At 30.0% G+C, this 115,343-nt stretch carries 104 protein-coding genes (2 of these 104 cut by a window edge); 65 read left to right on the plus strand and 39 right to left on the minus strand.

Annotated features, from left to right (window positions below):
- On the minus strand, positions 1–740 hold the 5' portion of the coding sequence (locus ACMHJW_RS02620; protein ID WP_413531861.1) for a M48 family metalloprotease. It extends 514 nt beyond the left edge of the window; 740 of the gene's 1,254 nt are visible here — the first part of the coding sequence; its start codon is at positions 738–740; its stop codon lies beyond the left edge, outside the window.
- 120 nt (positions 741–860) lie between these two features.
- Here ACMHJW_RS02620 and ACMHJW_RS02625 point away from each other — a divergent pair, with 120 nt between their 5' ends.
- From ACMHJW_RS02625 to ACMHJW_RS02645, 5 genes are all read left to right on the plus strand, one after another.
- The gene (locus ACMHJW_RS02625; protein ID WP_413531862.1) at positions 861–1,832 is read left to right on the plus strand and encodes an N-acetylornithine carbamoyltransferase; all 972 of its coding nucleotides are present in this window, start codon (positions 861–863) and stop codon (positions 1,830–1,832) included.
- Positions 1,833–1,980: 148 nt separating this feature from the next.
- Positions 1,981–2,601 carry an L-threonylcarbamoyladenylate synthase gene (locus tag ACMHJW_RS02630; RefSeq protein ID WP_413531863.1) on the plus strand — a complete coding sequence of 207 codons (621 nt, stop codon included), beginning with the start codon at positions 1,981–1,983 and terminating at the stop codon, positions 2,599–2,601.
- 18 nt (positions 2,602–2,619) lie between these two features.
- Positions 2,620–3,375 (plus strand): peroxide stress protein YaaA, encoded by a 756-nt coding sequence (yaaA, locus tag ACMHJW_RS02635; protein ID WP_413531864.1) that lies wholly within the window; start codon positions 2,620–2,622, stop codon positions 3,373–3,375.
- A gap of 63 nt (positions 3,376–3,438) precedes the next feature.
- Positions 3,439–5,757 carry a hypothetical protein gene (locus ACMHJW_RS02640; RefSeq protein WP_413531865.1) on the plus strand — a complete coding sequence of 773 codons (2,319 nt, stop codon included), beginning with the start codon at positions 3,439–3,441 and terminating at the stop codon, positions 5,755–5,757.
- Between the two features lie 3 nt (positions 5,758–5,760).
- On the plus strand, positions 5,761–6,186 hold the full coding sequence (locus tag ACMHJW_RS02645) for an SRPBCC domain-containing protein (RefSeq protein ID WP_413531866.1): 426 nt from the start codon (positions 5,761–5,763) through the stop codon (positions 6,184–6,186).
- A gap of 35 nt (positions 6,187–6,221) precedes the next feature.
- On the opposite strand, the gene ACMHJW_RS02650 is transcribed toward ACMHJW_RS02645, so the two are convergent.
- The 4 genes from ACMHJW_RS02650 to ACMHJW_RS02665 form a co-directional block, all read right to left on the minus strand.
- Positions 6,222–7,745, minus strand: a complete 1,524-nt coding sequence (locus ACMHJW_RS02650) for a DUF6850 family outer membrane beta-barrel protein (RefSeq protein ID WP_413531867.1) — start codon at positions 7,743–7,745, stop codon at positions 6,222–6,224.
- A gap of 16 nt (positions 7,746–7,761) precedes the next feature.
- The gene (locus ACMHJW_RS02655; protein WP_413531868.1) at positions 7,762–8,979 is read right to left on the minus strand and encodes a DUF4876 domain-containing protein; all 1,218 of its coding nucleotides are present in this window, start codon (positions 8,977–8,979) and stop codon (positions 7,762–7,764) included.
- Between the two features lie 11 nt (positions 8,980–8,990).
- Positions 8,991–11,735, minus strand: a complete 2,745-nt coding sequence (locus ACMHJW_RS02660) for a TonB-dependent receptor plug domain-containing protein (RefSeq protein WP_413531869.1) — start codon at positions 11,733–11,735, stop codon at positions 8,991–8,993.
- 337 nt (positions 11,736–12,072) lie between these two features.
- Positions 12,073–15,795: a metallophosphoesterase gene (locus ACMHJW_RS02665; RefSeq protein WP_413531870.1), complete on the minus strand. Its 3,723-nt coding sequence runs from the start codon at positions 15,793–15,795 to the stop codon at positions 12,073–12,075.
- A 24-nt stretch (positions 15,796–15,819) separates the two neighbouring features.
- Here ACMHJW_RS02665 and ACMHJW_RS02670 point away from each other — a divergent pair, with 24 nt between their 5' ends.
- The 6 genes from ACMHJW_RS02670 to ACMHJW_RS02695 all read left to right on the plus strand — a co-directional run bounded on the left by ACMHJW_RS02670 (position 15,820) and on the right by ACMHJW_RS02695 (position 21,186).
- Positions 15,820–17,013 (plus strand): Pycsar system effector family protein, encoded by a 1,194-nt coding sequence (locus ACMHJW_RS02670; protein WP_413531871.1) that lies wholly within the window; start codon positions 15,820–15,822, stop codon positions 17,011–17,013.
- A gap of 84 nt (positions 17,014–17,097) precedes the next feature.
- Positions 17,098–17,514 (plus strand): OsmC family protein, encoded by a 417-nt coding sequence (locus ACMHJW_RS02675; protein ID WP_413531872.1) that lies wholly within the window; start codon positions 17,098–17,100, stop codon positions 17,512–17,514.
- A 217-nt stretch (positions 17,515–17,731) separates the two neighbouring features.
- Positions 17,732–18,769, plus strand: coding sequence for a hypothetical protein (locus tag ACMHJW_RS02680; protein WP_413531873.1), 1,038 nt, complete (start codon positions 17,732–17,734; stop codon positions 18,767–18,769).
- 15 nt (positions 18,770–18,784) lie between these two features.
- A complete protein-coding gene (locus tag ACMHJW_RS02685; RefSeq protein ID WP_413531874.1) occupies positions 18,785–19,438 on the plus strand; it encodes a hypothetical protein in 654 nt (217 codons plus the stop codon).
- Between the two features lie 2 nt (positions 19,439–19,440).
- Positions 19,441–20,118, plus strand: a complete 678-nt coding sequence (locus tag ACMHJW_RS02690; RefSeq protein ID WP_413531875.1) for a hypothetical protein — start codon at positions 19,441–19,443, stop codon at positions 20,116–20,118.
- 36 nt (positions 20,119–20,154) lie between these two features.
- Positions 20,155–21,186 (plus strand): T9SS type B sorting domain-containing protein, encoded by a 1,032-nt coding sequence (locus ACMHJW_RS02695; RefSeq protein WP_413531876.1) that lies wholly within the window; start codon positions 20,155–20,157, stop codon positions 21,184–21,186.
- Between the two features lie 75 nt (positions 21,187–21,261).
- Here ACMHJW_RS02695 and ACMHJW_RS02700 read toward each other — a convergent pair whose 3' ends face one another.
- The 3 genes from ACMHJW_RS02700 to ACMHJW_RS02710 form a co-directional block, all read right to left on the minus strand.
- Positions 21,262–21,807, minus strand: a complete 546-nt coding sequence (locus ACMHJW_RS02700) for an NADPH-dependent FMN reductase (protein WP_413531877.1) — start codon at positions 21,805–21,807, stop codon at positions 21,262–21,264.
- A 101-nt stretch (positions 21,808–21,908) separates the two neighbouring features.
- Positions 21,909–22,778 (minus strand): acyl-CoA thioesterase, encoded by an 870-nt coding sequence (locus ACMHJW_RS02705; protein WP_413531878.1) that lies wholly within the window; start codon positions 22,776–22,778, stop codon positions 21,909–21,911.
- 7 nt (positions 22,779–22,785) lie between these two features.
- Positions 22,786–23,751: an NAD(P)H-dependent flavin oxidoreductase gene (locus ACMHJW_RS02710; RefSeq protein ID WP_413531879.1), complete on the minus strand. Its 966-nt coding sequence runs from the start codon at positions 23,749–23,751 to the stop codon at positions 22,786–22,788.
- A 265-nt stretch (positions 23,752–24,016) separates the two neighbouring features.
- Between ACMHJW_RS02710 and ACMHJW_RS02715 the strand changes: the two genes are divergently transcribed.
- From ACMHJW_RS02715 to ACMHJW_RS02725, 3 genes are all read left to right on the plus strand, one after another.
- On the plus strand, positions 24,017–25,468 hold the full coding sequence (locus tag ACMHJW_RS02715; RefSeq protein ID WP_413531880.1) for an MATE family efflux transporter: 1,452 nt from the start codon (positions 24,017–24,019) through the stop codon (positions 25,466–25,468).
- A gap of 2 nt (positions 25,469–25,470) precedes the next feature.
- On the plus strand, positions 25,471–25,710 hold the full coding sequence (locus ACMHJW_RS02720) for a hypothetical protein (protein WP_413531881.1): 240 nt from the start codon (positions 25,471–25,473) through the stop codon (positions 25,708–25,710).
- A 121-nt stretch (positions 25,711–25,831) separates the two neighbouring features.
- A complete protein-coding gene (locus tag ACMHJW_RS02725; protein WP_413531882.1) occupies positions 25,832–27,607 on the plus strand; it encodes an AMP-dependent synthetase/ligase in 1,776 nt (591 codons plus the stop codon).
- A 43-nt stretch (positions 27,608–27,650) separates the two neighbouring features.
- Here the strand turns inward: ACMHJW_RS02725 and ACMHJW_RS02730 are convergent, their stop codons facing one another.
- The gene (locus ACMHJW_RS02730; RefSeq protein ID WP_413531883.1) at positions 27,651–28,340 is read right to left on the minus strand and encodes a zinc metallopeptidase; all 690 of its coding nucleotides are present in this window, start codon (positions 28,338–28,340) and stop codon (positions 27,651–27,653) included.
- Between the two features lie 203 nt (positions 28,341–28,543).
- On the opposite strand from ACMHJW_RS02730, the gene ACMHJW_RS02735 reads away from it, so the two are divergent.
- The 6 genes from ACMHJW_RS02735 (at position 28,544) to ACMHJW_RS02760 (ending at position 33,991) form a co-directional block, all read left to right on the plus strand.
- Positions 28,544–29,668 carry a GNAT family N-acetyltransferase gene (locus ACMHJW_RS02735; RefSeq protein ID WP_413532219.1) on the plus strand — a complete coding sequence of 375 codons (1,125 nt, stop codon included), beginning with the start codon at positions 28,544–28,546 and terminating at the stop codon, positions 29,666–29,668.
- A 9-nt stretch (positions 29,669–29,677) separates the two neighbouring features.
- Positions 29,678–30,835, plus strand: a complete 1,158-nt coding sequence (locus tag ACMHJW_RS02740; RefSeq protein WP_413531884.1) for a M14 family zinc carboxypeptidase — start codon at positions 29,678–29,680, stop codon at positions 30,833–30,835.
- A 35-nt stretch (positions 30,836–30,870) separates the two neighbouring features.
- Positions 30,871–31,422, plus strand: a complete 552-nt coding sequence (locus tag ACMHJW_RS02745; protein ID WP_413531885.1) for a TlpA family protein disulfide reductase — start codon at positions 30,871–30,873, stop codon at positions 31,420–31,422.
- Complete coding sequence (locus ACMHJW_RS02750; protein ID WP_413531886.1) at positions 31,415–32,032, plus strand: DUF4230 domain-containing protein; 618 nt, start codon at positions 31,415–31,417, stop codon at positions 32,030–32,032. Before ACMHJW_RS02745 ends, ACMHJW_RS02750 begins: the two co-directional genes overlap by 8 nt.
- Positions 32,033–32,154: 122 nt before the next feature.
- Entirely contained in the window at positions 32,155–33,195 is a 1,041-nt protein-coding gene (gene lpxK / locus ACMHJW_RS02755) for a tetraacyldisaccharide 4'-kinase (RefSeq protein WP_413531887.1), read from the plus strand.
- Positions 33,179–33,991 carry a purine-nucleoside phosphorylase gene (locus ACMHJW_RS02760; RefSeq protein ID WP_413531888.1) on the plus strand — a complete coding sequence of 271 codons (813 nt, stop codon included), beginning with the start codon at positions 33,179–33,181 and terminating at the stop codon, positions 33,989–33,991. The genes lpxK and ACMHJW_RS02760 overlap by 17 nt, the downstream gene beginning before the upstream one ends.
- Positions 33,992–34,101: 110 nt before the next feature.
- Here the strand turns inward: ACMHJW_RS02760 and ACMHJW_RS02765 are convergent, their stop codons facing one another.
- Together ACMHJW_RS02765 and ACMHJW_RS02770 are read right to left on the minus strand one after the other, a co-directional pair.
- Positions 34,102–34,536: a hypothetical protein gene (locus ACMHJW_RS02765; RefSeq protein WP_413531889.1), complete on the minus strand. Its 435-nt coding sequence runs from the start codon at positions 34,534–34,536 to the stop codon at positions 34,102–34,104.
- A 149-nt stretch (positions 34,537–34,685) separates the two neighbouring features.
- On the minus strand, positions 34,686–35,627 hold the full coding sequence (locus tag ACMHJW_RS02770; RefSeq protein ID WP_413531890.1) for a 3',5'-cyclic-nucleotide phosphodiesterase: 942 nt from the start codon (positions 35,625–35,627) through the stop codon (positions 34,686–34,688).
- Between the two features lie 122 nt (positions 35,628–35,749).
- Between ACMHJW_RS02770 and ACMHJW_RS02775 the strand changes: the two genes are divergently transcribed.
- From ACMHJW_RS02775 to ACMHJW_RS02785, 3 genes are all read left to right on the plus strand, one after another.
- A complete protein-coding gene (locus ACMHJW_RS02775; protein ID WP_413531891.1) occupies positions 35,750–38,626 on the plus strand; it encodes an alpha/beta hydrolase family protein in 2,877 nt (958 codons plus the stop codon).
- Between the two features lie 145 nt (positions 38,627–38,771).
- Positions 38,772–39,302, plus strand: coding sequence for a YqiA/YcfP family alpha/beta fold hydrolase (locus ACMHJW_RS02780; RefSeq protein ID WP_413531892.1), 531 nt, complete (start codon positions 38,772–38,774; stop codon positions 39,300–39,302).
- Positions 39,303–39,369: 67 nt separating this feature from the next.
- Positions 39,370–40,605, plus strand: coding sequence for a porin (locus ACMHJW_RS02785; RefSeq protein WP_413531893.1), 1,236 nt, complete (start codon positions 39,370–39,372; stop codon positions 40,603–40,605).
- A gap of 278 nt (positions 40,606–40,883) precedes the next feature.
- Here the strand turns inward: ACMHJW_RS02785 and ACMHJW_RS02790 are convergent, their stop codons facing one another.
- Genes ACMHJW_RS02790 through ACMHJW_RS02805 form a run of 4 tightly spaced genes read right to left on the minus strand, consistent with a single transcriptional unit; the run spans position 40,884 to position 44,431 of the window.
- Complete coding sequence (locus ACMHJW_RS02790) at positions 40,884–41,243, minus strand: hypothetical protein (RefSeq protein ID WP_413531894.1); 360 nt, start codon at positions 41,241–41,243, stop codon at positions 40,884–40,886.
- A 17-nt stretch (positions 41,244–41,260) separates the two neighbouring features.
- The gene (locus tag ACMHJW_RS02795; protein ID WP_413531895.1) at positions 41,261–42,466 is read right to left on the minus strand and encodes an alanine dehydrogenase; all 1,206 of its coding nucleotides are present in this window, start codon (positions 42,464–42,466) and stop codon (positions 41,261–41,263) included.
- A gap of 6 nt (positions 42,467–42,472) precedes the next feature.
- Entirely contained in the window at positions 42,473–42,877 is a 405-nt protein-coding gene (gene tsaE, locus ACMHJW_RS02800; protein WP_413531896.1) for a tRNA (adenosine(37)-N6)-threonylcarbamoyltransferase complex ATPase subunit type 1 TsaE, read from the minus strand.
- Positions 42,878–44,431, minus strand: a complete 1,554-nt coding sequence (locus ACMHJW_RS02805; RefSeq protein WP_413531897.1) for a PglZ domain-containing protein — start codon at positions 44,429–44,431, stop codon at positions 42,878–42,880.
- Positions 44,432–44,681: 250 nt separating this feature from the next.
- On the opposite strand from ACMHJW_RS02805, the gene ACMHJW_RS02810 reads away from it, so the two are divergent.
- The 6 genes from ACMHJW_RS02810 (at position 44,682) to ACMHJW_RS02835 (ending at position 50,561) form a co-directional block, all read left to right on the plus strand.
- On the plus strand, positions 44,682–45,896 hold the full coding sequence (locus ACMHJW_RS02810; RefSeq protein ID WP_413531898.1) for an HD domain-containing protein: 1,215 nt from the start codon (positions 44,682–44,684) through the stop codon (positions 45,894–45,896).
- Positions 45,897–45,984: 88 nt separating this feature from the next.
- Complete coding sequence (gene lpxD, locus ACMHJW_RS02815; RefSeq protein WP_413531899.1) at positions 45,985–47,010, plus strand: UDP-3-O-(3-hydroxymyristoyl)glucosamine N-acyltransferase; 1,026 nt, start codon at positions 45,985–45,987, stop codon at positions 47,008–47,010.
- A gap of 6 nt (positions 47,011–47,016) precedes the next feature.
- Positions 47,017–48,405 carry a bifunctional UDP-3-O-[3-hydroxymyristoyl] N-acetylglucosamine deacetylase/3-hydroxyacyl-ACP dehydratase gene (locus ACMHJW_RS02820; protein WP_413531900.1) on the plus strand — a complete coding sequence of 463 codons (1,389 nt, stop codon included), beginning with the start codon at positions 47,017–47,019 and terminating at the stop codon, positions 48,403–48,405.
- Between the two features lie 17 nt (positions 48,406–48,422).
- Entirely contained in the window at positions 48,423–49,208 is a 786-nt protein-coding gene (gene lpxA, locus ACMHJW_RS02825; protein ID WP_413531901.1) for an acyl-ACP--UDP-N-acetylglucosamine O-acyltransferase, read from the plus strand.
- 22 nt (positions 49,209–49,230) lie between these two features.
- Positions 49,231–49,797: an elongation factor P gene (gene efp, locus ACMHJW_RS02830; protein WP_413531902.1), complete on the plus strand. Its 567-nt coding sequence runs from the start codon at positions 49,231–49,233 to the stop codon at positions 49,795–49,797.
- A gap of 107 nt (positions 49,798–49,904) precedes the next feature.
- Positions 49,905–50,561 (plus strand): vancomycin high temperature exclusion protein, encoded by a 657-nt coding sequence (locus ACMHJW_RS02835; RefSeq protein ID WP_413531903.1) that lies wholly within the window; start codon positions 49,905–49,907, stop codon positions 50,559–50,561.
- 43 nt (positions 50,562–50,604) lie between these two features.
- Here ACMHJW_RS02835 and menD read toward each other — a convergent pair whose 3' ends face one another.
- Both menD and fabG read right to left on the minus strand, forming a co-directional pair.
- Positions 50,605–52,275 carry a 2-succinyl-5-enolpyruvyl-6-hydroxy-3-cyclohexene-1-carboxylic-acid synthase gene (gene menD / locus ACMHJW_RS02840; RefSeq protein ID WP_413531904.1) on the minus strand — a complete coding sequence of 557 codons (1,671 nt, stop codon included), beginning with the start codon at positions 52,273–52,275 and terminating at the stop codon, positions 50,605–50,607.
- A gap of 81 nt (positions 52,276–52,356) precedes the next feature.
- Positions 52,357–53,100 carry a 3-oxoacyl-[acyl-carrier-protein] reductase gene (gene fabG / locus ACMHJW_RS02845; RefSeq protein ID WP_413531905.1) on the minus strand — a complete coding sequence of 248 codons (744 nt, stop codon included), beginning with the start codon at positions 53,098–53,100 and terminating at the stop codon, positions 52,357–52,359.
- A gap of 149 nt (positions 53,101–53,249) precedes the next feature.
- Here fabG and ACMHJW_RS02850 point away from each other — a divergent pair, with 149 nt between their 5' ends.
- Complete coding sequence (locus tag ACMHJW_RS02850; RefSeq protein ID WP_413531906.1) at positions 53,250–53,633, plus strand: hypothetical protein; 384 nt, start codon at positions 53,250–53,252, stop codon at positions 53,631–53,633.
- 144 nt (positions 53,634–53,777) lie between these two features.
- On the opposite strand, the gene metK is transcribed toward ACMHJW_RS02850, so the two are convergent.
- Complete coding sequence (gene metK, locus ACMHJW_RS02855) at positions 53,778–55,037, minus strand: methionine adenosyltransferase (protein ID WP_413531907.1); 1,260 nt, start codon at positions 55,035–55,037, stop codon at positions 53,778–53,780.
- Between the two features lie 325 nt (positions 55,038–55,362).
- Here metK and ACMHJW_RS02860 point away from each other — a divergent pair, with 325 nt between their 5' ends.
- Together ACMHJW_RS02860 and msrA are read left to right on the plus strand one after the other, a co-directional pair.
- Positions 55,363–55,824 carry an Lrp/AsnC family transcriptional regulator gene (locus tag ACMHJW_RS02860; RefSeq protein WP_413531908.1) on the plus strand — a complete coding sequence of 154 codons (462 nt, stop codon included), beginning with the start codon at positions 55,363–55,365 and terminating at the stop codon, positions 55,822–55,824.
- A gap of 39 nt (positions 55,825–55,863) precedes the next feature.
- Positions 55,864–56,397, plus strand: a complete 534-nt coding sequence (msrA, locus tag ACMHJW_RS02865) for a peptide-methionine (S)-S-oxide reductase MsrA (RefSeq protein WP_413531909.1) — start codon at positions 55,864–55,866, stop codon at positions 56,395–56,397.
- Positions 56,398–56,426: 29 nt separating this feature from the next.
- Here msrA and ACMHJW_RS02870 read toward each other — a convergent pair whose 3' ends face one another.
- Positions 56,427–57,782 carry a DEAD/DEAH box helicase gene (locus ACMHJW_RS02870; protein WP_413531910.1) on the minus strand — a complete coding sequence of 452 codons (1,356 nt, stop codon included), beginning with the start codon at positions 57,780–57,782 and terminating at the stop codon, positions 56,427–56,429.
- A gap of 109 nt (positions 57,783–57,891) precedes the next feature.
- On the opposite strand from ACMHJW_RS02870, the gene argS reads away from it, so the two are divergent.
- The 13 genes from argS (at position 57,892) to rpoN (ending at position 73,752) form a co-directional block, all read left to right on the plus strand.
- Positions 57,892–59,664, plus strand: a complete 1,773-nt coding sequence (argS, locus tag ACMHJW_RS02875) for an arginine--tRNA ligase (protein WP_413531911.1) — start codon at positions 57,892–57,894, stop codon at positions 59,662–59,664.
- Positions 59,665–59,724: 60 nt separating this feature from the next.
- Positions 59,725–60,195 carry a DUF1810 domain-containing protein gene (locus ACMHJW_RS02880; RefSeq protein ID WP_413531912.1) on the plus strand — a complete coding sequence of 157 codons (471 nt, stop codon included), beginning with the start codon at positions 59,725–59,727 and terminating at the stop codon, positions 60,193–60,195.
- A 276-nt stretch (positions 60,196–60,471) separates the two neighbouring features.
- On the plus strand, positions 60,472–62,280 hold the full coding sequence (locus tag ACMHJW_RS02885; RefSeq protein ID WP_413531913.1) for a chloride channel protein: 1,809 nt from the start codon (positions 60,472–60,474) through the stop codon (positions 62,278–62,280).
- A 213-nt stretch (positions 62,281–62,493) separates the two neighbouring features.
- Positions 62,494–63,483, plus strand: a complete 990-nt coding sequence (locus ACMHJW_RS02890; protein ID WP_413531914.1) for an LLM class flavin-dependent oxidoreductase — start codon at positions 62,494–62,496, stop codon at positions 63,481–63,483.
- Positions 63,484–63,981, plus strand: coding sequence for a hypothetical protein (locus ACMHJW_RS02895; RefSeq protein WP_413531915.1), 498 nt, complete (start codon positions 63,484–63,486; stop codon positions 63,979–63,981).
- 38 nt (positions 63,982–64,019) lie between these two features.
- On the plus strand, positions 64,020–64,991 hold the full coding sequence (locus ACMHJW_RS02900; RefSeq protein ID WP_413531916.1) for a polyprenyl synthetase family protein: 972 nt from the start codon (positions 64,020–64,022) through the stop codon (positions 64,989–64,991).
- A gap of 1 nt (position 64,992) precedes the next feature.
- Positions 64,993–65,979 carry a GSCFA domain-containing protein gene (locus ACMHJW_RS02905; RefSeq protein WP_413531917.1) on the plus strand — a complete coding sequence of 329 codons (987 nt, stop codon included), beginning with the start codon at positions 64,993–64,995 and terminating at the stop codon, positions 65,977–65,979.
- Positions 65,973–66,740 (plus strand): TatD family hydrolase, encoded by a 768-nt coding sequence (locus ACMHJW_RS02910; protein ID WP_413531918.1) that lies wholly within the window; start codon positions 65,973–65,975, stop codon positions 66,738–66,740. Before ACMHJW_RS02905 ends, ACMHJW_RS02910 begins: the two co-directional genes overlap by 7 nt.
- A 50-nt stretch (positions 66,741–66,790) precedes the next feature.
- A complete protein-coding gene (gene pyrH, locus ACMHJW_RS02915; RefSeq protein WP_413531919.1) occupies positions 66,791–67,501 on the plus strand; it encodes a UMP kinase in 711 nt (236 codons plus the stop codon).
- An 8-nt stretch (positions 67,502–67,509) separates the two neighbouring features.
- Complete coding sequence (gene frr / locus ACMHJW_RS02920) at positions 67,510–68,064, plus strand: ribosome recycling factor (RefSeq protein WP_413531920.1); 555 nt, start codon at positions 67,510–67,512, stop codon at positions 68,062–68,064.
- 76 nt (positions 68,065–68,140) lie between these two features.
- Positions 68,141–70,552: a DUF5686 family protein gene (locus tag ACMHJW_RS02925; RefSeq protein WP_413531921.1), complete on the plus strand. Its 2,412-nt coding sequence runs from the start codon at positions 68,141–68,143 to the stop codon at positions 70,550–70,552.
- Positions 70,553–70,751: 199 nt separating this feature from the next.
- Entirely contained in the window at positions 70,752–72,200 is a 1,449-nt protein-coding gene (gene asnS / locus ACMHJW_RS02930) for an asparagine--tRNA ligase (protein WP_413531922.1), read from the plus strand.
- 79 nt (positions 72,201–72,279) lie between these two features.
- Positions 72,280–73,752: an RNA polymerase factor sigma-54 gene (gene rpoN, locus ACMHJW_RS02935; protein ID WP_413531923.1), complete on the plus strand. Its 1,473-nt coding sequence runs from the start codon at positions 72,280–72,282 to the stop codon at positions 73,750–73,752.
- A 106-nt stretch (positions 73,753–73,858) separates the two neighbouring features.
- Here the strand turns inward: rpoN and ACMHJW_RS02940 are convergent, their stop codons facing one another.
- Both ACMHJW_RS02940 and ACMHJW_RS02945 read right to left on the minus strand, forming a co-directional pair.
- Positions 73,859–75,142, minus strand: a complete 1,284-nt coding sequence (locus ACMHJW_RS02940; protein ID WP_413531924.1) for an MFS transporter — start codon at positions 75,140–75,142, stop codon at positions 73,859–73,861.
- An 80-nt stretch (positions 75,143–75,222) separates the two neighbouring features.
- Positions 75,223–76,260 carry a sulfite exporter TauE/SafE family protein gene (locus tag ACMHJW_RS02945; RefSeq protein WP_413531925.1) on the minus strand — a complete coding sequence of 346 codons (1,038 nt, stop codon included), beginning with the start codon at positions 76,258–76,260 and terminating at the stop codon, positions 75,223–75,225.
- A gap of 289 nt (positions 76,261–76,549) precedes the next feature.
- Between ACMHJW_RS02945 and ACMHJW_RS02950 the strand changes: the two genes are divergently transcribed.
- The 3 genes from ACMHJW_RS02950 (at position 76,550) to ACMHJW_RS02960 (ending at position 79,907) form a co-directional block, all read left to right on the plus strand.
- On the plus strand, positions 76,550–77,425 hold the full coding sequence (locus tag ACMHJW_RS02950) for a DUF808 domain-containing protein (protein ID WP_413531926.1): 876 nt from the start codon (positions 76,550–76,552) through the stop codon (positions 77,423–77,425).
- A gap of 125 nt (positions 77,426–77,550) precedes the next feature.
- Positions 77,551–78,882: an amidohydrolase family protein gene (locus tag ACMHJW_RS02955; RefSeq protein ID WP_413531927.1), complete on the plus strand. Its 1,332-nt coding sequence runs from the start codon at positions 77,551–77,553 to the stop codon at positions 78,880–78,882.
- A gap of 116 nt (positions 78,883–78,998) precedes the next feature.
- Positions 78,999–79,907, plus strand: coding sequence for an alpha/beta hydrolase (locus tag ACMHJW_RS02960; protein WP_413531928.1), 909 nt, complete (start codon positions 78,999–79,001; stop codon positions 79,905–79,907).
- A 36-nt stretch (positions 79,908–79,943) separates the two neighbouring features.
- Here the strand turns inward: ACMHJW_RS02960 and ACMHJW_RS02965 are convergent, their stop codons facing one another.
- Both ACMHJW_RS02965 and ACMHJW_RS02970 read right to left on the minus strand, forming a co-directional pair.
- Positions 79,944–81,620 (minus strand): PNGase F N-terminal domain-containing protein, encoded by a 1,677-nt coding sequence (locus tag ACMHJW_RS02965; RefSeq protein ID WP_413531929.1) that lies wholly within the window; start codon positions 81,618–81,620, stop codon positions 79,944–79,946.
- 72 nt (positions 81,621–81,692) lie between these two features.
- On the minus strand, positions 81,693–82,859 hold the full coding sequence (locus ACMHJW_RS02970) for an acyl-CoA dehydrogenase family protein (protein ID WP_413531930.1): 1,167 nt from the start codon (positions 82,857–82,859) through the stop codon (positions 81,693–81,695).
- A gap of 141 nt (positions 82,860–83,000) precedes the next feature.
- On the opposite strand from ACMHJW_RS02970, the gene ACMHJW_RS02975 reads away from it, so the two are divergent.
- The 7 genes from ACMHJW_RS02975 to ACMHJW_RS03005 all read left to right on the plus strand — a co-directional run bounded on the left by ACMHJW_RS02975 (position 83,001) and on the right by ACMHJW_RS03005 (position 89,221).
- Positions 83,001–84,530, plus strand: coding sequence for an aldehyde dehydrogenase family protein (locus ACMHJW_RS02975; protein WP_413531931.1), 1,530 nt, complete (start codon positions 83,001–83,003; stop codon positions 84,528–84,530).
- Between the two features lie 14 nt (positions 84,531–84,544).
- Positions 84,545–85,834, plus strand: coding sequence for an L-lysine 6-transaminase (gene lat, locus ACMHJW_RS02980; protein WP_413531932.1), 1,290 nt, complete (start codon positions 84,545–84,547; stop codon positions 85,832–85,834).
- A 59-nt stretch (positions 85,835–85,893) separates the two neighbouring features.
- Positions 85,894–86,673: an HAD family hydrolase gene (locus tag ACMHJW_RS02985; RefSeq protein WP_413531933.1), complete on the plus strand. Its 780-nt coding sequence runs from the start codon at positions 85,894–85,896 to the stop codon at positions 86,671–86,673.
- Between the two features lie 403 nt (positions 86,674–87,076).
- Positions 87,077–87,508, plus strand: coding sequence for a cold shock domain-containing protein (locus tag ACMHJW_RS02990; protein ID WP_413531934.1), 432 nt, complete (start codon positions 87,077–87,079; stop codon positions 87,506–87,508).
- 14 nt (positions 87,509–87,522) lie between these two features.
- Positions 87,523–87,714 (plus strand): cold-shock protein, encoded by a 192-nt coding sequence (locus ACMHJW_RS02995; RefSeq protein ID WP_413531935.1) that lies wholly within the window; start codon positions 87,523–87,525, stop codon positions 87,712–87,714.
- Between the two features lie 147 nt (positions 87,715–87,861).
- The gene (locus ACMHJW_RS03000; RefSeq protein WP_413531936.1) at positions 87,862–88,557 is read left to right on the plus strand and encodes a pseudouridine synthase; all 696 of its coding nucleotides are present in this window, start codon (positions 87,862–87,864) and stop codon (positions 88,555–88,557) included.
- Between the two features lie 70 nt (positions 88,558–88,627).
- Positions 88,628–89,221, plus strand: coding sequence for a hypothetical protein (locus tag ACMHJW_RS03005; protein WP_413531937.1), 594 nt, complete (start codon positions 88,628–88,630; stop codon positions 89,219–89,221).
- A 44-nt stretch (positions 89,222–89,265) separates the two neighbouring features.
- Here the strand turns inward: ACMHJW_RS03005 and ACMHJW_RS03010 are convergent, their stop codons facing one another.
- The 3 genes from ACMHJW_RS03010 to ACMHJW_RS03020 are packed head-to-tail and all read right to left on the minus strand — an operon-like array spanning position 89,266 to position 91,081.
- Positions 89,266–89,967 carry a ZIP family metal transporter gene (locus ACMHJW_RS03010; RefSeq protein WP_413531938.1) on the minus strand — a complete coding sequence of 234 codons (702 nt, stop codon included), beginning with the start codon at positions 89,965–89,967 and terminating at the stop codon, positions 89,266–89,268.
- Positions 89,964–90,692 carry a class I SAM-dependent methyltransferase gene (locus ACMHJW_RS03015; protein ID WP_413531939.1) on the minus strand — a complete coding sequence of 243 codons (729 nt, stop codon included), beginning with the start codon at positions 90,690–90,692 and terminating at the stop codon, positions 89,964–89,966. Before ACMHJW_RS03015 ends, ACMHJW_RS03010 begins: the two co-directional genes overlap by 4 nt.
- Positions 90,693–90,697: 5 nt before the next feature.
- The gene (locus ACMHJW_RS03020) at positions 90,698–91,081 is read right to left on the minus strand and encodes a Fur family transcriptional regulator (RefSeq protein ID WP_413531940.1); all 384 of its coding nucleotides are present in this window, start codon (positions 91,079–91,081) and stop codon (positions 90,698–90,700) included.
- A gap of 215 nt (positions 91,082–91,296) precedes the next feature.
- Here ACMHJW_RS03020 and ACMHJW_RS03025 point away from each other — a divergent pair, with 215 nt between their 5' ends.
- Entirely contained in the window at positions 91,297–91,752 is a 456-nt protein-coding gene (locus tag ACMHJW_RS03025) for a DUF4442 domain-containing protein (RefSeq protein WP_413531941.1), read from the plus strand.
- 26 nt (positions 91,753–91,778) lie between these two features.
- Here ACMHJW_RS03025 and ACMHJW_RS03030 read toward each other — a convergent pair whose 3' ends face one another.
- Positions 91,779–93,260 carry a PLP-dependent aminotransferase family protein gene (locus tag ACMHJW_RS03030; RefSeq protein WP_413531942.1) on the minus strand — a complete coding sequence of 494 codons (1,482 nt, stop codon included), beginning with the start codon at positions 93,258–93,260 and terminating at the stop codon, positions 91,779–91,781.
- An 88-nt stretch (positions 93,261–93,348) separates the two neighbouring features.
- On the opposite strand from ACMHJW_RS03030, the gene ACMHJW_RS03035 reads away from it, so the two are divergent.
- A complete protein-coding gene (locus ACMHJW_RS03035; RefSeq protein ID WP_413531943.1) occupies positions 93,349–95,208 on the plus strand; it encodes a TonB-dependent receptor plug domain-containing protein in 1,860 nt (619 codons plus the stop codon).
- Between the two features lie 125 nt (positions 95,209–95,333).
- On the plus strand, positions 95,334–96,320 hold the full coding sequence (locus ACMHJW_RS03040) for a lipoate--protein ligase (RefSeq protein ID WP_413531944.1): 987 nt from the start codon (positions 95,334–95,336) through the stop codon (positions 96,318–96,320).
- 40 nt (positions 96,321–96,360) lie between these two features.
- Here the strand turns inward: ACMHJW_RS03040 and ACMHJW_RS03045 are convergent, their stop codons facing one another.
- The 4 genes from ACMHJW_RS03045 to ACMHJW_RS03060 all read right to left on the minus strand — a co-directional run bounded on the left by ACMHJW_RS03045 (position 96,361) and on the right by ACMHJW_RS03060 (position 98,545).
- Positions 96,361–96,879, minus strand: coding sequence for a hypothetical protein (locus ACMHJW_RS03045; protein WP_413531945.1), 519 nt, complete (start codon positions 96,877–96,879; stop codon positions 96,361–96,363).
- Positions 96,880–97,565: 686 nt separating this feature from the next.
- On the minus strand, positions 97,566–97,817 hold the full coding sequence (locus ACMHJW_RS03050) for a hypothetical protein (protein WP_413531946.1): 252 nt from the start codon (positions 97,815–97,817) through the stop codon (positions 97,566–97,568).
- Positions 97,798–98,280, minus strand: coding sequence for a PH domain-containing protein (locus ACMHJW_RS03055; protein ID WP_413531947.1), 483 nt, complete (start codon positions 98,278–98,280; stop codon positions 97,798–97,800). The genes ACMHJW_RS03050 and ACMHJW_RS03055 overlap by 20 nt, the downstream gene beginning before the upstream one ends.
- Entirely contained in the window at positions 98,273–98,545 is a 273-nt protein-coding gene (locus ACMHJW_RS03060) for a DUF2089 family protein (RefSeq protein WP_413531948.1), read from the minus strand. The genes ACMHJW_RS03055 and ACMHJW_RS03060 overlap by 8 nt, the downstream gene beginning before the upstream one ends.
- Before the next feature lie 124 nt (positions 98,546–98,669).
- Between ACMHJW_RS03060 and ACMHJW_RS03065 the strand changes: the two genes are divergently transcribed.
- Positions 98,670–99,212, plus strand: coding sequence for a lipocalin family protein (locus tag ACMHJW_RS03065; RefSeq protein ID WP_413531949.1), 543 nt, complete (start codon positions 98,670–98,672; stop codon positions 99,210–99,212).
- Between the two features lie 61 nt (positions 99,213–99,273).
- Here the strand turns inward: ACMHJW_RS03065 and ACMHJW_RS03070 are convergent, their stop codons facing one another.
- Positions 99,274–100,644: a peptidylprolyl isomerase gene (locus ACMHJW_RS03070; RefSeq protein ID WP_413531950.1), complete on the minus strand. Its 1,371-nt coding sequence runs from the start codon at positions 100,642–100,644 to the stop codon at positions 99,274–99,276.
- A gap of 135 nt (positions 100,645–100,779) precedes the next feature.
- The gene (locus ACMHJW_RS03075) at positions 100,780–101,646 is read right to left on the minus strand and encodes a hydroxymethylglutaryl-CoA lyase (RefSeq protein WP_413531951.1); all 867 of its coding nucleotides are present in this window, start codon (positions 101,644–101,646) and stop codon (positions 100,780–100,782) included.
- A 64-nt stretch (positions 101,647–101,710) separates the two neighbouring features.
- Here ACMHJW_RS03075 and pepT point away from each other — a divergent pair, with 64 nt between their 5' ends.
- Together pepT and ACMHJW_RS03085 are read left to right on the plus strand one after the other, a co-directional pair.
- On the plus strand, positions 101,711–102,952 hold the full coding sequence (gene pepT, locus ACMHJW_RS03080) for a peptidase T (RefSeq protein WP_413531952.1): 1,242 nt from the start codon (positions 101,711–101,713) through the stop codon (positions 102,950–102,952).
- A gap of 88 nt (positions 102,953–103,040) precedes the next feature.
- Positions 103,041–103,709: a GIN domain-containing protein gene (locus tag ACMHJW_RS03085; protein WP_413531953.1), complete on the plus strand. Its 669-nt coding sequence runs from the start codon at positions 103,041–103,043 to the stop codon at positions 103,707–103,709.
- 39 nt (positions 103,710–103,748) lie between these two features.
- Here ACMHJW_RS03085 and ACMHJW_RS03090 read toward each other — a convergent pair whose 3' ends face one another.
- Both ACMHJW_RS03090 and ACMHJW_RS03095 read right to left on the minus strand, forming a co-directional pair.
- Positions 103,749–104,840 carry a DUF3810 family protein gene (locus ACMHJW_RS03090; protein WP_413531954.1) on the minus strand — a complete coding sequence of 364 codons (1,092 nt, stop codon included), beginning with the start codon at positions 104,838–104,840 and terminating at the stop codon, positions 103,749–103,751.
- Positions 104,821–105,795, minus strand: a complete 975-nt coding sequence (locus ACMHJW_RS03095) for a bile acid:sodium symporter family protein (RefSeq protein WP_413531955.1) — start codon at positions 105,793–105,795, stop codon at positions 104,821–104,823. The genes ACMHJW_RS03090 and ACMHJW_RS03095 overlap by 20 nt, the downstream gene beginning before the upstream one ends.
- A gap of 150 nt (positions 105,796–105,945) precedes the next feature.
- On the opposite strand from ACMHJW_RS03095, the gene ACMHJW_RS03100 reads away from it, so the two are divergent.
- Both ACMHJW_RS03100 and uvrA read left to right on the plus strand, forming a co-directional pair.
- The gene (locus ACMHJW_RS03100; protein ID WP_413531956.1) at positions 105,946–106,284 is read left to right on the plus strand and encodes a hypothetical protein; all 339 of its coding nucleotides are present in this window, start codon (positions 105,946–105,948) and stop codon (positions 106,282–106,284) included.
- Positions 106,285–106,413: 129 nt separating this feature from the next.
- Positions 106,414–109,215, plus strand: coding sequence for an excinuclease ABC subunit UvrA (gene uvrA / locus ACMHJW_RS03105; RefSeq protein WP_413531957.1), 2,802 nt, complete (start codon positions 106,414–106,416; stop codon positions 109,213–109,215).
- A 43-nt stretch (positions 109,216–109,258) separates the two neighbouring features.
- On the opposite strand, the gene ACMHJW_RS03110 is transcribed toward uvrA, so the two are convergent.
- Positions 109,259–109,723 (minus strand): OsmC family protein, encoded by a 465-nt coding sequence (locus ACMHJW_RS03110; protein WP_413531958.1) that lies wholly within the window; start codon positions 109,721–109,723, stop codon positions 109,259–109,261.
- A 196-nt stretch (positions 109,724–109,919) separates the two neighbouring features.
- On the opposite strand from ACMHJW_RS03110, the gene ACMHJW_RS03115 reads away from it, so the two are divergent.
- Positions 109,920–112,115: a B12-binding domain-containing radical SAM protein gene (locus ACMHJW_RS03115; protein WP_413531959.1), complete on the plus strand. Its 2,196-nt coding sequence runs from the start codon at positions 109,920–109,922 to the stop codon at positions 112,113–112,115.
- Positions 112,116–112,160: 45 nt separating this feature from the next.
- Here the strand turns inward: ACMHJW_RS03115 and ACMHJW_RS03120 are convergent, their stop codons facing one another.
- From ACMHJW_RS03120 to ACMHJW_RS03130, 3 genes are all read right to left on the minus strand, one after another.
- Entirely contained in the window at positions 112,161–112,784 is a 624-nt protein-coding gene (locus ACMHJW_RS03120) for a hypothetical protein (protein WP_413531960.1), read from the minus strand.
- 75 nt (positions 112,785–112,859) lie between these two features.
- Entirely contained in the window at positions 112,860–113,570 is a 711-nt protein-coding gene (locus ACMHJW_RS03125) for a hypothetical protein (RefSeq protein WP_413531961.1), read from the minus strand.
- Between the two features lie 100 nt (positions 113,571–113,670).
- Positions 113,671–114,678, minus strand: coding sequence for a hypothetical protein (locus ACMHJW_RS03130; protein ID WP_413531962.1), 1,008 nt, complete (start codon positions 114,676–114,678; stop codon positions 113,671–113,673).
- 287 nt (positions 114,679–114,965) lie between these two features.
- Here ACMHJW_RS03130 and ACMHJW_RS03135 point away from each other — a divergent pair, with 287 nt between their 5' ends.
- Positions 114,966–115,343, plus strand: partial view of a homogentisate 1,2-dioxygenase gene (locus ACMHJW_RS03135; protein ID WP_413531963.1) — the 5' portion only. 780 nt of this gene lie beyond the right edge of the window; the window shows 378 of its 1,158 coding nt (coding positions 1–378); its start codon is at positions 114,966–114,968; the stop codon falls past the right edge of the window.

Here is a 115,343-nt window from a genome sequence, read left to right on the forward strand (position 1 = left end):
AATAAATAAGAATAGATAGAATCATTAAGCAAATATTTATCGTTTTGATCAAATTCTTCAATCTTTTTTAAAAGATGAAAATATTCACTTTTAGGATAATTTAGATTTTTATATAAAATATAGCCTAAACTATCTGCCGAAATTTCTTTTTTGCGCGATTGTTCAGCTAAATCATATTTTTTTTGAATCACTTCATTTTGAGATTTAATCAATTTTAAAAAATCTTGTCGCTTTATCGATTTAATTTCTTGTTTAAAATCTTTCTCAAACTCAGCATCTTGTTCAATATCTAATCTTGTATGATTTAATTCGTTGTGTGCGATTTCATGGCAAATTACAGCAGCAAATTGAAATTGATTATCTAATTGCTTAAACAAACCAGATTCAATAAAATATAAATTAAAACCAAGCGAAGAAGCATTTGGAATGTTAGATTTTATGATATAAAATTTGCTTGTGTTTGATTTTAAATTAGGATTTTTAGAATTGATTAATTGAAAAGTATTCTGTGTTAGCTTTTGATAATCATCATCTAATATGTAATTATTCTTATTGTAATTAAGAGAAATTACATGTTCTAAAAATTTAAAATAAGAATCATATTCTTTTTTCTCTTCTCTAGAATTGAAATTATTAAGCGATGATTTTATATTTTTAATATATTTTGAATCTAATTCTTTTGTCTGCGAATAAACAAATTGAGTAAAAAATAGATTAAAAAAAAGTACAAAGTATTTCATTCGATTTTTCTGTAAAAAATTAGGTTATAAATTCTTACAAAAATATATAAATAATTCTTTAAACTTCGATTGTTTCACCTAATTTTGTAGGACAAATAAAACAAAAGATTCTTCTTATTTATGAAACAATTTACTTCGGTTTATGATGTAGAAAACATCGACGAATTACTAAAAACAGCATTAGAAATAAAAGCAAATCCATTTGCTCAGCAAGAAGTTGGTAAGAACAAAACAATTGGTTTAATTTTCTTTAATCCAAGTTTACGTACACGTCTAAGCTCGATAAAAGCAGCTTATAATTTAGGAGCAAATGCTTGGGTTTTGAATGCAGGAGCAGATTCTTGGACTTTAGAAATGGCTGATGGAGCTGTGATGAATGGCGATTCTCAAGAACATATAAAAGAAGCAATTCAAGTAATGAGTGCTTATTGCGATGTATTAGGAGTTCGTACATTCCCAAAATTAGTAGATCGTGATGAGGATTATAATGAAATCATGTTCAATAAAGTAAAAGAATTATCTTCTGTTCCAGTAGTTTCTTTGGAAAGTGCAACATTACATCCTTTGCAATCTTTTGCTGATTTAATTACAATCGCTGAGAAAGTAGGCTATAATCCAGAAGAGAAGCCGAAAAAGAAAGTGAAAGTTGTAATGACTTGGGCTCCGCATCCACGCCGTTTGCCACAAGCTGTTCCAAATTCATTTGCACAATGGTTTTCTAAGGTAGATTGGGTAGATTTTACAGTTGTTCAGCCAAAAGGATATGAATTAGATTCTAAGTTTACAGAAGGTGCAACGATTTCTTATGATCAAGATGAAGCATTGAAAGATGCAGATTTTGTTTATGCTAAAAACTGGTCATCTTACGAAAATTATGGACAAGCAAATGAAGGCGATAAAGATTGGGAAGTTACAATGGAAAAAATGAATTTAACCAATAATGGAAAATTTATGCATTGTTTGCCTGTTCGTAGAAATGTAGTCGTTTCGGACGAAGTTTTAGATTCTGATCGTTCAATTGTAATTGATGAAGCCACAAATCGTATTTATTCTGCGCAGACAGTATTTCACGAAATATTGAAAAATAAATAATTAGATCATTCTATTATAAATAAAAACTCCTTTGCTTACAAAGGAGTTTTTTTATTCATTGATTTTAACAATTGCATAATCAAAAACAAAAATTCCCGAAACAATAGATTTGGTGCCAAATTTGTATCTTTGAACTAAAGATTTACAAATGGCAGATTATATCAGAATTCATCCAGAGAATCCACAGGAAAAAGCGATTGATCAAGTGGTAGAAATTTTAAAAAATGGAGGTTTAATCATTTATCCTTCCGATACTGTTTATGGATTAGGATGTGATATAACCAATCTTAAAGCAATGGAAAAATTAGCACGATTAAAAGGTGTTAAGCTCGATAAATCTCAGTTTTCTATTGTTTGTAACGATTTGAGTCATTTATCTCAATATACTTTACCAATTGACAACAGTACGTTTAAAATCTTGAAACGAGCATTACCAGGACCATTTACTTTCGTTATGAATGCATCTCGCAATTTACCAGTAGCGTATAAAGGAAAGAAAACAGTTGGTATTCGTGTGCCAGATCATGCTGTACCGCAAATGATTGTAGAAAAATTAGGTAATCCTATAGCATCAACATCTATTTATGATGAGGATGAAATTGTAGAATATACAACTGATCCTGAATTGATTTTTGAGAAATGGGAAAAACTAGTAGATGCTGTAATCGATAGTGGATATGGAGACAACATAGCTTCTACAGTTGTTGATATGACAGATGGAGTAGAAGTACTGCGTGAAGGTAAAGGCGATATCGAAGATTATCTATAATTTAATTAAGAAAAAAACATGAAAATATTACTTTCTCCAGCCAAGATGATGAATCTTGAAACAAACGCAAAATGGAGAGCGACAACACCGCAGTTCTTAGATCATTCACAAGAAATTATGGATGTGATGAAAAAAATGGACAGAACAGATCTTGAGAAATTAATGAAAATTTCAAAAGATATTGCTGAAATGAATGTTGAACGTAACCAATTATGGAATGTAAAACCTACAACAAAACAAGCAATTCCAGCAGCTTTAGCGTTCAAAGGTGAAGTTTATAAAGGTTTGGATGCCGAAACTTTAGATGAAAAATCGTTAGAATATTTTAATAAGAATGCTTTTTTATTATCTGGTTTATATGGAATGTTGCGTCCTTCAGATAAAGTGATGCTGTATCGTTTGGAAATGGGATCGAAGCTTGATGTAAATGGTTCTAAAAATCTTTATGGCTTTTGGAAAGAGATTTTAACTCCTTTTCTGAATTCAAAATTAAAGAAAGATGAGTTTATCTTAAATTTAGCAAGCAATGAATATGCAAAAGTTTTAGATAAAAAGCAATTGAAAGCTCCTATGATTGATGTTGAATTTCAGGATTATAAAAACGGAGAATTAAAGAAAATCATGATGTATTTTAAACATGCTCGTGGTGCAATGGCACGTTATTGTGCAGAAAATAATGTAGAAACATTAGATCAAGTAAAAGCATTTGATGTAGATGGATACCGATTTGATGAAAATCTTTCTACTGAAGAAACGTTGGTATTTACAAGATAATAGCAGAAGAATAATAACTTCGGAACTAAATTATTTTCAGTTCTGAAGTTTACTTGAAAATTTATGAAAGAAGATTTTATCAATAAATTACCCATCAAAATTATATATTCGTTTCAATCTTTGATAGAAGAATTAGAAGGATCTGAATATAATTTTGGAGAGTTTAAAGCCTTTTTAGAATACCTAAAAGCAACTCGCCCAGATTTGATAGATGGAGTTGAAACGTTTGAAGATTTTCAGAATATTATCAAAGATGTTGAGCCGATTATTGAAAAAATTATTCCTAAACCATTTATAAAATACAACCTTAAAGCAATAACTTTTCCTTTTTCAGATAAATTTATTTTTGCAACAGATCGACTTAAAGAGTTGATTAATAACAATGAATCAAGTCTAAAATTCAATTATGAAAATTTGGAATATGATACGTTGTATAAATATTGTTGTTGTTTTATTTTATCGAAATATTATCACAAAAACCTAGATTTCAACATATCGAATCAATTGATGATAGAAAATAAAAAAGGTTATAAAACTTATCTTGGAACAGATATTAATCACGATTATTTTAGGATTTATCCGTCTCAAGAGAAATATAAATTAACAGAAGACGAAATCGAAGATTTATTAAACAATTACGAAGACACAGCTTTGTGGATGGAGAAAATTCCTATTGGATCTTGGATTGCAAAAGGATTTAATCTTGTTTCCTTTTTTGATAATACCACAGAAATTGCGCTTTCAAATTTAAAATCAAATCTTTTATCTTACGGAGAATCCTTTTATCTTATTCGAAATGATATTATTTCTGCTTTAAAATCTATTTTTAGAATCAATAATTTAGAAGTTGGTTTCTCGGCTTATAATTCCGATAAAAATCAATTAGAAATGAGCCATTTGTTCCAATTGAATGATAGTTTATTATTTAATAAGAACAAGAAAATAAATCTGGACGAAGTTTTTTGTATAGATTTAAAGAACAAAATATTAAAATCAGAATATTACGTTGTTTCCAATGTAGATAGTGCTTTGGAAAAATTTCCGAATGATAAAATGTTGAACGTAATAAATAATTCAGGCATTAAAAGTTTGATTCTTTATCCGTTGAAAAATGGACAATCACATTTAGGAATTTTGGAAATTGGTTCGAAAGAAGCTGGTGTTTTCAATCGATTAAACGCAAATCTTTTACGTGAAATAATTCCGCTTTTAGAAGATTCTATTTATCGCTACACAGTTGAGTTTGAGAATCAAATCAATGCTTATATACAAACCGAATATACTTCTTTGCACCCAAGTGTGGATTGGAAATTCAGAGAAAAAGCGCGCGAACATATTTTGCATCCAGGAAATACGAAGCAGAAATCGCAAGTTTCTTTTCTAAATGTTTATCCTATTTATGGTGAATCTGATGTGAGAAATTCTTCAATTATCAGAAATCAATGTTTGAAACAAGATTACACAAATCAGATTAATTATTTGATATTAGTTTGTAAAGAGTTGTATAATCGAACAAACAAAAATAAATTTCTAAATTATGTAGAAGATTTAGAAGATTTCTTGCAACGAATAGATAATGTAGAAAAAATATATTTTGAAAGCGAATTGTTTGATTACATTACATTGAATATTCATCCCGAAATCCCAAAATATGTAAAAGATGATGAGAAATCAATCATCGAAGAATATCTAAAAAAGTTAGATTCTACAACAGGATTATTTTATGTAGAACGCAAAAAATTTGATCAAACGATTGTTATGACAAATTCGCTTTTGTCAAACAAATTGGATAGTTTTCAGAAAGTAGCGCAAGAAATTTTTCCGCATTATTACGAGCGTTTCAAAACGGATGGAGTTGATTATAATTTGTACGTTGGTAGAAGTATTGCGCCTTTTAAGAAGTTTTCTTATCAAGAAATACGAGAAATTCGCTATTGGCAATTGCAAGCAATGATTGCTTTGGAATTTTCATATAAAGAGATTCAGAAAAAAACTCCTTTGAAAGTTGAGATTGCTTCGATGATTTTTACAACAAATACGACATTAGATATTCTTTTCAAACTTGATGAAAAACGTTTTGATGTCAATGGTTATAACAATGCGAAATACGAAATCATCAAAAAAAGATTGAGCAAAGCTTATGTTAAAGGAACAAATGAAAGAATAAATTTGCCTCAAAAAATTTGTATTATTTATACCGAAGATATTTTGAGAGAAGAATATACAAATTATATCAATTTATTGATTGATCAGAATTTCTTGAAGAACGATATTGAATATTTAGAAATTGATGATTTGCAAGGAGTAAGTGGTTTACAAGCGATTAGAGTTTCGATAAATTATAAAAATAAATTTGAAAAATTTAATAAACTAGAAGAATAGAAAATGGAAAAAGATGATGTTTTACTAAATATTTCGATAGATGGTTCTGCCGAAAATGTTTGGAAAGTTTTGACGGATGAACAAACTTTCAATAAATGTTTTGCGCATATAAAAATGAAATGCAAAGAATGGAAAGTAGGAGAGAAGTTGGAATTTGAAACTCAAAAAAATAATGAAATAATTGTTGACGAAGCTATAATAACATCTATTCTTGAAAATGAACGTTTACGATACAATTACAAAAAGCAGAATACAAATCACGAAATAGAAGTGAATTTTAGTTTGCAGCGTTCAGGTAATTTTACTTATTTAGCTATAGAAGGAAGAGATTTTGCAGATGAATTTGAACGTTCGCATTTTGAAAATTCTTGGATAAATATGATGCAAACGATTAAGAAATTTGTTCAGAATAAAGAAAAAAAGGATTAATTAAATGATATAAGGATTTTAATTAATCCTTTTTTTTAGAATAAGATTCCAAATGATAATTCTAAATAAGAATTGTAAATTTTATCAAGCGAAGTATTTGTATATCCGTATTTTGCATCCATGAAAATAGAATATTTTTCGTTGATTGAGTAATTTTGTCTATAAGAAAGATTCGTGTAATAATTATTAGAAGATAAATTTCTAAAATTTTGATTCATCATTTCTTGAATTGATTGTTTGTTGTAACGATAATTGGAATTCCAATTATTGCTTAAATTTTTATTCAAACCAAGTTCAAAACCAATATTAATGATTGATTTTTTATTCAATTGATATAATAAATCAGATTCAAATCCAAACGTTATTTTTTCAATTTTTTGTTGAATAAAAGGTTCTGTATATCGCTCATTCAATGAAGAATAATTTACGAAAGGAGATAACGCTAAATGATGTATTTTGCTTGATTTGATAAGCTCAAAAAGAGAAACGAATCGAACATTATTATTATCGTGAAAATAACGAGTTGCTTCTCCAATTTTCTTATAATTAGAAGAAGTTTCGTTGTAGAATATTCCTTCTGTTCCTTTTCTTTTTTGCATTTCGGTTGAAATTCTTATTCCTTTGAAAAAAGAAAGTTCTGGAGTTGAATAAGAAATATTGAATTTATATTTTTTTTCATCTATATTATTGCTTACAATTCCTTGTAAATCGAGCATTATTTTATCAATAGATAAAGACGAAAAACTAGCCGAAGCCATTAATCCTTTTTTGGTTTTATTTAGATAAGCAAGTTGAAATTCTGTTCCATTTCCATCATAATAAGCTCTTTTGTTGTTGCTTTTGAATAAGTTATTATAAATTCCCATTCCAGAAAAATGGAAAACTTCTGGATTTCCTAGTTGATTGAAGAATTTTAAAACATTGGATTGTGTGTACTTATTCAGTATAACATTCAATGAAAGTAGTTTGTTTTTGGTGATTTCCGTTGAAATTCCAAGTCCAATATTCAAATCAGAAATTGTATTTTTCGGACGAGGATCTCGATTTCTATATTCTAATAAAGCACGATATTCTGCCAAAATTCCGAAATTGAATTTATTTAGTTTTCGATTGTATCCTCCTTGCACAAAATATTCTTCTGTAGCAATATTTCCGCCAACAGAATCTGCCATTATGTAAGGATATATTTTGTCATAATCAGAACTTTCGTTCCACTTTATATTTTTTCGTTTCCCATTTTTGTAGTGTACATTTCCCCAAACATAATTCGTAGAATCGATCAAGAAATTAGAAACAACTTTGAACGAATAATTCGTTGTTCCATCTCCTTTTTGTTGGATTGAATTCTTTTCTACAGCATTATAATAATTTGCACTCAATGCAGTATAATTATCTTTATTGCTGAAAATTTGATTCGCAATTCCTGTATTGATAGAATCAAAGAATTTGTTATTTGGTAAATTATTTTTTAAATATCTTTCGACAGAATTATTCTGTGCTTGGATAAATAAAAAACCACTAATAAATAAGAAGAAACTGTAAGTGAAACGAAAGTACATTATATTATTTTATGATCTAGTTGAATAAAGATGCTTTGATTTGTGGGATAAAATCTAAAGTAGAATTATTTGTATCTACTAAAATTTTATTTCCATTTGCATTAGTTGTTAATGTTTTTCTTCTTACAGCTTTTCCATATCTGCTGCTATCACCATCTCTTGTTCCGCTGTATGTCCAACCTCTATCTAAAGAAGGAGCTGTTACAATCCATTGGAATTCTGACTCAACACTTAAGTTAACTGCATCTATAATCCAATCGTTTGGAATTTTATAAGCTACATTGCTCATAGGAAAAGTTTCTCCATCATATACAAAATCATATTCGTATTCATATTCGTATTGATCCATATATTGATCAACAGATACATTTTCTGGTAATCTAGCCAAAGCATAGCTTGTAAAACCTCTATTATGCATAACCATCGTAGAAAAAACAGGAATTATATTTTTAACAGCAGGATTGTCTACATCATCCATATCATCGTAATAAATTTCGAAATTTGCTTTAGAAAGGTCAATTGAATTTGAATTAAATTCCTTGTGATTGATTGCGTCTTCTGCAATAATTATGTGTTCTCCTGGTTTTATAGGATATTCTTTTCCGCTTCCAGGAAGCATAACGATTGATCCTGCAGCAAAATCTGTCGACATTATGTTTGGTTTATAATCTTGTTTTTCTACTGTTGAAAATTCTGATTGAATAATCAATAAACCATCTGCGTATAATACTTCGTCCGAATTGTTATATATTTTGAAATATTTATCTCCAATATATTGTTTTCCTTCTGGAGATAAAGTTCCTGTAAAAAATAACTCTTCTATAAGCAAATCTCCTTTAGAAGATTTTACAAATAATTGAATTGTTTTTGTTTTATCTTCTTTTGTAATTGCTTCTGAAGCGCTATATCCTACAACATCTTTTGTGAAAGAACTTCCTTCGAATTTATAATTGATTTGTCCAGTTACAGAAATTTCATAAGAACCTGTAGGTAATTGAAGTATTAATTCTTTTGCTCCTTTAACTGAAGCTTCTGTAATTTTCCCTGAATTTAACTCTTTGAATGTATAATTCAATTCAATTATAGTGGCTTCTTGCAATCCTTCTGGAAGTTTGTTTGTAAAGACAAGAGATGAAGGAGTTGTTTGTAAATCATCGTCTTCGTTGTTACAAGAAAATAGTAAAAATACAGAGAATAGCATCAATAAGCTAAATCTGCTAAGTAATTTTTGCATAGTTTATATATTTAAAATTTAATATTAAGTTCCATTCCGAAATAAGGAGAAGTAAGTCCTTTTCGTCCGATTATTTTTCCATCAACTTCGTATTGTTTATAATAGTTTAGGAGTCGATTCACAAACATTGAAACACGGAAATTTTCGTAGAATACTTTTGATACTTTAAAGTTGACATTCATTTCGAAAGGAGTTGTTACTTTTCGGAATAAATTGTTATTGTATGATAAGTTCAACCATTTTAGATTTGGATCGTTTTTGTCTGCTTCTTCATACGAATGTCGAATTCCATTTTGATCGATGTACGCGATAGGAGTTCCGTTTTTAGGCAAAGCTTTCGAAGAAGAAAACCACATGACTTGAACCGAAGTAGAAAATTCTAATTTAAGAACAGGAATATAAGTATCTGCCATTAAATTTGTTGTTAATCTTTCTCCTTGATATCCATCATCATTTAGATAAACGCCTAAATAAGGTGTTGGTTTTCCATTGATTGTGATTTTATCATTTCTCGTGTAAACAGGCAGGCTATTTTTATATTGAGTTTTGAACCATGCACCATTCATCGTAATTCGAGTATTGATAACAGAAAAGCGTTTTGTGCTTAGTTGAAATTCAATTCCTTTTTTGTTTAACGAACTTCCATTGGCTTGTTTCGAATATGTTTCTAATTGATATTGTGTTGTAAAAGGTAAATTTTCCACATTTGGTGCTTGAGTAATCGTGTTGTGATCAATAGCAGCTGTTGAGAATTTTTTGTAAGAAAATAATTTATAATCGGTCATATTTCTAAAACCTGAATTCATTTTTTCCTCGAAATAACTAAAAGAGAAATTGATGTTTTTGTATTCTAAATCAGTTCTTATTTCCCATTTTTTATTTACGGCAGCGGCTAATTCATAATTTGTATTATCAACAACATAAGTTTGCAGATGTATTCTTCTATATGCTGGATTTTCGTGAAAATAGTTTAATTGTACATAGTCGAAATATTGGTTTTGCGGATACAACATATTTAATGTTGGTAACTTTGTGTGCACACCATATCCTGTTGTTATTTCCAGTTTCAATAAATTATTATTGATATAGAAATTTGGTAATTTCCATTGCATATTAATACGTGGATCTACATAATATTTGTTATGTAAATAATACATTTTGTCAATTCCAGGCGAGCTGATACTTCTTAATCCGGCTAAAATCTCAACTTGATGTTTTTGAATCTTAAATTTCTTATTGGTTTCTAAAAAGAAAGAAAGATCTTGAATAGCAGGAATAGATTTGTAAGAACGATTTCGAGTTGTCATGTTTTCTGATGGCGGACGAAGAGGATCATAAACTTGTCCTTCGCCATTATTTTTTGCATATTTCCATTCTGCTCCAGCTCGTAAATTACTCCATCCCCAATCAAACTCTCCGATTAATTTCAAATAAAGATCAATTGGTTTTCCATCAACTTTTAGGTTTGAAATGTATTTAGGTTCAAGGAAAACGCCATAAGATTCTCCTTCCGAATTAGAATTAGGAACTGCGCTTGCCGAACTAAGTTGTACAAGTTTCGTTTGTTTTATTTGATCGAATTGTTGAGATATAGAAGAATAGAAATTCAATCCTTTTATAAAACTATTTTTTTTAAATTTCCAATCGAGAATACTCGAAATACTAATGTCATTATAGGTTGATTTATAACTATCTGTAAGTCCATAAGAGTTATCCGGATCTGTTTTTTCATTGTCAATAGAACCTGAATAATCCAAGTTAAGATTCCAATCGATTTCATTTTCTTTCTTCATCCATTTTTTATATGCACGAAAAGAAGCTGTAATGCGTTTATAATTTTCGAAATCATTTACAGGATCTGGTTTTGCATCTAGGAAATCTACGCCAAAATTAAAGTTTAGTTTATTCTTTAATTCAATTCCTTTTCCTACATAAAACATTTTGCTGTAAGCATCTGCTTTGAATCGTCCTTCTAAATTAGATTGTCCTTTTTTTCGAATAATTTTAACCAATCCACTTGTCAAATCGCCATATTCAGCAGACGGAATTCCTCGTACAATTTCTACACGTTCTATTTGGTCGGTTGATATGGAACGCATATCTACACCTTTGGCGCTCGTATTTCTTTTATCATCTGTATATCCAGTATTGTTATTAGAATTGATAATCAAAGATGTTCCTTGTGTATATTGCATATTTGCATTTGTATTTTTAGGAATATTATCAATAATAAAACTAGTTCCTAATGACGATGTAGCATAATCATTTTTAGAATCAGCGATTCCTGTTTCTCTCAATTTTATACTATTTGCTCGATTAAAAACTGGATCAACAGAACGTCTTCCAGGTAATAATTCCAACAAATCCGTAAAACTAGAAGGTTGCAAATGTTGCATAGCTTTCTGATCAATGATAGAAACGCTAGTCATTCCTTTTGATTCTTTTGCTGTTACGACAAGTTCTTCTAATTCGTTTACCTTCGGTTTTATTTGATATACTTTTTTTGTAGGAGCAGATAAGGTGAATGATTCGTTGATTGATGAAATTTTGATCGATTCAATTGTAAGAGAATATTTACCTTTTTTTAGTTTATTAAGTTTAAAAATTCCGTATTTATCTGAATATCCTGTAATTTTTTCATTATCTGATGATGCAACAGTTATCTGAATATTAGAAACTAAAGAACTATTTTCATTTTCTAATTTAATTTCCAAAGAATAATCTTGAGCGTTGACAGAGATGGTAAAAAATGTCACTAGAAAAGTGTAAAAACAAAATTTCATCTAGATTTTATTAATTTTGTGCAAAAGTATATATTATTCTTATTTAATCTAAATAAAGTAAAAGTTTATTTTTCTTTTGTTTTAATGGAAGAAAATAAGTGATTGTTTTTGTATGAATTAGTAGTAAGAAAAAAACTGAAAATTCTTCAGTTGATTTTTTAGGTATTAGGAAAAATTATTCAATTCCTATTTATAAAGTAGAATAGGGCAGAAGCCTTGCAATAAGTCTAGACAAAAAAAAATCAGGCTAAAGGAAACTTTAACCTGATTTATATATTATTAGATAAGAATCTTTAAAAGAAAATTTATTTTAAAATCCAAAGTTCAATCCAAAAACAACACGACCTGGATCTTCTCCTTTAAAGTATGAAACTGTTGCTGTGAGAGATTGTGCTCCATTTATCCAAAGTCCTCCACCCATCGATGAATGCCATTTATCTGAACTTTCTTCACTCAACCAAATTCTTCCGTAATCGGCTCCAACGAAAACTCCTAAACGTAATGGAACTATGGCTTTGAATCTTAATGCATCAAATCGTAAATCTGATGTTTGAAGAAAAACTTTATCGCCAGAAAAACGTCCTAATCGATATCCACGTAAATCTTGATCTCCACCTAAATTTGCCATTTGATAGAATTCTATAAAATCGCCCCAAACAGCTTTCCCTTTTAACATAGATGCGACTGTTAAACGTCCATTGGCAGAAATTTTATGTGTAAAACCTAAGTTAATTTCTGTATAAAAATGATTACGTTCAAAATCAGCTAAATTAGAAATCCATTTTGCATTTGCCAAAAACGACATTCCTAGTTTTGGTAAAGATTCGTTGTCATAATTTCTGAATAAATATTTTGCGCCAACTTCACCAAAATTTTGTCCTTTGAAAACATCTCGATTAATAGAAGGTAAATCTTCTACAATACGATTATGACTTTCTTCTATCTTTTTATAACTATAAATTGCAGAAAAATCAAAACGTCCATTGTTGTTCATTATTTTGAAAATTGAAGGACCAAAGCTGTAACTTTCTAATCGAACACGGTTGTAATCAATTCCAACATTTCTTTGATTGTTAACGGTTTCGTTTCCTAATCCAAAGAAATTTGTACTGTAAGTTGGACTGGTATAAGCAGCATTAAGATCTAAATTCCATTTGCCTAAAGCTTTTGTAAAAGTTCCTTTGTATTTTGCTTCCCAACCATTTGTTGCAAAATAATAACTTAACTGTAAATTATGACGTTGCGAATATGGTTTTCGATCAAAACCATTTACTGTATAAGTTGGAGATAATCCAATTTTAACTCCGTCATCTGGGTTGTAACCGACATTAGGTAGCATGGTAAAAAAGTTATACATCGGTTCTTTGTAATCGTACGTATTTACTTCATAATCATTCACGAAATTTTTTGAAGTTAAGAAAGTTGTTTCAGAAGCATTGCTGCCATTTGCATAATCATAAATTTTTATTCTTGCAGATCGTTTCACTTCATAAGAATCATCATCAACCCCTCCAATAATACGGACTAAAATTGCATTACTTGGTTTTCCTTCAACCGTAAATTTATCTTTTCCATTTAAACCATATAAACGAATTTCTTTTGTTTCTTTTTTATCAAAATCTTCATCTAAAATTAAGGTACGATCTTTACCAGAATAGATTTTGATATTGGTTTTCCCTTTCGGAAGACGCGTTACAACGAATTCATCGTTTTCATTTGTACCTTTTAAGATAATTAATTTGCGAAGAACTTTATTATAATCTTCAGCAAACTTTTCTAGTTTTGCTTTTCGCGAAATGATATTTTTAATTACTTCTTCATCGTAATCTTGTTTAGTTTCTGGTGGAATTAATTCGAATGATTCTTTTATATATTCATCACTCAAATTATCTTGTATATATTTCGCTTCTTTTATCCATTGTTCAAGATCTGATGATTCTAAAATTGCTAAATCTAAAGGATATGGCTCTCGGTTGAACCATTTTACATTTTTGATATCATCCTTATAATCTTGCATATGTCGCAAAGGAGGAATTCTCATAATAAGACTGAAGAAAAGGCCATCATATCGAGGAAATGCTTGATCTCTGTCGCGTGGAATAGGTCGGTATATTGTTTTGTTTCCTTCTTTATAAATTCCCCAGCGCCATTGATCTGAATGTCTATCCCAATCACCAATTAACATATCAAAAAGTCGAGCAAGCATATATGCTTGTTTATCTACACCAACATCTTTGTTTTTTTGTATTGCAGCTAGCATATCTTCTGTGCTAATAATATCCTTTGGCTTCCCAAAAAGACCATCTTGATAGCCAGACATTGGACGCTCTTCAATCATATAAAGTTCATCGCCAAAGTTTTCATTGTATTCTTTCAATGATTCTTGTTTTGGAACATAATACAAGTTCGGAGTAGCATGCATTATTCCAATTGGTTTCATCAGATTAGCAACTGTTAACGGATAATAAGGATGATTTGTTGTGTAAAAATCCATCAAGAATTTTTCTGTAAAAGAATCCTCGAATTCATCTGCAACATATTTATTTTTGAAAGCAACTTGTTGGATGAATTGAGTTGCACTTTTCTTTACAGAACGCATGTTGTATTCTTCTCCTTTGCTGTTAATCAAACGCAAGCTTTTTGTTTGGTGTCCTCCGCCCATTCTGACAGGAGTTAATCCGCCATTCAACTGACTTAAATTAACGGTATTTGCAGTAATAGTTTGTCCGTATGTTCTACGATAATGACGACCAAAAAAGAATTTGTATGGATCAGATTTTCGAGTCTCATCTAAAGGATAAACACTCGTTTCCATTGTTTTTGGCATTTTTTTATCATCATATACTTGAGCCAAATATTCCTTTTTCTTTTCTGTTACTTGTTTTGATAATAATAATTCAACTTCATTATCTTTGAAACCATAGAAATTAGCTTTAGAAGCTCCGTTGTCATATAAATCTAGAACGACAAATCCGTAATCTCCGTAAGAAAAATCATTTTTTCCAACCGCTTTAGCAGACTCTTTTTTTGACCCCGAACCACTTATGATTTGCTTTACATTATTCTGTTGAATATATTGTAAATTATGATCATGTCCAGAAACTACAATTACATTATCTCTGTTTTCTATTAATGTAGCAATTCGAGATGCCATTTCTCTATACTTGAAATTGTTGACATCTTGTGGGCTTAATCCTGTTGTACTTCTTAAAAGATTAATAAAAGAACCAATTATAGGTAAAGGAATCTTGAAATCTTCTCCAAATGGATAAAACTGTTTATTTAAATCAAATTGTCCTCCATGTGTTCCATTTGAATACAACGGATGATGCATTGTAATGATAGTTGTTCTGTTTTGATATTTATTCAATTGTGATTCTAATTCTTCAAAAAAAGCTTCACGCGATTTGATATCACATTTTTCGTTTAAACCAGGATGTTTATCCCAATTTTGTAAATACCATTCAGAATCTATTGCTATAATTCCGATACTATCATTTACATTTATTTTATCAATTGGACAAGCATCTTTCGGCAAAAATGCTTTTTTATTGCCTAATTGTTTTTTAACTATTTTTTCTTGTTCTTTCAATCCTTTTACTCCATTTCGCCAATCATGATTTCCGGGAATAAAGAGAGTTTTTCCTTTGAATTCTTTGGCTAAATCGAGTTGATATTGCAGTTTTTTTCGACTTGTTGTATATTCAGGTTTTGTTGAATCAGTAACGATTCCGTTTTCATAAACATTATCGCCTAAAAAGAATAGGTAAGAAGAAGAATCAGCTTTTGCTAATTGATTTTTTAGTATTTCTAAATTTTGCGTATTTTTTTCAAGATCAAGATCTCCTGCATCACCAATTAAATAGATCGATTGAATTTTATTTCCTTCGACATTTTGTACTTTTTCTGTTCTAATATTTTTTCCATATTGTGGATGTTGCGTCGCGCAAGAAGTCATATAGAGACACGATCCTACTAAAGCCAAAAAAGGATAATTCAATTTTTTGTTGTTCAGTGTTGGTAATAATTTCATACATTTAAGCGTTAAAAACTTGAGATGAACCAATTGTTATTAAATATAGAAAACTATGTTTTCAATCTGTTCAAAGATAATCTTTCTTTAGATTTTACGTATCATAATTTTATGCATACAGTAAAAGTTGTGGAAGCAATAAAAACATTGTCTATTGAAGAGCAAATTTCTACTGAATTATTAGAAAAGTTATTAATAGCTGGTTGGTTTCATGACACGGGGTATACAAAAACCGTGCAAGGACATGAAAAAGAGAGTGCAAATATTGCAAAACACTATTTGGCTGAGCATAATTTTGATGAAAACTATATCAAAGAAATTCAAGATTATATCTTAATCACAACACTTAACCATGTTCCAAAAAATATTGGAGAAGCAATTTTAAAAGATGCTGATAATTACCATTTAGGGCAAGCTGAGTATCCTAAAATAGCAGCTTTATTGCGTGATGAAATCGCGAAGATATGTCACAAAGAATTTACAGATTATGAATGGCACGTTGAGAATAGAAATTTCTTTATAAATGAGCATCATTTTTATACAGATTCCGCGAAAAGACTTTGGCAAGAAGGAAAAGAAGAAAATGTCATTTACACGCAAAACAAAATCAAGGAGATTGAATTGATTGGCGATGTTCCAAATAAATTTGAAATTAAGAAAAAGAAAAACGATAAAATTCAACAGCCAGATCGTGGTGTTGATACACTTTTTCGCGTTACTTTGAATAATCATACTCGTCTAAGTGATATTGCTGATAGTAAAGCAAATATTCTACTTTCTGTAAATGCAATTGTTATTTCTATTGCACTTTCTACTTTGGTTCCGAAATTAGGAAGCCCAAAAAACGAACATTTGCTTATCCCTTCTATTGTAATGCTTTTGTCTAGTGTTGTATCTATTGTTTTTGCAATTCTAGCTACAAAACCTAATGTAACCTACGAAAGTTTTAACGAAGAAGATGTAAAAAGTAAAAAAGTAAACTTGCTTTTCTTCGGAAATTTTTATCAAATGTCGCTAGAAAGTTATGAAAATGCAATGCAAGAATTAATGAAAGATAGAGAATATCTATACAATTCAATGACAAGAGATTTATATTATTTAGGAAAAGTTCTCGAAAGAAAATATCGATTATTAAGCATTACTTATACCATTTTTATGATCGGAACAATCTTATCAGTTTTAACTTTTGCATTTGCGATGTTTACAAATATTATGTAGATAATTATTCGATTAAATTTTGAAATAAATCTTTATAGAATGTTTATTTTTATATTCTAAATAAGAAATAAAAAAGTAAAGAAGATGAAAATCGAATTAAATAGAGTAAATCAAGCTTGTCATTATGAAGCTACAGCACAAAGTTCTTCTGTAAAAGTAAATATTGATGGACCAGAATCGATAGGAGGAGAAGAAAAAGGTGTTCGTCCGATGGAGTTGGTTTTGATTGCCTTGGGAAGTTGTAGTGTTTTTGACTTAGGAGAAATTTTAAAGAAACAACGCCAAGAAATTGAGGATATAAAAGTTGAGGTTGAAGGTCAACGCCGAGATGAAATTCCAAATATTTTTACAACTATCCATATCAAATTTTTTCTGAAAGGAAATATTGATTTAGAAAAGGCAAATAAAGCAGCAGAATTAGCTGTTAAAAAATATTGTAGTGTACATGATATGCTTGTAAATGGCGGAATAGATATTACATATGAGATAAATGTAAATTAAATATCTAAAATGAAATATTAAAAAAACCGGGCTTCTAAGTCCGGTTTTTTTATTGGAGGAAAAGTTAAAAAATTAACATTATAATAATGTATTTCTAAATTTTATGTTAAAAATTTATAACAATATTTGCTAAACGATAAATACAAAACTATTGAAAGGAATTTTATTTTTTATCACATTTTTTTTCTTTTTTATACAGAATGTTGTTGCTCAGACTTTGAGTAAAGGTGATATTGTTGTGCTTGGAGTGAACACAGACAATAAAAATAATTCATGTTCTCTTAATGAATCTGATGATTATGATAATATTTTTTTAGTATCATTTAAAGATATTGGAATTGGAGAAGAAATATTAATAACAGATAATAGATATAATTCGAATAATAACTTTGGTAATACTGAAGGATGGTTAAAGTTTAAAAAAGTCAATTCAATACTTGAAGCAGGAACAGTATTTCGATTAGATATAAAGTATAATTCATATGTAAAAAACACTGTTCAGAATGGTTGGGAATTGACTGAAACTGGCGGGAATTTTGGATTAAATGTAGGAGGAGATCAGTTATTTATTTTAAATAAAGGTAATTGGTCAAAAGGAAATTATAAAGGACTCGAAGCGCAATTATTATTTGGTTATAATACTATGAACTTATGGAGTAATAATTCTGGATCTTCAAATACTATTTTACCTGGTACAAATACATCAAATTACAATAATAATTTTGATATTAGATCATATCACTTTACTCCTAAAGAGGGAAACAAAAGATATCGGTTTTATGATGGTAAAACTACTCCAACTTCAAAAAATGAGTGGTTTATTCGTTTAGTGAATCCGAATAACTGGAAAAGTTTTGAAGATGGTGACTGTAGTTCTTTCATATCTCATTCACAAAAAAATGAATTACAAAAATTTGAGATTATAAAGCAACTTAATGAATTTCAAAAGTGTGTAAATGAAACAATTCCTTTAAGTATCGATTTAGATAATTCAACACATAGCATACAGACTAATTATGAGTGGTTTAGAGTTGTTACACCTACAAATATAGGAGGAACTTTTATAGGAACTGGTAGAAAATTTAATTATATAGAAACAACTGCTGGGACATATTACTATTATTGTAAAATTACATACCGTTTAGAATGGAATAATATTACTGCAAATAAGACGAATGTTGTTAACTCTGGCTACATAAAAGTAAAAGTAAATCCATTACCTAAAACATCTCCTATTAAAGAAAATATACAATAAGAAAATCTTAATTTTATGAAATCACAGAATTTTACTCTTAAAATTTTTATCACAGTTATTTTTTTGATGACTATGTATAGCATAAAGGCACAAGTTACACCTTTTGAAACATGTAAGACTTCAGTAAATTTAGTTGTCGATAATGAACCAACTTTAGGTTCAGGAGATGAGACTGATATTGGATCTCCAAATTCTATTTATGAATGGTCGACAGATAATGGTGTATTAACAAATGACGGTAATAAAAGTACAATTGATCTTTCAGGATTGGCTGTAGGAACAATTGTTAATATAACAGTAGTTGAAACAAATACTACTGGATGTTCTGAAATGCCTCAAACATTTCAGATAAAAGTGATAGCAGGTCCGAGTGCTCCAACTATTACAGCTCTTGCTATTTGTGAAGGTGAAGATGCAATATTTACTATTGAAGGAACTCCTGGAAATGTAATTACGTATACATTGGATGGAACTATGGCAATAGGAACAATAGAAACAGATGGTAAATTAACTATAATTAGGAGTAGTGTTACAACAGATCAAACATTAACAATTGTATCTGTAGCTTCAGATGGAACACCAGAAGCTTGCAATACAACTTTAACTGGAGTTAGTGCTACTGCGAAAGTAAATGCTAAACCTAAAACGTCGCCTATAAAACCGTTATAATTATGAAAAACATAAAAATAAAATACATATTTGGGCTAATCCTAACATTATTTATGATAGGAGTAAATGCGCAAACTCAAATAATTAATTTCGGAGATATCAAAAATTATGTTGTAGACGAAGCAGACGGACCGAAGGGTACAGAAGGTTCTACTTATGAGTGGACGGTTTGGACAACAGCTCCAACTCCTGAAGATATTACTAGTACTTTAACAATTACACCGCAAACGACCTCTAAAAATAAAGTTCAGATAAATTGGGGAACAACAGCTTCTGGAACTTATACTTTACGAGTTATAGAGACAAATAATACTTGTAAAGGGGATGAACAATTTATAACTGTGGTTATTAATGCAGTAAATCAACCAACATTAAAAGCTGATAATAAATCAACATGTTCAGGTGTAGCGGTTAATTTTGTTATAGAAAATGCTCCAGCTAATAGTAAAGTTAAATTTACTACTTCTGGTGGAAAATCAATTACAACAAGTCCTGTTATTATAGATTCTAGTGGTAAAGCAACAATAGAAGTAACTCCTACTGCTAGTTCTACTCAAATTCAAGTAATTTTAATTGAGATGGAATTATCTAATGGAACTATAGTAGACATTAATCCAGATGTATTAGAACAGGTAACTGTAACTCCTGAAGTTTCGACATCAGTAATAACATTTGATTAATAAATAATTTTGACAAAGTATCATATATATCAATTATTGAATCATAAACTATATTTTGCGAAGCTTCTCGGATTGGGAAGTGTTGCATTGTATGGTCAACAAAAGATATGTCAGGGTACTACCAAAACATATAAAGTAGATGAACTCGAAAATTCAGGTAACGGAACTGTTGGTTCTACTTATGTATGGAAAGTTTTAGAAAGTAATTTTTCAGGAAATTATACTTCGCTTACAACATCCGGAAATCAAGTAGAAATTGATTGGCAGAATACACCTTCCGGTAGTTATACGTTACAAGTGACGGAAACTAACAGTTGTGGATCTTCTGTTCAGACGTTGCAGGTTACGGTAAGAGAACAATTAACAGTAGATTTGGCGCCTATACATTATTTTTGTCCAGATTTTAACTCGATGTTAATCAAAGCTCCGGACGGATATGATACATATAAATGGTTTGATGAAAATGATACACTTGTTTCGTCATCTCAAGATTTTATAGCCAGTCAGCCGAGTAAATACAGATTAGAAGTGACGTCAGGTAGTTGTACAGCAACTAGTGAAACGGAAGTTCAATTAGTTGAGTTTCCTTCAATACTGATCAATACTGATTTGGATAATTCGATGATTATTGTCGCAAATGGAGGAAATACATCTGTTCAATATCAATTAGAAGATGAAAAAGGTAGAATTATTTATCCTTGGCAAGATTCGAATACCTTCAGAAATGTACCTGCGGGGAAATATAATGTTCGTGTAAAATCGAAGAATGGTGAATGTTTGACCGAAATTCCAGCTGAAGCATTAGTCATTACAAATGTAATTACGCCAAATAATGATGGAATAAATGATAAATGGGATTTGAGTAAAATTTTAATCAATTATCCAAATGCAGAAGTTAAAATCTATGATCGTTTTGGAAAAAATGTAAAAATAATTACACAAGCAGATCATTTTATTTGGGATGGAAAAATAGGAGGTAAAGCTGTACCGACAGATAATTATTGGTATGTAATTAAACTGAATAATAATCAAATCAAATCGGGTTCTATCTTAATAAAAAATAGATAATATAAATATATTTAGGTTTATGCCATCAAAAAAGTCGTTCATTATGAACGACTTTTTTAGTTGTATTTTTTTAAATTAAGCTTTTACTTCAGCTAAAGATTCTTTGAATGTATTCACAAGAGTTAAAACTTTGTCTTTCAATTCTTCATTTACAATTTCTTCATTTTGGAAATTATCATTGAAAAATGGAAACGTTGTGCTTGCTACAATTTCTCCACTTGCAAATTTTTCGAAATATTTTGTTGCAACTTCCATCACATTTCCTCCGCCATATCCACCAGGTGAAGTGCTTAATAATAATATTTTTTTATCTTTTAAATAAGGCATTTCGATTCGAGAAACCCAATCCAAAATATTTTTTAAAGCAACCGAAAAATTACCATTATGTTCTGCTAAAGAAATCACAATTCCGTCTGCATCTTTTATTTTTTTGTAAAAATCTTGGGCTTGTTGTGGAAATCCATTTTCTAATTGACGATCAATAGAGTAGATAGGCATTTCATAATCATTGATATCAACTAAATCAATTTCTGCATTTTCGATTTGATTTAACGTATAATTTAATAATTGTTTATTAATTGAATTTTTGCTGTTAGTACCAGCGAAAGCTAGAATTTTCATATTCTTATTGAGTTATTTTATTTTTGATGAAGCAAATTTATTACACAATCAAATAAAATATATTGACCTATGATATGAAATAACAAAAATATTGAATCTAATTATTTTTCTTTTATGATTGGTCTGATTAAGCCTTCTTGTGCTACACTACATATCAATTCACCAGAACGATTGAATAAATTCCCTCTTGTAAAACCTCTTGTATCATTTGCACTTGGAGATTCAATACTTACTAATATCCAATCATTTAAATTTGGTTCTCTATGAAACCAAATAGAATGATCTAAACTTGCCATTTGTGTATTTCCAAAATGTGCTTTAGAAGCATGAGGTTTAACAGCTGTAGACAATAAATTGTAATCCGAACTGTATGCGATTAATTGTTGTTTAATAGGTAAAGATAAATTCTTTGGAACATCGTTAAATGTTAACCAAACATTACTGAAATTTGGATAATCTTTTTTCTCAAAAGGATTGATTAACTCAACCGGTTTGAAATCTAAGGGACGTTCTGCTAAAACAAATCGCATAATAGATTTTGGTAAAATTGATCCAAATTGTTCAGCAACATCATTCCAACTCATTAATTCCTCGGGAGGAGTTACTAAAGGCATTTCTTCTTGATGTTCATAACCTTCTTGTTTTAATTGAAAAGAACAGGTCATGACAAAAATAGGAACATCATCTTGTTTTGCTGTAACAATGCGCGTGCTGAAACTTCCTCCATCTCGAAGATTTGCCACTTCGAAATAAATGGATTTTTCTAAATTTCCTGGTAAAATAAAATAGGAATGAAGAGAATGACAAAAACGATCTGTAGGAACGGTTTGATAAGCTGCATGTAAAGCTTGACTCACAACTTGTCCTCCAAAAACATTCGGACTTCCCATAAAAGAACTTTCTCCTTTAAATAGATTTTCATCTAATTTTTCAAGAGAAATTAATTCAATGAGTTCTTGAGTAGTTTTCATTACTAATTTAAAATTTCAAATTATTTAATTTTTGAACATTCTGTTCTAATGCAGATTTGTATTCTTTTTTCATTCGATTTATTAATTCTTTGGTTGAAATAATATCATGAATTCCAGAAACTCCCTGTCCAGCAGACCAAATATCTTTCCATGCTTTGTGTCCTTCTCCACCAATTAATTTTGAAAAATCTTCTTCTTTCTTTTCGTCTAGATTAATTCCAGAATGAATAATACTTGGTTTTAGAAAATTGGCATTTACACCAGAAATTCCATCTGTATAAATTACATCTTCGAAGGTAGAATCGACTAACATCGTCTTATAATCTTGATCGGCAGAAGCTTCTTCTGTTGCAATAAAACGAGTTCCAATATAAGCAAAATCAGCTCCCATATTTTCAGCAGCTAAAATATCATTTCCATTATTCAATGCACCTGCTAATATTAAACATCCGTCATAAAAAGTACGAATATCATCAATTAACGCAAAAGGATTCGCTGTGCCAGCATGTCCACCTGCACCAGAAGCAACAGCAATAATTCCATCTACGCCAGCTTCTGCAGCTTTTTCTGCATGACGTTTTTTTATGACATCATGAAAAACTAATCCTCCATAACTATGAACAGCATCTACAACTTGTTTTACAGCGCCAAGCGAAGTAATAATAAGTGGTACTTTATATTTAGCACATAAGGCTAAATCGACTTCTAAACGAGGATTTGTTTTATTAACGATTAAATTCACTCCAAATGGAGCAGCTTTTTTTCCTGTTTCTTCTTCGTGTTTTTTCAATGCAGAAGTTACTTCGATTAACATTTGTTCGAAGTCTTCAACAGTTCGTCCATTTAAAGAAGGAAAAGTTCCGCAAACACCATTTTTACATGCTTCAATAACTAATTCAGTTCTAGAAACAAGAAACATTGGTGCAGTGATTAGAGGTAAATCTAAACTATTTTTAAAATCATGTAAGTTCATACTAATTTTTTTTTGATGTGGTATAAGATGCAATATAAGGATAATTTGGAATTATAATCGACAAGTTTTTAATTCGAAAAATGAATTTAACGTTCTTTTATAAGATAAAATTGCTGATTGATTTGAAGAGTTTTTCAATGAAATTTAGAAAGGAAATCTCAAAAAAATATTTAACCTTTTTAATGTAAATTTTAAATTACATTCTATTTTTTAAACAAAGAAGCAAAACCTTTGCTGTATCTTTGTAATTGTAAATAAAGAAAAATTGAAATTAAAAGAACATTTAAGACGTAATATAAAATTAGCATTTCCAGTAATGATCACCCAAATGGGACAGATTTCTGTTAATATTATTGATAATATTATGGTTGGAGGTTTAGGAGGTAAATATGATAATATTGAAGATGAGGTTTTAGGAAAAACAGCTTTGGCAGCAGCTTCTTTAGGAAACTCATTGTTTTTTGCAGTGTTGGTATTTGCTTTCGGATTTAGTTTCGCTTTATCACCTTTGATCGCAGCAGAAGATGCGAAAGGAGATAAAAAAATGGCTGCGAGTTATTTTTCTCATAGTTTTGTTTTGAATGTTACTTTATCAATCGGATTATTTTTATTGATAACATTTCTAAAACCATTGATGTACTATATGGGGCAACCAGCAGATGTTATAGAAAAGTGTATTCCTTATTTAACGATAATGACTTTTTCTATGATTCCATTGATGATTTTCCAAACATTTCGTCAATTATCAGAAGGTTTATCTTTAACAATTCCTGTTACAATTGCAACTATTTTAAGTAATGTTGTTAATATATCTTTAAACTACGGATGGATTTATGGAAATTGGGGATTCCCACGTTTAGAAGTAGCTGGAGCAGCATGGGGTACTTTTGTATCGCGTGTGGTTATGATGGTTTTCCTTGTAGTAGTGTTAATGAATTTTAAAAAGACGAAGTCAGTTTTAAAAAATGTTCAATTCAAAGTGAGTGATTTTAAAAAGGTTATTTTTAGAAAAATTATAGGAATAGGAATTCCAACTGCTTTAATATCTTTTTTCGAAATGAGCGCATTCTCTTTAGCAGCATTTGTTTGCGGTTATACATTTACAAACTCTATTGCAGATCAAGAATTAGCAAAAGTCAATTTAGCAGCGCATCAAATAGCAATAAGTCTTGCTTCAACAACTTTTATGATGTGTACAGGAATAGGTGTTGCAGCAACAGTAAGAATAGGGAATCAATTAGGTTTAAGAGATTATAAAACGTTACGAGAAGCAGGTTGGTCTTGCATTTTAATGGTTCTATCATTCATGATTTTATTTGGAATCTTATTTATTGTTTTCCGTTATCAATTACCAACTATTTATTTAGACAATCCAGATGTTATAAACTTAGCCGCTTCATTATTAATTATTGCATCACTTTTCCAAATGTCAGATGGTGTACAATTAGTTATTTTAGGAGCTTTAAGAGGTATGACAGATGTTAAAATACCATCAATTCTAACCTTTGTATCATATTGGTTAATTGCAATTCCAATTGGTGTTGTGTTAGCAATTGTATTCGAAATGCGAGCATTTGGAATGTGGATAGGATTAGGAATAGGCTTAACAGCTTCAGCCGTCTTTTTGTTAATTAGATATAATCAACAAACAAAAAAAATGATCAAAGAAAATCCTGATGCTGAGATAATTTTAGAAGATAAATTAAAAAACATATAGAAATGGAATTACCAAAATTTTTATTGGCAGATAATTCAATAATGCCAGATAAGATCTTTATTTTACATACAGATTATCCACGTTTTTTATTAGATGTAGAAACAGATGATATTGAATGGTTCGAAGATATTTCTGAAGAAGAAGATAACGAAGAATTTAATACTGAAATAGCTAATTTAATTGAAGACGCTTTAGATTTCTACGATCAAGAAATGTCTTTATTAAACGAAGACGAAGAATAAGTCTTAAATAAATAAAATTTCCATATTTTTATTAGTGTAAGAATTACACTAAAATAATTTTATATTCTTGCATAATAATTTTTTTATTCTTATTTTGCAATTAAGAAAATTATTCAAAACCATGGAAATAAAAAGATTATTTGATTTTCCACAAAATCAATTAGAAAATAATCCTCGAGAAGATTCATTAGTGTCTAAAGTAAACGGAACTTGGGTCAAAACATCTACACAAGAATACGTTGGCAAAGCAAATGCATTTAGTCGAGGATTATTACAATTAGGAATCAAGCCAGAAGATAAAATTGCAATTGTAACTTCAACTAATCGTACCGAATGGAATATTTGTGATATCGGTATACAGCAAGTTGGTGCGATTTCTGTTCCGTTATATCCAACACTTTCCGAAGACGATTTTGATTATATATTAAACAATGCTGAATGTAAGTTTATCATTGTTTCTGATAAAAGTTTATATGACACAGTTGCTGCTGTAAAAGATAAAGTGTCAACATTAGTTGGTATTTATAGCTTTGATGAAATTGCAGGAGTTCCAAATTATAAAGAAATTCTAGATTTAGGTGAAGATAATTCTACTCAACACGAAGTCGATAGTCTAAAAGATATTATAAAAGCTTCTGATATTGCAACTCTAATTTACACATCTGGAACTACAGGAAGACCTAAGGGCGTTGTGTTAACGCACGAAAATATTGTATCGGATGTGTTAATGTCTGTGGATCGTATTCCAGATTTTCCAAAAAATGCGATAGCATTAAGTTTTCTTCCAATTAATCACGTTTTCGAACGTATGCTGATCTATTTATACCAACATTTAAATATTGGGATTTGGTATGCAGAAAGTATCGAAAAATTAGGCGATAATATGAAAGAGGTAAAACCTCACGTAATGACGGTTGTTCCTCGTTTGGTAGAAAAAGTTTACGATAAAATATACAATACTGGAGCTTCAGCTGGTGGACTTAAAACGAAAATTTTTATGTGGGCTTTAAGTCTTGTTGAAGATTATGATCCATATAATCCAAAAGGTGGATTGTTTGGTTTGAAATATTCGATTGCAAAAAGTTTAGTTTTCAATAAATGGAAAGAAGGAGTTGGAGGTAATTTGGTTTGTATGGTTTCAGGATCAGCTCCATTAGCTCCACGACTTAATCATATTTTTTGGGGTGCTGGAATTCCAATTTTAGAAGGTTATGGTTTAACAGAAACTTCTCCTGTAATCTCGGTAAACTGCATGAAAAAAGAAGGTTTTGGAATTGGAACTGTTGGTGCACCATTAAAAGGTGTTGAAGTGAAAATTGCTGAAGATGGAGAAATTTTAGTAAAAGGACCAAATGTAACCCAAGGTTATTACAAAGATCCTGAAAAAACTGCAGAAGCTTTTACGCCAGATGGATTCTTTAAAACAGGAGATATTGGTGTTTTAGAAAGAGGTTTGTTAAAAATTACGGATCGTAAAAAAGAAATGTTTAAGACATCTGGTGGAAAATATATTGCACCACAAATCATTGAGAACAAATTCAAAGAATCACGATTTATTGATCAGATAATGGTTGTTGGAGAAGGGGAGAAAATGCCTTGTGCGATAATTCAACCAAATTTTCAAGTATTAAAAGATTATTTACAAATCAAAGAAATTGCAGAGCCATCTACTAATGTTGGGTTGATAAGTGAACCATCTATTTTAAACGTTATTGGTCGTGAAATTGAAAAAATGAATAAAGGTTTAGGGCATTGGGAACAAATTAAGAAATTTGAACTAACTCCTGAAGAATGGACAATTGATGACGGGTTACTAACACCAACTTTAAAGCTGAAACGTAAAAATGTATTACTAAAATACCAAGATTTATACAATAAACTATACGATAAGAAATAAAAAAAATCCCTTCAATTTTGAAGGGATTTTTTTTATTAATTTTTTAATCTCGTCGTCCGCCTAGAGCCATCATTACGAAATAAAGTAATTGTGCTAAAGAACCAATTGCTGCTACAACATATGTTCTTGCAGCCCATTTCAATGAATCTTTTGCACCTTCATATTCATTTGGCATCACCATATTGTTTCCTTTTAACCAAGCTAATGCGCGGTTAGAAGCATCATATTCTACTGGTAAAGTAACAAAAGCAAAAATTGTTGTTACTGCAAACAAAAAAATACCAATCCATAACAAAGTAGCATTTTTAGAAGAAGCCATCACAATTAATCCTAGCATTAAAATCCATTGATTCAATCGCGAAGCAATATTTACCATTGGAACCATTTTCGAACGTAATTGCAACATATTATACCCAACAGCATGTTGTACAGCATGTCCACATTCGTGCGCAGCAACTGCTGCAGCAGCAGCATTACGTTCATGATAAACAACTTCTGATAAATTTACTGTTTTGTCACCTGGATTATAATGGTCAGTCAATTGTCCTGGAGTAGAAATAACACGAACATCATGAATATTATTGTCAGAAAGCATTTTTTCTGCAATTTCTTTTCCTGACATTCCATTTGCCAAATGTACTTTCGAATAATGTTTAAATTTACTTTGCAGTCGGTTGCTAACAAACCAACTAATCAACATAAATAACCCAATAATAATGTAATAACCTGTCATCTATTTTTATTTTATTTTTTAATCATTTTTAATATCATTTAAATTTCAAAAAGTATTCCAATAAGTGAATAGGGACAAAAATAACAGAAAAGTTGATTTTTTGTCAGATTTCTGCATTAAATCATATAAAAAAAAGGAATAAACTGACATTTTACTTAAAAATTTTTGAATTGAAATTGCAAAACTTACTACCTTTGCCAGCTATGAGTATTCGCATAAAAGAAGTACAATCTAAACGCGATTTGGAAGCATTTATTAAGTTTCCAATGAATTTGTATAAGGATAATCAATATTATGTACCGCCCTTTATTAACGAGGAAAAGGAAACATTAGATGTTTCAAAAAATCCTGTTTTTAAAGATGCTGAAGCGCGCTATTTTTTGGCTGAAAAAGATGGAAAAATAGTTGGACGAGTTGCTGCAATTATTAATTGGCAAGAAGTCAATAAACAAGAAAAACGTAAAATGCGTTTTGGTTGGTTTGATATGATTGATGATATTGAAGTAACGAAAGCACTTTTGGCTAAAGTTGAAGAAATTGGTAAAGAAAATCAATTAGAATATATTGAAGGACCAGTTGGTTTTTCGAATTTGGAGAAAGCAGGAATGTTAACGCTAGGATTCGATAAATTAGCAACAATGGTCGGTTTGTATAATTTTTCGTACTATTCAAAGCATTTAGAATCATTGGATTTTGAAATGGCGAATGAATGGGTAGAGTATGAATTGTATGCACCGACAGAATTACCAGAAAAAGTAATCAAGTTTAATAAAATTATTCGTGAACGTTATAAATTACGAGAATTAAAGTTTACAAAAACTTCAGAAATTCTTCCGTATGTAGACGAAATGTTTGATTTGTTAGACAAAACTTACAGTGAATTGGATACATATGTTCCGATTGCAGATTACCAAATTGAATATTACAAAAAGAAATATATTCCGTTTATCAATCCTGATTTTGTAAATTGTATTGTAGATGAAAACGGGAAAATGGTTTCGTTTGCAATTACAATGCCTTCTTATTCGAAAGCGATGCAAAAAGTAAAAGGTAAAATTTTTCCTTTTGGTTGGTGGCACTTAATGAAAGCAAGTAAGAATAACGATTCTGCTCAATTTTATCTAATAGGAATTGATCCAAAATTTCAAGGAAAAGGAGTTACAGCACTTATTTTTAATGCTATGTTTGATACTTTTAAACGCAATGGAATCAAGTTTTTGGAAACAAATCCAGAATTAGCAGACAACGAAAGCATTCAAGTTTTATGGAAAGCTTATGATCCTGTGAATCATAAACGTCGTAAAACATTTAGAAAATCAATTCAATAAAATAATCAAATGTTTGATATTCATCAATTAGAGAAAGATTATTCGACTTTCAGACAAGAAGGTTTCGATGCGAAATGGTTAAATTTTGAAGAATTAAATCGATATTTTTCTTCAAAATCATTTCAAAAAGAACAAGTTGGAACATCTTTTTTAGGAAACGAAATTTACAAGTTAAGTTTCGGAACAGGAAAAAAACGATTATTAATTTGGTCTCAAATGCACGGAAATGAATCTTCTGGAACGCGCGCAATGTTTGATGTAATTAATTTTTTTGAACAAAAATCAGAATTAGCTCAAATTATTTTATCTCAATTGACAATTGATTTTATTCCAATGTTAAATCCTGATGGAGCAAATGTTAATACACGTCGAAATGCAATTGGAATTGATATTAACCGTGATTTTTTAGCAAAAGAATCAACTGAAATTCATGTTTTATTGAATCAAGTAGAAAAAGGAAATTATCAAACTTTGTTTAATTTGCATGATCAACGTACAATATTTAATGTTGGACAAACAGCAAAACCTGCAACGCTTTCTTTTTTGGCTCCTTCTTATAATATTGAAGAAGAGGTGAACGAAGTTCGCGAAAAAACAATGGGAATTATTCAAGTGATGAATACAGAATTGCAAAAAGTAATTCCAGGACATGTAGGTCGTTATACATCAGAATTTTATCCGATGTCAACAGGAGATAATTTCACGAAAATGGGTTATCCTTGTGTATTATTTGAAGCAGGACATTTTCCGAATGATTATCAACGAAATACAACAAGAAAATATAATGCATTGGCTATTTTAGCAGGATTGAATGCTTTAGCAACGCAAGAAAAATTTCCGTTTGATGAATATTTGTTAATTCCTCAAAATGGACAAAAATATTTAGATGTAATTATTCATAATGTTCAAATTCAGAATGGTGAACATTCATCGATTGTTGATTTGGGAATATATTTTGAAGATGAATACAACGAGAAAAATAATTCGGTAGAACAAATTGCCAAAATTATTGAAATTGGTGATTTGCGAAAATTTATTGGTCATCTCGAAATAGATGCTAAAAAACAAATTTACAAAGGAATAATTAAAAATTATCCTTTGTTGAATCAATTGGCGACTTTCGAAATTGGTTCAATAAAGATTAAAAATGGTCAAATCATTGCATAATTATTGTTACATTTAAACCTTAAACTCGAAATTAAATGAAAAAAATATTGGCTATTGCCTTTGTAGCAATGTTAGGATTTTCAACACAATCTTTTGCTCAGAATAAAGTATTGAATCGTACAATTACAGCTGAAAATGGAAAGAAAATGTTGACAGGAGAATTCAATAGAAAAGCTTTAGAAAAAGATGATTTTAAAGAATGGTATCATTCCGAATATGATTCTTATGAAGTTGAAAAAAGTAAATTGAAATCAATCAAAAATTTACGCAACTATCGCTTAGAAGTTTTTGTAGGAACTTGGTGTCCTGATTCGCGTCGAGAATTACCACGTTTGTACAAAATTTTAGACGAAATCAAATTTCCTCAAAATAGATTAAAAGTGATTGGTGTAAACCGTCAAAAGAAAAGCTTTTATGGCGAAGAAATGAATAAAAATATAACACACGTTCCAACAATTATTGTTTATAATAATAAAAAAGAAGAAGTAGGAAGAATTGTAGAATCTCCTGTTTCTGGATATTTGGAAGAAGATTTGGCACAGATTGTGAATGGTACGCCATTGACACCAAATTATGCAAATGAATAATTTTAAAAAAATAATTCTTCTCGTTGTAGCTTTCATTTTTGGCGTGATGATTACATATATTATCATGGACAAATTCAAATCTGAAAGTTATTCCGAACAATCTCATGTGATTGCGTATCAAATTGAACGAATGAATAAAATGATTGTTGCAGAACAAACATATTCAGATTTATACAATCATACATCAAAGAAATCGTTGCCTGGTTTAACTGATTTTTTATCGGCAGATAAAAAAGTTACGCTTTTAGTGAAAGCTAAAGCACAAGCAACATACGATTTGAAAAAAATGGATATTGAATTAGATTCGGTAAATAAAAAAATTATCATCAAATCAATTCCGCCAGTTGAAATCCAAGTATATCCCGATGTTAGTTTTTATGATATGGATCAAAGTGTTTTCAACAAATTTAGTAAAGATGATTTGAACGGAATTAAGAAACGTGCTGTACAGCATCTTGAAAAAACGGTCGATCAAACTAAATTAAAAGAAGAAGCGCATCAACAACTTATTCAAAATCTTGGAGATTTGTATTTTCTGGCCAAAACCTACGGTTGGAAGATAGAGGATAAAACGAGTTACGCTAACGAATTGAATAAATTATACGATTAATAAATAATTAAAAACCTGTTCGAAAAGAATAGGTTTTTTTTCGCTGGACAAAGAAATGAAATGTTTCTTTTTTTTAGAATTAAAATTGAAAATAGTATTTTCGCTTAATATTAAAAATAAAAATGAATTGGCGTAGATTTTTACTTCCATTTTCTGGTTTATATTGGATAGGAACTTCGGTTCGAAATCTGTTCTATAATATAGGAATGATGCGTTCTTCATCATTCAATATTCCTATTATCAATGTAGGAAATTTATCTGTTGGTGGAACTGGAAAGTCACCTCATATCATGTATTTGATTGATTTATTGAAAGACGAAAAATTGGTAAGTACATTGAGTAGAGGATATGGACGAAAAACAAAAGGTTTTTTGATTGCAAATTATTCTTCGAAAGTATATGATATTGGTGATGAACCTATGCAGTTTTTTCAACGATTCAAGAACAGAATATTGATTGCAGTTTGCGAAGACAGAGCTTTTGGTGCTCAAAAATTAATCGATCATTACAATGCAGAGACGATTTTATTAGATGATGCCTATCAACATCGTTCAGTAAAAGCTGGATTAAATATTCTATTAACAGATTTTAATAATCCATATTACAAAGATTTTTTATTGCCAGCAGGTGATTTGAGAGAGAGTAGAAGTGGAGTTCGCCGCGCTGATATTATTATTGTAACAAAATGTCCCGATAGAATTTCGGAAGAAAAACACAAAGAAATTTCGAAAAAGATTAAATTAAAATCACATCAGCAATTATTTTTCTCAAAAATTGTGTATGATAACAAATTGATCGGAAAATTGGATAATGTTGAGAAATCGACTTGGAAAAATCTGAATGTTATTTTAGTTACAGGAATTGCTAAAACAGCTGGATTAGTGAAGTTTGCTGAAGAAAATTTTGCAAATGTTTTACATTTAGAATATCCAGATCATCATAATTTTAGTCAATCAGAAATTGAGTATATTTACAAACGATACGAAGATACGGAAGGTAGAAAACGTTTAGATAAAATAATTATTACAACGGAGAAAGATTATATGCGTTTGATGGAAGAATCCATGATAAAAGACGATTTATATTACATTCCGATTAGTATCGATATTAACGATAAAGAAAAATTTAATCAAACTATTTTAGAGTATGTTGGAAAGAATTAATGAGGCTGTAAAGTACATCAATAATTTATTGCCAGATCAACCAGAATTTGTAATTGTGTTAGGATCTGGATTAGGAAAATTAGAAGACGAAGTAGAAAATAAAGTTGTTATTAGCTACAAAGATATACCAAACTTTCCTCAAGTTACAGTAGAAGGACACAAAGGTCATTTAGTATACGGAACTATTTTAGGTAAAAAAGTTTTGATGATGGCAGGACGTTTCCATTATTACGAAGGATATTCGATGGATGAAGTTACTTTCCCAATGCGAGTTTTCAATGGATTAGGAATCAATAAAGTTATCTTATCAAATGCTTCTGGAGGTGTTAACCCAAATTTCCAAGTTGGAGATATTTTATTGGTAAAAGATCATATCAATATGATGCCAGAGCATCCTTTACGTGGTAAAAATATTGACGAATTAGGTCCTCGTTTTGTGGATATGTCAAAAGCATATGACAAACAAATGTTGAATGAAGCAGCAGAATTTGCAAAAGCAAATGATATTTTAGTTCATCAAGGAGTTTATGTAGGATTACAAGGTCCAACTTTCGAAACGCCATCAGAATATGGAATGGTACGTTTTATAGGCGGAGATTGTGTTGGAATGAGCACTGTTCCCGAAGTTATTGTTGCGCGCCATATGAATATGCGTGTTTTCTGTTTATCTATTATCACAGATTTAGGTGGACCAGAAATTTCGTTTGATGTTTCGCATGAAGAAGTCTTAAATGCAGCAAATACAGCAATGCCAAACGTAATAAAAGTCGTAAAAAGCGTAATCGAAAATTGTTAATTTTTGATTTAATTATAACATAAAAAACCAACTGAAAAGTTGGTTTTTTTATTTCTAAAATCTGTAATCCAAAACAGAATCAATAGATAAGTTTTGGAATGTATGTTTAATTAAATCTCAACTTCTTGTTCAGAATTTGCACAATTACTATGAACAATATAATCGATTAGTTTCCCATTTTCAAAACACAATAGTACATCTTCTTCATAAATTGAAGTATGCGTCAATTGATTAAATTGTAATAATTTACCTTGCGATATTTTAATAATTCCAGAATACCAATTAGCAAAAACTTCTTTTTCTTCCGGGAAAAGATAAGAAATATCAACTTCGTTTAATTCATCTAAATATCCTTTGAAGTTAATCAAAAATAATTCATCATCTCTCAATTCCCATTTTCCATAATATCCTCTCCAGCAAGTTGGAGAAGGAGGGGTAAAATAAGGAGGATTTCTTAAATTTTTAAAATAATAATATAAAGGTTGTTCGGCTACAATATATTGTTGGTCGTCAATAGATAAAATTTCTCCTATTTGAGCAGTCATTTTCTTATGATTTTATCCAAATGTAAAATAGCAAAATGAATAAATAAAAAATCAAACACGCTATTTTATCAAAATGATAAAGATTGACCGACTAAAATAAATAATTGAAATTTATCTTGTCTTTATATAATAAAATGTATAATTATTATCTATTCTAAGGTAATTCTTTCACCTTGTTTCGGAAAAATATAATTAATTTTATAAGGATTATTTTTTAGTAATTCTTCTTTAATTTTTTCCTCATTATTACCTTTCGGTTTTATATGAGTAACAATAATTGTTAATCCTTTCAATTTATTTTTACCTGCTTGTTTTGCTAGTTCGCCCAATTCTTCATTAATTAATTTAGGCGTTAAATGGCCAAATAATAGTTTCTCTGGTTGAGAATTAGGAAAAGAAACTTCTAACATCAATGTTTTTAATTTTCCTGATTTAATTTTTGGCGCAATAGCTTTCCAAATCGTTCCTAAATTTTTTGTTTCTTCAATTCTATCTGCCCCAGTATCTCCGAAATAAAGAACAGCATTCGAACCATTTTCAACCAAAATAGCAGAACTTTTTAAAGGATTTACATGGCTCAATTCATAAATTGTTCCAGTGAAATTAGTTCCTTCTATTGTAAAAGGAGTTCCTATTTCTGGATATTTGTAGTAATATTTGTTTAAAATTGGAGATTCGCCTTCGTTAGCAAAATTTGCCCAAGCATCATTTGTAAAATATTTATTTTTTAAAACAGAAATAGTTTCAGAAATTCCATAAATCGGTTTACTAGAATCTTCTGGAGAATTGATAATCATTCCAGAAAGATGATCCAAATGTCCATGCGAAATAAAATATCCTTTTATATAATCTCTTAATATTTTGTTTGAATCTTCACTAAAAGTTTCATTTTCTATTGCCTTATTTATTCCTGAATAAACTGTTCCAGCATCCAAAGCCAAATAATTATTTGTATTTTCTTCTCCTATTAAATAAGAAGAAAGGTTACTTTCATTGCTGCCTCCATAAACGCCAAGTGGAACAATCTGAATATTTTGCGCAAAAGCAATTGTTGAAATTGTAAAACCAATAGATAATAGATATTTTTTCATAATGAGACTATTTTTACAAAAATACAATTCAAACGATTACAAAACTAAATTATCTTAAATACTTTGTAGAAACTTTAGTATTTTCACATTTCAAAAAAAATTAACGCATAAAATCACTTAGAATGAAATCGAAATTATCTACTAATAGATTGAAAAATTATGCAAATCAACTCATCACAAAAAAAGCAATGTGCGCTGCTGCAATTACTTTATTGGCAATGAATGTTGATGCGCAAAAGAAGCCGCTAGATTTGACTGTTTTTGATGAATGGCAATCGATCGGAATGAAAGAATTATCAAATAACGGTTCGTGGGTTGCTTATCAAGTAAATGCACAAGAAAGTGATAATACATTGAACTTTTTTGGTTTGAAAACAGATAAAAACTTAAGTTTTCATCGTGGTGAACAAAATGTTTTTACAGCAGATTCTAAATTTGCCATTTTCAAAATTCGTCCTTTTTACAAGGATTTGAAATTGGTTCGAATCAAAAAGAAAAAAGAAAATGAAATAGCAAAAGATTCAATCGGAATTTTAAATCTTGCAACAAATCAAGTTGAAAAATTACCGAATATAAAATCTTTCAAAACGCCTAAAAAAGGAGGTTCGCTTTTGGCTTATTTATTAGAAAAAGAAGAAGCGAAAACAGATAAGAAAGAAAAGTCAGATTCTATAAAAGCAAAAGATAAACCAGCAAAATCATCAGGAAAAGATAAGAAGGATATTCCATTAGAATTGGTTTTGAGAAACTTGATTTCTGGTCAAAAAAAATCATTCAAAAATGTAATGAATTATGAGTTTAGTGAAAATGGCAAACAATTAATTTATTCGACAAAACAAGAGAAAAAAGATAGTTTAGATAAAACTAAATATGGCGTTTTCTTGGTAAATACAGCAACTTTTGCGCAAAAACAATTGGTTGATACAATTGGCGATTTCAAACAATTTGCATTTGATGAATTAGCGAACAAAGTGGCTTTTGTAGGAACTACGGACGAAGATAAAAAAGAGAATAAAACATATTTTTTATATTATACATCGACAAATAATCCGCAACAAATCAAAAAATCTGAATTATTAGGATTAAAAAAAGATTGGCAAGTTTCAGAAAATCGTCAACCAAAATTTAGTAAAGATGGCAATTCTTTATTCATTGGTTTAATGCCGAAATTAGCCGAAAAAGATACAACTTTGATTGGTGATGATTATGCAAAAGTTGATATTTGGAGCTACAAAGATGAATTTATTCAACCACAGCAATTAAAAAATCTTGAGCGTGAAAAAAAGCGTTCATATTTATCTGCAATTGATTTATTGAATCCTCAAAAAGTAACGCAATTAGCAGATTTGGATATGAATCAAGTTGAAATTCTGAACGAAGGAAATTCAAACTATGCTTTAGGAATTTCTGATAATGCATACAGATTGATTTCTAATTGGGATTATACAGGACGTAGAGATTATTATATCGTAAACGTAAAAACGGGAGAACGTGAATTATTTGCAAAAGCTTTGGCTGGAAAAGTTGAAATATCTCCTAACGGAAAATTTGCAATTTTTTATAATGCAGAAAATGGTTTGTGGTCGAGTTATAATATAGAAACAAAAGAAACAAAAGTTCTGAATAAGAAGCTAAAAGTAAAATTCTTTGACGAAGAAAATGATTCGCCAACTTTAGCAGAAGAATACGGAATTGCTTATTTTACAGATAATGATGAAACCGTATTAATAAAAGATCGTTATGACATTTGGGAATTTGATTTGGTTGGAAATCGTCGTCCTGAAAATATGACAAATGGTTTTGGAAGAAAAAATAAAATTACATTTGATATCAATAAATTGAATGATGATATTAAAACTCTTAATCGTGATCATTTAGTTTATTTAGGAGCTTTTAATAATCAAAATAAACAATCTGGTGTTTATCAAACAATTATTTCAAAAGCTAAAAATCCAACCGAAGTAGTGATGTCAAATACTTGGGGAACGCAAAAAATGACGAAAGCATTGAATGCAGATGAATTTATTTATACAAAAGAATCTTTCCAGGATTCGCCAGATGTTTATGTTTCAACGAATTTTAAAGATGAGAAAAAGATTTCGGCAATCAATCCTCAACAAAAAGATTATTTGTGGGGAAAAGGTGAATTGGTAACTTGGAAAACATATTCAGGGAAAGACGCAACAGGAGTTGTTTATAAACCAGAGAATTTTGATCCAAATAAAAAGTATCCAATGATTGTTTATTTCTACGAAAAACTTTCGGATAATTTGAATCGTTATCAAGCTCCTGCGCCAACGCCTTCTCGTATCAATCATACCTATTTCGTAAGTAACGATTACATTATATTTACACCAGATATTTCTTATACAATAGGTCATCCTGGGAAATCTGCTGAAGATTATATCAATTCTGGAGTAGAAGCGTTAAAGAAAAATAACTGGATAAATGGAAATAAAATAGCAATACAAGGACAGAGTTGGGGAGGATATCAAGTCGCGCATTTGATTACTACAACAAATATGTATGCTGCTGCTTGGACAGGAGCGCCTGTTGTAAATATGACTTCTGCTTATGGAGGAATTCGTTGGGGAACAGGTATGAGCCGACAATTTCAATATGAACAAACACAAAGTAGAATTGGTAAAACATTATGGGAAGCGCCAGAATTATATATCGAAAATTCACCTTTGTTTAACATGCCAAAAGTGACAACGCCAGTTGTAATTATGCATAATGATATGGATGGAGCGGTGCCATGGTATCAGGGAATTGAAATGTTTATGGCTTTACGTCGTTTACAAAAACCAGTTTGGATGTTGAATTATAATGGCGATGATCATAATTTAATAAAACGTGCAAATAAAAATGACATTCAGCAACGACAAGTTCAATTTTTTGATCATTATTTAAAAGATAAACCTGCACCAAAGTGGATGACAGAAGGAGTTCCTGCAATTTCGAAAGGAATAGATTGGGGTTTCGAGCTTGAAAAATAACGAGATAAAATAGAAAAAGCGATCAATTTGATCGCTTTTTTAGTTAAAAGATTATCTTACAATACAATTATATTGTTAAATTTACAATTATCTTGAAAATAGCTTCTTGAAAAAGTTTTAATTAAAAGATTTAATTTCGCTGAATATGAATACAAATAATAGACAAATTGTTTATATCCATGGACTAAATGGCTCTGCTAATTCGAATAAGTTTAAATCTATTTTAAAAATTTATCCTTCTGCAATCTGTGTCGAATGGAAAGTAGAAGATAATATTTTTGATATTCTAATTGAAACTTACGAACATTTAAAAGGAAAAATAGACGATTTGACAATTGTAGGAAGTTCTACAGGAGGAAATTTTGGTTGGCAATTGCAACAAAAATTAAAGGAAAATGGAAAATCTAGCGAATTGATATTATTAAATCCTTTGGTTGATATTTCAGTTAAATTAGATAATGATTTTCCTGAAAATCTATTACAATATTTAGTTGACATGAATCGTTTTGAGAACACCAAAGTTTTTCTTTCTGTAAATGACGAAGTTTTAGATTTTATAAAATTAAAAACCTTTTTCGAAATCCAACAAAATATATTTCCGCAACAAATAGAAGTTATTGAAATAGATGATGATCATCGTATTCATAATTTCGACTCATTGTTAACGTTAATTTAATTCACGCTTTACAATTACTTAATTTTATAAACTGCATTTTTGCACACGAATCAAGAAACAAACAAACATGAGAAAAGTTTTAACTTTAGTACTTACTGTATTTTCAATTAGTTCGTATGCTCAAGTTAAAGATTCTACAGAATCGAAAAAGAAAACTGTACAAGAATTTAAGAATATGATGTCGCCATATTATAATTATGGTAACGGATTAGGAATTACTTCTCCAGATAGTCTTTATCAGGTAAACATCAGATTTCGTATGCAAAATCGAATTAGTTATAACCATAATGAAGGTGAAGAAGATAATATTGATGGACAAATTCGTCGTCTAAGATTACGTTTTGATGGATATATTGGAGATCCGAAATTTGGTTATTCAATGCAATTATCTTTTGCAGCTGGTGATGTAGGAAGAGCAGAAGAGGGGAAGAATACAAATATTATTCGTGATGCGATGATTTTCTATTATCCAAACAAACATTGGAGTTTAGGATTTGGGCAAACAAAACTTCCAGGAAATAGACAACGTGTTAATTCATCCGGAGCGTTACAATTAACAGATCGCTCTATAAATAATGCAAGTTTTAACATTGATCGAGATTTTGGTTTTCAAGCTTTGTATAATAAAAGAAATCAAGACAAATTTTCTTATATTTTGAGAGTAGCAATCTCAACTGGAGAAGGTCGAAATTGGACAAATTTTAAAGATACAGGTTTAGCATATACAGGAAAAATAGAATTATTTCCACTTGGAGAATTTACGAAAGGAGGAAGTAACTATGAAGGTGATTTAGCACATGAACTAACACCAAAGTTGATGCTTTCTGGTGCATATAGTTACAATGATAGAGCGCATAGAACAGCAGGAATGTTGGGGGACGATATTGCTGGGGGAGGAACCGCAAATATTAGATCTCTTTTTCTTGATGCAATGTTGAAATATAGAGGATGGAATTTAATGTATTCTTATATGAGTCGTAATTCGGACAAAGTGTTATTTCATAACTCTTCCGATGTTTCAGATTTTAATTATATCTACAACGGGCATGGTATGGATTTTCAAGGTTCATATACTTTTCCAAAGGATTGGGAAGTAATTGGCCGTTATTCTCTTCAAAATGTAGATAAAGATATTTTTGAGTTTACTCCAAATACAAACCAATATTCTCTAGGATTAACAAAATATATTTGGGAGCATGCTTTCAAACTACAAGCGGAGTTTACTTACGAACAAGAAAAATTTTATAATCTAGAAAAGAAAAACAATTGGTATGCGCGTTTCCAGATAGAAATCGGAATCTAAGTATTAAGTATATAGTTGTAAATTAAATATTTTACAACTAAATAAGGTTTTATATTTAATAAAATTTTATAAATTTGTATTTCAAATATCAACCTATGCAAGCCAATAAAAAGAAAAAAAGCCTGAACCGGAATGTAGAGTTTGGGAGTAAAAAAGTACAGTTTAAAGATATAATCATTGTTGCAATATTAATCTTTATTATCGCTCTAACAATTTTAAAATTTATTAACTAATCATAAAAAAACCACTTCTTCTGAAGTGGTTTTTTGTTTTTATTTTTATTTCTTTTTTATAGAAACTAATTTGGAATCTTCTTTGCAAATTTCCAACACAAAATCATAATCTTTCGTATTGTCTTTGCTCTTATAGTTCGCCAAATATTCTCTACATGGAATTTGATCTTTTTTCGAATGATCGAAATCAACTTTACTTCTTTTGAATAATTCTTTTTTTAAAAATGTAGAATCTAAATTTTCTGCTTTTAAAAATGCTTGAGCTTCTGGTGAAATTGATAATCTTTTTGAAAAAGCTTCATCCAAAACTCTTGCATTTGGAAAGTAATTACATGAGAAAGCACGAGGTCCAAACGCCATTGCGACGAAAACTAACCCAATTCCAACTCCTAGCAAATACTTCATAAATCTTTGCGTAAACGTCATATGATCAATAAATTAATGTCGTGAAATGGTAAATCAAACCAATCACATAAGTTCTTTTTTACAATTCTTCCTTTGTACAAATATACGCCATTTCTTATAGTTTTATCAGATTGTACGACATTTGCAAAACCAGATTCTTCAGAAATTTGAAATAAATAGGATAAAAAATAATTGCTCAATGCTTTAGTAGAAGTGCGTGCAACACGAGAAGTGATATTAGAAACAGCATAATGAATAATATCATTCTTGATAAGTATAGGATGATCATGCGTTGTTAATTCAGAAGTTTCGAAACAACCTCCTTGATCTATACTCACATCAATAATAACAGCTCCAGCTTTCATATTTTGTACCATCATTTCCGTTACAACACAAGGTGTGCGCGTTTCTCCGCGAAGTGCTCCAATTGCTAAATCGCAACGTCGTAATGCTTTTCCTAATTCTTTTGGATCTAATGTAGAAGTGGAAACACGTTGACCAATATTTTGTTGTAAACGTCTAAGTCTTGTTAATGAATTATCAAAAACACGAACCGAAGCTCCTAAACCTAATGCTGTTCTTGTTGCATTTTCGGCAACTGTTCCAGCTCCAAGAATTACAACTTCTGTCGGACGAACACCTGTTACGCCACCCATTAAGATTCCATTTCCTGCATTTGTAGAAGACATTAATTCACTTGCAACTAAAATTGCAGTTGTTCCAGCAATTTCACTTAATAATCGAACAACAGGCAAATGATTTTGTTCGTCTCTAATAAATTCAAATCCAACTGCATTAATACGTTTTGAAATTAATTTCAGGAAATATTCACGTTTCAATGTATTTGTCGGAACCGAAGAAATAATTAAAGCATTTGGTTTTATCCAATCAATTTCTTGTAACGTAAGTGGTCCTACTTTTAGGATAATAGGTTTTTCGAAAACAGTTTGTGTACTGTAAGAAATTTGGGCTCCAGCTTCAGAATATTCTTTATCCGAATAATTTGCGCCTTCTCCTGCGCCAGTTTCTATCGTAACTTGATGCCCATTATTGACTAAAATTTCGACTGCATCAGGAGAAAGACAAATTCTTTTTTCTTGATTATTTGTTTCTTTCGGAATACCAATATCAAAGCGTTCTTTCTTATGGGGAACCTCTAAACGCTCTGGTTGAGGAATAAGATCCTCTTGAGAAAAAGGCGTAAAAATATTTTTTCCGTCCATATATTATTAGCTAAAATTTAAATGACGAACACCTCCTACATTTTCCAATGTAATTGAGTGATGCTCATCTGGTATAAAGTTAGCAATTTTATTTGGCCATTCCATTAAACAATATTGATTTGAATATAAATATTCTTCAATTCCAAAATCTAAGGCTTCATCTTCATGATTTAGACGATAAAAATCGAAATGATACACTTTTCCTTTGTCAGTATCATATTCATTAACAATTGAAAAAGTTGGGCTCGAAACTTCATCATTTGTTCCTAAAGCTTTTACAAACTCTTTGATAAAAGTAGTTTTTCCTGCGCCCATTTCTCCTTCGAAAGTGATTAATTTGTACTGAAGTTGATCGATTATTTTTTTAGCAACTTCTGGTAATTCGTCTAAATTATTGATAATAAATTCCATTTAATTTTTTGGTGTTAAAACAACCATTGGGATAATTATTTCTTCTAACGAAATTCCACCATGTTGGTAAGTGTTTTTGTAATAATTAACGAAATGATTGTAATTTTTTGGATACGTTAAAAATAAATTTTCTTTTGCAAAGATATACTTTGACGTAACATTTACCTTAGGTAAAAGGAATTTTTCTGGTTGATCGACTGCCAAAACATCTTTCGGATCATATTGCAATTGTTTACCCAATTTATAGCGTAAATTTGTACTCGCTTCCTTATCTCCAATAACTTTTGTTGGTTCTTTTACGTAAATTGTTCCATGATCGGTTGTTACGATGATTTTCATCTTTTCTTGCGCTGCTTTTTTTACAATTTCCATTAAGTAAGAATTTTCAAACCAATGTTTTGTAATCGAACGATATGTTTTATCATCACGAATAATTTCTCCAACAATTCGATTGTCTGTTTTTGCATGCGAAAGAATATCGATAAAATTGTAGACAATTACATTCAAATTATTTTTTTTGTAATTATTAAAATCATCAGCAATTTTTTTCTCAAAATCAGAATTTAATATTTTGAAATAATTATACGATAAATCACCATAACCAAGACGTTTTAATTGTTCTCCAAGCAACTCTTTTTCGTGCATATTTTTGTTTCCTTCGTCAGTATCATTTAACCAAAATTCAGGATATTTTTGTTCAATTTCCAATGGCATTAATCCTGAAAAGAAAGCATTTCTTGCATATTGCGTTGCCGAAGGTAAAATGCTATAATATAGATTTTCGTCTGCAGTATTATAATATCGATTAAAAATTGGCTCAATAACTTTCCATTGATCGTAGCGCAAATTATCAATCAAAATTAATAAAACATGCTCGTCTTTTCCAAGTTGAGGTCGAACCAATTGATTGAAAATTGTATGCGATAAAACAGGTCGATCTTCTTCGTTATGCAACCAATCTTCATAATTTCTTTCAATAAATTTGAAAAAAGCAGCATTTGCTTCACTTTTCTGATTTTCGATGATTTGAGAAAGTGCTGTATCTTCAATATTTTCCAATTCAAGCTCCCAAAAAACCAATTTTTTATAAATCTCTTGCCAATCTTCAAAATCGCGAGCATTCATCATATCCATTGTGATATTTCTGAATTCTTGCTGATAATTGATTACTGTTTTTTCAGAGATAAATTTCGAAGAATCTAAAATCTTTTTCAAACTCAACAAAATTTGATTTGGATTAACAGGTTTTATTAAATAATCTGCTATATGAGATCCAATTGCATCTTCCATTATGTGTTCTTCCTCACTTTTTGTAACCATAATTACAGGAAGATTCGGACGCAATTCTTTAATTTTCGGTAAAGCTTCTAAACCACTTAAACCTGGCATGTTTTCGTCGATTAAAACAGCTGCGAAATTCTCTTTTTCTATTACTTCTAATGCATCAGTTGCATTATTTATCATTGTTGTATCGTATCCTTTTTTCTCTAAAAAAAGTTGGTGTGGTTTCAATAAATCGATTTCATCATCAATCCATAAAATTTTTATAGCCATTTGTTGTATTTTATATTGTTTGTCTACTTTTAGAATAATTCCAAATATAGTGATAACGGCAATCTTAAAATAAAAATTTTATGTTAAACAAAACTTGATTTTTGCTAAAATTTGCAGTGAAATTTAGTATAATTAATTCTAAAAATCATTTTTATCCTAAAATAAAATATTTGATAAAAATCGATCCTAATTTTAAAAAGTAAGTTCTAAATAAGTAAAAATTCATATATTTGCGGATAAAATAATACGTTTGAATTCATTAAACAATAATAAGTTAAAGATAGTAAATGATCCAGTTCATGGATTTATAACGATTCCAAACGAGCTTATTTATCAAATAATTCAACATCCGTATTTCCAGCGACTTCGTAGAATTTCACAAACAGGTTTAACAGAGCTAGTTTATCCAGGAGCGAGACATTCTCGTTTTCATCATGCTTTAGGTTGTATGCATTTGATGCAAAAAGCCTTGAATATTCTCAAAAGAAAAAATGTTGAAATTACTCCTGAAGAAGAAAATGGTGCTCTAATTGCAATTCTTTTGCATGATTTGGGACATGGTCCTTTTTCGCATTCTCTTGAACATTCTATAATTAATGGTTCTCATCACGAAGAAATTTCTCTTCGTTTAATGGAAGAATTAAATCAAATTTTTGATAATCGATTGGCTTTAGCGATTGAAATTTTTAAAGGAAATCATCCTAAAAAATTTTTATCACAATTGGTTTCAAGTCAATTGGATTGCGATCGAATGGATTATTTGAAACGAGATAGTTTTTACACAGGAGTTGTGGAAGGAAGTATAAACCCAGAACGAATTATCTCGATGATGAATGTTGCTAATAATGAATTGGTGATAGAAGCGAAAGGAATTCCATCTGTTGAGAAATTTTTGATGGCGCGATTATTTATGTATATGCAAGTATATATGCATAAGAAATCTTTCACGGCCGAAAATTTTTTGATTAGCGCGTTGAGAAGAGCAAAAGAATTGACAAAAGCGGGAGAAAATCTTTTTGCAACATTTGCTTTTAAATATTTTTTAGAAGAAAACGAAGTTGGAAATTTATCTAAAAAAGGATTGGAAATTTTTACACGTTTAGATGATTCAGATGTTTTATCAGCGATAAAAGAATGGCAGTATCATGATGATTTAATTTTAAGTAAATTATCAAAAAATATCATTCAACGTATGTTACCAAAATCATATTTAATGGATACAAAATTATCCGATGAAGAAATTTTGGTTGAGAAAAATAGAGTGGAAGAAGCTTTAGGGATTGAGGATGCAAGTTATTTTGTTGAACAAACAACGATAAATATTGTTCCTTATGAAAGATCAAAAAATCCGATAAAGGTTTTATATAAAAATGGAGAGGTAAAAGAAATTTCGAGTTCAGAAAAGAGTATGTTAACTCAATTTTTGCAACAAGAAATAACAAAATATCATTACCATAGTTTTTGAAATAATTACTAGAAGAATTTGACAAAAAAGTTAAATAACTTAAATAATCATTTTATAAATTTAAGAATAATTATTAGTTTTGCAGACTATGAAATTTAAAGCTGCAGAGATTGCGCAATTATTGCAAGGAACCATAAAAGGTGACGCAAATGTAGAAGTTTCCACATTATCGAAGATAGAGGAAGGAAAAGAAGGTTCGATTTCGTTTTTAGCCAATCCGAAATATGAGCACTTTATCTATACAACAAACGCTTCTATTGTGATTGTTAGTAAAGATTTTGTGGCTTCAGGTCCTATTTCGTCTACATTAATTGTGGTTGAAGATGCTTATCAAGCCTTTACACAATTATTACAATATTATAACACAGTTAAAAATAATAAAGTTGGAATAGAAGAATATACGAAAGTTAATTCTACTGCTCAACTAGGGGATAATATATATATTGGAAGTTTTTCTTATATTGGAGCTAATGTTTCAATTGGGAATAATGTGAAAATTTATCCTAATGTAACTATTGGTGATCATGCTAAGATTGGTGATAATACAATTTTGCATTCGGGTGTACAAGTTTATGAAGAATGTAAAATTGGACAAAATTGTATCATTCATTCTAATGTTGTGATTGGAGCTGATGGTTTCGGTTTTGCACCAAATCCAGATGGATCTTTCGAAAAAATTCCTCAAATAGGAAATGTTTTGATCGAAGATAATGTTGAAATTGGAGCAGGATCAACAATAGATAGAGCAACAATGGGATCTACTATAATTCGTAAAGGAGTAAAATTAGATAACCAAATTCAAATTGCTCATAATGTTCAAATTGAAGAGAACACAGTAATAGCATCACAAAGTGGTGTTGCAGGTTCTACAAAAATTGGACGCAATTGTATGATTGGAGGTCAGGTTGGTATTGCAGGTCATTTAACGATCGGAGATTTTGTTCAAATACAAGCTCAGAGTGGTATTAATGGTGATGTAGAAAGCAAAACGCAATTGTATGGTTCACCAGCAATGGATGCGGCAAGCTTTAGAAAATCGTACGTACATTTTAGAAAGTTTCCAGAAATTGTGAAACGAATCGATGAATTAGAAAAAGAGAACAAACAAAAGTAAAAGTTAATGTCTGATAAACAAAAAACTTTAGCGAATGAAGCCGTTCTAAAAGGTGTTGGCTTACATACAGGTAAATTTGTTACTTTAACATTTAAACCAGCTGAACCAGATACGGGATTTGTATTTGTTAGAACAGATTTAGAAGGTCAACCTCAAGTAGAAGCTGATGCACAATATGTTGTAAGCACAGCAAGAGGAACAACATTAGAAAAGAAAGGAGTTAAAGTACATACAACAGAGCATGTTTTAGCAGCTTTGGTAGGTATGGATATTGATAATTGCTACATCGAAATGGACAATGCCGAGCCACCAATTATGGATGGTTCTTCTCGCTTTTTTGTAGAAGCGATAGAATCTGCTGGTATTGTAGAGCAAGATAAAGATAGAGAATACTATAGAATTAAAGAAATTGTAACTTATGTAGATCCTGAAACAGGTTCAGAAATAACTGCGATTCCTGCAGATGAGTATCAAGTTACAGCAATGGTAGATTTCGGAACGAAAGTTTTAGGAACTCAGAATGCAACTTTAACTTCTATCAAAAACTTCAAACAAGATATATCTCAAGCAAGAACATTTTGTTTTTTACATGAGTTAGAACAATTGTTAGAAGCTGGTTTAGTAAAAGGAGGAGATTTAGACAATGCAATTGTTTATGTAGACAAAGAAATTACACCAGAAACAAAAGAAAAATTATGTAAAGCTTTCAATAGAGAAGATGTTTCAATTCGTCCGAATGGAATTTTAGATCATTTGACTTTACATTATCCAAACGAAGCAGCTCGTCACAAATTGTTAGATGTTGTGGGAGATTTGGCTTTAGTAGGTAAAAAATTAAAGGCTAAAATTATTGCAACAAAGCCTGGACATCATACCAATACAAATTTTGCAAAAAAATTAAGCAAACAAATTAAATTGGCACAACGTAATAAAGTTCCAGAATTTGATTTGACAGCTGAACCAGTTTATGATATCAATGATATCATGAAACTATTACCACATCGACCACCATTTTTATTAATCGATAAAGTAATTTCTAAAAGTGCAGTAGGTTTAATCGGAGTGAAAAATGTAACGATAAACGAGCCTTTCTTTGTTGGACATTTTCCAAAAGAACCTGTAATGCCAGGAGTATTGCAAATAGAAGCAATGGCACAATTAGGAGGTTTATTAATTTTAGGAGAATTAGAAAATCCTCAAGATTACTCAACTTATTTCATGAAAATTGAAAATGCTAAATTTAAACGCAAAATTATTCCAGGAGATACAATTGTATTTAAATTAGAATTAGTTGAACCAATTAGAAGAGGTATTGTTCATATGCAAGGAATTGGATATGTAAACAATCAAATTGCCGTGGAAGCAGAAATGATGGCAGTTATTACAAAAGAATAATTAAAGAAATGGAAGTTATGAATCATCCGATGGCATATGTTCATCCAACTGCAATAATAGGTGAAAATGTTACAATTAGTCCTTTTTCTTCTATTTACGAAGATGTCGAAATTGGTGATGGAACATGGATTGGTCCTAATGTAACAATTATGTCAGGAGCACGTATTGGAAAAAATTGTAAAATTTATCCAGGAACAGTAATTTCTGGAGAACCTCAAGATTTAAAATACGAAGGTGAAAAAACTTTAACATATATTGGTGATAACACAACAATTCGTGAATGTGTTACTGTAAACAAAGGAACTAACGCTTTAGGTTATACGAAGATTGGTGACAACTGTTTAATTATGGCAACTGCTCACATCGCACACGATTGTGTTGTAGGAAATAATGTTGTAATTGTGAATGCAGTTGGTTTAGCAGGACATATAGAAGTTGGAGATTTCGCTTTTATCGGTGGTTATAGTGCAGTTCATCAATTTACAAAAATTGGAGAACATGCTTTTGTCGCTGGTGCAACACAAATTCGTAAAGATGTTCCTCCATACGTTAAAGCAGCAAAAAATCCTGTTGCTTACGCAGGTGTTAATGCAATTGGATTGAGAAGAAAAGGTTTCACATCAGAAGAAATTTTCGAAATTCAAGGTATTTACAGAATTTTATATCAACAAAAAAATAACGTATCTCAGGCTGTAGAACAAATCTTAGAAAAATTCCCAGATTCACATTATCGTGACGTAATCTTGAATTTTATCAATACAAGTGATCGTGGAATTATGAAAGGATATAGCTCAGGAGTTTAATCAAAATAATAAAATAGAATAAATGGCAACAACTGCTGATATCAGAAAAGGTTTATGTATTATTTTCAATAATGATACGTATAAAATTATCGAATTTTTACACGTAAAACCAGGTAAAGGTCCTGCTTTCGTTCGTACAAAATTAAAATCATTAACAAACGGAAAAGTATTAGACAATACATTTTCTGCTGGACACAAAATTGAAGAAGTTCGTGTAGAAACGCGTAACTATCAATATTTATATGAAGATGATAATGGTTTCCACTTCATGAATAATGACGATTACTCTCAAGTTTATTTGAACAAAGATTTGATTGATAATTCTCAATTTATGAAAGCTGGTGACGAAGTGAAAATCTTGTTCCGTGCTTCTGATGAAACAGCTTTAGCTGCCGAGTTACCAAATACAGTAATCATGGAGATTACTTATACTGAACCAGGTCTTAAAGGTGATACAGCCACAAATGCTACAAAACCTGCAACAACAGAAACTGGTGCTGAAATTCGTGTTCCTTTATTTATCAACGAAGGTGATAAAGTAAAAATCAATACAGAAGATGGTTCTTATGTAGAGCGAATTAAAGAATAATAATTCCGAACAATTATAGAGAAAAGTAGCTAATTTTAGCTACTTTTTTTATTGGGTAAAATAAAGTTATTCATGTATTTTAGTAAAAAATCAATCGAATTAATTTTATGAAAATCAATGTGAAAAATATGATTAAGAAAACGTTTCTTTATGGAATATTTTTTTGTGTTTTATGTCTTTTATTTACAGCTTTTGCAAATTATAAAATAGAAAATTCAACTGAAGAATTTGTGACAGATAATTCAGATATTCTTCCTACTACTAAAGTTGCGGTTGTATTGGGAACAGCTCCTAATTTGGTGAGCGGTTATCAAAATTATTATTTTACTTATCGCATAGAAGCAGCTACAAAATTGTATCAATCGGGAAAAGTGACGCATTTTATTTTGAGTGGAGATCATGGACGAAAAAATTACAACGAACCTGAAGCGATGAAACAAGCTTTAATAAAAAATGGAGTTCCAGAAAATGTGATTTATTTGGATTATGCAGGTTTTAGAACATTAGATTCGATGATTCGTGCTAAAGAGATTTTTGGTCAGAATGAATTTATTGTCGTTTCGCAAGAATTTCACAATCAAAGAGCAGTTTATATTGCGCGCCAAAATGGAATGAATGCATATGGTTACAATGCAAAAGATGTCAATAAACATGCTGGATTGAAAACAAATATTCGAGAGTATTTTGCTCGAACTAAAGTTTTTATTGATTGTTTTTTAGGAATTCAACCAAAGTTTTTAGGAGAAAAAATTGAGATTATTTAAATAAAAAAGAGAAACCAACCAAATGATTTCTCTTTTTATATTTTTATTTCAAACTACTAAAATATCCTCTCAAAATAGAATCGTTTGCACAATTTCGTGTATCAATTTCTAAAATTTTTGGACGATTACTTTCTGCATAGAATTCGTTGAATGAATTTTTTAAATCAGTTAAATTCGAAACTACATTATATTCAAAATCAAACATTTTAGCTAAGTATTCTGCAGTTAAATGATGTTTTGTTTCAAAATAATCTTCAACAACATTTGTTTCAGAAGGACCAGGAATAAATTTAAAAATATTTCCACCGCCATTATTTATCAAAATGATTCTAAAATTTTTCGGCAAATTCACATTCCATAAAGCATTCGAATCGTAGAAAAATGAAATATCTCCCGTAATCATCACTGTATTTAGCTCCGAAGCAATACATGCTCCAATTGCTGTGGAAGTAGAACCATCAATTCCACTAGTTCCTCGATTACAGAAAACAAGATTTGATTTATTATGATCAAACAATAATCCATATCGAATAACGGTTGAATTTCCATACTGAATTTCCCAATTTTCTGGATAATTTCTAATTATAGAATCAAATGCTTTCAAATCACAAAACGGAATCATATTGATGTAATTTTTGTGTTTGATATTGTTCGCTTCTCTTATAGAATTCCATGTTTTGTAATATTTGGATTCCTTTGGATTGACAAATGGAACAAATTGTTCTAAAAACAATTCTGGTTTCGTTTCAATCTTATCCGTTAATGCTTGAAAAGTATCTGGTTGCCAATATTCATCTAAATGCCAATGTTGCGAAGGTTTATGATCGCGCAAGAATTTTTTAATCTTTTTCGAAACTACATTTTGTCCAATTGTCAATAAAATATCAGGTTTCAAAGCTTCTAATTCTTCTTCAGAATAAGGGAAAATAACTTGATCTATTTTATTGAAAAATCTTTCGTCGTGTATGTTTGATGTAACTTCTGTCAACACAACAACCGAATCATCTTGAGCCAATTGTTTTATAAAATTATCAAATTCAGCATCAGGATGATGTAATCCGACTAAAATCATTTTACGCTCCGAAGCATTCCAACGTTTCATCAAATCTATCACATCTATTTCTGGATATTCTTTTGCTGGAATTGTAATCGTATCAATTTCGATAGAAGATTCGGTTACAGATTCGTACAAAGGTTCAGAAAAAGGCATATTGATATGGATTGGCGCAGATTTGTGCATACAATCAATCAACGCATATTTTGTCAACAACATATTTCTCGTCAAATCATCTGTTTCTTCACTTTCAGAAAGTTGAACATTATGTACAGAATGTTTTTCGAATAAGTTATTTTGACGAATAGTTTGTCCATCAAAATTATCAACTAAATGTTCGGGACGATCGGCAGAAAGCACAATAATAGGAATATTCTGAAAAAAAGCTTCTGTAATTGCTGGATAATAATTTGCTGTTGCCGAACCAGAAGTACAACAAACTACAACAGGTTTTTGAATTTGTTGTGCCATTCCTAAAGCAACAAATCCGGCTGAACGTTCGTCGATAACACTATATGTTTTGAAACGTTTATCATTCGCAAATTGCATTGTCAATGCGCCATTTCGTGATCCTGGTGATAATATGATATGATCAATTCCGAAGGCTAAAAAAGTTTCGGCAATTAATTGAACATTTAATTTATTTGATATTTTTCTCAACGTAGTTGTCTTAAATTATAAAAGGTTTTGTTTAGCAAATTTACTAAACAAAACCTTTCAAAAAGTATGATATTTTAAGAATTAAGTATGTAGACCTCCGTCAACACTTAAAACTTGTCCTGTTACATAACTAGATAAATCTGAAGCTAAGAATAAACATGCATTTGCAACATCCTCTGGACTTCCTCCACGTTTCAATGGAATTCCATTTCGCCATTCTTCAACAACTTTTTCGTCTAAAACTTCTGTCATCTCAGTTTCTATAAAACCTGGAGCAATTGCATTACAACGAATGTTACGAGAACCTAATTCTAAAGCAACAGATTTTGAGAATCCAATTAAACCAGCTTTAGATGCAGCATAGTTTGCTTGTCCAGCGTTTCCTTTAATTCCAACTATGGATGACATATTCACGATAGAACCAGAACGTTGTTTCATCATTGGTTTGATAACTGCTTTAGTTAGGTTGAAAGCTGAATTTAAGTTTGTTTGAATTACTTTTTCGAAATCTTCTACAGACATTCTCATCAACAAATTGTCTTTCGTAATTCCAGCATTATTAATAACAATATCAATTTGTCCAAACTCAGCAATTACATCTTCAACTAATTTTTGAGCAGCTTCGTAATCAGAAGCATCAGATTGATATCCTTTTACTTTACCGAATTGTCCCAATTCTTCTTCCAAAGCTTTTGCTTTTTCTACAGAAGAAGCATAAGTAAAGGCAACGTTAGCGCCATTTTTTACAAAAACTTCAGCAATACTTTTTCCAATACCGCGAGTTGCGCCTGTAACGATTGCTGTTTTACCTTGCAATAAATTCATGTTTATAGGTATTATTATATTCCTCCAAAAATACGATTTTTTACGAGAGTTAAAAATGTTAAAATTTACTTTATTTCTTTTCTTTAACATTTTATGGTATTATAATTGAAAATAGGCATCCTTATAACCAATTAAATAAATTATAAAACATGAAGAATCTATTAAAATTTTTCGCAGTAACATTTTTCGCTTTATTCGTATTTACAGCTTGTAGTGATGACGATGATCCTGTAGATAACGATTTTTTTGCAGGTACTTACAAAGGTAGTGTAAGCTATAAAGATGCCGATAATTCTTTATCTAGTAAAGATGGTAGTGTATTTGTAACTAAAATCGCAAGCGGAACAAAGTATAATTTTGATTTTTCTGACAAAATTCCAAATTTAAATGGGATTGAGTTTGAGAAAAAAGGTGATAATACTTTGGTAAGTGTTGGAGCTGATGAATTATCTTACATTAGAATTGATAATGAAAAATTAACAATTCTTTACACTAAAGATGGTAAAACTTGGACAGCAAATGCAACAAGATAATTTGTTGGATTGTTTAATACAAAAAAGACGTTTATATGTTTATAAACGTCTTTTTTTAGATTTGGATATTTATTAAATTCAACTAATAAAATAAAAAAAAATCCACTCTTAGAGTGGATTTTTAGTATAATTTAAAATTTCAGATTATAATCCGAAAGCTGTTTTTATTTGATCTACAAAGTCTAATTTTTCCCAAGTGAATAATTCAACTTCAACTTCAACAACATCTTGTCCATTTGCAGATTCAAAACGTTTTGAAACTGTTCTCGGTTCTCTACCTAAGTGTCCGTAAGATGCAGTTTCTTTGTAAATAGGGTTTCTTAATTTTAATCTTTGCTCGATTGCGAAAGGCTTCATATCAAAAATTTCAGAAACTTTTTTAGAAATTTCTCCTTCAGTTAAATCAACTTTTTGAGTTCCGAAAGTATTTACTAATAAAGAAACAGGAGCAGCAACACCAATTGCGTAAGAAACTTGTACTAAAACTTCGTCAGCAACACCAGCTGCCACTAAGTTTTTGGCAATATGACGTGCAGCATAAGCCGCAGAACGGTCAACTTTTGATGGGTCTTTTCCAGAGAAAGCACCGCCTCCGTGAGCACCTTTACCACCGTATGTATCAACAATAATTTTACGACCTGTCAAACCTGTATCTCCATGAGGTCCTCCAATTACGAATTTTCCTGTTGGATTGATATGGTAAGTAATACTATCTGTAAATAAATCGCGTAAATGAACAGGTAATTGAGCTTTAACACGAGGGATCAAAATGCTTACTAAATCATTAGTAATTTTATCTCTCATTGCTTCTTCGTTAGCAAAATCATCATGTTGAGTAGAAATTACAATAGTATCAATACGAACTGGTTTGTTGTCATTATCGTATTCTATTGTTACCTGAGATTTAGCATCAGGACGCAAATATGGTAATAAATCTTTTTCGTATTTACGAATATCTGCTAATTCTTTTAATAATCTGTGAGATAAATCTAGCGCTAAAGGCATGTAATTTTCCGTTTCGTTAGTCGCGTAACCGAACATCATACCTTGATCTCCAGCTCCTTGCTCTTCATCAGATTTTCTGTCAACACCTTGATTGATATCAGGAGATTGTTCGTGAATAGCTGACAAAATTCCACAAGAATTAGCATCAAACATATATTCACTTTTTGTGTAACCAATTTCAGAAATTGTATCTCTAGCAACACGTTGTAAATCAATATAAGAATTAGATTTTACTTCACCTGCTAAAACAACTTGTCCTGTTGTTACTAAAGTTTCGCAAGCTACTTTACTTTTTGCATCAAACGCTAAAAAGTGATCAAGAATTGAATCTGAAATTTGATCGGCAATTTTATCAGGATGGCCCTCAGAAACTGATTCTGACGTAAATAAATATGACATTTCTATACTTTTTTAATTATAGAGGGGAGAAGAGAAAACTGAAGTTCTGTTTTAGCAATTGTTTTATGAGGTTGCAATCAGTCAAATCTTTCCTCTCGATTTTTTCAGGTTCAAATATACAATGAATAATACGAATAAAGAAAAAATTTAACTTTAATTAAGATATCAGTATATTGTAATTTAATTTTTTATTTTTTCAGAATTAGAACATAATTATGTATTCGCATAAAATTTAAAATATATTTTCTATCAATGATTACTTTTTTTACCTAAAACAGATAATTATTCAAAATAATGTTGTTACTTTAGAAAAAAAATAATTGAAATGAAATTTGATTCTCTAGATCGACAATTACTAATGTATCTACAAGAAAATAGTAAAATTACCTATAAAGAATTATCAGATAAATTAAATTTATCTTCAACAGCTATTCATGAAAGAATCAAAAAATTAGAAAAATCGGGGATTATTTCTAAATATGTTGCACTTGTTAATAGAAGACTCATAAATAGAGAACTTTTAGTGTTTAGTCATATTAAGCTGCAACAACATTCTGCTGATAATATTCGTGTTTTTGAAACTGAAATTCAAAATTTAAAAGAAGTACAAGCATGTTTTCACGTAAGTGGCGATTATGATTATATTGTGAAAATGTCTTTTGAAAATATGGATGAATACAGAGACTTTATGGTAAATAAATTAACAACGATAAAGGTAATTGGTAGTACTCATAGTACTTTTGTTATTGGAGATGTAAAAGATGATACGGCATATCAATTGTTATAAAATTAGATAAATATTCAGATTTAATTAAATAAAGTAAACATGAGTAAGGAAGTAGCAGTTTTAGGAGCGGGTTGTTTTTGGTGTACAGAAGGAATTTATAATTCGATAAATGGAGTAGAGCAGGCTATTTCAGGTTTTGCAGGAGGAAATGTTGACAATCCTACTTATCGTCAGGTTTGTGATACAGATACGAATCATGCAGAAGTTGTTGAAATTATATTTGATAATGAAATAATTTCGTATAAAGAATTATTAGAGATTTTCTGGAATATTCACAACCCAACTCAGTTAAATAGACAAGGAAATGATGTTGGAACACAATATCGTTCGAGTATTTTTTATACTTCGGAAGAACAAAAAAAACAAGCTGAAGAATCATTAAAAGAATTTGATAATGGAACGTTATACGAAGATAAATTCGTTACAACAATAGAGCCTTTAGATAAATTTTGGCCAGCTGAAGATTATCATCAAGGTTATTATAACGAAAATCCAAATCAACCTTATTGTTCTGCAGTTGTTGGACCAAAAATTGCAAAATTCAAATCTAAATTCAAACAGATTTTAAAATAATAAAAGCGACCAATTTGGTCGCTTTTATTTTATTTTCCTTTTTTACGAGCTTTAGCTTTTTGTTTTTGTTGCCCGCGATTTTTAGGTTTAGACTTTGGCGGTTTACGTTTTGTAGGACCTCCTAAATTCACCTTTTTATTTTTATCTTTTTTCTCGTGAAATGCCGCTCCGCGCTCTTCAATTTTTACTGTTGTAAGTTGTTTCATTTTTACAACATCTTTCTCAAATTCGCGCTTTACAGGATTTATTTTTACTTGATCTTCGGGAAATGGAATTTCTTCAATCTCTTTATCCATCAAGGCTTCAATTGCGTCCAAACGTTCGATTTCTTTTTCAGAAAAATAAGAAATAGCTTCTCCTTTTTTATCTGCACGTCCTGTTCGTCCAATTCGGTGAATGTATTGTTCAGGAACTTCAGGAATTTCAAAATTTATAACATGCGTAACATCTGGAATATCCAAACCACGCGCCATAATATCCGTTGTAATAATTCCTCTAAATTCATCTCTTGTAAAGGCTTCCATTGTTCTCAAACGATAATTTTGAGATTTATTGGAATGAATTACACCAAATTCGTCAGGATAAATTTCATCTAAATGATTGAAGATTAAATCTGCATGTTTCTTGTTATTCGCAAAGATTAAAACTTTTTCAAATTTTGCTTTATCTTCTAATTGATGAACAACTAAATTCAATTTTGTATTGAAATTCTCAACCGGAATAGCTGATTGAGAAATTTTTTCTAATGGAGTTCCCGAACGAGCCAACGAAATCTCGATAGGATTTTTGAAATATTCGTGCAACATATCATCAACTTGATCTGTCATTGTTGCAGAAAATAAAATGTTTTGACGTTTTTCGCTCATCATTGTAAACAAATGAATCAATTGTGGACGAAAACCTAAACTTAACATTTCATCAAATTCGTCAACTACTAATTTTTTTGTTTCTTTAAAAGATAATACATTATCAATTGCCAAATCTAAGACACGTCCAGGTGTTCCAACCAAAATATCAACACCTTCGTACACCAATAATTTTTGTGTATTAATGTTTACTCCTCCGTAAATTCCCAATACACGAACATTGATAAACTCTGTTAATTGTTCCAGAATATCGGTAACTTGAACAACTAATTCGCGTGTCGGAACCAAAATAACAATTTTTGGTTGATTCGTTTTAGAGTATTGATATGTATTAAGCAAAGGCAATAAATAAGCCATTGTTTTTCCTGTACCTGTTTGAGCAATTCCCATTATATCTCGTCCAGAAAGAATCGGTTTGAATGATTTTTCTTGAATTGGAGTAGGGTTTGTGATATTCAACTTTTCTAAAGCCGAATTCAATTGTTTTGTTAATTCGAAATCCGCGAATGTAGCTTTCATTTTGCAAAGATAAGTTTTCTTGACGACTTCTTAAAAACTCAAGGCACAATCCGTTTAAATTCGTTGAAACTTTGTACTTTTGCGTTTCGATTAAGTAAAAAGGAATAAAATGAGTTTAAAACAATACATCACACAGAATGTTTTAGAAGCAATTCAAAACGTTTATCAAATTAACCCTGAATCTGTTGAAATTCAGTTTACAAGGAAAGAGTTTGAAGGTGATTATACATTGGTTGTTTTCCCATTAATCAGAACTTTGAAAGGTAAACCAGAAGAAATCGGTACTAAAATCGGTGAAAATTTGGTTGAAAATAATAAAATTACAGCATTCAATGTTGTAAAAGGTTTCCTGAATATGAGCTTAAGTTCAGCAGAATTTTTAGAAAATTTTGCAGAAAATGCTCAAAACTCAACTTTTGGAATGACGAAAGTTGATGAAAATTCGAGAACGGTAATGGTGGAATATTCATCTCCAAATACAAACAAACCTTTGCATTTAGGACATGTTCGTAATAATTTATTAGGATTTTCGGTTTCTCAAATTATACAAGCAGCAGGAAATAATGTGATTAAAACACAGATTATTAACGATCGTGGAATTCATATTTGTAAATCGATGATTGCTTGGGAAAAATTTGGAAACGGAGAAACGCCAGAATCTGCAAATATGAAAGGCGACCATTTGGTTGGAAAATATTATGTAGAATTTGACAAACATTACCGCGAAGAAATTAAAGAATTAGTAGCACAAGGAAAATCGGAAGACGAAGCAAAAAAAGAAGCGCCAATTTTCTTAGAAGCACAAGAAATGTTGCGTCAATGGGAAGCTCATGAACCAAAAGTAATCGAGCTTTGGAAAAAGATGAACGGTTGGGTGTATGATGGTTTTGCTAAAACATACAAACGTCTTGGTGTTGCTTTTGACGAATATTTGTACGAATCGAATACCTATATTTTAGGAAAAGATATTGTTGAAGAAGGTTTAAACAAAGGTGTTTTCTACAAAAGAGAAGATGGTTCTGTTTGGATTGATTTAACAGCAGAATGTTTGGACGAAAAATTAGTTTTACGTTCAGACGGAACTTCTGTTTATATCACACAAGATTTAGGAACAGCTGTAGAGCGTTTCAAAAATAATCCAACGTTAGAGGAATTGACTTATGTAGTAGGAAATGAGCAGGACTATCATTTCAAAGTTTTATTCTTAATCTTGAAAAAATTAGGTTATTCTTGGGCTGATGCTTTACATCACTTGTCTTACGGAATGGTTGATTTACCAAACGGGAAAATGAAATCGCGTGAAGGAACTGTTGTAGATGCAGATGATTTGATGCAAGAAGTTTACAATACAGCAAAAGAGATTTCTGAAGAATTAGGGAAATTAGACGGAATGTCTGATATCGAAAAAGCAGAATTGTACGAAACAATTGCAATGGGAGCTTTGAAATATTACATCTTGAAAGTAGATCCTAAAAAACGAATCTTATTCGATCCGCAAGAATCTGTTGATTTTAATGGAAATACAGGACCATTTATTCAATACACTTTTGCGCGTATTCAATCTTTGTTGAGAAAAGAAGCTCCAAAACAATTTGATGCAAATACAATAGAATTGAATGATGCCGAAAAAGAAATTATTCGTGCATTATATGATTTCCAAGATACGATAGAAAAAGCAGCAACAGAAATGAGCCCAGCTTTGATTGCGAATTATGTATACGAATTAGTGAAATTATTTAATTCATTCTATCAAAACAATCCAATTTTGAAAAATGAAGATGAAAACGTGAAAAATTTCCGTTTATATCTTTCTCAATGGGTTGCGAATACAATTCAGAATTCCTTACATTTATTAGGAATTGGTGTTCCAGAAAGAATGTAATCAATAAAATATAATAAAAAGCCTCATCAATTAGATGAGGTCTTTTTTTAACTTTACAATATGAAAATAGGAGATTTACTAAAACAAAAAGATCCTCACGATAAATTTAATTTGAAGCGATTTCACGATGCGCAAAGTTTTGTTTATGACGAAATTTTGATGGAAGTACATGCAGGAAAAAAGCAATCAAATTGGATGGTTTTTATGTTTCCTCAACTTGTTGGATTAGGTTCGAGTAATTCGTCATTAGAATTTTCGATATCTTCGAAAGAAGAAGCAAGAGCTTTTGTAAAAGACGAAGAACTTTGGGGAAATTATTTAGAAGTTTTATCTGTGTTATTAATGCAACATAAAGGCGTTATTCCACAATTAATTTTCGGAAAAAATGATGCAATGAAACTGAAATCAAGTTTAACATTATTCAACTTTATAGCTCCGAAAGAAAAAATAATCAAAGATGTTTTGAAGTTTTTTTATGCAGATCAACTCGATAAAAAAACTTTAGCGATTTTGAAACAAATGAATAAATAATAAAAATCTCGAACAAGCGTTCGAGATTTTTTTATGAAATATTATTTTCTAATTATCATTATTGAAATCATTCTTCTTTATAAGATCTTTAATAATCAAAATTCAATCAAATATATATTCTCTAACTTATTGAATTTTAAGCTTGTTGAATTAATATTAGAAGGCTAATTATTTTTTATGAAATAATTTATTCTTTTAAGCATTATTGGTTTACTTTTTGTGTAATTCGAGAGAAATAAATTAGGCAATAAATAAAAGGTACACTATTTTTGAAGCATGCGACTTTCAACAAAACAAAAGTTTTTTCTATACATAAAAAAATCAATTAATTTTTTTCAAAATTTGTTGAATCTCTTAAAATTAGTTTTATCAGAACGACAATTTTTGTATTTATCGTGTATTTTGGTGGCCATTTCTTCAGCCTTTGCTGTAATTGTTCTAAAAACTTTTGCGCATAATGTTTTTCAGTTTACCATATATATCAATAGTTTAGTTAAGTTGCCTTATATTAATAGTATATTGTGTATTATTGGGATTTTATTGACGGTTTTTGTAGTCCAGAAATTCTTGGATGGTTCGATAGAAAAAGGAACTTCTCAAATTATGATTGCGGTTGCAAAAAAATCTGGAATAATGCCTAGAAAACAAATGTATGCTCAGATTTTAACCAGCTCATTAACTGTTGGTATGGGAGGTTCGGCAGGTTTGGAATCTCCAATTACCATTACTGGAGCAGCTTTTGGTTCTAATTATGCACAATATTATCGATTCAAATACAAAGAAAGAACCTTATTATTAGCTTGTGGTGTTGCTGCTGGGATCGCAACTGCGTTCAATGCGCCAATTGCAGGTGTTTTGTTTGCCATAGAAATTGTATTAGCAGACATGAGTGTAACAGCTTTTATTCCTTTATTATTATCATCTGCAACAGGAGCTTTAATTGCGAATTTAACGCTGAAAAGTAATATGTTATTATCCTTTCGTTATGCGTTAGGGTTCGATTATCATAATGTTATTTTTTATGTAATTCTGGGTGTTTTAGCAGGTTTTGTGTCAGTTTATCATGCACGTTTATTTCGTAAAGTAGAACATTTAATCGGAAATTATTCTAACAACGTGTATTGGCGAGCTGTTGTTGGAGCTGGAAGTTTAGCGATATTAATTTTCTTTTTTCCAACATTATTTGGTGAAGGATATGAAAGTATAAAATATTTAGCAAATGATGAAGCAGGTTTTATTTTAAACAATTCATTATTAGAAGTTTTTAGAACCAATCAATGGGTTGTTTTAGGTTTTGTTCTTGTCATGGTTTTAATAAAATCTGTTGCAACAGGTTTAACTTTAGGAAGTGGAGGAAATGGAGGAAACTTTGCGCCATCGTTATTTGTAGGATCTTATCTTGGTTTTGTCGTTGCAAAATTCTTTAACTTAATTGGTTTCAAAGAAGTGCCAGTTGGAAACTTTACAGTTGTAGGAATGGCAGCTGTTTTAAGTGGTTTATTTCATGCTCCTTTAACGGCAATTTTCTTAATCGCAGAAATTACGGGAGGTTATGGATTAATTATTCCTTTGATGCTTGTTTCTTCGATAAGTTTTGCAATTTCGAAACGATATGACAAATATTCAATGGATATATATGCCATTGCAGATAAAGGAATTGTATTTACATCAGATAAAGACAGAAATTTATTTAATAAAATAGATTTATTTTCTATTTATATCAAGAATATCAAAACATTAACGGTTTATGATTCGATAGAAGATATTAAACTAATTTTTTCTACTACAACTCAAGATTTTATTCCTGTTTTGAATGAAGATAAATCTATTCATGGAATCATTATTTTAGATAATATTAGATCATTCATTTTCAATGATAAAACTGATAAAAGCTATTTAGAATGCATTACCGAAGCAAGTTCTACTTCTATGTTTACTAATGCAGCAAATGTCATGAAAATGATGGAAGCAAAGAAAATCGATTTTATTTTATTGACCAAAAAAGGTAAATATGAAGGTTATGTTACTGAAAGTCTATTATTAGAAAGTTATCGAAATAATTTGAATGAATTAAGAATTGAATAGTTTTACAAATTCATCAAAAATATTTCATTCAGAACATTAATCCATTATTTTACGAAATCAACTGATATTCATAGCGTTTTAAATTATTTAAATCTAATTCAATTGGGTAAGTGTTTTAAAATAAGAAACTTATGTTTGATATTTTGCTCGAATTTTTTTTGAAAATTTTTCTTTGTAACTTAGTATTATTATTTAAATAAGAAACAAGAACGGATGAGAAAAGTAAATTACTCAGTGTTGGATTTGGCTTATGTTAGAGAAGGAGAAACATTAAATCAAACGTTCAAAAACACTTTAGATATAGCAAAATTTGTCGATGAAATAGGATATAGTCGTTATTGGCTATCCGAACATCATAATATGCAGAATGTTGCCAGCGCAGCAACTTCTTTATTGATAGGTTATGTAGCAAACGGAACTTCAAAAATAAAAGTTGGTTCTGGCGGAATAATGTTACCTAACCATTCAGCATTATCAATTGCAGAACAATTTGGAACATTAGATGCACTTTATCCAAATCGTATCGATTTAGGTTTAGGTCGTGCTCCTGGAACAGATCAATTAACTGCTTCTATTTTGCGCCGTGGAGATAATCTTGTGAACTATGATTTTGAAGCTGAAATTAAAAATCTGCAACAATATTTTAGTACAGAAAATAAAGAAAGTAAAGTTCGTGCAATTCCTGGAGAAGGAGCAAATGTGTCTATTTATATTTTAGGTTCAAGCACAGATTCTGCTTTTTTAGCAGCAAAATTAGGTTTGCCTTATGCATTTGCAGGACATTTTGCGCCACAACAATTTTATCAAGCAATGGATATTTATCGCTCTCAATTTCAACCATCAGCGTATTTAGAAAAACCTTACACAATTGCTTGTGTCAATGTAATTGCAGCAAATACAGACGAAGAAGCTCATTACTTATCTATGTCAATGTATCAAGGTTTTCTGAATATTATTAGCAACAAACGTCAACCAATTGTTCCGCCAGAAAAAACGAAGTTAGAATTAGCTTCTCAAGAACAAAAGTATATGCTAAAAGAAATGACAGCTCTATCTTTTATAGGAAGTAAAGCATCTTTGGCACAAGGTTTTGATGAATTTATTTCGGAATCTAAAATTGATGAAATTATGATTTCTACAAATATTTATGATCAAAAAGCAAAGCGAAAATCATATCAAATTGTAAGTGAATTGTTTCGTTAAATGAAATCAAAAAAAACAATCTCAAAATTCAATTATTATTCAATGTACGTTGATCAATTCAAAGATCAATTCACAATTGTTTTAATGCTTAATCTTCTCCTTTTTTTTATTGCAAATCATTGGAGCTATCTATTTCCAGAAGAATTTCTATTTGTAAACCATAAAGATATTTTTGGTCTATTTAGAGAACAATTTGTGTTAAACGAATTTTTTGAAGTTTTGGCTTATACTTTTTTGGGCGCATTATTTATCCATTTTGGCACATATAAAATGAATAAAAACTGGATTTTTAGATCAAATGCAATGCTTTTAATCATAATATCAACTTATTTTTGGACAATACCTTCATTGCAAAGCATTGAAATTGTTCTACAAAAAAGTCATCCTTATTTTATAGCAGCAATAATTGGTCAAATCCTTTTGTATTTAATAGTCGGAAACGAATTTTTAAGCTTAATCAAAAATAAAATAAAACAGTCCAAAATCAATCATTCTTAGTTATATTTGCCAAAACTTAATTTTACAAAAATCAAACTATGTACTCATTTGATAAATTTCACGAATTAATTGCCGAAACAATCGATAAAAATCCATTTTCTAAAAATCCAGAAGAATTATACGAACCAATGGATTATATTTTGAATATTGGAGGAAAAAGAATTCGTCCGATTTTGACTTTATTGGGAACAGATTTGTTTGATGGTGAACTTGAAAAAGCATTGAAACCTTCATTAGCAATTGAGTTTTTTCATAATTTCTCATTAATGCACGATGATATTATGGACAATGCTTCGCTTAGAAGAAGTAAACCTACAATTCACGAAAAATTTGGTGTAAATACAGCAATTCTTTCTGGAGATGCAATGTTGGTAAAAGCATATCAATATCTTGAAGATTTAGAACCAGAATTATTTAAAAAAGCAACAAAACTATTTTCTAAAACAGCTTTAGAAGTTTGTGAAGGACAACAATTTGATGTAAACTATGAAACAAAATTAAATGTTTCTTACGAAGATTATATCAAAATGATTTCTTTAAAAACAAGTGTTTTATTAGGTTGTGCGCTAGAATTAGGAGCAATGATTGGAAATGCTTCAGAAGAAGATGCAAAAAAATTGTATCAATATGGTTTGAATTTAGGAATTGCTTATCAATTGAAAGATGATTATTTGGATGTCTTTGGAAGCCTTGAACATTTAGGTAAAAAACACGCTGGAGATATTTTCGAAAATAAGAAAACGATTCTTTATATTTCTGCTTTAGAAGCAGCAAATGAAGAAGAAAAAGAAGAATTATTATATTGGTATACTTCAAATACAGATAATATCGATAAAGTATATGCGGTAGAAAAATTATTCAGAAAACTGAATGTAAACCGTAAACTTTCGACATTGATTAGAGAATATACAAATAAAGCGCATAGCTATTTAGACCAAATAGATGTTCCAGAAGAACGAAAATCTCATTTGAGAGAATTAAGTGAAGTTTTAATTGATCGACAAGGATAAAATGCAATTTCGAACAACTTTTCCAATTCAACCTTCTGATTTTAAGCTTAATCATCAACATAAAATATTGACGATAGGTTCTTGTTTTTCAGATGAAATTGGAAAACGTTTGATAGATTTAAAATTTGATGGATTAATTAATCCATTTGGAGTGATTTTTAATTCATATTCCATTCAAAATTTAATCGAAAGAAGCATTCAAAAAAAATATTTTACAACGACAGATGTACATCAAAACGGAGAAGAATTTTTCTGTTTCGATGTACATTCGTCGTTTAATGCACTTACAAAAGAAGCTGTTTTAGAAAAACTAAATGCAATTTTAGATCAAGTTCATTGTTTCATTTATTCATGCAATGTACTAATGATTACTTTAGGAACATCGTGGATATATGAATGGAAAACATCGAATAAAATTGTTACGAATTGTCATAAAGTTGAAGCAAATCAATTTGAAAAAAGATTATTAACGACAGAAGAAAACTTGAAATCCTTAGAATTAATCGTTTCTGATTTAAAGAAAATTAATCCAAATATTCAGATTATTACAACAGTTAGTCCAGTTCGTCATACAAAAGATGGAATGATAGAAAATAATGTGAGCAAAGCAAGATTATTGGATGCTTTATATCAACTAAATATTCAACAACATCACGTTCAATATTTTCCGTCGTATGAATTGGTTTTGGATGATTTGAGAGATTATCGTTTTTTCAAAGAAGATCTTATTCATCCTTCTAAACAAGCGGTTGATTATATTTGGGAACGTTTTTCAGAAACTTTTTTCGAACAATCAACACAAACAATTATTCAAAAAATAAACAAAGTTATTTCAGCGATGAATCATCGTCCTTTTAATCAATCTTCAGAAAATCATCAACGATTTTTAACCAAAACTATTACTTGGATAGAAGAGTTAGAAAAAGGAAATAAGCTAGATTTCTCAACTGAAAAAGAATTTTTAAGATCAAAAATAAAACAATGTTAATTGATACACATACACATTTATATTCAGAACAATTTGAAAATGATATAGATGAAGTTATAGCGCGAGCAAAACAAAATGGAGTAGAGCGATTTTATTTGCCTGCGATTGATAAAAGTTATACGGACAAAATGTTGGCATTAGAAGCTGCGTCTCCAGATTCTATGTTTGCAATGATGGGCTTGCATCCATGTTCGGTTCATCCAGATACAATAGAAGAAGAATTGACTCATGTAAGAGAATGGATTGATAAACGTCCGTTTAAAGCGATTGGCGAAATAGGAATCGATTTATATTGGGAAAAAGAATTTCTACAAACACAGCAAGATGCTTTCAAAACGCAGATTGAATGGGCTAAAGAAAAGAATTTACCAATTGTCATTCATTGTCGTGATGCGTTTAACGAAGTTTTTGAAGTGCTAGAAGAAGTAAAAGATGAAAAGTTATTCGGAATTTTTCATTGCTTTTCGGGAACGAAAGAAGATGCACAACGCGCAATAGATTTTAATTTGAAACTAGGAATTAGTGGAGTTGTAACTTTTAAAAATGGTAAAATAGATCAATTTTTGGGAGATTTCGATATTAAACATATTGTACTCGAGACAGATTCGCCTTATTTAGCGCCAGTTCCGTTTCGTGGAAAACGAAATGAAAGTAGTTATTTAACACATGTTTGCGATAAATTAGTCGATATTTATCATCAAACTCCAGCTGAAATTGCAGCAATTACAACAAAAAATGCGTTAGACATTTTCGAACGTTAGGATAAATCAGAATAGAAAAATTATATTTGCAAAAGAAAACCTTTGACAAGATGAAATACAAAAGAATATTACTTAAATTAAGTGGTGAAGCATTAATGGGAGATTTACAATATGGTATCGATCCAAATATGCTGAAACAATATGCGCAACAAATAAAAGAAGTTGCTGAATTAGGTTGCGAAGTGGCAATCGTAATCGGAGGTGGTAATATTTTTAGAGGAGTACAAGGAGTTGCTTCTGGTATGGATCGTGTTCAAGGAGATTATATGGGAATGTTAGCAACTGTAATAAACAGTATGGCATTGCAAGGAGCATTGGAAGATGCTGGTGTAAATACACGTTTACAAACAGCTATTCGTATGGAACAAATTGCAGAACCGTTTATTAAAAGAAGAGCAACACGTCATTTAGAAAAAGGTCGTGTCGTAATTTTTGGAGCAGGAACAGGAAATCCATATTTTACAACAGATACAGCAGCAGTTTTGAGAGCAATTGAAACACAAGCTGATGTTATTTTGAAAGGAACTCGTGTAGACGGAATTTACACAGCTGATCCAGAAAAGGATCCAACAGCAGAAAAATTCGAAACAATTTCTTATCAAGAAGTTTACGACAAAAACTTAAAAGTAATGGATATGACAGCTTTTACTTTGAGTGAAGAAAATAATTTACCAATTATTGTATTTGATATGAATACTGATGGTAACTTGAAAAAATTGATTTTAGGAGATAACGTAGGAACTCTTGTAACAAATAAATAAATCCCGAAATGGAAGAATTAGATATTATTTTAGAAACGGCTAAGGAGCAAATGCAAGGAACTGTAAGTCACTTAGAGGTAGCATTTGACAAATTAAGAGCAGGTAAAGCAAGCCCTGCAATGTTAAGTTCAGTTCGTGTTGATTACTACGGAAGTTTATCTCCGTTAACACAAATTGCAAATGTAAATACACCAGATGCAATGACGTTGAGCATTCAACCGTACGAAAGAAATTTAATTGGTGAAATCGAAAAAGCAATTATCAATGCTAACTTAGGTTTTGCACCTTCTAACAATGGAGATTCTATTATAATCAGTATTCCTCCAGTGACAGAAGAGCGTCGTAAAGAGTTAGTAAAAATGGCAAAAGCAGATATGGAAAATGCAAAAATTTCTCTTCGTAATGCACGCCAAGATGCTAACAAATCACTTAAAGCAGTAAAAGAAGCTTCTGAAGACATGGTGAAAGGTTACGAAACACGTGTACAAGGATTAACAGACAAATTTTCTAAGGAATTAGAAGAAGCTTTAGCGAAAAAAGAAGCTGAAATTATGAAAGTTTAATCTTTCTTGAAAAAAATATATTTTAAAGCAGCGTTTCGCTGCTTTTTTTATTTATTTGCATAATCAATTTCAAACGATGAAGAATTATATATTTCTGTTAAATTTCTGTATCTCAATTGCCACATTTGCTCAAATAAAAGTAAGAGTTTTCGATGCTCAGGACGAATTTCGTTTAACAGGGGCCAACGTATACAGCGATACAAAACAATTTCTTGGAGAAACAGATGAATTAGGTGAACTAGATATTAATGATTCAATTCATTTTATAGATGTACTCAAAAATGGATATTTTACAGAAAGCATACAAACCAACGGTAGAAAATTAATCGAAATTATGATGAAACCTTCTTTCATTAGTTTGGATGAGGTTAAATTCACAACAAATGATTCTGTTGGACGAAATATAATTATCAAAGCAATTCGTAATCAATCCAAAAATTCAATAAAAAAAGGAGGAAATATTTTCCTAAAATCATATACAAAATTTTGGAGCACTGTAAATAACGATTCAATTCCGTTTATTATTCAACCACAAAATCACAAAGATTCTGTAAACAATCAATGGAAAAAATTATTAGATAATAGCCATTTATTTTTAGGAGAACGTGCAATGGATCATAAAATATCCAAGCGTTTGGGATTAAAAAATATTGTTCAATCATCTCGAATTTCGGGAATGCGTTCGCCTTTGTACGAATATTTAGCAATGCAACCAATTGCCTTTAATTTTGATCAAGATAAAATCAATTTTTTCTTCAAAGGAATAGTAAATCCAGTTAGTAGAGAAGGACTTTCTAATTATCGTTATGGTTTCAAAGAAGATATTTTTATCAATGGAAGAAAAACAATCGTTATCAGCTTTTTTCCAGCTATAAAAACAGACAAACGTCAAATAAAAGGAACACTTTGGATTGATGATAAAACATATGCCTTAATCAAATTTGAAGCTGAAAATACAAGCGCAAATTATGTAGCAGAATTAGAAGCTGATTGGAAGTTGAACAACGGAACTTGGATTCCAAATCAACAAAAATATCGCATGGAAGCTGGTAATTTTAAAATTACTGAAAAATTAGCCGGTGATGATTTTATTGATAAAAAAGAAAAAATTTGGATTAATCTCGAAACAACTTTCAAGGATATTCAAAATCCAGCTCATTTCAAACGCAATGAATTTTTGGGTTATGAAGATGAGATTTCTTTTCAGAATATGGATGCAAAAAAATGGGATAATGTAATGGAAAATTATCGCGATTCATCTTTATCAAACAAGGAAAAAAACACATATGTAACGATTGATAGCATTTCTGATAAATACAAGCTAGAACGACAAATGAAGTTGATGAGAATCGTTAATTCTGGCGGAAAATTATCATTAGGAAAAGTTGATTTAGATCTTACAAAAATCTTAGCTTATAATGATTATGAAGGTTTCCGACTTGGAGCGGCTTTCAATACAAATGAAAATTGGAGCGATAAATATTCGTTGAATGCTTATTCTGCTTATGGTTTCAAAGACGAAAAATTTAAGTTTGGTTTTGGAGGAGATTATTTTGTAAATAAACCTTACTCAGGAAGAGTTTTCGCAAAATATTCGCAAGATGTTTCGGCTTCTGGAAAAACGCCAATTTTATTACAATCAAATTACACACGTTTAATAAGCGGCGCGTTTAGTAATATTTATAACCACGAATATTTTTCATACAAACGTTATGCTTTTGGATATGAACAAGATATTTTCAAAAATGTAACATTCAATATTTCGGCGAATTACGAAAAACAACAAGCAGAATTCAATTATTCTTTCAAAAATAATATCGGTTGGTACGATTTGTATAACACGCAATTAGCGATTCGTTTTGCACCAAAAGATAAATTCATTAGAACTCCTTATGGAAAAGTAACGGTGAACAGTGGAAAATCTGTTTTCTATGCAACGCTTACAAAATATTGGGATATTTTTAATTCTGATTATGATCCACTTCGTTTCAATATTTCTTATTTCGATGTTTTTGATACAAGAATTGGTAAAACAAATTTCAATGCAAATGCGGGTTGGGTAGAAGGAAAAATACCATTGATGAATTTGTTCGAAGGACAAGGAAACGCAAAACGAAATGACTTTTTGAATTTTGGAGTAGGAGGTTTAACAAATTTCGAAACAATGCGTCCAGGAGAATTTTATTCGGACCGATTTGTATCTTTCCAATTGAAACATATTTTTGCTGGTGTTAAAGTAGGAAACAAAATTATTTTCCCACAATTCGTTTACCGTGGAGTTTTAGGTGATATGAAAGATAAATCAGATCATCAAAATTTGGATTTTAAAACCTTGAATCATTATTACCACGAAACAGGTATTGAAGTAAATAATTTAATTTTCAAAACTTTTGGTTTAGGAGCTTTCTATCGTTTAGGAGCTTATTCAGAAGAAAAATTCAAAGATAATTTCTACTTAAAATTAACCGTTAATTTGAATTTCTTGTAGAATTACATTCTTTTACGTTTTGAATCTAAGAAATAGAAAAATTTCACTTCAAAAAATAAATTAAAATCAAAAATCCTTCACAATTTTATTGAAATTGTGAAGGATTTTTAGGTTCAGTAAAAAATATTCGCAAAAATTATGCCTATAATTTTTATAACTTTAAATATTAACTAAATTTGTAAGGATAAATAAAAAAATTATGCAATCGTACGGAATTAAAGCCTTATTAGAAAAAGGCAAAGATTTGTTGCTACAGGAAGTAGTTGTAAATGGATGGGTAAGATCGTTCAGAAGTAATCGTTTTATCGCGTTGAATGACGGTTCTACAATTAATAATATTCAAGTAGTAGTAGATTTCGAAAATTTTGACGAATCAATTATAAAACAAATTTCTACAGCAGCTTCTTTGCAAGTAAAAGGTGAAGTGGTAGAAAGTGAAGGAGCAGGTCAAGATATTGAAATTGTTGCAAAAGAAATTAAAATCTTAGGAGCTGCACCATCAAATGATTTAAAAGGAACAATTTTACAGCCAAAACAACACAGTTTAGAGATTTTGCGTGAGCAAGCACATTTACGTTTCAGAACTAATGTTTTTGCTGCAACTATGCGTGTTCGTAATGCGTTAATGTTCGGGATTCACAAGTATTTCAACGAAAATGGTTTCGTTTACATCAATACACCAATTATTACAGGTTCTGATGCAGAAGGAGCAGGAGAAATGTTTCATATCACAAATATGGATATGGAAAACTTGCCTAAAAACGAAGAAGGAAAAGTAGATTATACACAAGATTTCTTTGGGAAATCGACTAATTTAACTGTTTCAGGACAATTAGAAGGAGAAACAGCAGCAATGGGATTAGGAAAAATTTATACATTTGGACCTACTTTCCGTGCAGAAAACTCGAATACTTCTCGTCACTTAGCAGAATTCTGGATGATTGAGCCAGAAGTTGCATTTTTCCGTTTAGATCAAAATATGGATTTAGCAGAAGATTTCATGAAATCTGTCATCACTTATGCAATGGAAACATGTAAAGATGATTTGAAATTCTTAGCTGAACGTTTTGATAAAGAACAAAAACAAAAACCAGAAGCAGAGCGTTCTGAATTAGGTTTAATAGAGCGTTTAGAATATGTATTAAATAACAAATTCATTCGCTTGAGCTATACAGAAGCTATTGATATCTTGAAAGATTCTAAACCAAATAAAAAAGGTAAATTCAAATATCCAATCGAAGGTTGGGGAGCAGATTTACAATCTGAACACGAACGTTATTTAGTTGAAAAACACTTCAAAACTCCAGTTATTTTATTTGATTATCCAGCAGAAATCAAAGCATTCTATATGCGTATGAACGATGATGGAAAAACTGTTCGTGCAATGGACGTCTTATTCCCAGGAATTGGAGAAATTATCGGAGGTTCTGAGCGTGAAGAACGTTTAGAAGTTTTAGACGAAAAAATGGAAAAATTCGGGATCGATAAAGAAGAATTATGGTGGTACCGCGATACAAGACGTTTCGGATCTGTACCTCATTCAGGTTTCGGATTAGGTTTAGAGCGTTTAGTATTGTTCGTAACAGGAATGGGAAATATTCGTGATGTAATTCCTTTCCCAAGAACCCCTAATAATGCAGAATTTTAATTAAAATATTTTTCGGATTTAGCTTAAATATTGTAACTTTAAGCTAAATCCGTTTTTTATACAAGCCAAAACCCAAAATATGTTAAAGCAGGAATTAAATTTAAAATTACAACAAAAACTATCGCCACAACAAATCCAATTAATGAAGTTGGTTCAGCTTCCTACGGTTGCTTTTGAACAACGCGTAAAGGAAGAGTTGGAAGAAAACCCTGCTTTGGATGATCAATCTTCTGAGTATGACGAAGATTATGGAGGAGAACAGGATGAATGGGATAATCAGAATGATGATTATGGCGATGAACAAGTTATTGACACAAGTGACATCAATATTGATGATTATTTGAGCGATGACGATATTCCAAATTATAAAACGTATACCAATAATTATAGCGACGATGACGAAGATAAATCTGTTCCTTATGCACAAGGAGAGAGTTTTATTGAGTTTTTGACTTCGCAATTATACACGTATCGATTAACTTCAGAACAATTTCAAATTGCCGAATTTATCTTAGGTAATATTGACGATGATGGTTATATGCGTCGAGATGTTAAATCGTTGGTTGATGATTTAGCTTTCTCACAAAATATTTATACATCACCTGAAGAGGTTGAAAATTTGTTGATTAATTATATTCAACGAATGGATCCTGTTGGTGTTGGAGCACGCGATTTGCAAGAATGTTTACTTATTCAGTTAGAAAATAAAAATCAAACAGAATCAGTAGAATTAGCAGAAAAATTAATTTCAGAATCATTCGATGCATTTACGAAGAAGCATTATTCGAAATTAATGGCTAAATATGATGCCGATGATGATGAATTACGTGATGCCATTTCGGAAATTGAACGATTAAACCCAAAACCAGGAAAATCATTTTCTAGTAGCAGTAAAATTGTAGAGCAAATCACACCAGATTTTACAATTCATATCAATGATGGTGATTTAGAATTATCATTAAATGGACGTAATGTTCCTGAATTAAAAATCTCGAGTGCGTTTGCAGAAATGTTAGATACGTATAAAAAAACGGAAAACAAATCGAATCAGCAGAAAGAAGCTGTGATGTTTGTAAAACAAAAGTTAGATTCTGCGAAATGGTTTATTGATGCGGTTCAACAACGTCGAAATACGCTTTTATATACAATGGAAGCGATTATGAAATTCCAAAAAGAATATTTCTTAACAGGAGATGAAACGAAAATCAAACCAATGATTTTGAAAGATATTTCTGACCAAATTGGAATGGATATTTCGACCGTTTCTCGTGTAGCAAATTCTAAATATGTAACAACGCCTTATGGAACATTTTTAATAAAAGATTTGTTCTCAGAATCGTTGACAAATGATGATGGAGAAGAAGTTTCAACGCGTGAAATCAAACGAATTTTACAAGATGTTATCGCTGATGAAGATAAAAGAAAACCTTTGACGGATGAAAAATTAACTGAAATTTTAAAAGAAAAAGGTTATCCAATTGCTCGTCGTACAATTGCAAAGTACCGCGAACAATTAAATATTCCAGTTGCGAGATTGAGAAAAGAAATCTAAATTTTTAGAAATATAATCAAACACAAAAAAGAGCTTTTTATAAAGCTCTTTTTTGTGTTTAAAGTTTTTATCTAATCAAAAAACTTATTGTTTTTATATAAATAATTTACTTCTTTTCCATTTTATAGAATAATAAAATTACAAAGCTAATGGCAAACGAAACGCCCATCGCAAGAGCAGAAGCTTTCATGCCGCCCGAATATTCTATCAATAAACCGTAAATCACTAATCCTAAGAATAAGGCAAACTTTTCGAAAACATCATAAAAGCTGAAATATGTTGTTGTATCTTCTGTTTCTGGTAATAACTTCGCATAAGTAGAACGAGATAAAGCTTGTAAACCTCCCATAACAAGTCCAACCATAGCAGCCATTATATAGAATTGTGTTTTTACATTTGGATCGTTATTATCAATTAAGTAACCAATTATACATGTAATTATCCAAATAAAAATTCCAATTAATAAAGTTTTCTTATTTCCGATTTTCCCAGAAAGAAAAGAGAAAAGCCAAGCACCTAAAACAGCTTCAATTTGAATTAATAAAATAGTCATAATCAATTCCGAAGATTCCATTCCAATTTCTGAACTCCCAAACATGGCAGCCATCAAGAAAATGGTTTGCATAGCTAAACTATAAAAGAAAAAACCAGCCAAAAATACACGGATATTCTTGTATTGATTCAAATCTTTATATGTAAGTCGTAAATTACTGAAACTTGATTTGATAATATCTTTTGGAATTTGACGATCAAATTTATGATTCGGTAATTTACTTAATGCAATTTGCCCAAATCCTAGCCACCAAACTCCTGTTAATAAGAAACTTATTCGAGCAAATAATCCTTGTTTTTCTTCTGGTGCAAATTGTATCATTGCCAAACAAATCGTCAATAAAATAACAGAACCAATATAGCCAAACATATAACCTTGTGCCGAAACTTTGTCCATTTTTTCTTCTGAAACAATTTCTGGTAAATAAGCATTGTAAAAAACTAAACTTCCCCAAAAACCTATACTTGCCGTGATATTGAGTAATAATGCTAACCAAACCAAATCGCTCGATGTGAAGAAAAACATTCCAATACAAGAGAATGAGCCTAAGTAACAAAAAAAGCGAAGAAATTTGATTTTATTTCCGATTAAATCAGCAATCGAAGATAAAACTGGAGATAAAACAATCACGAAAAAGAATGCAATTGCCAATGAAAAATTGAAAGCAGATTCTGGTAATAATCCCAAGAATTTGATTGGTTGATTATTCGCATCATAGCTCATTAATGTATAATAAACTGGAAAAATCGCCGATGCAATAACTAAAGAATGGACAGAGTTTGCCCAATCGTAAGAAATCCAAGCTCGTGTTAGTTTGGGATTATCTTTTGTATTCATATATTTTTTTATAGTAATGTTGGTTAAACTTAAGAATAATTTATCAAATATAATGTTTCGTAAAAATTATTAATTGTTTTTTATTCTTTCAGTTCAAATTTGGTTAATTTATTGTCTTTGTAACAATAAAATTCATAACTATTTTCTCCAATTCTGAAGACTTTTTCGAGAGAAATCTTATCGTAATTTGGCAAAATTTCAGTATATTTTTTTAATAATTTTTCTGGCAATTCATTTGGGAGAATTGGGCGTTCAATTTCAAATTCTCCATCCAAAGAATATTCCATCACAAAATCGCTGTTTCGCCATTTTAATATTGTTTCATTTTCGTCGCCTTTATTTATTGTAGAAAGTTGTATTTTATCTTCTTGAATAATTTTTTGTGAACTTGTATAAAAAAGTGTAATTCCAGAAATAACCATTGCAGCATATCCAACTTTTCTGAAAATAAAATCGCTAAAATAAGGAAGAATATATTTCACAGAATAAGATGAAATAATTGAGGCAATTGCAATCGCTAATCCAATTAATAAAGCATTCTTAGAATATAAACCAAGAGCGGTATAAATGATAAGTTTAATAATATGAAGTATAATTTCGTTTGCTGCGCGAGTTGCGATAATTTCTTCTTTTGTTAAACCATATTTCAAGTAAAATCGATTAAATAATAAACCAATTGCGCCTGTAATTCCCGAAACAAATCCTGCCAAAAAACCGACAATTGCTAAAATATATTTTGGAGAAGGTTTTTCATCATTATCTTGTTGTTTTTTGTTTAGAAATAATTGAGGAACATTTGAAATCAATAAAACAGCAACGATTATTTGTAAATAAATTGGATTGATGAATTTGATTAAATAAGCGCCCATTAAAACTGCTGGAATAGAAAATGGAACGAACCAAAAAAAGATTTTCCAATGTACAGATTTTTTGAAAGCGGCTATACGAGAAGCTGAGCTTGTAAATGTTCCGATTGTTAAGGAAAAAGGAACTAATGAAGTTGGAATGATAAGATTGAGAATTGGAATTATAATTAAGCTTGCGCCACCGCCACAAATTGCACTTATCCAAAATGCTAAAATTGCACCAATAAATAGAAGAAATATATTAAAAATCACGTTTATAAATTTTATTAGAAGACAAAATTAGAACCATGATTTAAGAAAAAATAGCTTGAAAACTTATCTTAAGTAAAACTTAAGAATAATGAAAACTTAATGAAATAAGGATGAGGTTTTAGAGAATTATTGGCTAACTTTTAATTATCAAAAGAATTTGGCATTTTATGAATTTATCAATATTCTAAAAGCGTATTAATTTTCTCAAAATAAAATCTAGAATGAATATCAAAAAACTAAAAAAGAATTCTCATTATTTTTTACTTTTACGAACCGAAAAATAAATTATATGGCTTCAGGAATATTCGCAGTATTAGATGATATTGCAGCGTTAATGGATGATGTTGCAGTAACAAGTAAAGTTGCAGCAAGTAAAACAGCAGGGATTTTAGGCGACGATTTGGCTGTTAATGCAGAAAAAGCGACAGGTTTTTTATCTTCTCGCGAAATACCAGTTCTGTGGGCAATAACAAAAGGATCTTTTATCAATAAATTGATTATAGTTCCAATTGTTTTGACATTAAATCATTATATGCCAGATGTTATAAAATATATCTTGATTTTGGGAGGTTTTTATTTGGCTTTTGAAGGCGTTGAGAAAATAATTGAATTTATTTTTCATCGTTCAAAGAAAGGTGAACAAGTGATTCATGAAGATAAAGTAGAAGACAAGAAAGAAGTTTCGGAGAAATCGAAAGTAAAATCAGCGATTATTACAGATTTTATTCTTTCCATAGAAATTGTGATTATTGCATTGAGTACAGTTCTAGAAGAACCAATGATGACACAAGTTTTGACAGTTTCTTTAATTGCAATTTTAGCAACGATTGGTGTTTACGGAATTGTAACCTTGATTGTTCGTATGGATGATGCTGGTTATAAATTAATAAAAGCATCTCATGACAAAGGGGCTGTTTCTAAATTAGGACATTTTTTGGTTGATGCATTGCCTTATGTAATCAAAACGTTAGGTTTTGTAGGAACTATAGCACTTTTACTGGTTTCAGGCGGAATATTTGTTCATAATATCGATTATATTCATCATCATATTCCTACAGGAATTCCAACGATGATTAGCGAAGCTTTTATTGCGCTTATTGCAGGACTATTAGTTGTGATAATTGTAACAATTGTTAAGAAAATAATTGGTTTAACAAAAGCTTAGAAATTCGCTGAAAAGCAAGATTATAGTTTGTTTAATTAATCATTATAAATAAGAAAATAATCCTTTTTTAATCTTGAATTACATTCATTCAACGTATCTTTATAGCAAATAATAAACAATATATTATGAAAATAAAGTCAATAATAATACTTTTTTTTCTTGCTACCACTTTTACTTTTGCGCAAACGAAACAAATTTTAATTGAAAATGTTAAGATTTTAGATCATCAAAATCAAACATTAACATCTCCAATGAATGTATTGGTTTCAGGAAAAAAAATTGAAAAAATTAGTGCTTCAAAAATTAATGCTTCAAATCAAGATGTTGTAAAAATTAATGGAGGAGGAAAAACATTAATTCCAGGTTTAATTGACGTACATGTACACATGGTTTTTGGTGCATTGACGATGCAACAATTAATGGATCCAAATATGTCAGAAGAAATGATGCTTTCAAAAGTAAGTGAATCCTCTCACAAAATGCTAATGCGTGGTTTTACAAGTGTTCGTGATGCTGGTGGACCAATTTTTCCTTTAAAATTAGCCATTGATAAAGGTAAAATTACAGGACCTAGAATTTGGCCTTCTGGTGCAACAATTAGTCAAACAGCTGGTCATGGAGATTTTAGAACGCCGTCAGAACGTTCGCGTCGTTTCTTTGGGAAAGCTTCACGTGCAGAAGAGATGGGCGCAACGTTTATTGCTGATGGAAGAGATGATGTTTTAACTGCAACTAGAGAGAATCTACGTTTCGGGGCAAGCCAAATAAAATTGATGGCTGGTGGAGGAACATCTTCTGCTTATGATCCGATTGATGTTACACAATATACTTTTGATGAAATGAAAGCTGCTGTAGATGCTGCTGAAGATTGGGGAACGTATGTTATGGTTCATGCTTACACGCCTAGAGCTGTTCAACGTGCGATAGAAGCAGGAGTGAAGTCAATAGAACATGGTCAAATGTTAGATGAAGAAACTTTAAAAATTATTGCTGATAAAGGAATTTGGTTAAGTCTTCAAAATCTAATGGATAATAATGATAACATGGACGAGTTACGTAAAGAAAAACGTAAACCGGTTTTAGAAGGTCAAGATAAAGTTTGGCCTTTAGCAAAAAAACTTGGGGTAAAACTTGCCTGGGGAACAGATTTTTTATTTGAGCCTGAATTGAATGATGAGCAAAATAGTTATATCCTTCGTCTTCAGAAATGGTTTACAAATGCTGAAATTTTGAAAATGGTAACAAAAGATAATGCGCAATTATTACAATTATCTGGTTTAAGAAATCCATATCCAGGAAAATTAGGTGTTATAGAAGAACAAGCCTTAGCAGATTTGATTTTAGTTGATGGAAATCCTTTGAAAGATTTATCATTAATCGCTAATCCTGATAAAAACTTTTTAGTGATTATTAAAGATGGTCAGATTTATAAAAATACAATTAAAACGAAAAAGTAAAATTTTCATTACATTATAAAAAAAAAGCGAGGTTAATTTTTATTTATCTCGCTTTTTTTTTAAGTTCTATTTATCGGCTTGAAATTTGTTGAGAAAGTCAATATTATATTAATAAAATGTCACGATCAGAAAATATTTATCATCGAGAAATCCTTCCAAAAGGGGAAATTAAAGCTACTTTGCTTCTTGTTCATGGAATGCAAGAACATAGCGAGCGGTATGAAAAATTTGCAAATTTTTTAGCAGAAAAAGGAATTTTAGTTTTATTATACGATCAATTAGGACACGGAAAAACAGTAAAAAATAAAGAAGATTTTAGTTTTTTTTGTTTAAATAATCCGAAAGATGAATTAATAAAAATTGCAAAAGATTTAGCTAAATCGTTAGAGGATAAATATCCTTCAGTTCAGCATTTTATTATGGGACATTCGATGGGATCTTTTCTTACACGATGTTTGTTACAACAATATGGCGATCATTTTGATGGCGCAATAATAATGGGAACAGGAGGTAGAATTCCTGGAATTAAATTATTAGGTAGTTTTTTAAGTTTTCTAAATAAATTGATTCCCCATAAAAGAAGTAAGTTACTTAACACGATTTTTTCAAAATCAAATAATAAGCATTTCAAAAATGAAGAAAATTTTCATGAAACGAATTGGCTTAGTTTAGATGAGCAAAATCGTTTAAATTTTCTCAAAGATCCTCTTTGTGGAATTCCTTTTACTGTTAATGGTTTTTATACATTGATTAATTTAAACATTCAAGCGACAAAAAAGAATTGGACACAAGGAATACCAAAATCTTTACCTATTTATTTTGTGAGCGGAGCAAACGATCCAATTGGTGATTTTGGGAAAGGAGTTTTGCAATCTTATAATGATTTAGAGCAAAATGGTTTCGAAAAAGTATCAATAAAATTGTATCCAAATCTCCGACATGAAATATTGAATGAATCGACGAAAGAAGAAGTATATCAAGATATTGCAGATTGGTTGATGGCTTTAATAAATAGCAAAAAATAAGAGCAAAAGTTTTTTAAAACTTTTGCTCTTATTTTTTTATTTTCCTAAAAGAACTCCCGAAACATTCCAATAACTGAAACTATTTCCTTCAGGTTTTCCTTGCGGAATTTTTACTTGTATGCTATGTTTACCAGCTTTCAAATCGCCTAAATCTATAAAATAAGGATTTGTAATTGTTCCTGGGCACCAATTAGAACGGCTATAATCGGATGACGATAAACCATTGTCAAAATTACCAGAAGCAGGATTATAAGCACGATACGAACCACAATCTTGTCTCCAAGGAACAATATTAAACACTTTTTGTCCATCAAGAAAAATACTATTTTCTTTTGGTACAAATTCGTCGCCATTTTCCCAACCGCCATGTCCAGTTGTTGTAAAACGCAATTTAGCATTATTATAATCTTCTTTCAATGTGAATTCTACTGTAAATCCATTCGGATTTTCGAACAAAGTAGAATATTCTTGCCCAGCCATTTCCATAACATTTGTTGTATTGAAAATAGGTAAAACCTTTTCAATTGGTAATGTTACAGAACCAGAAGGATGAACAGATATATTTGCAGAAATTGTATGTCCACCTTGATCATAGTTTCCAATAAAAAAGCCGATTAATACTTCTTGATTAGATAATAAATTTTGAAATTCTGTAATTTCTTGACGATATTTTGCTTCGGTTTGCCACGTTTGATTTTTTAATTGAATATAATTGAATTTATTAATTCCAAAAGGAGTAAAAAAGCGCATTAGTTCAACTATTGGCGTATAATTTTCAGTTAAAAAATAACCTTGATAGATTTTATTATTTGCCGATGTATAAATTGGTAATTGTTTGATTCCTTTTTGTAAAGCATCCATAAATGTGATTTTCGAATCGCGCGGAATCAAAAATACAGAACCAGTTCTATCATAAGCATCTCCATTTGATTGTTGAGTGACATTCAAAAAGACTTGATTTCCTTCCTTTATTTGAGGAATTTTAATTTTTCGAACGACAACAGTTCCATTTGCAAAACGATAAATAGAATCATTAGAAGAAAAATTGTTACTAAAATTAATTTGTTGATGTGATAAAAGTGGAATATCTACAAACTTTTTCTTCCAAATAATATCTTTATAAGAAAGTAAATCTATACGATTTTGATGTAATTCTTTTTGAATAAATAAGCTCGGAATTAAGTCTTTTTCTCGTTCGATTTTAGAAGCACGAATTGTCGAATTGTTATTTCGTGTAAGTTCTAATACAAATCCCAAATTCATTCCAACTGCAGTTGGCGCAGCATTCAAATTCATATTATCTACAAACCAAACATCTATTGTATTTGAATTTATATTTGCTGTAGCTTTTTTGCATCGTAAACCTAAGATTCGTTTTGTTTCTTTAGAAATTGTAAAAATTGTTTTATTGAATGAAACAGAATCATTTGTAATGATAGAATTTATTGAATCAAATTGTGTAATCATCGAGAGAATTGAAGGATTTTCTTTGGTGTAATAAATCATTTCATCAGGATAATTTGTCGATGAATTAAAACTTTTTTGTTTTCCAATAACAGTTTCTTTCGTATTTGCGATTACTTGTATCGGATTGCTTTCCTCGACTTTCTTTCCATTCGAAAATCGTTCATATGTAATTTTGTAACTTTCTTGTGCATTAAGAGCAATTGCCTGAATGCAAAACGTAATAAATAAAAATAATTTCAATTTCATAATTGATCAATAAAAAAGGTTTACAAACGAATTGTAAACCTATAAAAATATATGATTGTATGAAAAAATATCTTACACAAAAGCATTAATTCCTGTAACATCTGCGCCAGTTATCAATAAATGAACATCGTGCGTACCTTCGTAAGTAATAACAGATTCAAGATTCGCTGCATGTCGCATCATTGGATAATCTCCCACAATTCCCATTGCTCCAATAATTTGTCGAGATTCTCTTGCAATATCAATAGCCATTTTTACATTATTGCGTTTTGCCATCGAAATTTGTTCAGGAGTTGCTTTGTCTTCATTTTTTAAAGTTCCTAATCGCCAACATAATAATTGAGCTTTTGTAATTTCTGTAATAAATTCAGCTAATTTTTTTTGTTGCAATTGATAAGAAGCAATCGGTTTTCCAAATTGTGTTCGTTCTAATGAATATTTCAAAGCAGATTCATAACAATCAATTGCAGCACCAATTACGCCCCAAGAAATTCCATAACGAGCGGAGTTTAAACAAGATAATGGTCCGCGTAAACTTTTTACTTCTGGTAAAATTTGAGAAGCTTCGATCTTCACATTTTCAAAAACTAATTCTCCTGTTTTAGAAGCTCTCAACGACCATTTGTTCAATGTTTCTGGCGTTGTAAAACCTTGCATTCCACGTTCTACAATAACGCCACGAATTTTACCTTCTTCATCTTTTGCCCAAACAACAGCAATATCACAAATAGGAGAATTTGTAATCCACATTTTAGCACCATTTAATATATAATGATCTCCGTTTTTAGTTAAACGAGTTTCCATTCCACCTGGATTAGAACCATGATTTGGCTCAGTCAATCCAAAGCTTCCAATAAATTCTCCAGAAGCTAATTTTGGTAAATATTTGCGTTTTTGTTCTTCTGATCCAAAAGAAAATATTGGGTACATGACTAATGAAGATTGTACTGAAGCAGCAGAACGAATAGCAGAATCTCCGCGTTCTAATTCTTGCATGATTAATCCATATGACATTTGGTCTAATCCAGCTCCTCCATATTCTTCAGGAATATATGGTCCTAAAGCTCCAATTGCACCTAATTTTTTCATTAAATCTGGAATATCTTTATGATGTTGTGCAGCATCATCTATCACAGGTTTTATTTCGTTGTCCACAAAATCTCGAACAGATTGACGAATTAATTTATGTTCTTCGGTTAATAAATCATCAATCTTAAAATAATCTGTAGTTGAATTCATTTTATGCGGTTTTATTTTATTAAATCTAACGATTATTCACTAAATTAAAAATTATTCTGAATAATATTTATTAAAAATTTTGATTTATGAAACTTTTGACTAATTTAGGTAAAAGTTATAACCACAAAATAACACAAAAAAATGATAGAAAACGAATTAAAAGAATTAGGTATTTCTTCTGAAAATCTTGGTACATCGACAGGAAATACTTGGTTTGGAAAAGGAGAAGAGTTTTCTTCCTATTCACCAGTAGATGGTAAACTGATTGGAAAAGTAAATTCATCTACCAAAGAGGATTATGAAGAAGTAATAAAAAAAGCTCAATCAGCTTTTAAAGAATGGCGAATGATTCCTGCTCCAAAACGAGGAGAAATAGTTCGTCAATTTGGAGAAAAACTTCGTGGGAAAAAAGCTTCTTTAGGTAAATTGGTTTCGTATGAAATGGGAAAATCATATCAAGAAGGTTTAGGAGAAGTGCAAGAAATGATTGATATCTGTGATTTTGCAGTTGGATTATCACGTCAATTATATGGTTCAACAATCCATTCAGAACGACCTTTGCATCGTATGTACGATCAATATCATCCTTTAGGAATTGTAGGTGTGATTTCAGCCTTCAATTTTCCAGTTGCTGTTTGGTCTTGGAATACTTGTTTAGCATTGGTTTGTGGAGATGTTGTTGTTTGGAAACCTAGTGAAAAAACGCCTTTGTGTGCTGTTGCGTGTCAACATATTTTAGCAGAAGTTTTAAAAGCAAATAATATTTCTGAAGGAGTTTCTTCTTTGGTAATAGGCGATAAAGCGATTGGTGAATTAATCGCGCAAGATCCTCGCGTAGCTTTAGTTTCTGCAACGGGTTCTACTCGAATGGGAATTGCAGTAAACAAAGTAGTTGCTGCTCGTTTAGGTAAAACAATTTTAGAATTAGGTGGAAATAATGCAATTATCGTTACGCCAGATGCTGATTTAAAAATTATGTTGACTTCTGCAGTTTTTGGAGCTGTTGGTACGGCTGGTCAACGTTGTACAACAACAAGACGTTTGATTGTTCACGAATCTATTTATGATAAAGTAAAAGAATCGTTAGTGAATGCTTACAAACAAATAAAAATTGGAAATCCATTAGATACAACAAATCATGTAGGACCTTTAATTGATAAAGATGCAGTTGAAATGTATTCAAATGCTTTAGAAAAAATTAATCAAGAAGGAGGGAATATTATAGTAGAAGGTGGTGTTTTAGAGGGAAATGGTTTCGAAAGTGGTTGCTATGTAAAACCTGTTATTGCTGAGGTTGAAAATCATTTTGATATTGTTCAGCACGAAACTTTTGCACCAATTTTATATTTAATCAAATATTCTGGAGATGTATTAAATGCAATCGAGATTCAAAATAATGTTGCACAAGGTTTATCATCATCTATTATGACAAATAATCTTCGTGAAGCTGAATTATTTTTAAGTCAACAAGGCTCTGATTGCGGAATAGCAAATGTAAATATCGGAACTTCTGGTGCTGAAATTGGCGGAGCTTTCGGAGGAGAGAAAGAAACTGGAGGAGGAAGAGAATCGGGGTCAGATGCTTGGAAAGCTTATATGCGAAGACAAACAAATACGATCAATTATTCGACAGAAGTACCTTTGGCACAAGGAATTAAGTTTGACTTTTAAAAAACACACATAAAATGAGTACAGTACACGAAAGATTAGCAAAACATATATTAGCAGATGGATATCCAATTGTAATGGATATGGATAAATCTCACGGATCTTATGTTGTAGACGAAAACGGAGTTGAATATTTAGATTTATTTTCGATGTTCGCTTCAACAGCAATTGGTTACAATCATCCACATTTAGTCTCAAAAATCGATTTTTTAGGTCGAAATGCAGTCAATAAACCTGCCATGTCAGACATTTATACAAAAGATTATGCAGATTTGGTTGATACGTTTGAGCGCGTTGCAATGCCAAAAGAATTACAATATTTATTCTTTGTTTCTGGCGGAACTTTAGCAGTAGAAAATGCTTTGAAAGCTGCGTTTGATTGGAAAACAAGATTAAATTTTTCTAAAGGAATAGAACAAGAAGCAGGAGAAGTTATACATTTCAAACAAGCATTTCACGGGCGCTCTGGTTATACTTTATCGTTGACGAACACAAAAGATCCTCGAAAATATGAATATTTTCCGAAGTTTAATTGGCCTCGAATAGATAATCCAAAAATCGAATATCCTGTTACAGAAGAAAATCTTTCTAAAACAATAGAACATGAAAAACAAGCTATAGAACAGATTGAGAAGGTACTTTCTGATCGTAAAAATAAAATAGCTTGTATTATTATTGAGCCAATTCAGGGAGAAGGAGGAGATAATTTTTTCCGTAAAGAATTCTTTAAAAAATTGAGAGAAATTTGTGATAAAGAAGAAATTCTCCTAATTTTTGATGAAGTACAAACAGGAATGGGAATGACAGGAAAAATGTGGGCTTTTCAGCATTATGATGTAATTCCAGATATCATCTCTTTTGGAAAGAAAACGCAAGTTTGTGGAATTTTAGCCAATAAAGAAAAGATGGATCAAATTCCGAACAATGTTTTCAAAGAATCAAGCCGAATCAATTCAACTTTCGGTGGAAATTATATTGATATGTTGCGTTTTAAATTAATTTTAGAAGTTATCGAACAAGAAAATTTGGTAGAAAATGCAGCTGAAAAAGGTAAATATATCATCAATAAATTGAATGAGATTGCAAAAGAAACAAAGAAAATAAATTCAGTTCGAGGTTTAGGATTATTTATCGCATTCGATTTTGTTTCGGACAAAGATCGTGCTGAATTTATCAAAACTTGTTTCGAGAGTCATCTAATTATATTGCCATGTGGAGAAAATTCGGTTCGAATGCGACCGCATCTCAATATTTCGTTGGAAGATGCAGACAAAGCGATAGAAATTATTAAATTAGCGTTAAAATAACAAAATGAAAGCAACCAATTAAGGTTGCTTTTTTTAATTTTGAATAATAAAATAAAATTATGATAGATTCTTTTTTCTTCGATTTTGATGGAACATTGCAAGGGTTTGAAAACCATGAAATAAGTGATTCAACAATTGAAGCGTTGAAGTTATTGAAACAGAAAAACAAAAAAATATATATCGCAACAGGACGAAATATGGTCGATATGCCAGAACATATTTTTGAATATGGTTTTAATGGTTATATTAATAACAATGGCGGAATGTGCTCAGACGAAAATCGTCAATCATTTTTTGTAGATTATATCAATCAAGACGATATAGAAGCTTTGTTGCAATATGATGCCGAAAATCCTTTTTCGTTTTCGTATATGACGAAAGAAGCGTTTAGTATAAATAGAATTAATGAAAAAGTTGAAAAATCGTTTGCTTATTTTGGTATGAAAGTTCCAGAAGTTGTAGATCCTAGAACATTACCGAAAGATAATATTATGCAGATGAATTTTTTTGTGGATCAAGAGAAAGAAGATTATTTGATGAAAAACGTTTTGACAAATAGTGTTGGAACGAGATGGATAGAATATTTTGCTGATATTAATCCCAAAAATATTAGTAAAATGAGAGGAATAGAACGAATGGCTGAACGTCATCAATTAGATTTATCTAAAACAATGGCTTTTGGCGATGGCGGCAACGATATTAGTATGTTGAAAGGTTGTACAATTGGTGTTGCAATGGGCGATGCAAAAGACAATGTTAGAGAAATTGCAGATTATGTGACAACTTCTGCCGATGACAATGGAATTTGGAATGCTTTGAAACATTACGAGATTATTTAGGCAATATAACTTTTTATAAAGATTGAAAATCCAACAGAAATTGGATTTTTTCCTTCTTAATAAGAATAGATAATTAATCAATAAAAGAAATATAACATAATTTTTGAATAAATAAGTGCTTGAGAAAGAAAGTTTATAAAATTCTATATGAATAAATAACGCTCAATTCACTAAAATTTATTATCTTTGCCTCATACTTGAGAAGATATATTATCTTACATAGTTTACAATTGTATTCTTTATTTTACTTTTTTTAATTCACTAATTGACTTTGTCAATATAATTTTAACTTCTGTTTTCTAAAATATATACTTGTAAGTTTTTACTCTGTGAAATATATTTAGATAATCAATCCATATTTTCTTAGGTTTCTAATAATTATAAAAAAACTATAAAAAAATTTATGGCAGATTCTACATCTAAAAAAGAAAATAGCAAAAAGAAAGCATTAAAAAAATTAGAAAAATTAAACAAAAGAGAAAGCAGAAAAGATAACAACAACAAAGGAAAATCATTAGAAGAAATGATTGTTTATGTTGATGTTTTAGGGAATTTTACAGATGTACCTCCTCATTTGCAAGACAAAGAAGCTGATTTGCTGAACAATAGAAGATTAGAATCTGATAATAGAGATGTTTTTATAGAAGGTACAGTTGATGTATATAACGAATCAAAAGGTTTTGGTTTTATAAAAGTGCCTAATTCTAACGATAAAGTATTCTTTCATTTCAAAGAATCAAAAGAATTACTAAAAGTTGGAGACAGAATTCAGTTTAAGAAAGAAATGACTGAAAAAGGATTCAGAGCAATTCAAATTTCGAAAAAAATAAATTAATTAAATAAATAAGTATGCAAGAAGGAACAGTAAAATTCTTCAACGAATCAAAAGGTTTTGGTTTTATCTCTAACGCAAATGGAGGGGAAGATGTTTTTGTACATGTTTCTGGATTAGTTGACAAAGTAAATGAGAATGATCAAGTTACTTTTGATATTGAAAAAGGAAAAAAAGGCTTAATCGCTGTTAATGTAAAAAGAAAATAATTTATAATATAAATTGATTCTTATAGATTAAAAAAGTCCTTATTTTTATAATAAGGACTTTTTGTTTTACAAAATAGTGTGGTAACAATCAAATAAATATAAGAAGGATCTATTTTCTAACCGAAAATAACTTTTTATTTTTGCCAAATGTTAGAAATTCTTTACCAAGATGAGCAACTTATTGCAATTAATAAACCAAGTGGTTTATTGGTTCATAAATCCTTTTATGCGAGAGATGCCAAAGTTTTTGCAATTCAAGAATTGAGAAATCAAATAGGAGGGCAGCATGTTTATCCTATTCATCGTTTAGATCGAAAAACTTCAGGAGTTTTACTTTTTGCTTTAGATAAAGAAAGTCTAAAAATAATGAATGATCGTTTTGCAACCCGCGAAGTGGAAAAGAAATATTTGGCAATTTTGCGAGGATGGTCACCAGAAGAAATGACGATTGATTATCCTTTGACAAATGATGATGGTGTAAAACAAAATGCAATTACTTATTTTCATCGTTTACAAACTTCGGAAATTGATTTAGAATATAACAAACATCCTACTTCACGTTATTGTTTGGTGGAAGCTGTTCCAGAAACTGGGCGAATGCATCAACTACGAAAACATTTCAAACATATTTTTCATCCAATTTTAGGAAGTCGTCCACATGGTTGTAACAAACAAAATAAATTGTGGTTAGAAAATTTTGGATTAAAAGGAATGATGTTGCATGCTCATCAATTAGTTTTTAATCATCCGATCACAAATGAGGAAATTATACTGAATGCAAGTGTTAATGAGGAATTCTTAAAAGTAGCAACTATTTTAAATTTCGACTTGAAAAAATATTGATAGTAGTTGTGTTAAATACTTGAAATTGAGGATAAGATTTCGTAAAATTGCAAGACCAAAAAACTTGCTTATGAAAAACTATTTTTACTCTTTTTTCACTTTATTTCTTTTGTTAAATTGTTCTGAAAAAAAGCTAGAAGTTGAAAAACTTTCTATTGAAGATTTAAAAAAAACAGAAGAATATGCAAATGCTTCTCCTGAAAAACTGAAATTATTTTCTGAATTGAACGCTTTTCAAAGAGATTTGCAAAATAAACAAATCCAAAAAATTCCAGATTATTTAGATTGTCCAAAACGAATTGAAGAATTGGATTTGAATACTAAAAATACAATGATTCGTACAGATATTGAGGCAAATTCATTTCGCTTATCGACAAATTTGGTTACAGATAATTTTGATTTGATTTACAATGAATTGGATTTAAACATTATTAATGAAGCGATAAAATCTATTTCAGAAACGGATTTGTTAGCAAATGATAATGCTTCAACAAATGTGAAAGTTGGTGAATGTGATTATCATACTTCGATTTCCATGAAAAATAACGAAGTGAAATTTGATATTAAATCTGTGGAACAAAATCCTGAATGTAAAAAAGATCAGAAATGGAAATTTGTCTCGAATGGAGAAATTTTAGTTCTAGATCATCGTAAAATATTATAATAACAAAAAAGAAGTTCAATTTTGAACTTCTTTTTTGTTATCTTTTAATGTGAGTGCATTGAAACTGTGAGATAAGCAAGAACGAAACCAATCAAAATAGAACCGAACTTTTTTAAATTAAATTTGTGTCCTTCATTACTTTCAAATAGAATAACGGTTGAAATATGTAAAAATATTCCTGAAACAATTGCACTCATTTCCAAAGAATAATTAGAAATAAGCGTATGTTTTCCTAAGAAATATCCCATTGGAGCAGCTAAAGCAAACAGCGCCATAAAAAGAAATCGCTTTGCATTGGATTCTGTATGCTGACATAATGCACTAAACAAAATCATCGAAACGGGAATATTATGCACAAAAATTGCCCACATAAAATTGTGAGATTCTGCATTTGCAACTGGAATTCCTTCTATAATTGAATGCAAAAACAATCCTCCAAAAATTCCAAATGGAAATTGCTCTTGCTGATGCAAATGAATATGTCCATGTTCAACACCTTTACTAATAGTTTCTAAAATATATTGAACAATAACGCCTAATAATACAAATAATCCAATAGAATGATGACTATGATTTTCAGTAGGATGTCCATAAACTTGTGGCAGAATTTCTAAAACTGTCATAGCTAAGAAATATGCTCCACTAAAAGTTAATAGTAGTTTAGAATTGTGCTTATTTTTGAGTAAAATTCGAGAGAAAAGTACACCAATTAAAACACTAGAGATTAAGATTAAACTTTCTATCATTTATTTAAAACTAAAATTAATCGATCTGAAGATTTTTCATCAAAAGCATCAAGATTATAATTCCCAAATACTTTATCTAAGATAAAACCTTCCGTTTCGTATATTTTCTTGAAATCATTAAAGTAAATTAAGCGTACAAATTCTTCGAAATGAAAATCTTCGCCTTTATCTGTGAAATCAATTTCTTTTTTTATAAAACCATTTTCAATAGATTTTGTAATCTTGAATAATATTCCATCAATCAATTTTTCTTCATAAGGAATCATTGTGGCAACAGTTTTTTCAGCATTCAAATAATCAAAAACAAAAATTCCATTCGATTTTATTTGCTCTTTTACAGCTTCAAAAACTTTAAAATTATCTTCGTATTCTTCGAAATATCCAAAACTTGTAAATAGATTGAAAACTGCATCAAACTCGTTTGGATGATAAACTTCGCGCATATCATGTTTTTCGAATTTCAAGGTTTCATTCTCAAATTGCTTCGCATATTTTATACTTTCTTCCGATAAATCGATTCCTAAAACATCAAAACCTAATTTGTTTAATGTGATAGAATGTCGACCTTTTCCGCAAGCTAAATCTAAGATTTTTGCATGTTTTGGGAGATGTAAATAATCTGTAATTTTCTTGATGAAATCTTCCGCTTCTGTTAAGCTTCTATTTTTGTATAAGATATGATAATATGGTGAATTAAACCATTTTACGAACCATTGTAAATCCATTGTTGTTAGTTGTTTTTGCAGTTTCGACAAATTCCTGTGATAACACAATTGCAATCTTGCATTAAAAATCCTTCTGGTAAATTTATTTTTATTTCTTCGTTCAAGCAGATTAGCTTATTGCAACTTTTGCACCGAAAATGAAAATGATCGTGATGATGTTGTTTATGTTCACAATGCGTTTTGCACATCGCAAAATAATTTACTCCATCATCTCCTACAATTTTATGCATTATTCCATCTTTACAAAAATTATTCAGAATACGATAAATCGTAGCTCTATCCATTTTCCCATGTAATTCCGCCTCGATTTGTTCCTGATTTAATGCCGTAGAACACGAATCGAACAAATCTAAAACCGCTTGTTTTGTTGGAGTATTTCGCCTTTTCATTTCTTAATGCAAATATGTTGCAATAATACAAAGAATCTTTTTATAAAAAAAATCCATTCACATTTGAATTTCTTATTGTTTTAAATAATATGTTGCTAAAGAATTTTAATCAGATCAGCCTAAATAATTTCATTTTCAAAAAAACTTTTTAATTATAGTTCTCAATTTCCATATTTATTCTATATTGAAATTTGAATAAAATAAGATCTATTTATATGAATAAAGAAATTTTTAAAAATATTTTGACAACCCAAATTCCAATTGCATGGATTGCTGGTGTTCGTCTTGAATCTTGGGAAGAAAATAAAGTTTCGACAAGAGTAAAATATGGTTTTCTTAATCAAAATCCGTTCAAAAGTATGTTTTGGGCAGTACAAGGAATGGCAGCAGAGTTTTCTTCTGGGTTGATGGCAAATGCCAAAGTAACAAAATCTGGAGAAGATATTTCTATGCTAGTTTTGGGAATGCAATCTAAGTATTTGAAAAAAGCTGTTGGTAAAATTGTATTTACATGCGAAGATGGAGAAAAAATAGATGCAGCAATAAAAGAAGCAATTGAAACAAAAAAAGGAATTTCGCTAAATGTGACAAGTAGAGGAGTTGATGAAGAAGGTGATATTGTTTCTGAATTTCAATTTACTTGGACTTTCAAATTAAGAGATAAAAAGTAAATCCTATTTGATATAAAAGCTGAAATTTATTCAGCTTTTTTTGTTATTTCTTGTTTCAAAATGGAAATTACTTCATCAATTTCTTCAAAATTTAGATGAGCGAATCCAATACGAATTCCTGTTTGATGCTGTGTTTGATATAAAATTGTTTGTGGAATAAATAAATCATTTTTTGCGCAATCTTGTTTCAATTTCATCAAATTAATAGGTTGATTAAAATTAATCCAAACTGCTAAACCTCCATTTGGTATGCTGAAATGGATATATTCAGCTAATTCAGTTTTTAATTTTTGACAAAAATAATCGCAACGTTCACGATATGTTTTTCGATGTTTTTTTAGAATTCTATTAATCTCGCCTTCGCTAATCATTTCACCTAAAACTTGTTCTATAAAAGGATCAACTTGTTGATCGAGAATAGATAAATGTTTTTTAGCTTCGAGAATTAAATTTTTCGGTGCAACAATAAATCCTATTCGATAACCAGGAGCTAGATAATGCCCAAATTTTCCCGTATAAATAACCATTCCATTCTGATTTGAATTTGCCAAAGGTAAAATAGGATGATTGTTATAATGAAAGTCAAAATCGTAATCGTCTTCCACAATTGCAAAGCCAAATTCTTCCGAAAGTTGTAATAATTCTACTCTTCTTTGAGAACTTAATGTAACGGTTGTAGGATAATGATGAAGCGGCGTAACATAAACAATTCTAATTGGAAATTGTTCGCACAATTTTCTTAAATCATTTGTATCAATCCCAAATTCATCGGTTTTTATTTGTTTAATTTTAGCAAATTGAGTTTGAAATATCATATTGCTTTTATAATAACTTAAACTTGCAACAGCAACAAAATCATTTTGTTTCAATAGAATTTCAGCAATTAAAAATAGGGAAATTTCGGAACTTCTTGTGACTAAAATATTCTCTTTCGAAATGTGTAAACCTCTTGTTAAATTGAGATAATTGGCTAAATTTTTCAAAAAATAATCATTCTTAGATTGATTGATTTTCGAAATAGAAGTTTTACGTTTTAAAATAGTTGAATATAATTTTGCAGGAAGTTTTAGTTCTGCCAAACGATGATCGATTGTGCCATCTGTTAAATATAATCGTTGATTGAAATTCTCGTAAGGATTGTCTAAAAGTATAGATTGCTCAAATTCAAAACCCGTTTCATTTGGATAAGAATTAATAGAAAATTGATTTGGTACAATTGTTTTCTGAAATTTTTGAGATGCTAAACTTAGCACATAACTTCCTTTATTAGGAATAATTTCTATCCATCCTTGCGCTTCAAGTTCTTGAAAACTATTAACAATTGTATTTCGATGAAGCGTTAAAATTTTACTTAATTGTCTAGTTCCTAGTAGTTTTGTTCCATTAGGTATATAACCAAGTTGTATTGCTTTAGCTAGTTGATTAGCTAATTGGAGATATATTGGCGTATTAGAATTACGATCAATTTCGATAAAACTTTTATAAGGTATTTCAGCCGGACTATTCATTATCTATAAACTGGTATATTACGGTAGGTCGGAAAGATACTACTTTCGTACCGGATTTAACTCCATTTATAAAAATAATTAATCAAAAATGAAGAAGTTTACTGTGGTATTGTGTTTATTAGCACAAAGTATTTTTGCACAAAATACGAATGATACCATTGCAATAGGAGAAGTTTCTATTTTAGATAATCGTTTAAATACACCATTATCTAAAGAAAATAGAAATATATATGTATTAAGCAAATCAGAAATAAACAAATTACCTGCTCGTTCTTTACAAGATGTATTGCAATATGCATCTGGAATAGATTTGCGCCAACGTGGACCATTTGGTACACAAGCAGATATTTCGATGGATGGAGGTAGTTTTGAGCAAACGTTGCTTTTATTAAATGGTGTAAAAATTATGGATCATCAAACGGCTCATAATGCGTTAAATCTTCCTATTCCGATTGAAGCTATAGAACGAATTGAAGTGGTACGTGGTCCGGCTGCTCGTGTTTATGGAAATAATAGTTTGACAGGAGTTATCAATATCGTAACACGTAAACCTAAGAAAACCGGAGTTTATGCGAATACTTATTTTGGTACAAATTTTAAGAAAGATGCTGAAGATACAGGAGATACATACACAAATAGAGGTATGCAACTTGGTGCAAATTTAGCAAAAGAAACGCATCAACATCAGTTGTATGTAAGTCATGATTATGGAAATGGTTATCGATACAACACAGCTTACGAAAACAATAAATTGTATTATCAAGGTAATTTTGAATTTAATGATGCAAATAGTTTAGCAGCTTCGTATGGTTATGTGAAAAATGGTTTTGGAGCAAATGGTTTTTATGCTTCTCCGGGTGATAAAAACTCAAAAGAAGTAGTAGAAACAACATTGGTTAACATTCAGTCAAAACATAAGCTTTCCGATCGAATTTCATTAGCGCCAAGAGTTAGTTATCGTTATAATTTTGATGATTATCGTTATTTTAAAAATGATTTGAATAAAGCACGATCTTTACATTATTCAAACTCTATTTCGGGAGAAGTAAATTCTACTTATCAATTAAATAAAGGGCAAATTGGAGTAGGAGTTGAATATAGAAATGAACAAATTTCTTCTACAAATATCAAAAATCATACGCGAGATAATGTCGGATTTTATGCGGAATATAAAACAGATATAACGCCAAAATTGAATGTAAATGTAGGAACTTATGTAAATTACAATTCACAATATGGTTGGCAAGCTTTTCCTGGAATTGATGCAAGTTATGCCGTAAATTCAAACTTGAAATTGATGGTTAATGCAGGTTCAAGTCAGCGTATTCCATCATTTACAGATTTATATTTAGATCAACGTCCTGGAAATATAGGGAATCCAAATGTAGAATCTGAAAAGGCTTTTCAAACTGAAATTGGATTTAAGTACAATAAGAGAAATTGGACATTAAATGGTTACTATTTTTATCGTTCAATCACAGATTTTATCGATTGGGTACGTTTGACAACCAATGAACCTTGGCAAGCTCAAAATTTTGGAGATTTAAGAACAAACGGATTTAATACCAAAGTTTCTTACTTGGCAAATCTTTCAGCAAAACAAAGTTTAAAATTTTCTTTAAGCTATTCTTATCTTGATCCAAAGTTCAAAAATGTAGATGATATTTACAATTCTAAATATAAAATAGAAAGTTTAAAACATCAGTTAATCAATACAATAGATTATCAAATCGGAAGTACTACTTTAAGTGTGGCGAATCGATACAATACGCGTCAATCTTATAAATCATATTGGATTACCGATGCAAGAATTAATCATTCATTCAAGAATAATTTGAGCATTTATTTTGATGCGCAAAATATCTTTAACACTTCATATAACGAAGCAGGAGCAATTCCTTTGCCAACAACTTGGATGAGTTTAGGCGTTAAGTTTACTGGATTTTAAATGATGACAAACATTTAAAATCCCTTTTAATAGTTTATATTATAAATGCGATGAGACAACTTTCTTTTGAAAGTTGTCTCTTTTGATTCCATAAATTTCTTCCTAACTTTACAAAAATAATTAGTATGATTATCATCGATTCGCCATCCCACGATGCTTATTTCAATATAGCTTTAGAAGAATATTTATTGTATCAATATCCAGCAGAAGATATTTTTTTATTGTACATCAATGCTCCATCAATTATTATTGGAAAATTCCAAAATACGCTGGCCGAAATTAATTTAGATTATTTAACCGAGAATAATATCAAAGTCGTTCGCAGAATGTCGGGTGGAGGAGCTGTTTATCACGATTTGGGAAATCTAAATTTTTCTTTCCATACATTATTGGGACAAAACGATTTTATGGATTTTTCGACGTTTACAAAACCTGTGATCAATTTATTGAATAAATTAAATGTTCCTGCAAAATTAGAAGGAAGAAACGATTTGTTGGTTGATGGAAAAAAGTTTAGTGGAAATGCAAAATTGGCTCGAAATGGTAAAATGATTCAACACGGAACGATACTTTTTAATTCTGATATGTCTGTTTTAGAAAATGCTTTAAAGATTAATCCATTAAAATATGTAGATAAAGCAATTAAATCTAACCGAGCTCGAGTGATTAATCTGATTGAATATTTTCCAAACGAAATGACAACGGAAGAATTGAAAACTTTGTTGATTGACGAAATGTTAGCAACAAATGAAGGTTCTAAAATCTATAAATTAACAAACGAAGATTTGGCTGGAGTTGCAAAATTGATTGAAGAAAAATATCAAACCTGGGATTGGAATTTCGGATTTTCTCCAAAATATAATTTCAAAAATGCGAAGAAAATTCCTGCAGGTTTTATCGAAGTTCATTTGGATGTTGAGCGAGGAGGAACAATAGAAAAGGCAAAAATATTTGGTGATTTCTTTGCTTCTGAACCGATTGAAGATTTAGAACATAAACTAATTGGTGTTAAACACAACGAAGAAGAAATTGCAAACGTTTTAAACGAAGTCGATGTTACAGCTTATTTTGGAAAAGTAAAAACAGAAGAGATTTTAGAATTATTTCGTTAAGATAATAAACGAAATCCATCAATATTCTATTAAGATTAAATCAACTTTTAGTAGAAAGATCAATGATTTTTTCTACTAAAAGTTTCGATTTTGGTAAGTTGGAATGCATTCGTTGCGTAACATAATCTTCATATAACTCCACTTTAATGATTTCTACATCTTTCGGAATTTTGTAATATTCTTCCTTCGAATAATTATATCCTTTGACGTTTGCACTTTCTTTCCCTGGAATATTTAAGATTTCTACGTTATATTTTAATGTCATAGAATTCCCTATTTTTTGTCCTTCTTCTAAATGTATTTTTCTAACATTGTATATAGAAAGACCGCCTGAAGAAATATTACCTTGTAATTTTAAAGCAAGATTTTTATTTGATTTGTTTTTTATGAAGATTGCATGTTCCAATCTTTTTGTATTTGATTTCGGATTATTTTTTCTTGCTTCAGTATTTTGAGAAGTTATTCGTGAAGGAGTTTCAATAATCGTTTCTATTTTTAATTTATTCTGCGTCGAACAATTGAAAAATGGAAAGAATATAAACAGATAATGCAGTTTCATTTTTAATTTTAAAATTACAGCTTATCAAACTTTCAAATAATAGCCATTTTTAGCTAATTGATAAGTTAGTAATATGTTCTTATAAAAAAAACAAAGAGCATTTTTGCTCTTTGTTTTAATAACCTAACCAACCTATATACTATGAAAAACTTGTATAATCTTAAAATTTTATTGTTACGACTAACAATTACAGATGCAAATTTATAAATAAGAATTTGGTTTTAAATTGATGTAGATCAATAAATAACAATAAAATTATTATTTTTAATGAAACTAAATTATGAGGTTTTGTAGTTAAGATAAAGAATTATTTATTATTAAAGAATTACAAATATCCTTTTTCATATTTTTAATGGTATTAATAGTGATAATATTGAAGTTGAAACGATAATAAATAACACGACAGCAATGAAAGGAAGAACTTGTTTAGTGCTTTTCATATTTGTTACAGTTTTAAAACCAATGAACAAATAATAAAACATACTGCTTAAGAAAAATAATGAGATAAATGCAACAATTAAAAGGACAATCATTGTTGGAGTTTCTTGTAAAACTTCGAGATTATTAGATGAAATTCCTTTCAAAACTTTATCTAAATTTTTGTTCACAATCGGAATAAAATTGATAATTAATACCATATAATAAACTATTCTCGAGATTAACACAACATTTATAATATCTATAACTCATGTTCTGTTATTGATGATTTTTCCTAAAATGTAAAATAGGAGGATAGCAATTGCTAAATTTCTCGTATTTTGATACAATAAATCGAGATAAGAATAAGAAATTCCATTTTTCTTAATACTTAAAAAATCAGGGAAAAAAGATTCACTAATTTTGGCAATATAAGTGAAAAAGAAATGAGCAAATAGTCCAATAAAAAGCAACGTTTTTTCATCAAAATAAGCAAACGGATTAAGGATTTTTTTTATCATTTTTTAGTGTATTTATTGTGTGAATGAATTCCTCAGGTAAATCGCAACTAATTAAATATTTTGCATTTTCTAGTTCAATAGCAACAAGTTTTGTACGATCTTTTATATTGCATTTATAATTATCCATAGATATTCCAATCAATACATAAATGCCACGCGCTCCTATGATCATTAAATTATTTTGAGATTTTCTAGCAATATTTTCTATTTCATTTATAGGAATAATTGTCGTCCTAATTTTAGAAATAAGATAAATATTATTCAAATCAACTTTAATTTTATTTAAAGAGAAAAGATAACAACCAATAATTAGTGGAGTTATAACAGCCCAATATATAATATTAGGAGTTAAATTAGGTTCGTTATAAGACATTGCAAATCCAATCAAAATCAACAGAGAGATTAATAAATAAGTCGTTGTCTTAAAAAATGACGACATAGAAACTGTAAATTCTTTATTCATCTGATATTGTATTTATTTTTTTAATCAAATCATCAACTTTATTTCTCATGGTTGGATAACTCACTTCAAATTCTTTTGCCATATCCTTTAAACTTCCAGAATTCATAAAAAATTTCATAATAAATGCTTGTTCTTCATTGGTAAGTTTAAGAAATAAAGGAAGTTTGTAGTTTCCTACAACTTGGGTTTCACAATGGTTGCAAATCAACTTTTCAACAGCTAATTCTTCTGTGCAACTAGGACATATAACGGGAAGTTTTTTCATTGTTTTAAATAAAATTAAAATTACTTTTAATAAAGTTAAATAAAAATTTAATTAATTAAAAATATAAAATCATGTTTTTTAAATTTAATTTTATTGATACATTTGTAAATAAAGTTTTAGTAAAATGAATTTTAAGAAATTAGCTCTTGCGGCTTTAGCCTTAGGGACAACAGCATATATTGTTAAACATAATAAGAAAAATGTAAAATATAAACCAGCCCAAAATTTTGATTTAGAAGAATTTTTAGGGCGTTGGTACGAAATTGCACGCTTAGAGAATAAACCTCAAAGAGGGCAAACAAATGTTACGCATCGCTTTAATTTGGATGAAGATAGTGGACAATTGGAAGTGATTGTACGTGGTTATAATCCGAAGAAAAAAGGGTGGGAGAAAATTGAAGGAATTGCAACACAAGATATAGATAATGTAGGCTTGTTTTCAACCGCGTTTTTACCAATTTTTGCAAAAAAACTATATGTAATAGATTTTGACAAAGATTACAACAATGCTTTGGTTGCAAGTGAAGATTATAAAAAAATCTGGATATTGTCGCGTAAAAAAGAGATTTCTGATAAGGTAAAAGAAAGATTTTCTGATTCGTTGATGAAAGTAGGATTTGATCCAAATAAATTAATTTGGCCTTCTCAAGTTCCGATTCTTAAATAAAAATATTACTGTTTAAATAATACAAAAAAACCTCGAGAATTTCTCGAGGTTTTCTGTTTTATTATTTTTGGTTTTTCTTTTCCCAATCGATAGGAAAATTACAGTTTTGATATTCTTTTCCTACTTTGATGTAAGCATCACCAACTTGGCGTTTTACCCAATCCATCAACATTGAGCGTTCTTTATCCTGAACGGCAAATTTTTGGATTCTATAATAATCATCTTGATAGTTGATTTTATGTTCAGGATAGAATTTATTAATTTTTAAGATTCTTAATGCTTTACGGTTTTCAAAATCATCTTCGAAAACTTGAGAAATATCTCCTTCATTTAATGTTGCAATCGCAGAGAACATTGGTAGAGGTAAAGCTACTTTTTCGAAACGGTCATCACCAGAATTTTGGTTCATGATATTTCCTGAATTGAACTTTGTGTATTTATCATCAGAAAATTTTAAAGCAGCATCTTTAAACGTCATTTTTCCGTCGTTGATTAAAACTCGAACTGAATCTAATTTATTGTAAGCGGCTTTTATTTCTTCTTCAGTTGGTTTCAATGAAATTAAAATATGACGTAAATCCAATTCTTGTCCACGACGTTTTTCTAATTTAATAATATGATATCCAAAATCAGTTTTGAATGGTTCAGAAATTTCACCTTCTTGTAAGTTGAACGCAACGGCATCAAATTCTTTTACCATTTTACCTCGAGAAACTTTTTTATATTCTCCTCCGTTACTAGCAGAACCTGGATCTTCTGAATATAAAATCGCTTTCGTAGCAAAAGAAGCACCTTCTTCGATTTCTTTTTTGATCTCTTTTAATTGATCAATAATTTTTTGTTGATTTTCTTGTGAAACTTCTGGAAAAGTTACAATGTGGCTGATTGAAACTTCGTCTTTTACATCTGGTAATTCACCTTGGTGTTTTTCAAAGAATAAACGAACTTCTTCTGGTGTAGCATCTGCACCTTTTACAACCATGTTTCTTTTTTCACGAGCATAAATATTATCTTCTACAATATATTTTGTCTCGTTCTTCATTTCAGCCATTGTACGGAATCCGAAATAATCTAAGATTTGTTTTTCACCTCCAGCTTGTGCGATCCAACCTTCGATTTGACCATTTAATTGACGAGTTACCTCATCTTGTGTTACTTTGATTAAAGTATCTTGTTTTGCACGATCGACCAACATTTTGTCTAACATAATGTCATTTAGGAAATCACATTTGTCTTCTACTTGCATTCCTTGTTGTTTTGACAATAAATAGTCACGATCTACATCAGATTCCAAAACAATCTGATTTCCGACAACAGCAGCTATACCATCTACTTTAGCAAGACGTTTTGGAGTCGGTTTTGCTGTTTGTGCAAAAGTATTTACCGTAAATAATGCTGCAATTAGCAACATCATACTCGATTTAAATTTCATATACTTTAATTTCATTTTAATATTCTAAGTTTGATAAAAAGATTATCAATTAGCAAATTTAACTTTTTTTGTTAAAGTCCAACATATTTTAATTTCCTTTAACAAAAGAATTGATTATTTAGTTTATTGTTAAGATTAAACTAAATCAAATGTTCTCAATGAAACATTCCATGCAGATTCGAAATCAAAAAGATTTAATCCATGTTTTTCTTTATGCTCATTTGCGAAACTAATTAGCTTTTCGGTTGGCATATTTCCAACCATATCACTTTTTGACATTGGGCATCCTCCTAAGCCTTTTATCGCACCGTCAAAACGACGACAACCATTATCATAAGCAGCTTTTACTTTAGAATGCCATTCGTTATAAACAGTATGAAAATGAGCTCCAAATTCTATTTCTGGATAATGCGGAATCAAATTTTGAAACAAATCTACAATTGTTTGTTCATCTGCAATTCCGATTGTATCAGACAAATTAATAGATGAAATGCCAATATCAGCCATTTTTTTTGACCATTGTTTCACGATTTCTTCATTCCAAGTTTCTCCATAAGGATTTCCAAAAGCCATAGAAAGATAAATTAGCATATGTTTTCCATTGTCATTTGCAATTTGTTTGATCTCTTTTACCATTTCAAACGCTTCTTCTCGGCTTTTATTGGTATTGAATTGCTGAAAGTTTTCTGAAATAGAAAATGGAAATCCAATAATATCTACTTTTTCATGTTCAGCAGCTTTCATTGCGCCACTTTTATTAGCGACAACAACAGATAATTTTGATCTCGAATTGGTTTTATCAATATTGTCTAAAACTTCTTTCGTATCAGCCATTTGAGGAATTGCTTTTGGCGAAACAAAACTTCCACAATCTATAGCCTCAAAACCAACAGTTAATAATCGATTTAAGTAATCAATCTTTTTATCAGTTGGTATAAAATCTTTACGTCCCTGCATAGCATCCCGCGGACATTCAATAATTTTAAAAGTAACGTCACTCATTTTTTTGGTTTATTTGCGCCTTAAAGGTAGATAATTTAGTAATTTTGACAAAAATTAAAACGCAATGCAAACAGAATGGAGAGAAAAGTTAGTAACACGCTTTTTGAAATACGTTAAAACTTATACTGAAAGTGAAGCTTTCTTAGATAAATTTCCAAGTACAGATCGTCAATGGGATTTAGCAAATTATTTAGTAGAAGAATTGAAACAAATTGGTTTAGAAGATGTTTCGATTGACGAAAATGGATATGTTTTCGGTTATGTTCCTTCTACAGTAGATTATGCTGTTCCTACAATTGGTTTTGTTTCTCATATGGATACATCACCAGACTTTTCTGGAGAAAATGTAAAACCACAAATTTGGGAAAATTATGATGGTGGAGATTTAAAATTGAATGAATCAATGTTTTTATCTCCTAACGAATTTCCAGAATTATTACAATACAAAGGACAAACAATCATCACTACAGATGGTACAACATTATTAGGAGCTGATGATAAAGCTGGTGTTGCAGAAATTGTTACGGCAGCCGAATATTTGATCGCTCATCCAGAAATTAAACACGGACGTATCGCTATTGGTTTCACGCCTGATGAAGAAGTAGGACGTGGAGCAGATTTCTTTAATGTTGAGAAATTTGGTGCAGAATGGGGTTACACAATGGATGGTTCTGAAATTGGAGAATTAGAATACGAAAACTTCAATGCTGCTTCAGGAATCGTTACAATTAAAGGTAAATCTGTTCATCCAGGTTATGCAAAAGATAAAATGATTAATGCATCGAATATTGCATTAGAATTTGCGGCTCAATTACCAAATGACGAAGTTCCTGAATTAACTGAAGGACGCGATGGATTTTTCCATTTAGCTAAAATTACAGGAAATGTTACAGAAGCGAAAATGGTTTACATTATTCGTGATCATGATATGGAACAATACGAAGCGCGCAAAGCTTTATTCTTACAAATTGCAGCAGATATTCAAGAGCGTTTTGATCATGAAGTAATTACTGCAGAAGTTTCGGATCAATATTTTAATATGATTGAGAAAGTAAAAGAGAAATTCCAATCTGTTGAAATTGCTGAACAAGCTTTGAAAGATTGTGGAGTTACACCAAACATCAAACCAATTCGTGGTGGTACAGATGGTGCTCGTTTATCTTTTATGGGATTACCTTGTCCTAACATTTTTGCAGGAGGACATAACTTCCACGGGCCTTACGAATATGTGCCTGTAGAATCTATGGAAAAAGCAACAGAAATTATTGTACGTATTGCAGAATTAACAGCTGCAGGAGCTAAATAATTTTAACAATATACTTTAAAAATAACTTAAGTTTTCTTTTTTGGTTTGAAATTTGTTTAAATTCATGCCAAATTAGAAAACTTTTTTTATGAAAAATATTGTTTTATCAGCAGTAGCTTTATTATGTTCATCTTTTGCATTTGCTCAAGAAGAAATAAATATCGGAGATTTTAATATCTTAAAAGTTTATGATAAAATTCCAGTTGAATTAATTTCTTCAAATAAAAATTTAGTAGAATTGGATGGAATTAACGCAAGTGACATTCAAGTTGAAAATAATAAAGGAGAACTGAGATTGAAAATGACTGGAACAAAATTGATGCAAGGAGGAGAAGCTTCTGTTAAGGTTTATTACAAATCGTTGTACGAAATTCAGGCAAGTCAAGGATCTCGCATATATTCAGATGATGTTGTAAAAGCACAATCATTGTATTTAACATCTAACGAAGGTTCATCAATCAAATTACCAGTTAAAACATCAAAATTAGAAGTTAAAATAAACTCTGGAGCAGAAGTTATTTTGAAAGGTGATGCTGAATTTCAAACTGTAATTGCTAATTCTGGCGGAAAATATTACTCAAAAACATTGAATTCTGATACAGCAAGTTTCACAACAAATGCGGGTGGAGTAATTGAAGGTCGTGCAGAAAAATCTGTTGATGCTAAAACAAGAGCAGGAGGAGTGATTGATATTTATGGAAATCCAGATCAACGTAATCAGAAAAAAATTGCTGGAGGAAGAATCAATTTTAAATAATTGAAATTTTAAAACTCTATTATAATAGAAAAGCAACGATTAATTCGTTGCTTTTTTTGTTTGATAAAACAAGTAAATCAATTCTACATATTTGCTATAACTTATTGTTCCTTCTTGATTATTCGCCTTCAGAAATTGATTATTCAATTCAGAAAAAGTATCACTTGTTTTGCCTTCATATTTCAAATAATACTTTATTTCTGCTTTTCGATCTTGTTTAATTTTTGAATACATATTATCCAATTCCATTTTTACAAAATAAGGATCAGATTTATAAATCGCTCCTAAGAGCGTATAAATACTTTTGTAATAAACCGAATAATTTATTTCAGGATTATTGGATTTTGTTCCTAAATAATAAGCCAAAAAATTAGCTTCACTTTCTGATGCAAATCCCATTTGATGTCCATATTCGTGAAAAAGTGTAGCAGGTTGTTTCAGATTTGTGTTGTATTTATTCAAATTTGCTTCAACTGTGAAAGGATTATAATAACCTAAAATTCCCATATAATTTTGCATCTCCGAAATCCAAGATAATTTATAATGCGAATCTTTTAATAAACGATAATTTTTCAACCATTTCACATCTCTTATTTGAGCTTGTAAAGCAAAAAAATCTTGATTATAATCTTCTAAATTCGATTTGAATTTTATAGTTGTTGTTGAATCATTACTTTCAATTAAATTCCTTGCTGATATAGCTTTATCAAGTTCGTTGCAATAAATTTCTTTTAGAATTTTGGGTTGAATAACAATTTCTTTTTTATCGATGGTTAATGTTTCTTTTTTGTACATAACGCCCCAAGAAAATGTGTAAACAAAGTAGATGCAATTAACAAAAATCATGATAAGAAATACTGAATGCGAAATTTTTTCTTTGGTTATAAAAATGCTACGAATCAATTTAAAAATCAATACAAAAGCGATTATTCCAATCGATAAATAAAATAATTCGCCTATTGGAAAATTTACTGAATTGGTTATTTTCGCAATAAACGCAGAAATGGGAAATGTAAAATAATTAATTACAAAATCATTAACGCTTTCTATTGAAAATAAAATAGAAAATAGAATGATTTGAATTAGAAAAATAAGGAAACTTAGATAAGTTTTATTCAATTTCTTTAGCATATTGGTTGGCGATATAACTGATATAAATTAATTGAAAAGTGTGATAAAGCATAATCGGAATCAAATAAATGCCGATATCACCTGTAAAAATAACAGCAGCAATTACCGAACCATGAACCAATGATTTTTTAGTCGAACAAAATTGAATTGTAATGTCATCTTCTCGATTAAATTTCATCTTCTTAGCAATCCATTTAGAAAGATAGAAAAAGAAGAAAAATAAAGCAATTACAATAACAGAAACAGCCAATATTGGAAGAACGCCTATTTTAGTAAATAATCCGTCCAAAAAAGTATGACTAAAACTATTGTAAACAATAAGTATAATGGTAAGTTTATCTAAATTCCCAAATTGCTTTTTGTATTTATTATAAAAAATTCCTAAATATGGTTGTAGAAGTGCACCAACAAAAACGGGTAAAATAATTTTAAACACCAAATCCAAAAAAGTTTCTAATAAATTAAAATCACCATTACTTTTTGATAAGAACAAACTCATCCAAAGCGGCGTAACAACAATACCAATTAACCCAGAAATACTCGCATTAAAAATAGCACTTGGTATATTTCCCTTTGCAATAGAAACCATTACAACAGAAGAAGAAACAGTACTTGGCAAAGCAGCTAAATAAAATATTGCAATGTAAAAGGTAATATAAATGGGATAAATCTTCACCAAAGGATAAAAAAGCAAAACAAGTAATGGGAAGAAAATAAATGTAATGGATTGAATCAAAAGATGCATTTTCCAATTTATTAAATCCTTGAAAACTTCTTTCCAATTAAGTTTTAACCCATAAAAAAAGAAAACTAAAATAACACCAATGTTTATTATCGTATTTAGATCAATAGATTTGTAAGACCATAAACTAATATTGGGAAAGAAATATGCAACGATAATAGCAATAAATAAAAATAGAATAAAAGGGTCGGGTAGTTTGTTTAAAATTTTCAAAATCAATATAATTTAAACAAAAATAATAAATATGATAAACATTATTCAAATATTTCAGAGTTTGATTTGAAGAAAACAGAAGCAATGTTAAGTATTTGTAAATTGGATATCTTTTTATATATTTGTGTACTCAACCTATATAACTATCTTATGAATACATGCCTGCAATGTAACCAAACATTATTTGGTAGAAAAGACAAAAAATTTTGTAACGACTTTTGTCGAAATTCTTACAACAATAATCTTAATCGCGACAAAGTTGAAATTGTTCGAAATATAAACAACAGATTAAGAAAGAATAATCGTATATTAAAAACTTTATTAGATGAAGGAACTCGTTCAGTAAATAAAAATGAATTGAGTTTAAGAAACTTTGATTTCAAATATATTACTAATGTAGATGATTCAAAAAATGGCATAATTTTTTATGTATACGATGTAGGATATCAAAAATTGGATAACGAAAATTATTTATTATTTCAGGAATAAATTTTTATTTTTTTATTAAAAAAGCGTGTTGACTAGTCAACGCGCTTTTATATTTTCTACCATTATTTTATGATGTTTTTTTGTTGCAATTAAGTTTAACTTTCTAAAATGACTTAACTTTGCAAAACGATGAAAAAAGATATCAATCTACTTGATCCGAAAGAGTTTATTCTGATTAAAGGTGCAAAATTGCACAACTTAAAAAACATTGATTTAGCAATACCAAAAAATAAATTGGTTGTGATTACTGGAATGTCAGGTTCTGGAAAATCTACTTTGGCTTTTGATACGTTGTATGCAGAAGGTCAACGTCGTTATGTTGAAAGTTTATCTTCTTATGCGCGCCAGTTTTTAGGAAAATTAGATAAACCTCAGGTTGATTATATAAAAGGAATTGCTCCAGCAATTGCTATTCAGCAAAAAGTAAATTCGACGAATCCTAGATCTACAGTTGGAACAACAACGGAAGTTTACGATTATTTAAAATTGTTGTATGCTCGTATCGGAAAAACATATTCGCCAATTACAGGAGAATTAGTTCAAAAAGATTCCGTAACAGATGTGGTTGATTATTTGAAAACTTTTGCTGCTGAAACTAAATTTATTCTTCAAATAAAATTGGTTGTTCCTGAAGAACGTACTTTCTCAGAACATTTGAATATTCTTCAACAACAAGGTTTTACACGTTTGAATGTTGATGGAAATCAAGTGAAAATTGAGGATTTAATTTCATTTAATTTCGAACCTCAACCAGAAAATGATGTTCATCTCGTAATTGATAGAATCGCATTGCCAACTGAAGACGAAGAATCGTTTTATCATCGATTAGCAGATTCTATAGAAACGGCGTTTTTCGAAGGAAAAGGAGAAATAGCTGTTGTTAATGTCGAAAATAATTCTGTAAAATATTTTTCAAATAAATTCGAATCAGATGGTTTAATTTTTAACGTTCCAACGATTCATTTCTTTAGTTTCAATAATCCTTATGGAGCTTGTCCTACTTGTGAAGGTTATGGAAAAGTTATTGGAATTGAAGAAAATCTTGTTGTTCCAAATAAATCGTTATCAATATATGAAGATGCAGTTGTAGCTTGGAAAGGTGAGAAGATGAGCGAATGGAAAAATCATTTTATTAAATTATCTCAAAAAGTAGATTTTCCAATACATAAACCATATTTTGAATTAACTGAAGAACAAAAGGATTATTTGTGGAGTGGAGATAAAGATTGGGAAGGATTGAATGGTTTCTTTAAAATGGTTGAAGAAAATACCTACAAAATTCAATATCGTGTTATGTTGTCTCGTTACAGAGGAAAAACAACTTGTCCTACTTGCAAAGGAAAGCGTTTGCGCAAGGAAACAAATTACGTAAAAATTGCAGGCAAATCAATAAATGATTTGGTCGATTTGCCATTGAATGAATTGAATGATTTCTTTACAAGTATTAAATTTAATGAATATGATCAACAAATAGCAAATCGTATTATTTATGAAATTAAATCACGATTAACTTTTTTATTAGATGTTGGTTTAGAATATTTAACATTAAATAGAGCTTCGAATACTTTATCTGGTGGAGAATCTCAACGTATCAATTTAGCAACTTCTTTAGGAAGTAGTTTGGTTGGTTCTATGTATGTTTTAGACGAACCTTCGATTGGATTACATTCGCGCGATACAGAAAAATTTATTACAATTTTACAACGCTTACGCGATTTAGGTAATACAGTTATTGTGGTAGAACACGACGAAGATATTATGAAAGCTGCAGATTATATCATAGATATTGGTCCGGAAGCTGGAACAAATGGAGGAGAAGTCGTTTTTGAAGGAACATATGATGAATTATTAAAAGCAGATACATTAACATCGAAATATTTGAATGGAAAGTTAGAGATTGAAGTTCCTAAAAATCGTTTAAAATCTAAAAACTATTTAAAAATTATAGGAGCAAGAGAAAACAATCTGAAAAATATTGATGTTAAATTTCCTCTAAATCAATTAACTGTTATTACAGGAGTTTCAGGTTCTGGAAAATCTACTTTGATGAAAGATATCTTAGTTCCTGCTGTTCAGCGTCATTTTGAAATTTTCGGAAATAAAATTGGTGATTTTGATGAACTAATTGGAGATCTTAAACAATTGGAAGGAATTGAATTAATTGATCAAAATCCAATCGGAAAATCTTCGCGTTCCAATCCAGTAACTTATGTAAAAGCTTATGATGATATCCGAAATTTATTCGCTTCGCAAAAAGCAAGTAAAGTCATGGGATTTCAACCAAAACATTTTTCGTTTAATGTAGATGGCGGCCGTTGTGATACATGTAAAGGAGAAGGAACAATTACCATTGAAATGCAGTTTATGGCAGATGTGGAATTGGTTTGTGAAGATTGTCATGGCGAACGTTTCAAGAAAGAAATTTTAGAAGTTAAATTCGAGGGAAAATCTATTTCAGATATTCTAAATTTAACAATAGACGATGCTATTGCTTTTTTCAGAGAACATCAACAAAATAAAATTGTCGAAAAATTAGAACCTTTACAAAAAGTTGGTTTGGGTTATGTAAAACTTGGACAATCGTCTAATACACTTTCTGGTGGAGAAGCGCAGCGTGTAAAGTTGGCTTACTTTTTAACGAAAGGAGAAACGACAAACAAAATCTTGTTTATTTTCGATGAGCCTTCTACAGGTTTACATTTTCATGATATTCAGAAATTAATTAAAGCTTTACGTGCTTTGATTGATTTGGGACATTCTGTTTTTGTAATCGAGCACAATATGGATATTATAAAAGTCGCCGATTGGGTAATAGATCTTGGTCCAGAAGGAGGAAAGAAAGGAGGTTATTTAGTTGCAGAAGGAACTCCAGAAGAAGTGATAAAAATAAATGAATCTTATACAGCTCAATTCTTGAAAGAGAAATTGTAGCTAAAAAAATAACAAATTAAATAAAACCGAGTTTATCTCGGTTTTATTTTGCTTTACATTCAGCATAGTGATAAACAGGGAAATTGCATGAATTCGCAATGAAACATAATTCGTTTGCCTTTTTATGAAGTGAAAGAGCCAAATCTATTTGTGTTGCATCAGCAATAATGACTTTTGGAAACAAATCCACTTTTATAATCTTTCCACTTCCATCAGCATTTACTTGCAATGTGGCTTCCGAATGATCGCTATAAGAAAGGATATCAATTTTATTTTGCGCACAACAATATAGATAAGACATCATATGGCAAGAAGTCAAACTACTTAACAATAAATCCTCGGGATTATATAAATTTGGATCGCCTTTAAATGCTTTTGCAGCAGAAACTTCCAAATCAGCTTTTCCTTCAATCGAAATGGAATGACTTTTTGTGTAAATTCTAGTTGAAGAAGTTGTTTTCGATTCTTTCTTTATCCAACTTAATGCAACTTTAAATAAATGATTCAATGGTTAAATTTTAATCAAAAATAATCTTTTTAAAGTACTATTTTAGTATCAATTCTTTAAAATTACTTATAAGCTAAAAGATTATTCAACAAAAGAAAGTTGAGGTTATTTGATGATATTTTTAATCTGAAAAATAATTCCTGAAAACTGAAAATTTTCTTTTATCAATGCGTATTTTTGCAACAAATTTCAACGATTGAAAACGGATCTTTTATTAATCACGCCACCTTTCACACAATTAAATACACCTTATCCAGGAACAGTTTACTTAAAAGGATTTTTAAACACACTTTCATATTCAACATTTCAAGCAGATTTAGGTTTAGATGTAATCTTACAATTATTTTCTAGAAAAGGTTTAATTGAATTGTTTGAATTTATTCAAAATCAAGAGATTGAATTAGGTGATAATAGTAAAAGAATGGTGATGTTATGCGATGAATATATCGCTACAATAGATCCTGTTATTCGATTTTTACAAGGCAAAAATTCAACCTTGGCAGATTCTATTATTCAAGATGGATATTTACCAGAAGCTTCTCGTTTTGCTGAAATAGAAGATTTAGAATGGGCTTTTGGTTCAATGTCTTTTCAAGATAAAGCGAAACATTTGGCAACATTGTATTTAGAAGATTTATCGGATTTAATTATTGAAACGGTTGATGAAAATTTTGGTTTCTCTCGTTATGCCGAACGTTTGGGAAGATCGGCAAATTCTTTTGACGAACTGTATGAAGCATTACAAAAAGAACCAACTTATATTGATAAAATTACGCTTTCTGAATTAGAAAAATTAATTCAAAAAACGAATCCAAAAATGATTGGTTTTTCGGTTCCTTTTCCTGGGAATTTATATTCAGCTTTTCGTTGTGCACAATATATCAAAACAAATTATCCAGAAATTGTTGTGGATATGGGCGGTGGTTTTCCAAATACAGAGTTGCGATCTTTAAGTGATTCGCGCGTTTTTGAATTTTTCGATTTCATTACGTTGGATGATGGTGAAGCACCAACCGAACAATTATTAAAATATATTAATAAAGAAGTTGAAATTTCTGATTTAAAAAGAACTTTTGCTCTTCAAAATAATCAAGTTTCTTATATTAATAATCAAACAATTCGCGATTATAAATTCAGCGAAGTGGGAACGCCAGATTATACAGATATCAAATTGGATCAATATATTTCTGTAATCGAAATTGTCAATCCTATGCATCGTTTGTGGAGTGATGGACGTTGGAATAAGTTGACGATGGCGCATGGTTGTTATTGGGGAAAATGTACATTTTGTGATATTTCGTTAGATTATATCAAAATTTATGAGCCAATTGCAGCAAAACAAATTGTTGATCGAATGGAGGAGTTGATTGAAACAACTCAAAATACAGGATTTCATTTTGTTGACGAAGCTGCTCCTCCAGCATTAATGCGAGAAGTAGCTTTAGAAATTCTTCGAAGAAAATTAACCGTAACTTGGTGGACAAATATTCGTTTTGAGAAAAGTTTTACGTATGATTTATGCCGATTATTGAAAGCTTCTGGTTGTATTGCTGTGTCTGGCGGTTTGGAAGTTGCTTCAGATCGATTATTAAAATTGATTGATAAAGGTGTAACAGTGGAACAAGTAGCGGTTGTGAATCGAAATTTTACCGAAGCTGGAATTATGGTACATGCTTATTTGATGTATGGTTTTCCAACACAAACAAAACAAGAAACGATTGATAGTTTGGAAATGGTTCGTCAAATGTTTGAATTGCAAATTCTTCAATCCGGATTTTGGCATCAATTTGCAATGACAGCTCATAGTCCAGTTGGTTTGAATCCTGAAAAATATCAAGTGATTAATCATAGCACCGAATTAGGAACTTTTGCGAATAATGATATGGTTCACGAAGAAAAATCTGGTTTAATTCATGATCAATTTTCGTATGGATTAAAGAAATCTTTGTTCAATTATATGCACGGAGTTGGTTTTGAATTATCTTTAAATGAATGGTTCGATTTTAAAGTACCAAGAACATCTATTCAACCAAACTACATAGAAGCGGTTTTGAATAATGAATTATTTGTTACACATAAACCAAATCAGAAAATAGTTTGGTTAGGAGGAAAGCCTCAAATAGAATTTGTTACTAAAACCAAGAAAGGAAAAACTTTTGAGAATGCTGTTTTACAATTTCATACAAAACAAGATTATCTCGAAATAGTTGTGGAGAAAGAAATAGGAGAATGGTTGATTGATTTTATTCAGTATTTGAAAGAAAGTCCGAAAGGAGTTTCTTATCAAAAAATGAAAGAAAACTTTGAAGAAAAAGTACAAACCGATTTTGAACTTTTTATCTATTCAAAACAAGCAGAAAAATTAAAAGAAGTCGCTTTACTTATTGTATAAACATAAAAAAACCTTGAATTTTCAAGGTTTTTTATGTTATATAAATTAATTTTGATCAAATGATTTTAAAGTTCCGTCTGCATTAAACATTCCTGTATAGTTGCCTCTTGTTCCTTCAACACTTGCCATCCATCTTAATTCTCCTGTAGCAGGATTCATTGCATAATAAAGAGCTGTTAAAGGTTGTGCACCTTCAATATCTTTCGATTTGTCTTGAACTTGTTTGTTGATATTTGCAACAGTTTCAAATTTGATATCGCTTAAAGGAAAAACATTGTCATCCATGCTTCCTCCTCCAGAAATCTGAACTGGTTGTGGTTCTTGCCATTTTCCATTTTGAAACAAATATTCATCGACGTTTTCTGATTTTTCTGGATCTTGAATAGCTAATTTTATTCTTCCATCTTCGTAAAAATAAACTTGTTGAAATACTTTAATATCTTTTCCTTTGAATTTTGGTAATTCCTTCAATTCCTTTTCAGCTTTGTTTAATAAAGTAACATCAGCTAACAAATTTGAAGTAGAAATAGCTTCTCCTGAATCATTTCCAGTTTCGTTGTTTTTTGCTTCAACATTTTCAATATCAGTTTGAGAATCTTTTTTTTCATTCTTACAAGAAGTGAAAACGAAGGCAGAAATAGCTAAAATTGCAAATAAATTCTTTTTCATAATGTTTATGTTTTTATACGTACAAATTTAGTTTGCCAAATACATCACACAATCACTAATAATAGGGAATTTAGTTTATTCAATTTTTATCTTTATTGGAATCGTGTATTTTACTTCAACTTTATTATTATTTTGATCTAATGCTGGGATGATTAGTTTATTTTCTTTTTGTAACCTATCGATGAGCTTTTCGAAAGACTTTTTAGAAGCATCACCTAAATCTTTATCACCTTCGGATGAAATATTAGTAATCTTTCCGTTTGTATCAATAGTAAAGTTTAATTTCGTGCTTATTAACCCATAAATATTATTTTTTGCAGCATTATTCGCAAAGCGTTGTAAATTATTTTTTAAATCATTCGATATTTTATATGATAAACATGACATTGCGTCGTAGTTACTTATTTTCGCTTGTTCTTCACAACCAGGATAAATAGGAGCTTTAGTAAAGGTTTGATTATTAACGATTGCATTAGGCTGAACTGTAGGTGCAACTTCTTTTTCTGTTTCATTAACCTGCTTAGAAATAGGTTTTTTGTTTATTACTTTATTTTTTATTTTAGGAACTTCTTGCTTTGTAATTTTTGGTTCGTTTTCTTTATCAATTTTGTTTTCTTTCACAACAGTTATAGAGTCAACTTTTGAGATAGAATCTTGCTTTTTAGTGTCTAAATTATTGTTTAAAATGCTTGATTCAGTTTTTGTTTTTATATTTTCTTCTTTCTTTTTACAAGTAGAAAATAATAATGCTATTCCGACTAATAATATAAATTGATATTTTTTCATTGTAATTTGGTTAAGATTTCAAATTTAACTCATTTTCAAAACTAAATTTATCGCTAGAAGTAGGGGTTTACATTATTAAAATTAAACCAATTAAAAAGAATTATTCTTTGTAAACTAATAATCTTTTTAAGGATTGATTAATAAATTCAAATTGGATATTATCATTCCCTTTTTTGAATTCAACATTAAATTTTGCCGTATTATCAGATTCTTCGTCTCCAACATTTTGGTACCATTGTGCATTATATCGAGCAAAAATATTTTTACATTCTGTCATAGAAGTCTCATTGAAAACAACATTAAAAGGTAAACCAGAAACTGCATCTTCTCCATAATACTGAATTGCATAAAACGGCTTACTATCTTTCATAAATCCATAAATTAAGTTGAAATCATCAAAATCCCAACTCCAGTATTTATCATCTTTACAGGCTTCACAATACAATTCTTTAGGATCAGTTCCTATAATTTTAGTGAAATATTCTTTGTTTGCAGGAAGTTTTATAAAATCATTTTTGAATAACTTCTTTAATATTTTCGATTCAAGTTTTTCAAGTTCTTTAAATTCAAACTGATCTGGTATATCACTAATGTCAAATTCTTCTGAATAATCACTTACAAGACTATCTGTACTTTCATTTATTGTGTAATTATTATTTGTTAAATATGTTTTTATTTCTTCTTCAAGTTTCCCTGTAGATTTTGATTTTTTAGTATCAATAATTTTTTTAGATTCTATATCAGGTTCTATTGATGATAGTTTAACTTTAACTTCTGTTGAATTATTTGGATTGCCATTTATAGAAACTTCCCACTTTGCTTCTTTAATAAATTGCATCTCTTCTGAAGGTTTTTTATACGCTAAACTAAAGTATTCAGAATCTTTATCAACCTTTAATTTCTCTAAAGAAATAGTAGTTTTAAATTCATTTTCTGATGCAACAGCTTCACCAATTCTATCAGTGGGCGTAAAATCATTATTAAAATTAGAAACTAAACTTACGACTTCTTTAAAAGGTTTATTAATACTGAATTTAGTTTCTTGTGCTTTTGTATAAATAGAGAATAATACTATAAAAAGTATTGTAAAGATTTGATTAATTTTCATTTAGGTACTTTTATTAAAGGTATTGAAAATAAGTCTTAAAAAGCATTTTTTTAGAGTGTATTTTGTACAATCAAAAAATGTTTCTATATTTGAGATAACCACAGAAAAGAAATGCAAACAATTAAAGAAAATATAAGACCTTTATTTGTTGGAATGAATAAGCAAACTTCTGCTTTACTTTCCAAAATTGTATTTGCTCAATATTCACATTAGAATGTTGCAGATTATTTGTTGACGACTTTCGTCATCTATTTACCTTTTCATCAAAATAACAAACAAAATACGATATGCCACTTTATCATCATTTGGGAGAATTCCCACAAAAGCGACATACGGTATTCCGAAAACCAAATGGAGAATTATATGCAGAAGAATTAGTTTCTACGCATGGATTTTCGAGTACGTATTCCAATGTTTATCACTGTTATCCGCCAACATTGGTGAAAGCGATAAACGAACCTTATTCGGTAGAACCTAAAATTGCTCGTGCAAAACATTTAAAACATACATCTCTAAAAGGTTTTAAAGTAAAACCTACCAAAGATTATTTAGAATCTCGTGTGCCTGTTTTGGTTAACAATGATTTGCATATTTCATTGGCTGCGCCACAAGAATCGATGACTGATTATTTCTATAAAAATTCGATGGCAGATGAAGTAATTTTT

It is taken from the genome of Empedobacter brevis (assembly GCF_965118635.1).
In the GTDB taxonomy this organism is placed as follows: Bacteria; Bacteroidota; Bacteroidia; order Flavobacteriales; family Weeksellaceae; genus Empedobacter; species Empedobacter brevis_A.

Excerpts from the sequence above, each read along its gene's own strand:
- ACMHJW_RS03055 (WP_413531947.1), bottom strand. The coding sequence starts at position 98,280 with ATGAATAAAGAATTTACAGTTTCTATGTCGTCATTTTTTAAGACAACG.
- ACMHJW_RS03130 (WP_413531962.1), bottom strand. The coding sequence starts at position 114,678 with ATGAAAATTAATCAAATCTTTACAATACTTTTTATAGTATTATTCTCT.
- ACMHJW_RS02890 (WP_413531914.1), top strand. The coding sequence starts at position 62,494 with ATGAGAAAAGTAAATTACTCAGTGTTGGATTTGGCTTATGTTAGAGAA.
- ACMHJW_RS03030 (WP_413531942.1), bottom strand. The coding sequence starts at position 93,260 with ATGAATAGTCCGGCTGAAATACCTTATAAAAGTTTTATCGAAATTGAT.
- ACMHJW_RS02760 (WP_413531888.1), top strand. The coding sequence starts at position 33,179 with ATGTTGGAAAGAATTAATGAGGCTGTAAAGTACATCAATAATTTATTG.
- ACMHJW_RS03125 (WP_413531961.1), bottom strand. The coding sequence starts at position 113,570 with ATGAAAAAATATCAATTTATATTATTAGTCGGAATAGCATTATTATTT.
- ACMHJW_RS02765 (WP_413531889.1), bottom strand. The coding sequence starts at position 34,536 with ATGACTGCTCAAATAGGAGAAATTTTATCTATTGACGACCAACAATAT.
- pepT (WP_413531952.1), top strand. The coding sequence starts at position 101,711 with ATGCAAACAGAATGGAGAGAAAAGTTAGTAACACGCTTTTTGAAATAC.
- ACMHJW_RS02870 (WP_413531910.1), bottom strand. The coding sequence starts at position 57,782 with ATGAAAGCTACATTCGCGGATTTCGAATTAACAAAACAATTGAATTCG.
- ACMHJW_RS02725 (WP_413531882.1), top strand. The coding sequence starts at position 25,832 with ATGGAAATAAAAAGATTATTTGATTTTCCACAAAATCAATTAGAAAAT.
- ACMHJW_RS02885 (WP_413531913.1), top strand. The coding sequence starts at position 60,472 with ATGCGACTTTCAACAAAACAAAAGTTTTTTCTATACATAAAAAAATCA.
- ACMHJW_RS02770 (WP_413531890.1), bottom strand. The coding sequence starts at position 35,627 with ATGAAAAAATATCTATTATCTATTGGTTTTACAATTTCAACAATTGCT.
- fabG (WP_413531905.1), bottom strand. The coding sequence starts at position 53,100 with ATGAATTTATTGCAAGGTAAAACAGCAATCGTTACAGGCGCAACTCGC.
- ACMHJW_RS02625 (WP_413531862.1), top strand. The coding sequence starts at position 861 with ATGAAACAATTTACTTCGGTTTATGATGTAGAAAACATCGACGAATTA.
- ACMHJW_RS02690 (WP_413531875.1), top strand. The coding sequence starts at position 19,441 with ATGAAAAACATAAAAATAAAATACATATTTGGGCTAATCCTAACATTA.
- ACMHJW_RS02785 (WP_413531893.1), top strand. The coding sequence starts at position 39,370 with ATGAGAAAAGTTTTAACTTTAGTACTTACTGTATTTTCAATTAGTTCG.
- ACMHJW_RS02985 (WP_413531933.1), top strand. The coding sequence starts at position 85,894 with ATGATAGATTCTTTTTTCTTCGATTTTGATGGAACATTGCAAGGGTTT.
- frr (WP_413531920.1), top strand. The coding sequence starts at position 67,510 with ATGGAAGAATTAGATATTATTTTAGAAACGGCTAAGGAGCAAATGCAA.
- ACMHJW_RS02795 (WP_413531895.1), bottom strand. The coding sequence starts at position 42,466 with ATGGACGGAAAAAATATTTTTACGCCTTTTTCTCAAGAGGATCTTATT.
- ACMHJW_RS02670 (WP_413531871.1), top strand. The coding sequence starts at position 15,820 with ATGAACCAATTGTTATTAAATATAGAAAACTATGTTTTCAATCTGTTC.
- asnS (WP_413531922.1), top strand. The coding sequence starts at position 70,752 with ATGCAATCGTACGGAATTAAAGCCTTATTAGAAAAAGGCAAAGATTTG.
- ACMHJW_RS02655 (WP_413531868.1), bottom strand. The coding sequence starts at position 8,979 with ATGCAAAAATTACTTAGCAGATTTAGCTTATTGATGCTATTCTCTGTA.
- pyrH (WP_413531919.1), top strand. The coding sequence starts at position 66,791 with ATGAAATACAAAAGAATATTACTTAAATTAAGTGGTGAAGCATTAATG.
- msrA (WP_413531909.1), top strand. The coding sequence starts at position 55,864 with ATGAGTAAGGAAGTAGCAGTTTTAGGAGCGGGTTGTTTTTGGTGTACA.
- ACMHJW_RS03005 (WP_413531937.1), top strand. The coding sequence starts at position 88,628 with ATGAAAAACTATTTTTACTCTTTTTTCACTTTATTTCTTTTGTTAAAT.
- ACMHJW_RS02905 (WP_413531917.1), top strand. The coding sequence starts at position 64,993 with ATGCAATTTCGAACAACTTTTCCAATTCAACCTTCTGATTTTAAGCTT.
- ACMHJW_RS02955 (WP_413531927.1), top strand. The coding sequence starts at position 77,551 with ATGAAAATAAAGTCAATAATAATACTTTTTTTTCTTGCTACCACTTTT.
- ACMHJW_RS03070 (WP_413531950.1), bottom strand. The coding sequence starts at position 100,644 with ATGAAATTTAAATCGAGTATGATGTTGCTAATTGCAGCATTATTTACG.
- tsaE (WP_413531896.1), bottom strand. The coding sequence starts at position 42,877 with ATGGAATTTATTATCAATAATTTAGACGAATTACCAGAAGTTGCTAAA.
- ACMHJW_RS03090 (WP_413531954.1), bottom strand. The coding sequence starts at position 104,840 with ATGCTAAAGAAATTGAATAAAACTTATCTAAGTTTCCTTATTTTTCTA.
- ACMHJW_RS02965 (WP_413531929.1), bottom strand. The coding sequence starts at position 81,620 with ATGAAATTGAAATTATTTTTATTTATTACGTTTTGCATTCAGGCAATT.
- ACMHJW_RS03015 (WP_413531939.1), bottom strand. The coding sequence starts at position 90,692 with ATGGATTTACAATGGTTCGTAAAATGGTTTAATTCACCATATTATCAT.
- ACMHJW_RS02745 (WP_413531885.1), top strand. The coding sequence starts at position 30,871 with ATGAAAAAAATATTGGCTATTGCCTTTGTAGCAATGTTAGGATTTTCA.
- ACMHJW_RS02940 (WP_413531924.1), bottom strand. The coding sequence starts at position 75,142 with ATGAATACAAAAGATAATCCCAAACTAACACGAGCTTGGATTTCTTAC.
- ACMHJW_RS03025 (WP_413531941.1), top strand. The coding sequence starts at position 91,297 with ATGAATAAAGAAATTTTTAAAAATATTTTGACAACCCAAATTCCAATT.
- ACMHJW_RS02895 (WP_413531915.1), top strand. The coding sequence starts at position 63,484 with ATGAAATCAAAAAAAACAATCTCAAAATTCAATTATTATTCAATGTAC.
- ACMHJW_RS03045 (WP_413531945.1), bottom strand. The coding sequence starts at position 96,879 with ATGAAACTGCATTATCTGTTTATATTCTTTCCATTTTTCAATTGTTCG.
- ACMHJW_RS03010 (WP_413531938.1), bottom strand. The coding sequence starts at position 89,967 with ATGATAGAAAGTTTAATCTTAATCTCTAGTGTTTTAATTGGTGTACTT.
- ACMHJW_RS02925 (WP_413531921.1), top strand. The coding sequence starts at position 68,141 with ATGAAGAATTATATATTTCTGTTAAATTTCTGTATCTCAATTGCCACA.
- ACMHJW_RS03035 (WP_413531943.1), top strand. The coding sequence starts at position 93,349 with ATGAAGAAGTTTACTGTGGTATTGTGTTTATTAGCACAAAGTATTTTT.
- ACMHJW_RS02675 (WP_413531872.1), top strand. The coding sequence starts at position 17,098 with ATGAAAATCGAATTAAATAGAGTAAATCAAGCTTGTCATTATGAAGCT.
- ACMHJW_RS02990 (WP_413531934.1), top strand. The coding sequence starts at position 87,077 with ATGGCAGATTCTACATCTAAAAAAGAAAATAGCAAAAAGAAAGCATTA.
- ACMHJW_RS02710 (WP_413531879.1), bottom strand. The coding sequence starts at position 23,751 with ATGAACTTACATGATTTTAAAAATAGTTTAGATTTACCTCTAATCACT.
- yaaA (WP_413531864.1), top strand. The coding sequence starts at position 2,620 with ATGAAAATATTACTTTCTCCAGCCAAGATGATGAATCTTGAAACAAAC.
- lpxA (WP_413531901.1), top strand. The coding sequence starts at position 48,423 with ATGAATCATCCGATGGCATATGTTCATCCAACTGCAATAATAGGTGAA.
- ACMHJW_RS03040 (WP_413531944.1), top strand. The coding sequence starts at position 95,334 with ATGATTATCATCGATTCGCCATCCCACGATGCTTATTTCAATATAGCT.
- lpxD (WP_413531899.1), top strand. The coding sequence starts at position 45,985 with ATGAAATTTAAAGCTGCAGAGATTGCGCAATTATTGCAAGGAACCATA.
- ACMHJW_RS02835 (WP_413531903.1), top strand. The coding sequence starts at position 49,905 with ATGAAAATCAATGTGAAAAATATGATTAAGAAAACGTTTCTTTATGGA.
- uvrA (WP_413531957.1), top strand. The coding sequence starts at position 106,414 with ATGAAAAAAGATATCAATCTACTTGATCCGAAAGAGTTTATTCTGATT.
- ACMHJW_RS02900 (WP_413531916.1), top strand. The coding sequence starts at position 64,020 with ATGTACTCATTTGATAAATTTCACGAATTAATTGCCGAAACAATCGAT.
- ACMHJW_RS02960 (WP_413531928.1), top strand. The coding sequence starts at position 78,999 with ATGTCACGATCAGAAAATATTTATCATCGAGAAATCCTTCCAAAAGGG.
- ACMHJW_RS03120 (WP_413531960.1), bottom strand. The coding sequence starts at position 112,784 with ATGAAAAAGAATTTATTTGCAATTTTAGCTATTTCTGCCTTCGTTTTC.
- ACMHJW_RS02910 (WP_413531918.1), top strand. The coding sequence starts at position 65,973 with ATGTTAATTGATACACATACACATTTATATTCAGAACAATTTGAAAAT.
- ACMHJW_RS02775 (WP_413531891.1), top strand. The coding sequence starts at position 35,750 with ATGAAATCGAAATTATCTACTAATAGATTGAAAAATTATGCAAATCAA.
- ACMHJW_RS02705 (WP_413531878.1), bottom strand. The coding sequence starts at position 22,778 with ATGAAAACTACTCAAGAACTCATTGAATTAATTTCTCTTGAAAAATTA.
- ACMHJW_RS02970 (WP_413531930.1), bottom strand. The coding sequence starts at position 82,859 with ATGAATTCAACTACAGATTATTTTAAGATTGATGATTTATTAACCGAA.
- ACMHJW_RS02805 (WP_413531897.1), bottom strand. The coding sequence starts at position 44,431 with ATGGCTATAAAAATTTTATGGATTGATGATGAAATCGATTTATTGAAA.
- ACMHJW_RS02700 (WP_413531877.1), bottom strand. The coding sequence starts at position 21,807 with ATGAAAATTCTAGCTTTCGCTGGTACTAACAGCAAAAATTCAATTAAT.
- ACMHJW_RS02860 (WP_413531908.1), top strand. The coding sequence starts at position 55,363 with ATGAAATTTGATTCTCTAGATCGACAATTACTAATGTATCTACAAGAA.
- ACMHJW_RS02750 (WP_413531886.1), top strand. The coding sequence starts at position 31,415 with ATGAATAATTTTAAAAAAATAATTCTTCTCGTTGTAGCTTTCATTTTT.
- ACMHJW_RS02740 (WP_413531884.1), top strand. The coding sequence starts at position 29,678 with ATGTTTGATATTCATCAATTAGAGAAAGATTATTCGACTTTCAGACAA.
- ACMHJW_RS02685 (WP_413531874.1), top strand. The coding sequence starts at position 18,785 with ATGAAATCACAGAATTTTACTCTTAAAATTTTTATCACAGTTATTTTT.
- lat (WP_413531932.1), top strand. The coding sequence starts at position 84,545 with ATGAGTACAGTACACGAAAGATTAGCAAAACATATATTAGCAGATGGA.
- ACMHJW_RS02735 (WP_413532219.1), top strand. The coding sequence starts at position 28,544 with ATGAGTATTCGCATAAAAGAAGTACAATCTAAACGCGATTTGGAAGCA.
- efp (WP_413531902.1), top strand. The coding sequence starts at position 49,231 with ATGGCAACAACTGCTGATATCAGAAAAGGTTTATGTATTATTTTCAAT.
- ACMHJW_RS03060 (WP_413531948.1), bottom strand. The coding sequence starts at position 98,545 with ATGAAAAAACTTCCCGTTATATGTCCTAGTTGCACAGAAGAATTAGCT.
- ACMHJW_RS02880 (WP_413531912.1), top strand. The coding sequence starts at position 59,725 with ATGAAAATAGGAGATTTACTAAAACAAAAAGATCCTCACGATAAATTT.
- ACMHJW_RS02665 (WP_413531870.1), bottom strand. The coding sequence starts at position 15,795 with ATGAAATTATTACCAACACTGAACAACAAAAAATTGAATTATCCTTTT.
- ACMHJW_RS03100 (WP_413531956.1), top strand. The coding sequence starts at position 105,946 with ATGAATACATGCCTGCAATGTAACCAAACATTATTTGGTAGAAAAGAC.
- ACMHJW_RS02790 (WP_413531894.1), bottom strand. The coding sequence starts at position 41,243 with ATGAAGTATTTGCTAGGAGTTGGAATTGGGTTAGTTTTCGTCGCAATG.
- ACMHJW_RS02975 (WP_413531931.1), top strand. The coding sequence starts at position 83,001 with ATGATAGAAAACGAATTAAAAGAATTAGGTATTTCTTCTGAAAATCTT.
- ACMHJW_RS02850 (WP_413531906.1), top strand. The coding sequence starts at position 53,250 with ATGAAGAATCTATTAAAATTTTTCGCAGTAACATTTTTCGCTTTATTC.
- ACMHJW_RS03050 (WP_413531946.1), bottom strand. The coding sequence starts at position 97,817 with ATGATAAAAAAAATCCTTAATCCGTTTGCTTATTTTGATGAAAAAACG.
- ACMHJW_RS02950 (WP_413531926.1), top strand. The coding sequence starts at position 76,550 with ATGGCTTCAGGAATATTCGCAGTATTAGATGATATTGCAGCGTTAATG.
- ACMHJW_RS03000 (WP_413531936.1), top strand. The coding sequence starts at position 87,862 with ATGTTAGAAATTCTTTACCAAGATGAGCAACTTATTGCAATTAATAAA.
- ACMHJW_RS03065 (WP_413531949.1), top strand. The coding sequence starts at position 98,670 with ATGAATTTTAAGAAATTAGCTCTTGCGGCTTTAGCCTTAGGGACAACA.
- ACMHJW_RS03085 (WP_413531953.1), top strand. The coding sequence starts at position 103,041 with ATGAAAAATATTGTTTTATCAGCAGTAGCTTTATTATGTTCATCTTTT.
- ACMHJW_RS02730 (WP_413531883.1), bottom strand. The coding sequence starts at position 28,340 with ATGACAGGTTATTACATTATTATTGGGTTATTTATGTTGATTAGTTGG.
- ACMHJW_RS02630 (WP_413531863.1), top strand. The coding sequence starts at position 1,981 with ATGGCAGATTATATCAGAATTCATCCAGAGAATCCACAGGAAAAAGCG.
- ACMHJW_RS02820 (WP_413531900.1), top strand. The coding sequence starts at position 47,017 with ATGTCTGATAAACAAAAAACTTTAGCGAATGAAGCCGTTCTAAAAGGT.
- ACMHJW_RS02650 (WP_413531867.1), bottom strand. The coding sequence starts at position 7,745 with ATGTACTTTCGTTTCACTTACAGTTTCTTCTTATTTATTAGTGGTTTT.
- ACMHJW_RS03075 (WP_413531951.1), bottom strand. The coding sequence starts at position 101,646 with ATGAGTGACGTTACTTTTAAAATTATTGAATGTCCGCGGGATGCTATG.
- metK (WP_413531907.1), bottom strand. The coding sequence starts at position 55,037 with ATGTCATATTTATTTACGTCAGAATCAGTTTCTGAGGGCCATCCTGAT.
- ACMHJW_RS02720 (WP_413531881.1), top strand. The coding sequence starts at position 25,471 with ATGGAATTACCAAAATTTTTATTGGCAGATAATTCAATAATGCCAGAT.
- ACMHJW_RS02995 (WP_413531935.1), top strand. The coding sequence starts at position 87,523 with ATGCAAGAAGGAACAGTAAAATTCTTCAACGAATCAAAAGGTTTTGGT.
- argS (WP_413531911.1), top strand. The coding sequence starts at position 57,892 with ATGAGTTTAAAACAATACATCACACAGAATGTTTTAGAAGCAATTCAA.
- ACMHJW_RS02640 (WP_413531865.1), top strand. The coding sequence starts at position 3,439 with ATGAAAGAAGATTTTATCAATAAATTACCCATCAAAATTATATATTCG.
- ACMHJW_RS02645 (WP_413531866.1), top strand. The coding sequence starts at position 5,761 with ATGGAAAAAGATGATGTTTTACTAAATATTTCGATAGATGGTTCTGCC.
- ACMHJW_RS02780 (WP_413531892.1), top strand. The coding sequence starts at position 38,772 with ATGAATACAAATAATAGACAAATTGTTTATATCCATGGACTAAATGGC.
- rpoN (WP_413531923.1), top strand. The coding sequence starts at position 72,280 with ATGTTAAAGCAGGAATTAAATTTAAAATTACAACAAAAACTATCGCCA.
- lpxK (WP_413531887.1), top strand. The coding sequence starts at position 32,155 with ATGAATTGGCGTAGATTTTTACTTCCATTTTCTGGTTTATATTGGATA.
- ACMHJW_RS03020 (WP_413531940.1), bottom strand. The coding sequence starts at position 91,081 with ATGAAAAGGCGAAATACTCCAACAAAACAAGCGGTTTTAGATTTGTTC.